Genomic DNA, 115,343 nt, shown 5'->3' on the forward strand with positions numbered 1-115,343 from the left:
CGTCGGTGGTGGACCACTCGCCGGCGGCGATCAACGCCAGGGTGATGACCCCCATGGTCTTCTGGGCGTCGTTGGTGCCGTGCGCGAGGGAGACCAGCGAGGCGCTGCCGATCTGTCCCCAGCGGAACCCGTTGTCGGTGAAGCGGGCGGCCACCCCGACGGTGATCCGGTAGATCAGCCAGGTGCCGACGCCGGCCACGACACCGGCGATCACCGGTGAGATCAGCGCCGGCAGGATCACCTTGCCGACCACGCCGTCGAGTTTGCTGCCGTCGCCGGTCCACTTGACGCCGGCCCAGCCGAGGCCGGCGACGGTCGCGCCGATCAGCCCGCCGAACAGCGCGTGCGAGGAGCTGGACGGCAGGCCGAGCAGCCAGGTGAGCAGATTCCAGAGGATGCCGCCGATGACGCCGGTCAGCACGATGACGAGCAGTGCCGTACCGCCGCCGGCGAGCAGATCGGATCGTGGGGCGCCGTCGGAGTCCTGGATGTTGATGACCGCGTTCGTCACGGTCAGTGCCACCTCGACGGAGAGGAACGCTCCGACGAGGTTGAGCACCGCGGAGAGCAGCACGGCTACCTTCGGCCGCAGGGCACCTGTCGCGATCGACGTCGCCATGGCGTTCGCCGTGTCGTGGAACCCGTTGGTGAAGTCGAAGCCGAGTGCGGTGATGACCACGAGGGCCAGGATCACAAGTGTCTCGGTCACACGAGCGTCGTCACCGCTGATCCGGCCGCCCATGCACGACCTCGCGAGAGTTATCCAGGCGTTTCGATGCCATTCATGTCGGTCGTCAGCCCGTCACGCCGTGCAGGACCTTCGCGTACGCCGCATAACCGTCCGCGTTCGGGTGGAACGACTCGGACATGTCGTCGGCGATCGCGTGGATCCACGGGTCCTTGGTGCACGCCTCGTGACCCGCGAAGATCACCCGCGCGTCCACGTAGGTGAACCCGGGGTGCTTGGCGACCACCGTGGAGATCACCTCGGAGAGCGTGTCGGACGCCGCGTTGAGGGCCTTGCGGCGGGCGTCGTTCAGCGAGTCGCAGGCGACCCCGGCGCCCGGGTCGGCGACCAGGTGCGGGTAGCCGACCACGTACACCTTGGCGTTCGGGGCCTTCGCGCGCACCTGGGTGTAGAGCTTGTCGAGCGCGCCCGGCAGGTTCGACTCCATCGTGCCGGAGGCGTTCTTCACCGATTGGGCGCAGGTCTGGTCGGAGCCGAGGACGCACTGCTGCAGCCCGGCGACGAACCCGACGTCGTTGCCGCCGACGGTCAGCGTCACCCAGCCGGTCCGGTCGGTCAGGGCGGTGAGCTGCTGGCTCGTCACGGTGCTGATCACCGCGCCGCTGCACGCCTTGTTCACCGTCTCGCCGAGCGCATCGGTGCCCTTCGCGTCGATCCAGAGCTGCGGGTACGACTTGTCGGTGCTCTGCAGGCAGCTGGTGTCGGCGTAGTTCCCGCCGCCGAGGCCGGCCGCGTACGAGTCGCCGAGCGCCACATAGTCCCGGGCGTCGACGGCCGCGGGCGCGCTCTCCACCACGGGAGCCGCCTCGGAACAGCCGGACAGAACGACCAGGGCCGCACCGGCGGCGATCCAACCGAGCCTCAACACCGTCTCCTCACGTTTCACGTTTCCTCACATGATCATGCCGCAGGGATACTGAACGGCGTGACACCTCGTCTGGAGATCGAATACTGCACGCAGTGCCGCTGGCTGCTGCGGGCCGCCTGGACCGCGCAGGAGCTGCTCACCACGTTCGCCACCGACCTGGGCGAGGTGGCGCTGATCCCCGGGATCGGCGGCGTCTTCGAGGTCCGGCTGGACGGCGAGACGCTCTGGTCGCGCAAGGCCGAGGGCGGTTTCCCGGAGATCCCGCTGCTGAAGCGGATGGTCCGCGACCGGATCGCCCCGGACCGGGATCTCGGCCACAGCGACAAAAAAGCTTGATCCTTTGGCAGAGTTGACGGATGAAGCTGAAGATTCTGTCCCAGTGGACCGTCACCTTGCCGATCCTCGCCGTCGCCGCACTCGTGCTGACCTGGGGCCGCGACCTGCCGCCGCCGGTGGTGGTGATCGTGGCCCTGCTGCTCGGTGGCGCGGTCATGGCCGCCGTGCACCACGCCGAGGTCGTCGCGCACCGGGTCGGTGAGCCGTACGGGTCGCTGATCCTCGCGGTAGCGGTCACCGTGATCGAGGTGGCGCTGATCGTCACGCTGATGATCAGCGGTGGCGAGAAGTCCCAGTCCCTGGCCCGGGACACCGTCTTCGCCGCCGTGATGATCACGGTGAACGGCATCCTGGGCATCTCACTGCTGGTCGGCGCGATCCGCCGCCGGATCGCGGTCTTCAACCCGGAGGGCACCGGCGGCGCGCTCGCCACCGTCGCGGCGATCGCCACGCTGAGCCTGGTGCTGCCCACGTTCACCACGAGCCGGCCGGGACCACAGTTCTCGCCGGCCCAGCTCGGCTTCGCCGCGGTCGTCTCGCTCGGCCTCTACCTGCTGTTCGTGCTGGTGCAGACCCGGCGGCACCGGGACTACTTCCTGCCGATCACCACCGAGGGCGAGGTGATCGAGGGGGAGGAGCACGTGGAGCCGCCGAGCGGGCGGACCGCGCTGATCAGCCTCGGTCTGCTGCTGCTCGCGCTGGTGTCGGTGGTCGGCCTGGCGAAGGGCATCTCGCCGTCGATCGAGTCCGGGGTGGCCTCGGCCGGCCTGCCGCACTCCGTGGTCGGCGTGGTGATCGCCCTGATGGTGCTGCTGCCGGAGACGATCGCCGCGGTCCGCGCCGCGGCCCGCGACCGGATCCAGACCAGCCTCAACCTGGCGCTCGGTTCGGCCATGGCCAGCATCGGACTCACCATTCCGGCGATCGCCGTCGCGATGATCTGGCTGGACGGCCCGCTGCTGCTGGGCCTCGGCGGCACCCAGATGGTGCTGCTGGTGCTGACGTTCGGGGTCGGCACGCTCACCGTGGTGCCGGGCCGGGCGAACATTCTCCAGGGTGGTCTGCACCTCGGCCTCCTGGCGGTGTTCCTGTTCCTGGCCGCCAGTCCCTGATCACCCGTTCGTGATCCGTGCCGGCGGGACCCCACCCGGTAGATTTCGCACGGTGACCGACACCCTCGTCAAGGATCCCCCGGCCCGGCACGGCAGCCGGGGGATCGGTTCGGTCGAGGTCCTCGCCGCCCTGCTGGTCCTCCTGGTGATCTTCCGCGGGCCGCTGTCCGGCCTGATCGCCGGCCCGGGGCTGCAGACCTGGACCACCGTGTTCGTCTCGGTGCTGGTGCAGGCCGTCCCGTTCCTGGTCTTCGGCGTGCTGCTCTCGGCCGTCATCGCGGTGTTCGTGCCGGCCTCGTTCTGGGCCCGCGCGCTGCCTCGCCGTCCCGCCCTCGCGGTCCCGGCCGCCGGTCTCGCCGGGGTGGTGCTGCCCGGCTGCGAGTGCGGCAGCGTCCCGGTCGCCGGCGCGCTGATCCGGCGCGGCGTGACCCCGGCCGCGGCGCTGGCGTTCCTGCTCGCCTCCCCGGCGATCAACCCGATCGTGCTGACCGCCACCGCCGTCGCCTTCCCCGGCAACCCGGAGATGGTGCTCGCCCGGGCCGTGGCGAGTCTCGCCGTCGCGGTGCTGATGGGCTGGCTGTGGCTGCGGCTGGGCCGCACCGACTGGATCCGCCTGCCGCAGCGGCACGAGCACGACGGCAAGGGCGCCGCGTTCTGGTCGGCCTGCCGGCACGACATGGTGCATGCCGGCGGCTACCTGGTGATCGGCGCCGCGGCCGCCGCGACGATCAACGTGGTGGTGCCGGAGTCCTGGCTGCAGACCCTCGCGGGCAATCCGGTCCTGTCGGTGCTGGCCCTGGCGGTGCTGGCGGTGCTGCTCTCGATCTGCAGCGAGGCGGACGCGTTCGTCGCCGCGTCGCTGTCCCAGTTCTCGCTCACGTCCCGCCTGGTCTTCCTGGTGGTCGGCCCGATGGTCGACCTCAAGCTGATCGCCATGCAGACCGGCGTCTTCGGCCGCGGGTTCGCCTCCCGGTTCGCCCCGGCCACGTTCGCGCTCGCCGTGCTGGCCGGCACCGCCACCGGATGGGTGCTGCTGTGAATCGGCAGGCTCAGGCGGTGGTGCTGCTGCTCTTCGGCGGCGCGATAGTGAAAGCCGCGTCGACCGACCTCTACCTGCGCTACGTCAAGGAGGGCCTGCGGCCCTTCCTTCTCCTGACGGGCGCATTCCTCGTGGCCACCGCACTCTTCACCCTCTGGTACGAGTATCGCCCGCGCCCCGATCGGCAGGACGCGCACGCGCATCACGAGCCGGGGGTCGGCTGGCTGCTCCTGCTCCCCGTGATCGCCCTGCTGCTGGTCGCCCCGCCGGCCCTCGGCGCGTTCACGGCCGGCCAGGCCGGCACGCTGACCGCCGCGGCCGAGTCCGACTACGGCCCGCTGCCCGAGGGCGACCCGGTCCCGGTGGGCCTGCTCGACTACGCCTCCCGCAGCATCTACGACGACGCCCGCAGCCTGGCCGGTCGCCGCGTGCAGCTGACCGGGTTCCTCAGCGCCGGGCCGGACGGCGGCCCGATGCTGGCCCGGATCGTGGTGAGCTGCTGCGCCGCCGACGGCCGGCCGATCAAGATCGGGCTCACCGGCGGGCCGGCCGTCGACGTCCCGTCCGGCACCTGGATCCAGGTCACCGGCCGGCACAGCACCCGCCGGGCCAAGGACCCGGTCAACCAGGCCGACATCGCGTACCTCGAGGTCGAACAGTGGCAGCCGATCACCCCGCCGAAACAGCAGTACGAGTGACCCGTACCCGGATCAGCCTGGCCGTCGCGCTCCTGGCCGCCGCCGCCCTGCTCGCCGGCGCTCTGCCCGAGCAGGAGACCGCCGTGCCCGCGACCGCGTCCCGGCTCACCCTCGCCCAGGCCTGGCCGCACGCGGCCCGCGCCGACCTGCGCGACCTCGGCCTGGAGCCGCTGCTGTTCCTGGACGCCACCACCGCGGCCGGAACCGTGGACGACGGCGGGCACACCCGCCTGGTGGTGGGGGAGCGGGAGCTGCGCCGGCTGCCCGCGGACGCCCGGTTCGACAACCTCACGATGGCCGGCCAGGACCTGCTCTGGACCGAGACGGCGGAGGACGGACGCACCGAGATCTGGACCGCCCGGCCGCGCGGCGGGCCGGTGCCGCGCCGGCTGACCGCCGACACCGGCAACATCCTGCTCTACGGCAATCAGTACGACCTGGTGGTGGCGGAGGGCCGGGTGCACTGGGCGGCCGCGGACGGCGACGCGAGCACCGAGATCCGCTCGGTCCCGCTGGCCGGCGGCGCGGTCCGGACCACCGTCGAGAAAGGCCAGTGGGCGCTCTCGGCCTGGCCGTGGCTCACCGACGACGTGGGCGGGCAGGCCGGCGAGATCCGGCTGCGCAACATGAGGACCGGCGCGGAGCAGCGGGTTACCGCCGGGGCCGCCGAGTGGACCATGTGCAGCCCGGCCTGGTGCCGGGTGATGGTGATGTCCGGCGACGGCCTGGCCCGGATCGACCTGATGCGGCCGGACGGCTCGCAGCGCCACCGGATCGCCGGGCCGGGCACCCAGGCCGCGGTCAACGACGTGGCGGTGCTGGACCGGTTCGAGGTGCTCTCCGAGCCGCGCCCGGACTCCGACCTGACCGGCACCGCGGGCCTGATCGTCCACGATGTGCGTGCCGGGCGCACCGTCCACCTGACGGTCGCCGCCGACCTGGCCGCGAGCCGGGACGGGATGCTCTGGTGGTCGACCGGGGACCGGGAGGCGACAGTGTGGCACACCCTCGACCTGAGAACGGTGTGAGACAACGCTCGGTATTCACTCTTTTGCGGAGAGTGGTGGTGTCGGTTACGTTGGGAGCGCGCCGGAGAACCCTCCCCGGGAGTCGCCACCATGCTGTTCCTGAAACCGAGAATCGATCCGCTCACCCAATCCGTTCTCGATGACGGCGAACTGCTCACCCAGCTGGTGGCCGGTCTCGGCTCCCCGCTCAACGTGGTGCTGCCGCAACGCGTACCGGAAAATGTCGCGTCCTTCCGGGCCGCCTACCGCAAGCATCGGCTGAGCGGCCGGATCTACTTCGCGCACAAGGCGAACCGCTCGTCCGCGCTGCTGCGGGAGGTCGCCGCCACCGAGGCGGGGGTGGACGTCGCCTCGACCGGCGAGCTCCAGCACGCGCTCGCCGCCGGCTTCACCCCCGACCGGATCATGGCGACCGGCCCGAAGACCCGGGAGTACCTCTGGCTCGCCGCCCGCACCGGCGTGATCGTCAACGCCGACTCGGCGGACGAGCTGAACGAGCTGGCGTCCCTGGTGGCAGCCTTCCGGCTGCCGCGCGTGCGGATCATGGTGCGTCTGTCCGGCTTCACCACCTCGGGGGTACGGGTGCGGAGCCGGCGCAGCCGGTTCGGGGTGCCCGTGACCGCGCTGCCCGGCGTCCTCGAGCTGGTCGAGAAGCACGCCGAGCGGCTCGAGCTGGTCGGCGTGGCGTACCACCTGGACACCGTCGAGGTGCGGGAGAAGGCGGTCGCGCTGGAGGGCTGCCTCGCGGCGCTCGACGAGTGCCGGCAGCGCGGGCTGCGGCCCTGGTCGCTGGACATCGGCGGCGGCTTCGGCGTGAACTACCTGGCCGACGGCGCGCAGTGGGAGCGCTACACCTCCGAGCTGGCCCAGGCGGTGCTCGGCAACCGGCCGCCGCTGACCTGGGACGACCACGGGTACGGTCTGCGCGCCGAGGCCGGCACCCTGCGCGGATCGCTCGCCCTCTACCCCGCGCACCGCCCGGTCGCCGGGGCGGACTACCTGGACCGGCTGCTCGGCGCCGACGCCCCCGGCCAGCGCCGGCCGCTCGGCGAGCTGCTGCTGGACCACATGTACGACCTCGACGTCGAGCCCGGCCGGGCCCTGCTCGACCAGTGCGGCCTGGTCGTCGCCGAGGTCCTGCAGGTGCGCCGGGACGGTGACGACACGCTGGTACGGCTCGGGTGCAACGCCCGCGACATCGGGCTGGAGGAGCACGGCGTACTCATGGACCCGGTCCTCGTACCCACGAGGAAGCCGGCGGCGGACCGCCCGGCCGGCGTGCATCTGCTCGGGAACCTGTGCCTTGAGTCGGACCTGATCACGCGCCGGAGGGTGTTCCTGCCGCGCGTGCCGGAGCCCGGTGACCTGCTGGCGTTCGTGAACGCCGCCGGATACCTCATGGACTTCACCGCGACCGAGGCGCTGCACCAGCCGGCCGGCCGCAAGGTCGCGGTCTACCGGGCCGGTGGGACGTGGCAGTGGCGCCTCGACGAGAACTACTGGCCTGTTCATCCAGATGAGCCAGGGCACGCTGAGCCGGAGGCGCCATGATCTACAGCGACATCACCGAGGCCATCGGCAACACCCCGCTGGTGCGCATCGACCCGGACGTGCACGGCCTGCGCAACATCGACCTGTACGCCAAGATGGAGCTGCTCAACCCGTTCGGCTCGGTGAAGGACCGCGCCGCGTGGAGCATGGTCCGCCCGCTCCTCGACGACGCCGTGCGGCGCGGCGACACGGTCGTCGAACTCTCCAGCGGCAACACCGCGAAAGCGCTCGCCCTGATCGCCGGGATGCACGGGCTGCCGTTCCGGAGCGTCACCAACCGGATGAAGATCCCCGAGATCAAGGACCTGTTGCTGCTGCTCGGCGCGGAGATCGAGGAGCTGCCCGGCCGGTCCGAGTGCCTCGACCCGACCGACACCGACGACCCGCTGACCAGGATGTACCGCACCCTGCAGACCGCCGGCGGATTCGTGCACACCGATCAGTACTTCAACGAGCGCAACGCCGACGCGCACTTCTCCGGCACCGGCCAGGAGATCGTCAAGGACCTGGACGGGCGGGCCCCGGACTACTTCATCGCCTGTGTCGGCACCGCCGGCTCGTCCACCGGGGTGGCCCGCGCGCTGCGGGCGCACGGCGCCGACTCCACGATCGTCGGCCTGGTCGCCGCGAAGAGCGACTTCATCCCCGGCATCCGGACCATCGACGAGGTGCACGAGGTCGGCCTCTTCGACCCGGAGGTCTACGACACCATCGAGACGATCAGTGCGGACGAGGCCATCGACGGGCTGCTCACCCTGGTACGCCGGTGCGGCACGCTGGCCGGGCCGACCGGTGGCGGGGCCTATCAGGGTGCGGTGCGTTACCTGCGTACCGTGGACGGGGATTTGCGGGAGCGTCGCAGCGCCGTGTTCATCGTCTGCGACCGGGTCGAGAGCTACCTCAGTTACCTGCGGGAACGCCGGCCCGCCCTGTTCGGCCGGCCGCCGCGCCCGAACTCGGTCTCCTCGGTGTCCGCCGCCGAGATCGACGCGGTGACCGCGGTCCCGGTCAGCGCGTCGGCGGCCGACGGCGCCCTGGTCGTCGACCTGCGCAGTCCGCACGCCTACCAGGCGCTGCACATCGACGGCTCGATCAACATCAGCGACGAGGTGTTCGGCACGATGCTCACCGCAGGTCTGCCGTTCAGCCGCCGGCAGCCGGTCCTGCTGGTCTGCCCGGTGGGGGAGCGGTCGGCCGCGTACGCCGCCCTGCTCACCCGGATGGGCCATCCCGCCGTGCGGTCGCTCGACGGCGGTGTGATCGCGTGGCGGGACGCCGGTCTGCCCCTGGTCAGGGACTGAGATGGAGTCGCGGGCGTGGCACGAGGCTCTGCGTGCCCAGTTCCCGATGATCGCGGGGAACCCGGACGTGGCCTATCTGGACAGCGCCGCGACATCGCAGAAACCGCAGGCGGTGCTCGACGCGGTGATGGACTACCTGACCACGGGCAATGCGAACGCGGCTCGGGGGACGTACCCGTGGGCCAACCGCACGACGGCACGCATCGCCGCGGCGTCCTCGCGGCTCCGGCAGTTCCTCGCGGATTCCTCCGACGTGTCGGGTGTGCACTTCGTCAGCGGGACCACCGAGGGGCTGCGGGTCGTGGCCCGGGACTGGCTCGCGCCCCAGCTGCGGCCCGGCGACGAGATCCTGGTGCCGTTCGCCGACCACAGCGCGAACCTGCTGCCCTGGGAGGAGGCGGCCGCGCTGACCGGGGCGCGGGTGCTGCCGCTGCCCTACGACACGGCGCACGACTACGCCCACCGGGAGATCACGGTGTCGCCGCGGACCCGGCTGATCGCCGCCACCCACGTGCACCACGTCTACGGCAACGACATGAACGTGCACCGGCTGCGCGCGCTCGCCCCGGACGTGCCGATCTGCCTCGACGCCGCGCAGAGCTTCGGCCACCTGCCGCTCTCGGTCACCGATCTCGACGTCGACTTCGTGGTCTTCTCCGGTCACAAGGCGATGGCGCTGCCCGGCACCGGGGCGATCTGGTCCCGCAACCGGCGCGGGCCGGCCCTCACCCCCGCCGGCTGGGCCGGCTCACCGAACACCAGCGGCATCATCAGCCTGGCCGCCGCGATGGACTGGCTCGACGAGGCCGGCCTGCCCCGGATCGCCGCCTGGAACCGCGCGCTCGGCGTCCGGCTCACCGAGGGGCTGTCCGCGATGCCGGAGTACGAGGTGCTCGGCTGTCAGCGCAGCCTGCGCGCCGACTCCCCGGTCCAGCAGCGGCACGGGATCGTCACCTTCCGGCACCGGGAGATCAACTCCAACGACCTGGGCTTCATCCTGGCCGCCGACGGATTGCTGGTGCGCGCCGACGAGCACTGCCAGGCCCCCGAGGGCGAAAAAACCTCTTCGGTACGGGTGAGCTTCCACGTCTACAACAGCCCGGAAGAGGTGGACCGTCTCCTGGACTGCCTTCGCCGTCTTCGCTGAGCTTCCCGCATTTTTCGTGATACAACGTCTTTCGTGCTTCTGGATCCGGTCGGTGTCGCGGCGAGGCGCGCCGGCTGGGACGAGGCGATGGCCGGCTTCCTCCCCGGCCACGACTCCCTCGAACGCGCCATCGCCACCACCACCGAAGCCGTCCTCGGCCGCCCACCGGCCCGCGTCCTCGACCTGGGCGGCGGCCCCGGCCGATTCGCCGAACGCCTGTCCACCCGCTGGCCCGCGGCCCGGATCACCCTGCTCGACCTGGACCCGGTCCTGCTCGCCCTGGCCCGCGCCGCCCTGCCCCACTCGGTGTCCGTCATCGGCGCCGACCTGACCTGCCCGTCCTGGCCGTCCGCGACCGGAGCCGGATACGACCTGGTCACCGCCGTGATGGCCGTGCACTACCTGGACGCCGCCCCGATCCGTGACCTGTACCGCCGGGCCCGCGACATCCTGGCCCCCGGCGGCCTGCTCGTCATCGCCGACGTGATGCCCGACGACGGCCTGCCCTCGGCGATGAACGCCCTGATCCCACCCGCAGGCTCGGCTCCGGGGTCGGCCGTGGGGTCGGCTGCGGGGGCGGCCGCGGGGGCGGCCGCGGGGTCAGCTGCGGGGGCGGCCGCGGGGGCGGCCGACGCGTGGTCCCGCTGGTGGGCCGCCCTCCGGGAGTCGCCGTCGCTGCGCCCGCTGCTCACCGAGCGGGCCGAGCTGTTCCGGGATCGGCCACCGGCGGAGTTCACGGCGGGGGTGGCGTGGCACGCGGTGGCGGCTCGGGAGGCGGGTTTCGGGGAGTGCGGGCTGATCTGGCGAGAGGCCCGGCACGCCGCCCTGGCAGCCCTCACATAGCCGTCCCCGCAGCACTCCCGCCGAACCGGCGCCGACAGCCCCGCGCCGACAGCCCCGCACCGACAGCCCCGCGCCGACAGCCCCGCGCCCGTCGGCCACGCAGCGCCCGGCAGCACTGGCCACCGTCGCGCGGCCCGGCTGTCGCGCGGGACCCGGCTAGCTCGTGCGCGAGTCGCGCACCCCGCCCACCACGGCGTCCACCAGCAGGAACGCCACCAGCGTCACCCCGAGCAACGGCATCGCCCACCCCACGGCGAACACCACCGGCACCCCCACGACGATCGCCCAGGCCGGAAGCCCCAGCCACCCGCCCCGCGCCGGCGGGGCCCCGGCCATCGCGCGGCGCCGGTCGGCCCGGGTGGGACGGCGCTGCCACCACATCCGGTAGCCCCAGAGGATCACGCAGAGCAACCCGACCGCGAGCGCCGCGAGCAGCACCTGGTTGACCACGCCGAACAGCACGCCCATGTGCGCCTGTACCCCGAGCTTGCTGAGCTGGGCGAGCACCGGCCAGTCGGCGAAGTCGCTGCGGGCCACGACGGTCGCGGACGCCGGGTCGACGGCGATCCGGTCCAGGCCGACCGGCCACACGTTGTCGATGCCGGCGACCGTCCACGGCGCGGTGGCGGTCTCCGGGACGGTCAGTTCGACGGTGCCGGTGAGCCCGTTGTCCCGGGCGACCCGCACTACGGTGTCGGCCTGGGCCGGGTCGGCGAGAGCGACAGCCGCAGACCCACCGTGATGACCACCGGACGCGGCCGGGGCGGCCGCGCCGCCGAGCGCCGGGGCGGCGGCGACGTCGAGCGCCGGGGCAGCGGCGACGTCGAGTGTCGGCGCGTGCGCGTCGAGTGAGTCCAGGGCCGTGGTGAAGTTGCCGCCCGCGTACCGGGACCAGGTCAGACCGGTGGCGGAGAGCACGAGCAGCCCGACGCTGATCCAGACTCCGGTGGCGGCGTGCCAGCCCCGGGTCCGGCGGACGCCCTTCTTCGCGGCCATGTCCGGGGTGAGGACGCCGCGCAGGGAACGGCGCCGGCGCCACCAGAGGATGAGGCCGCCGAGCGCGAGCACCCACAACCAGCTCGCCGCGAGCTCGGAGTAGTGCCGGCCGAGGTCGCCGAGGTGCAGGTTACGGTGCAGGTCGTCGAGCCAGGTGGTGACGGGTGTCGACCCGTACCATGTGGTCAGTTGACCTAGAGCCGTGCCGGTGTGCGGATCGACGTAGACGGTGTGCTGCTTCTCCTCGAGGTCCGGGAGCGAGAAGACCACGCGGGTGCTGTCCGAGCCGGATCCGGGCTGGATCGCGGTGAGCGTGCCGGCCGGGTGCGCGGCGCGTGCGGTGGCGATCTGGTCGGCGAGCGGGACCGTGGCGTTCCCGGCGGTGACCGTGAGCTTGTCGCCGTACAGCATCTGGTCGAGTTGTGGCGTGACCGTGTAGAGCAGGCCGGTCACGGCGACCACCACCAGGAAGGGCGCGATCAGGATCCCGGTGTAGAAATGCAGGCGCAGCAGCAGCGCGCCGAACCCGGACGCGCGCCGGGCCGGTCGGGCGGCGGGCGGATCGGCGAGTTCGAGCTGGGGCGGGGGTGACACGGCCATCGGCAGTCCTCGTCGTGGTCGGTGGCGCGGGGATCGGCGTCGAAGCCTTTGTCGCCCCCGACAGGAGGAAAGTTCCCAGCGAATCCTCAGCGGGAGCGCGAGTGAAAAAATCGTGGGAACCACGGCCCGCCGAGCGGCGACTAACGGTCGACCCCGAGTCTGAGGAAGCCGATGCGCGCCAGTATTTGCCCATGCACCAGCGACACGCTGAGAAGGACCTGCTGAACGAATGGACGACACCTATCGGATCCGCCGTACCGCCCGGCTGCGCGGAGGGCGGGTTCCCCGGATCGTGATGGCGCTCGCCGCCATGCTGGCCGTGCTCCTGCCCGGCGCCCCGGCGTGGGCGCACAACGCGCTCACCGACGCGAACCCGGCGAAGAACGCGACGCTGGCCTCGGCGCCGGAGAGCGTGAAGCTGAAGTTCCTGCAGAAGCTCAACCCGGAGTACACGGTCATCACGGTCACCGACGCGGAGAAGCGGAAGGTTGCCACGTCCGAGCCGAAGATCGACGGCGCGACCGGGACGGTGACGTTCGACGAGGGGCTCGGCAACGGTGTCTACACGGTCGCCTACCAGGTCGTCTCCACGGACGGGCACACCGTGAAGGGCTCCTACAAGTTCACCGTCGACGATCCGAACGTGATCGAGCAGACCGTGGAGCCCTCGGCGACGCCACAGAGTGACGCGTACTCCTCGCAGCTGACCATCAACGGCACGCCCACCCAGCTTCCCGCCGACGCCGCTCCCGCGTCGGACTCCGGCGGCTCGTCCACCCTGGCCTGGGTCGCCGGCGTGCTGATCCTGATCTTCGCCGGACTGGCCGGTTTCGTCGTCATCCGTCGCCGTAAGGCGTGAATTTCCCCCTGTCCATCGCCGTGAGGCCGGAAAGGTCCCTGATGAATCTCCGCCGTACCGCCGCCGTCTCCGCCGTGGCGGCCGCCTTCGTGCTGGCCGTGGCGTCCCCCGCCGCCGCGCACGTGACAGTCAACCCGAGCACCGCCACCCAGGGCGGCTACACCAAGGTGTCGTTCCGGGTGCCGAACGAGAGCGACACCGCGTCGACCACGAAGCTCGAGGTCAGCCTGCCGACCGACGCCCCGGTCGGCTCGGTCTCGCTCAAGCCGGTGCCGGGCTGGACCGCGACCACCGAGAAGTCGAAGCTGGCCACCCCGGTCGAGGTGCACGGCGCCCCGCTCACCGAGGCGGTCTCGAAGATCACCTGGACCGCCGCGAAGGGCTCGGAGATCAAGCCGGGCACGTTCCAGGAGTTCGACGTGTCGCTCGGCCCGCTGCCGAAGACCGACCAGATGGTGTTCAAGGCGCTGCAGACGTACTCGGACGGCAACATCGTGCGCTGGATCGACGAGCCCACCACCGACGGCACCGAGCCGGAGTCCCCGGCGCCGGTCCTGAAGCTCACCGCCGCCGGCGCCGAGGCCACCGGGACCGCCCCGTCGGCCGTCGCGGTGGCTCCGGTGGCCGCCGAGTCGGACGACAGCGACTCCGGCAGCGGCACCGCCTGGGGCATCGCCGGTCTGGTGGCCGGGCTGGCCGGTCTGGTGCTGGGCCTGCTGGCCTACCGCAAGGCCGCCACGAAGCCCTAGCCTCCACCGTTCCCCGATCTTGGCGATGCGGAAGTCGCCAAGATCGGGGCGTGGGGTCAGCGGGAGGCGCTCAGCGGGAGGGCGCGGACCAGCATCCGGTGCGAGCGCCAGCCCGGGAACGGCACCAGGTCACCGACGTGCTGGAAGCGCAGCCGCTGCAGCGCGTGCCAGACCCGCGTGTTGGTCTCCGTGACGGCGAGGCAGACCCGCTCCTCGGAACGCTTTTCGAGGAGGTCGTTCATCATCCGTACGCCGAGCCGGTGCTTACGGAACTCGGGCAGCACGAACGCCTCGCAGACCGCGAATGTGCGCCCCTCCCACTCGACCGCGAGCTCCGGATCCTGCGCGTCGGTGAGGTCGCGCCACCACAGCGTCTCGGCCGGCAGCGGGCAGCCCATCACGGTTCCGACGATCTCGCCGTCGACGTAGCCGACCGCGGCCTCGAAGCCGGGCGCCTCGGCGGTCCAGCGCAGCCGGTCCTCCAGCGACGGGTCGCTGTGGTCGACCAGGTGCAGGTCGGCGGCGTGCACGCGCCGGTAGACGTCGGCCAGCGCCTCCAGGTCGACACGGTCGGTGATTTCCACGGCGCTCTTGACGCCGTCTACTTCCAGAGACATGTGAGCCTTCCCAGATAAGGTAAGGCTCACCTAATCAAAAAGGGCCCGCACAGGCAACCCACAGGTAACTTAGGTCTCGTCAGCGGCGAGATCCTCGGGTGCGCGCATCCGCCAGGCATCGGTGATCAGCTCGTCGAGGCGGTCCGCCGAGACCTCGGGCAGGCGCAGCATGACCAGCGGCAGTCCGTCGTAGCCGGGCGTCGTGAAGAACAGCGCCGGCTCGCCGAGCAGCAGGGCCTGCTTCTCCGCCTCGTCGCCCACGTAGAGGACCGCCACGTCGGTGCGGATCCGGCGCGGCTTTCCGGGCATTCTTTCCGGGTACGACCAGACGAAGCCCCTGTTGCCCACCCGGAAATCGAAGCCGTCACTGTCGATCTCGACGACCCCGGGCAGCGCCAGCGCGAGGCGGCGCACATCGTCCGCGTCTGCCACTGATGATCCCCCTCACACCGCGACCTTGCGTGACTCACATCTTGCCGTCAGCCACTCGAGCAACTAATCTCCGATCTAATAAATAGGAAATGCAGGTTCGGTCGGCAAGGCAGCCGATGCTCCCGGGGCACGTATCCACCCCATCCACCACTGGCGGTAGAGACATGCAGAAACTTCTCCTCCTGGCCCTCGTCGGCCTGGGCGCTCAGCTCGTCGACGGTTCCCTCGGCATGGCGTACGGCGTCACCTCCACGACGCTGCTGCTCGCGATCGGCACCAACCCGGCCGCCGCGTCGGCCACCGTGCACCTCGCCGAGATCGGCACCACGCTGGTCTCCGGCTTCTCGCACTGGAAGTTCGGCAACGTCGACTGGAAGGTCGTCCTGAAGATCGGTGTGCCGGGCGCCGTCGGCGCGTTCGCCGGCGCGACGTTCCTCTCCAACCTGTCGACCGAGACCGCGGCGCCGCTCATGGCGATCATCCTGCTGGCGCTCGGCCTCTACGTGTTCCTGCGCTTCACGTTCCAGGGCCTGCCCCAGGGCCACCTCGGCAAGCCGCTGCGCAAGCGGTTCCTCGGCCCGCTGGGCCTGGTGGCCGGCTTCGTCGACGCCACGGGCGGCGGCGGCTGGGGCCCGGTCGGCACCCCGGCGATCCTGGCGAGCGGCCGGCTGGAGCCGCGCAAGACGATCGGTTCGATCGACACCAGTGAGTTCCTCATCGCGATCGCCGCGAGCCTCGGCTTCATCTGGGGCCTCGGCGACGAGAACATCGACTACGGCTGGGTCGCCGCCCTGCTGATCGGTGGCGTGATCGCCGCGCCGATCGCCGCCTGGCTGGTCCGGCACATCCCGCCGCGGGTGCTCGGCGCCGCGGTCGGCGGTCTGATCATCCTGACCAACACCCGGTCCCTGCTGCGCAGCGACTGGATCGACGCCTCCGACCCGGTCCGCTACACGTTCTACGCCGTGATCTACCTGGCCTGGGCCGCGGCCCTGGTCTACTCGATCAACCAGTACCGCAGCCACAAGGCGGAGGACGAGCGGATCATCGCCGAGGCGGAGGCCGCCGCTGAGACCCCGGACGAGAAGGCCTCCACCCCGGCCTGATCCGCCGACGCGAACGCCCCGGGAGCCGATCTCCCGGGGCGTTTTCCGTGTCCCGAGCGCCTAGTACTGCAACGGCACTCAGCAGGCGATACGTATCGATGATCGGCTCGTTGCCTGTTGTGTGACGTCGATCGAGTTTGATCAGTGGTCGAGTGAACTGGACCGGTTGCATGCCCGGTTCGCGGACCGGTTCACCCGCGCGGAGCCGCGGCGGCGGGCCCGGCAGTATCTGTCCGGGCTGGTCGCCGGCCTCGATCGTAAGAACGGCTGGACCCTCGCCGAGCAAGCCGGTGACCTGTCACCGGACGGGATGCAACGCCTGCTGCGGTGGGCCGACTGGGACATCGACGCCGTCCGAGACGAGGTCCGGGACTACGTGATCGAGCACCTCGGTGATCCGAACGGTGTGCTGATCATCGACGACACCGGGTTCCTGAAGAAGGGCGTGAAGTCCGCCGGGGTCGCCCGGCAGTACTCCGGAACCGCCGGCCGGATCGAGAACTGCCAGGTCGGCGTCTTCCTGGCCTACCGCTCGACGCGCGGGCACGCGCTGATCGACCGGCAGTTGTATCTGCCGGCGGCGTGGACCGATGACCGGGATCGCTGCCGGGCGGCAGGGATCCCGGACGAGGTCGGCTTCGCCACGAAGATTGAGATGGCCCGGCAGATGCTGCAGCGGGCGTTCACCGCGGGGGTTGCGGCGGCGTGGGTGACCATGGACGAGGCCTACGGTCAGTCGAAAGCGTTGCGGGTCTGGCTCGAAGAGCACGACCAGCCGCATGTGGTGGCGACCCGCTGCAACGACGACGTGGTCACCACCAGCATGGGCCGCGCCCGCGTCGACGAGCTGATCGCATCGCTGCCGGGCCGGGCCTGGTCGCGGATCTCGGCCGGTCCCGGGGCTCACGGACCGCGGGAGTATTGGTGGGCGCGGATCCCGATCCGCATCTGCTGGCGGCCCGGGCGTGGGCACTGGCTGCTCGCCCGGCGCAGCATGAACACCGGGGAGCTGGCCTACTACGTCTGCTACGGCCCGCGGAAGACCCGGCTGATGGACCTGGCCCGCATCGCCGGCACCCGATGGGCCGTTGAGGAATGCTTCCAGCAGGCCAAAGGTCAGGCCGGCCTCGACGAATACCAGGTCCGGGACTGGCGGGCCTGGTACGCGCACATCACCTTGTCGATGGCCGCTTACGCCTGGCTCGTCGTCGCCCGGACCCAGACCGCGCAACAGCAAACAGCACCGGTGACGACATGATGATCGGCTACACGGTACCGGAGATCCGGCGCCTGCTCGCCGCACTGTTCGTCCGCCACCACCAGCCCAAACACATCTGGTGGTGGTCACGCTGGCGACGACGACGCCAACACCAAGCCCGCCTCAGCCACTACAAACGCCGCGGCTACCCACTCAGGTGAAGTGCCGTTGCAGTACTAGAAGTCGTCGTCGAAGCTCACGGATCCGGTCACACCCACCTGGTACGCCGAGACCCGCCGCTCGAAGAAGTTGGACAGCTCCTGGACGTCCTGCAACTCCATGAAGGCGAACGGATTCGTGCTGCCGTAAATCGGCGCGATGCCGAGCGCCGCGAGCCGCCGGTCCGCCACGTGCTGCAGGTACTCCCGCATGTCACCCAGCGACATCCCGCTGACGCCCTGTTCGAGCAGGTCGGCGGCGAACTGGACCTCGCACTCCACGGCCTCGGCGAGCATGTCGCGGACCTGCTGCTCCATCTCCGCGTCGAACAGGTCCGGCTCCTCGGCGCGCACCTGGTCGACCACGTCGAACGCGAACGCCATGTGCATGCTCTCGTCGCGGAACACCCAGTTCGTACCGGACGCGAGTCCCTGCAGCAGGCCGCGGGAGCGCAGGAAGTAGACGTACGCGAAAGCGCCGTAGAAGAACAGCCCCTCGATGCAGGCGGCGAAGCAGATCACGTTGAGCAGGAACGCCCGCCGATCCGCTTTCGTCCTCAGCTCGCGCAGTTCGAAGACCGAGTCGATCCACTTGAAGCAGAATTCGGCCTTGCGGGCGATCGACGGGATGTTGTCGACGGCCGCGAACGCCGCCGCCCGCTCGTCCGGATCGGGCACGTAGGTGTCCAGCAGGTTCAGATAGAACTGGACGTGCACGGCCTCCTCGAACAATTGCCGGGACAGGTAGAGCCGGCCCTCCGGGGAGTTGACGTGCTGGTAGAGGTTGAGCACCAGATTGTTCGCGACGATCGTGTCGCCGGTGGCGAAGAACGCGACGAGCCGGGAGACCAGGTGCTGTTCGGCGGGCGTCAGCTTGGCCAGGTCGGCGAGGTCGGAATGCAGGTCGACCTCCTCGACGGTCCAGGTGTTCTTGATGGCGTCCTTGAAACGGTCGAAGAAGTGCGGGTACTTCATCGGCCGCAGGGTCAGGTCCATTCCGGGGTCGAGCAGCATCGGAGGTTGTTCACGACCTTCCTTGAGTGGCAATTCGGTGAGTTGAGGCAGACGGCCTTGGCCGTCGTGAATAACCTTCGCTACTGGCAGGCCTCACACGATTCGGGGTTTTCCAGGGAGCAGACTTCGGCGGGCGTGAGCGCCGGGATGACGCTTGGTGCGACCGAGACGGTCGCCTGCTGAATGCGGGTCGCGGGGCGCGACCGCAGGTAGTACGAGGTCTTCAGGCCGGCTTTCCAGGCGTACAGGTACATCGACGAGACCTTGCCGATGGTGGGCGCGGCCATGAAGAGGTTCAGCGACTGCGACTGGTCGATGTAGGGCGCCCGGGCGGCGGCCAGGTCGATCAGCGCCCGCTGCGGGAGTTCCCAGGCGGTGCGGAACAGTTCCCGCACGTCGGCGGGGAGCTCGGCGATGCCCTGCACCGACCCTTCCGCGCGTTTGATGGCCTCCCGGATTCCGGCGGTCCACAGATTGCGGGACTTCAATTCCCGTACCAGATAGGTGTTGATCTGAAGGAATTCGCCGGACATCGTCTCGCGCTTGAACAGGTTGCTGACCTGCGGCTCGATGCACTCGTAGCAGCCCGCGATCGACGCGATGGTGGCGGTCGGCGCGATCGCGACCAGCAGCGAGTTCCGCAGGCCGTGCGCGGCGATCCGCTCCTTCACGGCGGCCCAGCGCGCATTCTGCGACGGTTCCGCACCCCACAGGTACGGATGCAGATCGCCCTTCGCCGCGCGGGTCTCCGGATAGGCCGGATGCGGGCCGAACCGCTCGGCGAGAGCGGCCGACGATTCCAGCGCGGTCAGGAAGATCTCCTCCTGCACGCGGGTCGACAATTCCCGCGCCTCGGCCGAGTCGAACGGCAGCCGCAGCGTGAAGAACGCGTCCTGCAGACCCATCAGGCCCAGGCCGACCGGCCGCCAGCGCGGATTCGACGCGGCCGCCTGCTGCGCAGGGTAATAGTTGATGTCGATGACCCGGTCCAGGAAGACCACGGCCGTCCGCACCGTTTCCCGCAGCTTCTCCCAGTCCACCCCGTCCGCGGTGACGTGGGCGCCGAGATTGACCGAGCCGAGATTGCAGACCGCCGTCTCGGCGTCGTTGTTCACCTCGAGGATCTCGGTGCACAGGTTGGACAGGTGAATGACGTTGCCCGGCGCTCCGGTCTGGTTGGAGAGACGGTTGGACGGATCCTTGAACGTCATCCAGCCGTTTCCGGTCTGCGCCAGGGTGCGCATCATCCGCCCGTACAGATCGCGGGCCTTGATGGTTTTGACCGCGTTCTTCTCGGCGGCCCGGTAGGCCTCGGTGAACTCGTCGCCGAACAGGTCCGGCAGCATCGGCGCGTCCGAGGGATCGATCAGCGACCAGTCCTCGTCGGCCTCGACGCGGCGCATGAATTCGTCCGGGATCCAGTTCGCCAGATTCAGATTGTGGGTACGCCGGGACTCCTCGCCGGTGTTGTCCCGCAATTCCAGGAATTCCTCGATGTCCGGGTGCCACGGCTCCAGATAGACGCAGGCCGCGCCCTTGCGCCGGCCGCCCTGATTGACCGCCGCGACACCCGCGTCAAGGGTTTTCAGGAACGGGACGATGCCGTTCGACTTGCCGTTCGTGCCCCGGATCAGCGCGCCGCGGCCACGGACCCGTGACCACGAGATACCGATGCCGCCGGAGAACTTGGAGAGCTTCGCGACCTGGTGGTACCGCTCGTAGATCGAGTCCAGCTCGTCCTTGGGCGAGTCCACGAGGAAGCAGCTGGACATCTGCGTGTGCCGGGTTCCCGAGTTGAACAGCGTCGGTGAGCTGGGAAGATAGGCCAGGCTGGACATCAGGCGGTAGAAGCCGATCGCCTCGCCCGGGGTCTCCGAGAGGCCGCAGGCGACGCGGAGCAGCCAGTGCTGCGGGGTCTCGATGACGGTCCGCTTGGTGGGGTGCCGCAGCAGGTAGCGGTCGGCCACGGTGCGCAGTCCGAAGTACTCGAAGCGCAGGTTGTTCGCGTCGTCGATCGCCTGATCGAGAACGGTCGCGTGCTCCGCGACGAAGGCGGCCGTCTCATCGCTGATCAGACCCTGCTGGTGCCCCAGTCGGATCGACTCGCTGAAGCCGGCGACGCCCTCCTCGCGGACCTCCTGCTCGACGAACGCCGCGAGCAGCCGGGCGGCGAGCCGGGAGTACTGCGGCTCCTCGCCGATCAGCTCGGCGGCCGTCTGGATCGACAGTTTGTCCAGCTCAGCGGTGGTGGCACCGTCGTAGAGCCCACTGATGGTCTTGGTGGCGACCCGCAGCGGGTCGACCTCGTCCAGGTCGGCGACCCAGCGCTCGACCGCCGTGACGATCTTGTTGACGTCGACCGGCTCGGTCTCGCCGTTGCGCTTGCGGACCTGCATCGTGTGCCGTCGTTGCTCGGTGTGCAGTTTCTGCTCGGTCTGCATTGCTCTCTCCTCGCGAGCCCATGGTCTCGGGCACGGGGAGACGCCACCGGGCGCGCGCGGCGGCCGGCTCACGGCGTCGGTCGTCCCACGCGACCGTCGACCGCCGCGCGCCAGGTGGCATGCGGCGCGCTGGCAGGTCTTCGGACTCGTGGGCGTCCTACGCGTTCCTACTGGCCGTCGCTTCCCAGACCTCGCGGTCCAGTGCTTCGTTGACGGCGGTCGTTCCCACTAACCGCTGCGGGGCAGTTCCGGACTTCCACCGGATTCCCTCTTGCCTCGGCGTCCGCTCGCGCGGGGCCGAACCAGCTGCGGGAGACACCATATCTGGGCGACCGTTCGTTCGCGCAACCCAACATGCTGTGTCAGTGATCTTCAGTACCCGGAGGTGCCATGATCCGCAGCGCGTTCGCGTCGAGGGCGATCCGCAGCGGCGTCCGCCCGCAGGGCTCACCGTCCACCTCGACCGCCGCCGGCCGGTCCGTCTCCAGCCACAGCTCGCCGACCGCGAGAAAAGGACGTTCATGGAGGGTACGGCGGTGGCCCGTCAACGCATTACGCGCCGTCTCGCGCAGCAGCTCCCGCCGGGTCGCCCCGCCCACCGGATAGGCCACCAGCAGCCGGTCGTCGGCATGCGCGTCAGCGGTGATCGGCCGGCCGGCGTGGAAACCACCGTTCGCCACGTACACCTGGTGGGTCGTGAAGACGATCTCGCGCCCCTCGGCGTGCACCGTCGCCCGCAGCGGCCGGTGCCTCCGCAGCAGGCCCAGCGCGGTGATCGGATAGGCGAACCGCCCGATCGCCCTCTTGAGCCGGCTCGGCGCGTTGATCATCACCTCGGCGGAGAGGCCGACGCCGACATGATTGGTGAACGGCATGTCACCGGCGATCCCCAGGTCCACATCGATCACCAGGCCGTCGGTCATCGTCGTGATCGCCGTGTCCAGATCGGGCGGGATGCCGATCGTCCGCGCAAAGTTGTTCGTGGTGCCGAGCGGCAGCAGACCGAGCGCCATGTCCCGGTGCGCGAGCATCCGCCCCGCCGTGCTGATCGTCCCGTCACCACCGCCGGCCACCAGCAGATCGGGGCCCAGGTCGATCGCCCGCTGCAGGCTCCGCTCGAGGTCGCCCTCCACGCCGTACGATCCGAGCAGCTTGAACCCGGCCGCCTGCAGCCGAGCGTGCGCGTCGTCGTAGAACTGCCGCCCTCGCCGCGACCGCGCGTTGACCACGAGCGCGGCGCGGCGCTCGCTCCGGATATCGTCGGTCAGCTGCTGCTTCGTCCGCACCGCCCGACCCTATCCGCCCAAGCTGAGCACCCTCCCGCGCCCGCCCACCGGTCCGCGCCGAGCCGTAGCCCAAGCAGGTTCCCGGGGCGCCGAGCCGTAGCCCAAGCAGGTTCCCGGGGCGCCGAGCCGTAGCTCACGCAGGTTCCCGGGCCACGGGGCCGTAGTTGAGGCAGGTTTGGAGCCCGCGAGCCGTAGCTCAGGCATGTGATCAAGGGGTGACTGCCGGTCTGGACTACGGCTCGTCGGTCTCGGCCGTAGCTCAGACATGTGATCAAGCATGGATAGCCATGCTGGGCTACGGCTCGGCCCCGCCGGGTGCTCGGCCCCGCCGGGTGCTTGGCGCCGCCGGGTGCTCGGGCAGGCAGTGGTGGGCTCGGCCGTTCGGGGGATGAGGGCACACGTATCGCTTCCGTGCGCCCTCATCGACGCCCTGGCCGGGGTGTAAGCACACGTATCGCTTCGGTGCGCCCTCATCCCGGTCAGCGCGGGCGTCGGTGTGCTCGCCTCCACGTCGGAGGGACGGCTGGGCACCGGGCAGTGTCGGGGAGTGGATAACTGATGGTCATCGGCGCTGGTGGGCGGCGAGAATGGCGCGGTGGGGATCCGGGTGGGGGTGCTGGGGCCGGTGGAGCTGACCCGTGACGGTGTCCCGGTTCCGCTGACCGGTGTGCCGCAGCGTGTTCTGCTCGCCCGGCTTGCGCTGGCCGGCGGCCGGCCGGTTTCGGTCGCTGAGCTGATCGACGCGCTCTGGGAGGGTGCGCCGCCGGACAACGCGGTCGGCAATCTGCACAGTTATGTCTCCCGGCTGCGGCGGCACACCGGCGGCGACGTGATCCGCCGTGACCCGGGCGGCTACCGGCTCGCGCTGGAAAGCGACGATCACGCGACCGGCGCGAGGCGCGACGACGCGGGCCGGGTGGGGGATCACGCGACCGGCGAGAGGCCCGGCGACGCGGGCCGGGGAGGGGGCGGGCTGGACGTTGACGTTGTGGAAGGGCTTGTCGGGGTGGCTCGGCGCCAGCCCGCCGATCTGGCCGCCGCCACGCTCGCCCGGGCGCTCGACGTGTGGCGGGGGGAGCCGCTCGCGGACATCGCCGACCGGCTGGCGTTCGCCCCCGATGTGGCCCGGCTGACCGAGTGGCGCCGGCACCTGCGCGAGGAGTGCCTGGACCGGCGGATCGACGCGGGGCAGGCGGCCGAGGCGCTGCCCGAGATCGAGGCCCTGGCCCTCGCGGAACCCCTGCGTGAGCGGCCACATCTGCTGCTCATGCGCGCCCTGCACGCGACCGGCCGGGCGGCGGAGGCGTTGACGGTGCTCAGGGCGTACCGGGAAAGGTTGTCGGAGGACCACGGCCTGGATCCCTCACCCGCCATGATCGACATGCAGCGGCGGATCCTCGAAGAGGATCCGGAGCGGCCTCGGAGGACGCGGAGCGCGAACCGTTTCTTCGGCCGCACCGCGGAACTCGCCGCGATCCGCGCGGCGCTCGGCACCGACCGGGTGATCACGCTGGTCGGCCCGGGCGGGGTGGGCAAGACGCGGCTGATGACCGAGGCGCTCAGCGGCGAGGAACTCGTCGTGGAGCTGGCCGAACGCTCGGTTCCGGCGGATGTCGCGGCCGCCGTCGCCGGGGCGCTGGGCATGCGGTCGGCGCCGCGAGGCGGTGTCACGGCGCTGGCGGAGCGGCTCGGGGCGAGCCCGTCGGTGCTCGTGCTGGACAACTGCGAGCATCTGCTCGACGCGGTCCGGGTCCTGGTCAGCGAGCTGATCGCCCGGTGCCCGGAGGTGCGGGTGCTGGCCACGTCGCGTCAGCGCCTGGATGTGGCGGGGGAGCGGGTCGTCCGGATCGGCCCGCTGCCGGCTTCCGACCGGGTTGCGCTTTTCTGCGATCGCGCGGCCTTGCTGCGTGCGGATTTCCGGGACGATTCGCGTACGCGTGAGCTGGCCGCCCAGATCTGCGAGCTGGTCGACGGCTTGCCGCTGGCGGTGGAGCTGGCGGCCCGGCGGGAGGCGGTGTTCGGCCTCGCGCATCTGCGGGACCGGCTGGGCGCGGGGCTCAACGTGCTCGATCCGGCTCGTGGGGGCGATCGGGCCACCGGGGTCTCGGCGACCGTCGAATGGTCGTACCGTCTGCTGGACCCGGCGGCGCAACGCCTGCTGGACCACCTCGCGGTGTGCCGGGGTGGCTTCGGCCTGGACGCGCTGCCCTACTTCCAGGAGGACGCGGAGCCGCTGCTCGCGGAGCTGGTCGACGCCTCGCTGGTGACCTGTGATCTCAGCGGGGAGCAGCCCCGGTACCGCCTGCTGGAGACCGTGCGGCACGTCGGCATCGGTCATCTCGGACCGGACGGGGAGCGGCAGGCCCGCGCCGCGCACGCCCGGTGGATGTCGGACCTGGCGCGGGAGCTGGTCCGTCGCGGCCGGGACCGGGATCCGTGGACCACGCCCACGCTGCGCCGCGAGGTGGCGAACCTGCAGGAGGCCCTGCAGTGGATGGGCGGCCACGACGAGGAGGCCGGTGCGCGGATGGCCGCGCTGCTCGCGGTGATCAACTCGGATGCGCCGGATCCGGGACTCACCGAGCAGCTGGCCGGCTGGAGACCGGACCGGGTCGAGACCGAGAGCGATGTGCTGCGTGGTCTGGCCGCCGGCAACGCGGAGTGGCTGCGCGGCAACCTCGCCGAGGCGGACCGGCTGCTCACCGCGGTTCTCGACCGGATGCCCGGCGATCATCCGCTGCGCTGGGGCGCGCTTGTCGTCCGGATCTCGAACGCGATGTTCGCGGGCCGGGCCGCGGACGTGCGCGCCGACGCCGAGCGGATGGCGACCGATCCGGGCGCGCCGCGCTGGGCCCGCGCGACAGGGATCTGCTGTGCGGCGCTGATGGACGTGTACGGCGGTGACCCGGACACCGGCCTGGCCTGGCTGGACCGGTACGCCGAGCACCTGAACACCGACGGTCTGGACGGTTTCGTCCCGTTCACCCGCGGTGAGCTGATCGCCGCCCGTGACCCGGCGGGGGCGCTCGCCTGGTACGACCTGTCGATCGCCGCGAACGACCGGGTGAACCAGGTCTACGGCGGCAACGTGGCGCGGGTGGCGCGGGCCGCCGTGCTGATCCGGCTGGGCCGGCACGACGAGGCCGTCACCGCCTGCCGGGAGACGATCGTGGCGGTCCGCAACGCGAACATGACCGCCCAGGTGTGGACGATGGCGCGGCTCGTCGCCGAGCTGCTCGCCGCCCTGGGTGATCCGGAGGCGGCCGCCGCGCTGGTGGCGGCGGCGGACGCGGACCCGTTCGCGCCGGCGGTGATGGGCCCGGACCGGGAACGGCTGGCCCGGCTGCGCGGCCCGGCGCCCGTGACGATCCACGATCCGGTCCGGTTCTGCCTCCAGAGACTGGCGACAGGGGCTGGTATGGGATCAGCAAGGCATCAGCAAGCGCCGCCGCGCATCGTGAGGTCATGACGACAGACACACAGCAGACACCGACCGTCGACGAGGCCCGCGTGGAGGCCTTCGCCGGGCAGCTGATCACCGACTTCGCCGGCGCGGCGACCACCGCGATGACCGTTCTCGGCGACCGCCTCGGCCTCTACCGGGCGCTGACCGGCGCCGGCCCGGTCACCGCCGCCGAGCTGGCCCAGCGGACCGGCCTGCATCCGAGGCTGGTCACCGAATGGCTCCGCCAGCAGGCTGTCTCCGGGTACCTGACGGTCGACGGGGACACCTACGAGCTGCCGTTCGAGCACGCGCTGGCGCTGTCCGTGGTGGACTCGCCGGCCTACCTGGTCGCGGCCGGTGAGATCATCGCCGGGTACTTCCAGTCGCTGGAGAACCTGGAGCAGGCGTTCCGGGGCACCGGCGGGCTGAGCGGCGACGAGGTGCCGGGGTGCACCTACCACGGCATCGAGCGGTACTTCCGGACCGCGTACGTGAACCAGCTCGCCCAGGCGTGGTTCCCGGCCGTACCCGGTCTGGTGGCGAAGCTGGAGGCGGGCGCCCGGATCGCGGACGTCGGTTGCGGGCACGGGTTCGCCAGTCTGCTGATCGGCCGCACCTGGCCGGCGTCCACGGTCGCCGGGTTCGATCTGCACGAGCCGTCGGTCGCGACCGCGCGGGCCCGGGCCATCGAGGCGGGCAGCCCGCCGAACGTGTCCTTCCACGTGGCGGACTCGGCCGCGCTGGACGGGCACGGCCGGTTCGACGTGGTGGTCTTCTTCGACGCGCTGCACGACATGGGCGACCCGGTCGCCGCGCTGCGGGCCGCGCACGCGGCGCTGAACCCTGGCGGCATCGTGGTGGCGGTCGAGCCGTGGTCGGCCGACGACTGGACCAGCACGATCGGGATGCCGATCACCCGCATCGGGTACGCCTCGTCGACCGCCCTCTGCACCCCGACCTCGCTCGGCCAGCCCGGCGCCTACGGCCTGGGCACGCTCGGCGGCCCGTCCCCGCGGCTGGACCTGCTCGCCGCGGCCGGGTTCGCGGATCCGATCGTCGCCGCCGACACCGGCTTCAACCTGGTCGTCTCCGCCACCAAGATCTGATCATCGGGTACGGGCTGATCCGGCGCGCCGGGTCAGCCCGCCGAGTCGTCCGCGCCGCCGCAGATGTAGTTCGGCTCGGCGTCGTATTTCCAGGTGAACTTCTCCCGCTTGACGACCTTGCCGTCCCGCTCGAACAGCCGGTACGCGTCCTGGGTGAAGCCGGGCAGGCCGCCCGTGGCGATGCAGCTCGGACCGGCCGGCAGGGTGATCGTCCGCGGCGACGTGATGTTGCGCCGCCTGCTCCACTCGGTGGACACCTTGTCCCACACCTTGGTGCTCCAGACCGACACGGTGATGCTGTTTCTGGTCCAGGCGGTGTCGAGCAGGACCCCGTACGGGCTGTCGTTCTTGAATTTGAAGTCCAGGTCCGGATAGAAGATCGTGGACTCGATGACGGCCGGGTACCTGTCGAAGTAGTACGAGTGCGGCTTGTGCTCGACGTCCTTGAGGCCGGCGTAGTACGTGGCGTTGAAGAGCGTCGTGGTGAACTGGGAGACGCCGCCGCCGACGCCCGGGGTCAGCTTGCCGCCGAGGATCACCGGGGCGTCCTGGTAACCCTGCTGGTAGCCGCGCTCGCCGGTGTGCTTGTTCAGCGAGAACGTCTCGCCGGGCAGCACCAGCGTGCCCTCCACCTGCTTCGCGGCCTGCACGATGTTCTGGCTGCGCGGGGAGGAGAGCCCGCCGGTGAACTTGGTGGTGAACGTCGAGACCTTCTCCTTGACGCCGAGTTCGCCCAGCTCGGCGGCGGTGAGTTCGGGTTCCGCGCGGGTCACGGTCGCGGCGATCGTCCGCTCGGTGGTGCTGCGCAGCGCGGTGAGGATCTCCGGCGCCATCGCGGCCAGGTCGACAGCGGTCCCGTCGGCGCCGCCGACGATCGACGGCTTGCCTCCCTTGAGGCTGAACCGGGCGTCCTTCGCCTTCTTCTCGACCTTGGCGAGCGGCTTCTTCACGGCGGCCCGCAGCTTCTTCGCGTCGACGCGGGGCTCGATCCTCCCGGTCTTGTCCGACGTCAGGACCAGGCTCTTCGCGATGGCGGACGGCGGAACCGTCACGGTGCCGGAGTCCGCGGTGATGGTGAGCGGCCCGGAGACAGCCGGCTCGGCCAGATCGGTCACCAGCTGGTCCACCTCGGCGGCGGTGGTGACCGGGTGCACCTCGACCAGCGGGACGGTGACCGCGCGGCTGGCCGGCCAGCTGTCCCGGATCGTGGCGGCGGTCCGGGCCGGGTCGAGGCCGCGGCCGGCCTCTGGGTGCACGGCCCGCGGTTTCACGCCGTCGAAGACCACTGCCGGTTTCGTCATCGGCTCGCCGATCGTGCCGAGCGACGTGCGCAGGGCCGCGTCCAGCAGGTCCGGGTCGACAGCGACGACCGGCGGCACCGCGCGCTCGCCGAACGGGGACGGGCTGCCCTGCGCCGCGGCGGCCACGGTGGCGTCGACGTCGACGACCAGGCCGACGTCGGCCGGCTTCACGCTGGCCTGGCGATCCTCGACCCGCACGGTGACCGGCTGGCTGAGCCGGGCGTCGGCGGCCAGGTGGGTGCGGAGCTCGGCGGCCGCTTCGGTACGGCTCAGACCGCCCAGCTCCGCGCCGAGAACCGTGACACCGAGCGGCACCTCCCCGCGGTAGGCCCAGGTCACGGCGGTGCCGGCGCCGGCCGCAAGGACCAGCACCGCGGCGCCGGTGATCAGCGCGCGGCGGCCCGTGCGCCGCGTCCCGGGAGCCGGCGGGGGCGCCGGGTCGGAGCTGTCGAGGACGTCGTGCGAGCCGGTGGGCTGCGCCGGCAGCCGCACGGTCAGCGCGTCGTCCACCGCGGGCCGGGGCTCACCTGCTGTGCTCACCGGGGTCCTCCTCGCCGCTCGGGCGGCGACCGCTCGGCCGCCGGGCCAAGGATGCTAGGGGAGGCTCGCTGGCGACAACCTGTGGGTCACCTGTGCGCAGTGGCGTTCAACGCGCCCCGTACCGTGCTGACCAGGGCTTCCCGGTCGAACGGCTTGGCCAGGATGGTGGATCCGGGCTCCAGGTTGTTGCCGTTCTCGTCGATCAGTGACTCGGCGAAACCGGAGACGAAGACGATCGAGAGGCTGGGCTGGCGCATCGCGGCGACCTTGGCCAGCTGCCGGCCGTTCATGCCGGGCATCACCACGTCGGTGACCAGGGCGGACACGTGCCCGGGGTGCTGTTCCAGGATGCGCAGGGCCTCACCGGCGTCGTTCGCGGTGAGCACGTCGTACCCGGCGCTGGAGAGGATCCGGGCCGAGACCTGCAGGACCGCCGCCTCGTCGTCGACCAGCAGCAGGGTCTCGCCGCCGGTCTCGTCCGTGCCGGTGGGCGACGGCGGCGGCGCCGGCGTCTCGGTGATCAGCGCGGGCAGGGTGAAGGTGGCGGTGGTGCCCCGGCCCTCCTGCGAGCGCAGGGTGAGCTGGCCGCCGGCCTGACTGATGATCCCGTGCGCGGTGGAGAGGCCGAGGCCGGCGGTGCTGCCTGCCGGTTTGGTGCTGAAGAACGGCTCGAACGCGCGGTCCAGGACGTGCTGCGGCATGCCGGCGCCGGTGTCGGTGAGGCTCACCGTGACCATGTCGTCCTGCGCCGACGTGGTGACGGTGACGGTTCCGCCGGACGGCATCGCCTCGGCGCTGTTGCGGACCAGGCTGCGCAGCGCCTGGCTGATCTGGGCCGGGTCGGCCTTGACGTCCGGGAGCGCGGGGTCGAGATCGAGGATCAGCTCGGCGTCGCCGGCGGTCTCGCGCAGTGACGGGGTGTCGTCGCGCAGCAGCGCGTTCAGGTTGATCGGGGCCGGTTGGATGATCTCCCGCCGGCCGAACGCGAGCAGTTGCTGGGTGAGCCCCTTGGCCCGTTCGCCGCCCTTCACGACGTGCTGCAGGTCGCCGAGCAGCGACTCGGCGGTCTCGGCCGGGACGGTGCCGTCCTCCAGCCCGTCGTTGATGGTCTCGATGGCGAGGTTCGTGTAGCCGAGGATCGCACCGAGGATGTTGTTGAAGTCGTGCGCGGTCCCGCCGGCCATCCGGCGCAGGCTGTCCAGGCGTTCGGCGTCGCGATGCCGGGAGTCCTCCTGCCGGCGCATGATCTCTTCGCGGAGCCGTTCCTCGGCGGAGACCAGGTCGGTGACGTCGTCGACCATCAGCACGCCGCCGGCGAGCCGCCCGTCATCGTCGTCGTGGATCTGCCGCAGGTGCAGCCGCAACCGCCGGGTGGTCCCGTCCGGCCAGGAGATCCGGTGATCGAAGCGCAGCTCCGCGGTCTCGCCGGCGCCGTGCAACAGGCTGAGCGCGGCGTCCTGCGCGGAGTCGTCGAGGCAGTCCAGCCAGCCCTGGCCGAGCAGGCTCTCCTGCGGCATCTGCATGATCTCGGTGAACCGCTCGTTGATGTAGTCGGCGGTGCCGTGCGTGTCCAGGATGCAGATGCCGACCGGGGAGGCGACGGCCATCGCCTCGAACCGCCGTTCGGTGTCGTGCAGGGCGCGGACCTTCTCGATCAGTTTGGCGTTGACCGCGTGCAGGTGGGCCTGGGCGAACTCCTCGTCGGCGGCGGGCGGCACGTCGATCAGGACCGGGCCCTGCGCCAGGGCGGTGTCGATCGCCTCCAGCAGCGTGTGCGGGTCCTGCGAGCGCAGCACGACCTGGCTCACCCCGCAGGCCTCGGCGATCGGCCGGGTCTCCGGTTCCAGGTAATTGGCGGTGTAGAAGATGACCGGCGCCTGAGCGGCCAGCCGGTCCGGGTCGGAGCGGAGCCGATGCACCAGCTCCAGCCCGTCGATGCCGGGCATCAGCACGTCGGAGACCACGACGTCGGGGTGGTGGACGTGGGCCAGCCGGAGCGCGTCGGCCCCGTCCCGCGCCTCGATGACGTCGTGACCGCGGTACCCGAGGAGCATCCGGACGATGTCCCGGTTGGCAGCCACGTCGTCGACGACCATCACTGTCGCCACGGCGTACCCCTTACGATGTGGTGTTTGTCCGTAATAAGGCTAAAGCAGAATTTATTCGCATGTAGGTTGACTCTGAATCGAGGGGAGAAGCGTCGTGCGCAAGGCCGCCTGGGTCCGGTACGGGCTGATCGCCGGCGGACTGGCCGGCGCCGGCGTGACCATCGGCGGTGAGCTGCTGCGCCGTGCGGGCCGCCGTCTCGACCAGTACTTCTACCTCGCGGCGATCCTCGAGCAGACCGCCACGCCCGCGTTCGTGAAGACCGTCAACGGCCGGTACCGCCTGGTCAGCGGCGCGTACGAACGCCTGCACCAGGTCCCCGCCGGAGTCGCCGCCGGCCGGTACGACCACGAGGTGCACCCGCCCGAGAAGCTCACCGAGTACCGCCGGCGCGACCGGATGGTGCTCGCCGCCGACGGCCCGCTCGCCTTCGAGGACGAGGTCGTCGACTTCGAGCGCGTCCGCCGGTACGTCACCACCCTGTACGCGCTCCGGGACCGGCGGAACCGCCCGTACGCGATCTTCGGGGTGAGCACCGAGGTCTCCGAGCAGAACCGGGCCACCCGGCAGGCGGCCAGCGAGCGCCGCCTCCAATCCGAGATCAACGCCCGTCTCGCCGCGATCGTCGAGGCGTCCCAGGACGCGATCGTCAGCAAGGCGCTGGACGGGACGATCCGGACCTGGAACCCGGGCGCGGAACGGCTCTACGGGTACACCGCGGAGGAGATGGTCGGCAACGACGTGACCCGGCTGCTGCCGCCGGACCGGCAGCACGAGGAGCGGGAGCTGCTGGCGCGGGTCTTCGCCGGCGAGGCGCTGAGCCGGTTCGAGACACGCCGGCAGCGCAAGGACGGCTCGATCATCGAGGTCTCGCTCAGCATGGCGCCGATGCGCGACACCGACGACTCGGTGATCGGGGTGTCCACCGTCGCGCACGACATCACCGCCCGGGTCCGTGCCGAGCAGCGCCTGCGGCTGGAACGCGAGCAGCTCGAAACGATCATGGGGGCGGCCAGCGACCCGTTCTTCACGATGGACGACGACGGCCTGATCTCGGAGTGGAACCGGCAGGCCGAGCACGTCTTCGGCTGGGGCCGCGACGCGATCATCGGCCGGAACGTGACCGACACCGTCCTGCCGGTGCGGTACCGGCCCGCGCTGCGCCGGCTGCTCGACGGCCAGTGGGACTGGCTGCTCGACCGGCCCACCGAGATGGCCGCCACCCACCGGGACGGCCACGAGATCCCGGTCGAGCTGACCATGTGGCGCATCGGCCACGACGGCGGAGTGCACTTCCACGGCTTCGTCCGCGACATCACCGCCCGCCGGCAGACCGAGCAGGCCCTCGCCGAGGCCCGCGACCAGGCGATCGAGACGGCCCGGCTGAAGTCGCAGTTCCTGGCGTCGATGAGCCACGAGATCCGCACCCCGATGAACGGCGTGATCGGGCTGACCGGGCTGCTGCTCGGCTCCGACCTCGACGAGAAACAGCGGCGGTACGCCGAGGGCATCAGCGCCGCCGGAACCACCCTGCTCGCCGTGATCAACGACGTGCTCGACTTCTCCAAACTGGAGGCCGGCAAGGTGCTGCTGGAGGAGGCGAACTTCCAGATCGGCCGGCTCATCGACGACGTGGTGTCGCTCGTCGCGCCGCCCGGCACGCGGGACGCGGTCACGGTCGGCGGCGTCTGCGACCCGCGGCTGCCGGAGACGGTCTGCGGCGACCCGACCAAGCTGCGCCAGGTGCTGCTCAACCTGGCCGGCAACGCGGTCAAGTTCACCACCGAGGGGCGGGTCACCGTCACCGCGGCGCTCGACGAGGGACAGAGCACCGGGCCGGACGCGGTGCCGATCCGCTTCGAGGTCCGCGACACCGGCATCGGCATCGACGGTGAGCGGCAGGAGGAACTCTTCGAGGCGTTCACCCAGGCCGACGCGGGCACCACCCGCCGGTTCGGCGGCACCGGGCTCGGCCTGGCGATCAGCCGGGACCTGGTGGAGCTGATGGGCGGCAGCATCGGCGTGGAGAGCGAGCCCGGCCACGGCAGCATGTTCTGGTTCACCGTCACGCTGCGGACCGCCCGGGACGATCTGGATCTCACCGAGCGGCACTCGCTGGACGGCCTGCGGGTGCTCATCGTGGACCGCGACGAGCAGGACCGGAACGTGCTCACCGACCAGCTCACCGGCTGGTCGATGCGGGCGGGGACGGCCAGTGACGTACCCGGCGCCCAGACCGCCCTGCGGGAGGCCGCCGCGGCCGGGCGTCCGATCGACCTGGTCATCGTCGACATCGGCACGGCCGAGGCGGACGGCCTGGACCTGGCCGGATTCGCCATCGCGCCGCCCGGGTGCCCGCCACCGAAGATGATCCTGCTCGCCGACGAGGCGCACCACCTGCCCGGCGAACCCGACCCGGAGAGCTTCTCGGCGGCGTTCGCCAAGCCGCTGCGGCAGTCCCAGCTCTACGACGCCCTGGTCGGTGTCCTCACCGGCGACACCGGGGAACCGGCCGCCGGCGCCGCGGGGGAGACGCCGACCGGCCGCGGGCACCTGCTGCTCGTGGAGGACAACGACATCAACCGGACGGTCGCGCTCGGCGTGCTCGCCAACCTCGGCTACAGCGCGGACGTCGCCGTCAACGGCCTGGAGGCGGTGGCGCTCGCGACCCGCCGGGAGTACCGGGCGATCTTCATGGACTGCCTGATGCCGGAGATGGACGGGTACGCGGCCACCGCGGAGATCCGCCGCCGCGAGCCGGAGGGCCGGCACGTGCCGATCATCGCGCTGACCGCGAGCGCCCTCGCCGAGGACCGGGCCCGCTGCCTCGCGGCCGGCATGGACGCGCACATCGCGAAGCCGCTCGTGCCGGGCGACGTGGCCCGGGTACTGGACCGCTGGACCAGCCGGCTGCCGGCCCAGGACGTCGGCACGGTGATCGACGAGATCGACAAACGGCTGGACCAGCTGCGCGGGCCGGACCCGGTGGCGACGGCCACCGCGCTGGACGGCCTGCTCGGCGCGCTCGCCGGGAAGATCCCCGAGCACCTCGACCGGATCGCGCACGCGCTCGCCTTCGACGACGCCGCGCAGCTGCGCTCCGAGGCACACCAGCTGAAGGGCATCATGGCGAACCTCGGCGTCGGCGCCGCGACGCTGGCCTGCGGGCGGCTGGAGGACGACGCCCGGGCCGGCGATCTCGACGCGGCCGTCGCCTCGTTCGCGCACGCCCGCCCGCAGGTGGCGACGGTGGGCAGGGCGGTGGAGCGGATCCGGCGCCGGTTCAGCGAGGAGACGGCGGCGCCGGTGTCCTGACGGCCTCCCGGCGGTTCGCCACCAGGCTGGTCACGGTCACCGTGGTGAGGGCCAGGGCGATCACCACGAGGGAGAGCTCGGTGGGGATGTCCGGCACCTGCGGCCAGACCTTGTGCGCCCAGTGCAGCACCAGCTTCACGCCGATGAACGCGAGGATCACCGCGAGCCCGTAGTCCAGGTGCCGCAGCTTGCCCAGCGCGTTGCGCAGCACGAAGTAGAGCGCCCGCAGGCCGAGCAGGGCGAACGCGTTGGTGGCGAAGACCAGGTACGGATCCTCGGTCACCCCGTAGACGGCGGGCACCGAGTCGACGGCGAAGACCAGGTCGGTCACGAAGACGGCCACCACCACGAGGGCCAGCGGGGTCAGGGTGCGGCGGCCGTCCAGGCGTACGGTCAGGCGGCCACCGTGGTAGTCGCGGGTCACCGGCATCATCCGGCGGAGCAGCCTGACGCTGCGCATCGAGTCGATGTCGACGTGGTACTCCTCGTCACGGACCGCGTCCCGCATCACCTTCGCGGCGGTGAGCAGCAGCGCCGCGCCGAAGAGCAGGAACGCCCAGGTGCCGGTCTGCAGGACCGCAGCGCCGGCCGCGATGAAGATCGCCCGCAGGACCAGCGCGCCGACGATGCCGTAGAGCAGCACCCGCTGGGCCAGCTGCGCCGGCACCGCGAACGCGGCGAGCAGCAGCATGAAGACGAACAGGTTGTCGACCGACAGCGATTTCTCGACGACCCACCCGGTGTAGAACTCGACGGCCGGCTTCCGCCCGTACACCTGCCAGAGAAGGACCCCGAACGCGCCCGGAAGCGCGAGATAGAAGAGTGACCAGCCGACCGCCTCGCGCATCGCCACGTCGTGCGGGCGGTGGGTGATCGCGAAATCGGCGGCCAGCAGCGCCAGCAGCACGACGATGGTGATCGCCCAGAGCTGCGGGGAAGCAATGGTGGACAGCGACGACAAAAGAGCCTCCTCGGACATGCGTCATCGTCCGAGGTCTCCCTCACCCGCCGGCAATCGGCGGGCAGCGCACGGGGGCACACAGGGGTGCCCGTGATGACCGCCACGCTTCGCTGGAGGTACTCCCCTCACCGCCCACCCTAGGCAGAATCGGGCCCGAGCGACATGCCAACCACCCGGTTCCGCGAATCCGGTTGACGGGCCCGATCCGGCGCGCGACCGTGTAGCCAAGACCGTTGTCCCAGCTAGCGAGCGGTACCGAGGAGGTTCCGCATGTTGCTCGACATCCTGGTCGGCACGGTGGTGATGGTCTGTCTTTTGGTCAGCAGCATCGCGTTGCTGCCGCCGCCGGCGCGCCACGGGCGCGGCCACGGCCACCACCGAGCCGCCTTCCACTTCCATTGGCCGCACTTCCGCCGACACAGCTAGACCCTTGCGAAACCACGCCTCATAGACTGCTCCGATGTCTCCGTGGCGGGCGATCACCGCGTTCGGCCTGGTCAGTCTCGCCGCCGACATGGTCTACGAGGGCGCGCGCTCGATCACCGGGCCGCTGCTCGGCACGCTCGGCGCGTCCGCCCTGGTCGTCGGCCTGATCACCGGGGCCGGGGAGGCCGCCGCCCTGCTGCTGCGGCTGGTCTCCGGCCCCCTCGCGGACCGGACCGCGCGCTACTGGACCCTCACCATCGCCGGGTACGGGCTGACAGCTCTCTGCGTACCGCTGCTGGCTGTCGCCCCGGCCCTCGGTGGCGCCGGCCTCGCGGTGGCCGGTCTGCTGATCGTGGCCGAACGGGTCGGCAAGGCGATCCGGTCACCGGCGAAGTCCGCGCTGCTCGCCGAGGCCGCCGGGCAGGTCGGGCGGGGTCGCGGCTTCGCGGTGCACAAGGCGCTCGACCAGATCGGCGCGTTCGCCGGTCCGCTGCTGGTGGCGGCCCTGGTGGCGGCGTTCACGCTGCCGGCGGCGCTGGCCGCGCTGGCGATCCCGGGCGCTCTCGCGATGGCGCTGCTGTTCTGGCTGCGCCCGCGGTTCCCCGCCCCCGACGGCCGGGACACGGCCATCGTCTCCGGGCGCCTGCCCCGCCGGTTCTACCTCTTCGCCCTCGCGATGGCCGCCTCCACCGCGGGACTTGTCACGTTCGGGCTGATCTCGTACCACGCCAGCGAATCCGGCGGTCTCCCGCTCGCCACCGTGCCACTGCTCTACGCCGCCGCGATGGCCGCCGGCGCCGTCGCGGCCCTGCTCAGCGGCCACCTCTACGACCGCTGGGGACCCCGGGTCCTGTACGCCCTGCCGGCGCTCGCCGCCGCGATGCCCGCCCTCGCGTTCGCCGGCAGCATGCCCGCGATCGTGGCCGGCACGCTGCTCTGGGGCGCCGCCGTCGGCGTGCAGGACTCCACCGTCAAGGCCCTGGTCGCCGACCTGGTCGCCGCGCCGCGACGGGCCACCGCCTACGGCGTCTTCGCGGCGATCCAGGGCGCGGCCGCGCTCGGCGGCGGTGTCCTCGCCGGCGCCCTCTACGGCTACTCGATCACGCTGCTCGCCGTGGTCCTCGCCGTCCTCCAGGGGGTCGCCGCCGTCCTGCTCGCCGTGACACGGGCGTGAACCGGGACGGGCAGGACTGCTCCCTCGCCGCACCGTCGCGCGAGTGACCGCCGAGCGCTACGACGTGCCGCTGCCTCGGCCATCCCGCATCGGTGAGTGTCAACGGAGAAACGGCGAGAAGGCTGGTCCGGCGCGTGACGGTGACCGACCTGATGCACATTTGATCGGGCGTTCCGCTCGTGGTCATGAGGTTGTTGCCCGGCCGATCGCGGCTGAATCTTCGCTGTGGGCATGCGCGTCGTGCTCGCTACAGAGTCGTTCCTTCCCGACGTCAACGGTGTCGCCAACTCGGTCGCGCGGATGGCCGAGCACCTGGTGCGCTCCGGTCATGAGCCGATGGTCGTCGCCCCCTCACCGCCCGCCGGCAGCCGGGCCGTCGGCGACCTGCCGTACCCGGTGGTGCGCGTCCGCTCCCTGCCGATGCCCGGGTATCCGCAGCTGCGGCTCGGGCTGCCCGCGCCCGCCCTGCACGCCGCGATCCGGGCACACGACCCCGACGTGGTGCACCTGGCCAGCCCGTTCGTTCTCGGGGCGTGGGCGCAGGCCAGCGCGAAGACGCTCGGGCTGCCGTCGGTCGCGGTCTACCAGACGGACGTCGCCGCGTACGCCCGCGCCTACCGGGTACGGCTCACCGAACGCATGGCGTGGCGGTGGATCCGCACCGTGCACAACGCGGCGACCCGCACCCTCGCGCCCTCCACCGAATCCGTCACCGCGCTGCAGGCGCACGGCGTCCGCCGGCTGCACCTGTGGCGGCGCGGCGTCGACGACGTACGTTTCCACCCGTCCCGGCGCAGCGCCGCGATCCGCCGGGCCCTCGCCCCCGGCGGCGAGGTGCTCGTCGGCTTCGTCGGCCGCCTCGCCGCCGAGAAGGAGGTGGAACTGCTGGCCGGCGCGTCCCGCCTCCCCGGCGTCCGGGTGATCGTCGTCGGTGACGGCCCCGCCGCGGCGTCCCTGCGCCGGGCCCTCCCGGGCGCGCTCTTCCTCGGCGCCCGGCACGGCAGCCAGCTGGCCCGCATCTACGCGAGCCTGGACGTGTTCGCGCACACCGGCCCGTACGAGACGTTCGGCCAGGCCGTCCAGGAGGCGATGGCGAGCGGCCTGCCCGTCGTCGCCCCGGCCGCCGGTGGCCCGCTTGATCTGGTCACCCACGGCCGGACGGGCTATCTGGTGCCGCCGCACGAGACCGCCGGCTTCACCGGGGCGATCGCGTCGCTGGCCGGGGACCCGTCGCTGCGCCGCGCGATGGGCGAGGCCGGCCGGGAGTCGGTCCGTGGCCGAAGCTGGTCAGCGATCGGCGATGAGTTGCTGGCCCATTACCGCGCCGTGACGACGGTCCCGGTGGCGATTCCGCTGCCACCCCTGCCCTCTCGAGCCTGACCCGCCCGTTACCTTTTTTGATCGTCCCCAGCCGAACCTCTCCGTCCCCGGCCGAGCCCGTCCGTCCCCGGCCGAGCCCGTCCGTCCCCGGCCGAGCCCGTCCGTCCCCGGCCGAGCCCGTCCGTCCCACGCCGGCCGTCCCGCGCAGCCAGGCGCGAGCCGTAGCCCACGCAGGTTCCCCGCCCGAAAAACCTGCGTTGTCTACGGCTGGCGGGTGCGGGCCGTAGCTGAGGCAGGTTCCCGGCTCGAATAGCCTGCGCTGTCTACGGCTCGCGGGTCCGGGCCGTAGCTGAGGCAGGTTCCCGGGCCGGATGACCTGCGCTGTCTACGGCCGGCGGGTCCGGGCCGTAGCCGGGGGCCGGGCGGGCGGTGGCTGGCCGGGGGCTGCGGGGCATGGCGGGCGGTGGCTGGCCGAGGGCTGCGGGGCATGGCGGGCGCGGCGGCAGTGGCGGCGGCGGGGCTATGGGGTGCTGGGACCGGGCGTGGCGGCGGCGGGGCCGGCTGCGGGACTGGGTCCGGTGGGGACGGGGCGGCGAGCGCGTCGTTTGTGGATTGCCACGCCGGCCAGGGCTGCCAGGATCAGCATGCACGCGGCGAACGGCAGGAAGAAGATCGTTGCCAGGCCGGCGCCGATGTTCGCGCCGATGGTGCCCGCGGTCAGGGTGGACCAGGTCAGGCCCAGGATCACCCCGGCGCAGGTGGGCGCAGCAGGACCATCCACCAGAGCACGTCCGCCTGCCGCCGGACGATTGCGCGGATCACCACGGTCAGGGCAGCGGCCGCGAGCAGTGCCGCCACGACGCCGGCCGTGGTCTGCTGGCCGGCGGAGAGGCCGAGGGGACGGATCACGTAGTCCAGCGGTACGCCCTCCGACTCCAGCAGCTTGGCCTGCGGGTTTGTCTGGTCGCCGGCCAGCCAGGTGGTCACCACGGGGACGGCTAGGGCGTAGACGAGCACGGCGTAGATCACTCGACGATCATCCAGTCGTGCGGCGGGACGGTTCCGGCGGGGAACGTGTGGGGCTCGTCGCCGATGTTCAGCAGGGCGGTGAGACGGTTCGTGCCGTCGGTCGACGTCAGCGCCATGGTGGTGTTCGTCAGCTCGCCGACCTCGGTGCGGGCGTGGGCCAGCCAGGCGTGCCGGCGTCTGATACCGATCAGGCGCTGGTGCAGCTCGAAGACCGGGCGGCCGAGCGCCGAGAACTCCGCCGGACTCGCCGGGAAGACCGGTCGCACGTCGTCGTCGCCGCCCGCGCGGTCCTCCTTCACGCCGCGGTACGCCTGTTCGTCGCCGTAGTAGATGCTCGGCGTCCCACCCAGCGTGAACAGCACCACGAGCGCATGCGCGAGGTGCCGTTCGTCGGTGAGCCGGCTGGCGATCCGGGTGACGTCGTGGTTGCCGACGAACGTCATCGGCATGCCCGCCGCGAGCACCTCCTGATGCCGTTTCACGGCCCAGGCCAGCTCCCACAGGTTCCGGTCGTTGAGGCTGCTCCAGATCGCTTTCCAGATCTCGTACTGCGTGATCCCGTCGAGGGTGCTCGCGGCCAGATAACCCGGGTAGTCCCCATGGATCACCTCACCGGCGAACCATGCGTCGGGATGCGCCGGGCGCACCCGCGCCAGCACATCACGCCAAAATTGCGGGGGTACGGCGTAAGCAGCGTCCAGCCGCCACCCGGACGCCCCGCGGTCCAGCCAGTGGTTCATCACCCGGACCACGTGGTCGGCGACCTCCGGCTCGGCGTGGTTCAGTTCGAGCAGTGAGCCGTGGCCCTCGAAGGCCGCGCCGGTGAGCCAGTGCGCGGGGGCGTGGAAGCCGCGGCCGACGTGGTTGAAGACGCCGTCGAGCAGGACCCGGATGCCGCGCTCGCGGGCCGCCGCGATCAGCTTGTCGAAGTCGTCGTCGTCGCCGAGGCGCGGATCGATCCGGAAGTGGTCGACCGTGTCGTATCCGTGTGTCTCGGAGGCGAAGATCGGGCCCAGCTGGAGGCCGTTGGCGCCGAGTTCCAGCAGATAGTCGAGCCAGTCGACGATCTTGGAAAGCCGGTGCTCGCCGCCGCCGAAGCCGTCATGGCCGCTGCCGCCGCCGAAGCCGTGGTGGCCGCTGCCGCTGCCGTCACCGGCGCCGGTGAGGGTGCTCTCGCGCGGGGCTCCGGTGAAGCCGAGCGGGTAGACGTGCCACCAGATGGCGTAGTCGATCCAGGGGTTCACCTGGCGAGCCTACTGCGCGCGGGCACTCCGGGCGCGGCGGCGGCGCGCGCGGGCACGCCGGGCCCGGCGGCGGAGGGCGCCGGCGGAAGGGGCGTCAGGGGCGGCGTGCCACGGGAGTCGTCGGCTGCGGTTGGGGGAGGTGCCGCCCGTACCCTAGAAAGATTCGTCCCTGGGAAGCGTGGGGCGGTCGTCGGGGATCGGGTCGGGCAGGTGGCCGGTGTCGGCGAGCCAGCGTTCGACGAGGGGCCAGTACCAGACGGAGGTGCCCGGCTCGGGTTGCGGGAAGGCGGCGTGGGCGGCGCGCCAGCGGTCCGCCTCGGCCGGTCGGACGCCGGTGCGGTGGGCGATCTGATGCATGGTGACCAGGGCCGGATCGTCGTGGTCGCGCTGGTCGGCGGTGGCCCAGACGCTGACGTCCGGCTCCTCCCAGCCGCGCGCGGCGACCGCGGCGAGCGTCGGCGAGGCGGCCCGGAGACGATCGCGGAGGATCTCCCGGTTGGCCTCGATGGTGTCCCAGACGGCGGCGTTGGCTGCCCGGATGCTGCCGTACTCACCGATGTGCCCGATGCCGTAGGGCCGGGTGCCGACCTCGGCCTGCCAGGTTCCGCGCGGGCCGGGCTTGACCGAACCGCTGGTCATCGACGTGAACTCGGGAACCGTGACCGGGTGACCGCAGTCCGCGGCCAGCCGGCAGGCGGTGATCACCTCGCCGAGCGGGGTGGGACGCGGGTCGCGGTGGATGGCGGCGGTGTGGACGGCGAGGCGGTCGGCCGGGTCGAGGCGCTGCCACCACAGGTCGCGGACGCGGTGCAGGAGGTCGTCGAGAGCGGGCACCACGACGGCATGACCGCCGCCGGGATCGGGACGCCGGGTCACCGTCAGCGGATCCCGCTGCCGGGTCACCGCCGCCGTCAGATCGCCGACCAGACGCACCACATGATCGGCGAGACGCTGGTCCTCGCCGGTCGGAACACGCACCACCATCGATCCTCCTCCCCGTATCGGAGAGCATGCACGCCGTGACGGCCCCCGTCTGTCCCTGAGGCTGTCGGGTGCGTAACACTTCACGGGGGCGCGATCGGCGCAACGGAGGTGGAAAGTGCCCAAAATCGTTGATCACGACAAGCGGCGCTCTGAGATCGTCGAGGCGTACCTGACGGTGGTCGCCCGCGACGGGCTGCCCGCGGCGACGAGCCGGGCCGTCGCGGCCGAGCTGCACGTCGGCACCGGCGCGCTCTGGCACTACTTCGACGGGTTCGACGCCGTGGCCGCCGGGGCCTACCAGCGGATAAGCGACCTCACCACGGAACGGATCGTGGCGGCCACCGCGTCGCTGCGCGGGCTCGACGCGTTCCTGGCGATGCTGCGGGAGATCCTGCCGCTGGAGAAGCGGACCGTCGACGAGGCGTACGTCGTGGTCGGCTTCTGGGGTCGGCTCGCCGCGAACAAGCGGATCGGCGAGACGCAGGCCGACGTGGTCGACGAGTGGCGGGCGATGCTGCGGCGGCACCTGGAGGAGGCGATCGAGGATCGGACGATGGTCCCGGAGACCCCGGTCGACGAGGTGATCAACGTGGTGCTGACGATCGCGGTCGCGCAGCAGGTCCACGCGGTGACCGACTCCGAGCTCGCCGAGCCGTCGCATCAACTCAAGATGGTCGAGTTCTGTCTGCTGCCATGGCGCTGCGTCCCCGGAGCGGGTATTGAGGGGTGATGGGTGACTTCAGGCTCAGCCGAAGGTTCGTTCTCACGGGCAGCTCCGGTGTGTTCGGGGTGGCGGTCCTCAACACGGTGACCGGGTGTTCGTCCGACCCCGCGTCCCCGTCCCCGTCCCGCGCCGCCTCGGCCACGCCATCGGCCGGTGCCGGAAACGTCGTGACCGGTGACTGGCAGCGGGTCAACCTCTCGTTCGTCTCCGTCTATCTGCTGGTCCGCGGCAGCGAGGTCGCGATCGTGGACACCGGCACGTCCAGCTCGCCGGCCGACATCGAGGCCGGTCTGAAAGCCGCCGGCTCCGGCTGGGACGCGGTGAAACACGTGATCGTCACGCATCGGCACCAGGACCACGCCGGTGGCCTGGCTGGCGTCGCCCCGGCGATCAGCGGCACCATCTACACCGGTGACGGCGAGGTCGAGGCGATCACCGCGAGCAAGCCGCTGAAGGGCCTCAAGGACGGCGACGAGATCTTCGGCCTGCGGATCGTCGCCACGCCGGGGCACACCCCCGGCCACATCTCGATCTTCGAGCCGGCGACGGGTGTGCTGGTGACCGGTGACGCGCTGAACAACATGGGACAGTTGACCGGGGCGAACCCGCAGTACACCACCGACATGGTGGCGGCCGCGGCCTCGGTGAAGAAGCTGGCGACGCTCGACGTGAAGGCGATCCTGCCGGGTCACGGCGAGCCGCTGACCACCGGGGCGAAAGAGGCGTTGCAGCAGCTTGCCGCGACGCTGTGATTCAGGTCTGCCTGTCTCCGGCCGATCAGCAGAGCGACCCGGCGGATGCGGAGTGAGTGTATAGGTGACGGAGATAGGCCTGACCGACCTGGTCGTCGGGGAGGAACTGGGCCGGGGCGCGTTCACGATGGTGCACCGGGCCCGGCGGGGCGACCGGTGGTACGCGGTCAAACGTCCTCTCGCCACCCCTGACGCCTACCCCGCGATCCGCGCCGACTTCAACCGCGAAGCGGCCCTGCTGGCCTGCATCGACGACGCCGCCGTGGTGCGCGTGCACGCGACCGGCGACCTCGACGGCATGCCCGCGCTGGTGCTCGAGGAGATTCCCGGCGGCACCCTCGCCGACCTGATCGCCGGGGGCGTGCTCAGCCAGGAGCGGGTTGTCGGGATCGCCGCGCACCTGGCCCGTGGCCTGGCCGCCGCGCACCGGCTCGGCCTGGTGCACCGCGACATCAAGCCGGGCAACATCATGGTCTCCGGCGACCGCCCGCCCAAGCTGATCGACTTCGGTCTGGCGCAGCTCGGCCGCCAGGCCCGCGACGACGAGGCGGCCGGCACCTTCCTGTACGCGTCACCCGAGCAGTCCGGGATGCTGAAGCGCCCGGTCGACGGCCGTTCCGACCTGTACTCGCTCGGCGTGGTGCTCTTCGAATGCCTCTCCGGCCGGCTCCCGTTCGAGGCCGACGACGTCGGTGAGCTGCTCCGGCTGCACCTGACCGCCCCGGTGCCGGACCTGACGGCGCTGCGGGCCGGCGCCGACCCGGCCCTGGTCGCGGTCATCGGACGGCTGCTCGCGAAGGACCCGGACGACCGCTATCCGGACGCCGCCGCGCTCCTCGCCGACCTGCGCGGATGCCCGGGCGGCGCGGCGGCCGAGCAGCCGGCCGTCAGCGGGTGGCCGCTGGTCGGCCGGGACGCCGAGGCGGACCGTCTGCGCCGCCGGTGGGAGCTGGCCCGGCAGGGGCAGGGCGGGGTCGCGGTGATCCGTGGCGGGGCGGGCTCCGGGCGTACCCGATTGATCGCCGAGGTCGCCGGCTGGGCCACCACCGACGGTGTCCCGGTGCTGCGCGCCACCGGCCGCCCCGGCGAGGCCACCCCGCTCGCGGTCGCCCGCGAGGCCATCGGCGGCTGGCTGGAGACGGCCCGCCGGATGCCGGAGGCGGAACAGCTGATCGACGAGGCGTACGCGGCCGCCGGTCCCGCGCTGCTCGGGCAGTTCCTCGGCGAGACCGACGAGGGCGAGGGCGAGCACGTGCTGGCCGCCGCCGTGGCGTTCGTCGGGGAGCTCGCCACCCGCTCCGGCGGCCTGCTGATCGCCATCGACGACGCCGACGACATCGACTCCGGCACCCGGCAGCTGCTCGTCAAGCTGGTCGAGGAGCTGCCGTCCCTCCCCGTCCTGCTGCTGCTCACGACCGCCGTCCCGATCCCGGCCGGCTCGTTCGAGGTGACATGCGCGCCGCTCGGCCCGGCCGACGTGGCGTCGCTGATCGCCTCTCGGCTGCCCGGCGCCCGGGTCCCCGACGAGCTGGCTCAGCACGTCGTGGCCCGCACCGACGGGACACCGCTCGCCGTGGTCAGCTACCTGCTCCGGCTGGTCGACGTGGGCCTGGTCAGCCCGTTCTGGGGCGAGTGGCGGCTGGACATGGTCGGCGCGGACGCGCTGCCGCCCGTCGCCGACGTGCGTGACCTGCTCGCGGCCCGGCTCGCCCGGCAGCCCGCCGAGGTGCTCGACTGCCTGACCATGGCCGCCGTCGCCGGAGTCCGGTTCCGGCCGGAGCCGCTGATCGACCTGGGCGAGCCGGACCGGGTGGTGGCCGCGCTGGCCGCCGGCGTGGACCGGCACGTGCTGGAGCCGCGTCCCGGCGGGCGCTACGCCTTCGTCCACCCGCAGCTGCGGGACCTGCTCATCGGCCGGATCGACGCCGCTGAGCTGCGCAAACGGCACGCCGCGATGGCCCGGGCGCTGGAACGGCTGCCGGAGGGCCTGCGGGACGAGGGACACGCGTACGTGGTGGCCCGGCACTACCGCGGCGCCGGTGACGCGGCCCCGGCCGCCGACCGGCTGCGCAGCGTGGCCGCGGCCGGGTTGCGGGCTTTGACCGACCAGGCGCCGGCCGAGGCCGTCGACTACCTCGCCGAGGCGGTCGCCGGTGACCCGGCGGCCGGCTTCGAGCTGCTGCACCCGCTCGCTCAGGCCTATCTGCGGGCCGGTCGCTACGGCGAAGCCGCCGCGACGCTGGACCGGGCGCTCGCCGCCGAACCGGACCGGCTGCGGCGGGCCCGGCTGCTCACCACCCGCATCGAGCTGCATCACACGCTCTGGGACGACGCCCGGGCGCTCGACGCGACCCGCGCCGCACTGGGTGAGCTGCGCCGGCCGCTGCCGGGCGCGGGACTGCTCGCGCTCGTCGCGGCGTTGTGCGTCGCGTTCGGCGGGGGGTTCGTCCGCCGTACCCACATCGGTTTCGGCACCGCACGGGGCCGCCGGCGGGAATCGCTCGCCGCGCTCACCGCCGTCCTGGACGCCGGCGGCTATGCCGCAGCCATCGGCCTCAGGTTGCGCGAGGCGGGCACGCTCGCTCTCCGGGCGGTGTACGCCGTGAACCGTCTCGGTCCCAGCCCGGAGTACGTCCGCGTGTACTCGCTGATCGGTTACGTGACAGCGGTCGTGCACCTGCGCGGCACCAGCGAGCGCTGCCTGCGCCGGGCCGGCCGGGTCGCCGCCGAACTGGGCGATCCGGCGCTCACCGCCTACGTCGAGTGGCTGCGCGGCTGCGCGCTGCTCTTCGGCGGCTACGACGACGGCACCGCCTGGGAGAGGGTGATCGCCCGGTACTCCCGCTGGTACTCGCCGGCACAGACCATTCCCGGGTACGCCACCGTGGGCCTGCGGCTGCTGCTGCGCGGCTACGTCGACGAGGCCGAGCGGGAGTACGACCGTGCCCTGCGCCACCTCGGCGACTCCGACCAGGCGCTCGGCACGTCGCTCGGCATGCTCAGCGTGATGATCCCGTCCGGTCAGAGCCGGTTCGGTGAGGCCGGCGCGGCGCTGAAACGGCTCCGCGAGGCGTTCCCGGACGGCACCGGAACCCCGGTGCAGCGCGCCAACATGCTCACTGCGGCCTGCTGTTTCCTGCTCGAACAGGGTGAGGTCGGCGTCCAGCTGGAAGAGGTGCTCGCCGAGTTCCATGCGCTGCGGCTGCGCGCCTCGGACCTGATGCCGCAGCACCGGTGGGTCTACGTCTATCAGGCGCAAGCCCGGCTGATCCAGCTGCGGTACGCGTCGGACACCGACCGATCCGAGCGGCTGCGGGCGGCCCGAGCGGCCGTCGCGGAGCTGGGCGAGGTCGGGGGGACGCCGCTGCTGCGCGCGGTCCACCTCAGCACCCGCGCCTCGCTGTTCTACGCGTCCGGCGACCATCAGCGCTGCCTGAAGGTTGCCGACGAGGCCGAGCAGCGGCTGCGCGGGCTGGACGCGCCGTTCATCCAGTACGAGGTGTTCCGGATCCGGGCCCGCGCCATGCGGGCCCTCGGCATGGCGAACGAGGCCGAGCGCCAGGCGCGGTACGCCCTCGCGGTGGCCGCCCAGCACGGGTGGGAGCAGCGGCGCCGGCAGACGCGTACCGAATTCGGTGTGGACGAGGGCGCCGGCACGCACCGCCGTACCGTCGCGGACCGCCGCCCGAGCGGCCGCAACCGGCACCTCGACGCGCTCCAGCAGATCGGCTCGGCGGCGGCGACGATCCTCGACCCGCAGCAGCTCGCCCAGGTCGCGCTCGACGAGATGCTGCGGATCCTGGGCGCGGAGCGAGCGCTGTTCTTCCTGGTGGATTCCGGCGAGCCGGTCCGGTATGCCGGGCGGGACGCCTCGGGTGATCTCGACGAGGACATCGCCTACGGCGCGACGCTTGTCCGGCGGGTCGCGGAGTCCGGTGAGCCGCTCGTGGTCACCGGCACCGACGAGGGCGCGGCGCTCGGCTCGCGCAGCGCCGTCGTGCACGGCCTGCGGAGCATCCTGGTCGCGCCGGTGCAGTTCAAGGGCCGGTTGATCGCCGTGGTCTACCTGGACAGCCGGCTGGCGCGGGGCATCTTCACCGACGACGACGTGGCGGTGCTGACCGCGGTGAGCAGCCATGTCGCGGTGTCGCTGGAGACGGCCCGGGCGGCGCAGCTGCACTCGGCGGTGCAGGCGGCGCGGGAGCAGCAGGCGATGGCGGAGATGCTGCGGGCCAGCCTGGCCGAGCTGACCGCGATCCTGGAACCGGACCGGGTGCTGCGGCAGTTGTGCGTGACGCTGTACTCCCAGCTGGGGGCGGACGCGGCGGTGCTGATCGGCCCGGCTGGTGACGTGCTGGCGGTGGAAGGAGTGTCACCGGACCTCGTGGGTTCCTCGGTCTCCGTGGACGCCTCGGACATCTCTTTCATAGGTGATTCGTCGATGATGGGGGATCTGCCGGTCCTTGCCGTACCGCTGCGTGGCCGTGACGCCCCGGCCGGGATGATCCTGCTCGGTGGCGCGGGCCTGGACGACACCAGCCGCCAGGTCGCCGCGGCCCTCGCCACACAGGGGATGACCGCCTACGAGAACGCCCGCCTCTTCAGCCGCGTGCAGGAGCTGGCCACCACCGACGAACTCACCGGCCAGCACAACCGCCGCCACTTCTACGCCATCGCCGGCGCCCTGGTGAACACCGCGGTGCGCCACGAGCGCCAGCTGGCCGCCGCGATGCTCGACATAGACAAATTCAAGAACATCAACGATACGTACGGTCATGGCGTGGGTGACGAGGTGATCCGCACGGTGGCCGCCCGGGTCAGGGAGAAGTTGCGCTCGTCCGACGTGCTGGGCCGTTACGGCGGCGAGGAGTTCGCCATGGTCCTCCCCGATCACGACGGTCAGGCCGAGGCGCTGGCCGAGCGGGTCCGGGAGGCGGTCTCGGCAGCCCCGGTGCCGACCCAGGCCGGCCCGGTCCGGGTGACGATAAGCGTGGGGCTGGCGCGCCTGGAACCCGGCGATGCGAGCCTGGACGAGCTGCTGGCCCGGGCCGACCACGCCCTGTACCGAGCCAAGGAGGCCGGCCGCAACCGCGTCATCACGGCCTAGACATGCAACCTTCCGGCCCTCCGCGGAGTAGATGGGGTGAGCCGTTGAAAAGGGGGCGTGGTGGGCGCAGCCGACTGGGAAGACCAGTTCGTCGACTATTTCCGCGCACGAGCACAACCGTTACGCCGGCTGGCCTACTCGCTGAGCGGTGACTGGCACACCGCCGAGGATCTGGTGCAGCAGACCTTCGTACGGCTGTACCGGCGCTGGCCCGCCATCCGTGACGAGACAGTGGACGCCTACGCCCGGCAGGCGCTCGTCAACGCGTTCCTGTCGCACCGGCGTGCCCGGCGGCGCGAGTCGCTGACGGCCGACCCGCCGGAGCGGGCAGCGGGCGGCGCCGACCCCGCCGACGGGCTTGTCGTGCGCCGCGCGCTGGCCGCTCTCGCCCCGCGGCAACGGGCCGCGGTGGTGCTGCGCTATCTCGAGGATCTGCCGGTCGCCGAGGTGGCCACCCTGCTCGGCATCTCCGAGGGCACGGTGAAGAGCCAGACCGCCCGGGCCATCCAATCCATGCGCGACGCCGCGCTTGTCAAGGAGTAGGCGATGCAGGAAGCGGACGTGCGAGAAGCACTGAAGACGTACGTGACCGAGGACGAGCCCGCGATGGGCCTCACCGCCGGAACGGTCCTGAACGCCGGCCGCCGGTCACGCCGCAACCGCCGGCTGGCCGGCGTCGCCGGGGCCGCGCTGGTGGCGGCCCTGGCCGGGGCGGGCGTGGCCGTCGTCTCCGGCGGCGGCTCCACCGATCCCGAGTTCGCCGCCGCCGGCGCCTGCCTGGGCCGCCCCGGGGCACGCCCGTCCGGGGCGATCGCGGCGGACCGGCCACTCTCCCCGGAGCTGGTGGAATGGGCGGCCACCTCGCTGACCTGCCATCTCGGCGAAGCACTGCCGCGCCTGCTCCCGGACGCGCGCTACGCCCCGGTGCCGGGCGTGCCGGTCGGCCCGCTTGTCGGTTTCAGCCACGGCGGCGAACCGCCGTGGGGCAACCGGGTGGACGCGCTCGCCCTGATCCGGGACCGGGAGGGTACCGGCGATCTGACGGTCACCGTCGGGGTCGCCGATCCGTCGGCGGCAGCCACCGCGGAGGACGAGTGCCGGCGCGAAACCGTGTCGCGGTGCACCGTCCGGAGCGGACCGCACGGCGAGACCGTCCTGGTCGGCACCGAGGCCGACGGCACTCCCGCCGACGCGCCGCGGGACATCGTCGTCCGGGTCTACCGGGGCTGGAGCGAGATCTACGTGCAGGCCTCGAACACCGATCGCCAGGCAGTGGACGGCGGCGCGCCCGTCGCTACTCGCCCCGAGCCCGTCCTTTCTGAGGACCAGGCCGTCGGGTTGGCCCTCTCGCCCGAGCTGTACCTCTTCTGATCACAGGTTCGTGGTGCTGAAGTGCATGTAGTCCTTGAGCGACTTCCACCGTCCGCCCCAGGCGAACCCGTTCGCGGTGAAGGCCTCGACGGCGCCGTTCTCGTGGACCATGCCGGGCCAGTAGTTCTCGCGCGCCAGCCACCTCTCCGTGTTCGGCGGGTCCAGGTAGTCGCCTCGGATCATCGGGTTCTGGCGGGGGTTCACGTCGACGGCCCGGCCGTAGGAGTGCTGAGACCACTTGGTCGTGCCCGCGACGAACCGGCACTCGTAGCCACTGGTCAGCACTGATCTGTCGGTCAGGCCGGGCGTGTTCACCGAGGCCGGCTGCATCACCATGATCGGGAACCGCCAGCGGTAGAGCTGCGCGAACGCCCGCTGGGTCGCGGCCACCAGGGTCTCGTGCATGATCAGGCTGCCGTTGTGGACCCGGCCCTGGAAGTCGATGTAGCGCACCCAGATCCGCCGGAGCTCGGCCGGCGGCACCGGGCACTTCCGGCCGACGCTCCCGTTGGCCTCTTTCTCGGTGACCGTCTCGGCGCGGGTCCGGAATTCCGGGAGCGGCGCCCGGGGCGTGTCCAGCCGGAGCATGCCGTCGGCCCGCAGCGTGTCATAGGAGCCGAGAGCGTTCCAGGCGCGCAGGTCGGAGACGCGAGCGCCGTACTTCTCCGCGACGCCCCACAGTGTGTCGCCGGGCTGGACGATGTGAGCGGCGGGCTCAGCGGCAGCCGGCGAGGGAACCGCGGGAAACAGGACAAGCAGCGCGACGGAGACAATTTTCCACACAAACGTCCAGGCTTACGAAAGAGTGGGGCAGCCGGGGCGTTATGGGCATTAAGTGACCCGCGTCACAGGTGGCAGACCTTGGAAGGGAAGATGCCGGCTGGCGCTCAGTGTTCCCAAAACGGGCGCCGGGCAGCACTGGTGACCAGCCGGGTGAGCTGAGCTGGCTCTCAGTGCTGCCGACGACGCCGGTCGACGACACTGAGAGCCAGCCCGTCGCTCATTCGAGCAACGCTCGCGTGACCTCAGGCCGGGTCCGCGGCCGGACCGGCCGGATCCGCGGCTGGAGCGGCCGGAGCGGCTGGAGCGGCCGGAGCGGCTGGAGCGGCCGGAGCGGCTGGAGCGGCCGAAGCGGCCGGAGCGGCCGGGCCCGGGCTCGACACGCGGTCCGGTGCAGGACCCGGATCGCCGTCGCCGGGAGGCGCGATCGACGGATCGCTCAACTGCTCCCGCATGTAAGACCAGATCACCGCCACGATGGCCGCCACCGGCACGGCCAGCAGCGCCCCCACGATCCCGTACAGGCTGCTGCCCAGCGTCACCGCCAGCAGCACCACCCCGGCATGCAGGCCCAGCCCCCGGCTCTGGATCATCGGCTGGAAGACGTTTCCCTCGAGCTGCTGCACCGCGATGATGATGGCGAGCACGATCAGCGCGTCCGTCCACCCGTTGGAGACCAGCGCGATCAGGACGGCCACGAACCCGGCGAACAGCGCGCCGACGATCGGCACGAACGCCGACACGAACGTGAGCACCGCGAGGGGCAGGACCAGCGGGACGCCGACGATCCAGAGGCCGATGCCGATGAACACGGCGTCGAGCAGGCCGACGAACGCCTGGGAGCGGACGAACGAGCCGAGCGTGGTCCAGCTGCGCTCGGCGATCGCCGGGACGTCGGTGGCGAGGCGGCCCGGCAGCTGGCGGGAGAGCCAGGGCAGGAATCGCGGTCCGTCCTTGAGGAAGAAGAACATCAGGAACAGCGCCAGTACGGTGGTGACCACCCCGTCCACGACGGTGTTGACGCCGGTGAGGGTGGCCGTGGCGATGTCGCCGATGCTGTTCTGCAGCCGGTCGATGGCGGTGTCGAGCGCGGAGTTGACCTGGTCGTCGCCGATGTTCAGCGGCGGTCCGGCCGCCCAGTCGCGGACGGTCTGGATGCCGTCGGCCACCCCGGTGGCGAGGGTGCCGGACTCGGAGGCGACCGGGACGATGATGCCGACGAGCGTGCCCGCGGCGATCAGCAGGAAGAGGATGGTGACGAGTGAGGCGGCGAGCGCCGGTGGCCACCTGTGCCGGCGCAGGAACCGTACCGGCGGCCAGGTGAGTGTGGTCAGTAGGAGTGCGACGACGAGCGGCCAGATGATCGACCACGCGTCGCCGAGCAGCCGCAGCACGACCCACGCCATCAGCAGCACGACGAGCAGCTGCAGCGAGATGAAGGCCGACGTGCGCAGCGCGTGGCGTGACTTCCTGGCGCTCAGAGTGGGGCCCATGTGATCACCCTAGGGAACCGCGGCGGCCAATGCGCGCTGACGGTGCACTGTGGCGGCAGCTGTTCCGGCCAGGGCGAGGACGGCGGCGCCGAGCGCGCACCACATGATCGCCGCGAGGGTGTGCGGCACGAGCCATTCGGCGGTCACCACGAGGACGGCGGTGGCCGCCCACAGTGCCGCCGAGGGCCACCGGGCGCCGGCCGCGACCTGCGCGTTGACCAGCACGAACACCAGCGCGTAACAGGCGCCGGTGGCGGCGAAGACGGGCGCGTACTCGGCGAGATGGGTGTAGTCGGGGCCACCGGCCAGGCGGAACGCGAGCTCACCGGCGACCGCCGAGGCGAGGATCAGCACGGCGCCGCAACCGGCGACGAGCGTGACGGCGATCGTGAGGGCGCGCCGGCTGCCCTGGGCGAGCCGGGGGAGGGCCAGCACGGTGACCACCTGCGGGGCCCAGAGCGCGCCTTTGGTGAGTACGGTGCCGACCGCGTACGCGCCGGACGCCGCGGCGGGCAGCACGTGCCGGGCGAGGATCAGGTCGGCGTACGACACGATCAGCATGGCGAGCGTCGCCGAGCAGGCAGTGATGATCTTCCGGCTCAGACCGGCGGCCTGCGCCGAGCCCGGCGGGGTGAGCAGCGCCAGCACCACGGGGATGAGCAGCGAGACCGCCGCCCCGATCATCATCGACGTGACCAGGCCGGCGCCGAGGAGCAGGCCGGCGATCAGTCCCCCGTACCGTCCGGCGGCGAGGACCACCATGCCGGCGGCGAGCCGCAGGAACCGCCCGGCGCCCTGTAGTTCGCCGAGCCACCGGCCGGCCGCGACGACCGTGAAGGTCTGCACGGCGAGCAGCAGGACGAGCGTCGGCGGCAGGTCGAGCAGGGGAGCGGCGATCGGCGTGATCAGGGCGACCACGCCGGCGCAGACCGCTGCGGTGAGCCAGCCCGCGGGTCCGGCGACCGCGCCGGGGTGGCGGGCCCGGTGCACGGCGACGGCGATCTGCAGCCCGGTGCCGGGAACGCTCACGATCGCGGCGATCGCGAGCACGGTGGCGAGCGCGCCGAGGTCGGCGGCGTCCAGGCCACGAGCGCCGATCACCGGTACGAGGTATCCGAGTGCGCTGGTCAGCGCGCCGGCCACCGCGACCGCTACGCCGGAGACCCCGATCTGCCGGCCGGTCGCGACCCGGGTTGTCATACCGTTACTGAGTCGGCGGCCGGGCGGCGGGCGGCGAGCTGCTCGAGTGTCATCCGGCGGCCGAAGGCGAAGAAGTACCAGCGCAGGTAGCTGGGCATGAACCGGCCGAGGTCGAAATGCGACTCACCGAGCTGGCGGTCGAGCCAGATGGTGGGGATCTCGGCGACCATCCGGCCGAGCCGGGTGGCCTTGGCGCTGAGCTCGATCCCGATCTCGAAGCCGGTGCGCGATTCGATGCCGACTTCGCGGACGAACTCGGTGTCGTACGCCTTGAAGCTGTTCGTGGCGTCCCGGGTGCCGACCCGCGCGAAGGTGTAGAGGGTGCGCCCGGCCCACCGCGACGCCAGCCGCTTGAACCGCGGACCGCCGACCTGCTGCCCGCCGGGCATGTACCGGGAGGCCGCCGCGACGACGACTCCCCGCTCGACGAGCCGGGCCAGTTCGTCGATCTGCCGCGGGTCGTCGCAGCCGTCGGCCATGGTCACCACGGCGACCGGCGCGGCGGCGGAGTCGATGCCGAACCGGATCGCGTTGGCCGGCCCGCGCCCGTACGTGTTGAGCACGGTCCGCACCCGGGGGTCGCGGCGCGCCAGCTCCTGCGCGTACGGCACCGTGGTGTCCTCCGGCATGTCGTGCACGACCAGGATCTCGGCGGGGAGCAGCACGTCACGCAGGATGCGTTCGAGGTGCGACACCACGCCTTCACCCTCGTTGTAGACCGGGATGACGACCGACACCCGCGGTTTCACACCAGAACCCCCTGTCCGGTCAGGCCCCAGATGTCGATCACGGGCTTGTCGACGTCGAGGTCGGCGTAATCGGCGTGCGGCGCGGCGATGACCAGCAGGTCGGCCCGCTTCAGCACCTCGTCGAGCGGCAGGAACCGGTCGTCCAGCACGTAGGGGTCGGTGCAGAGCGTCTCCTGCGCCTTGAGGGTGAGCAGTTTGCGCAGCTTGTAGGCGAGGCTGTCGCGGATGTCGTCGCTGCCGCCCTTGAACGCCATGCCGAGGATGCCGACCTTGAGATCGGCGAGCGGGAACCGGTCCTCGAGACGGGACACCAGGTAGAGAGGAAGCCCCTCGCTGATCAGCATGGCGGAGTGGCCGAGGACGAAGTTGTTCCGGTTGAACGCGGCCAGCTGCATGGTGTCCTTGAGCAGGCACGGCCCGGCCGCGAACCCGGGCATCGGCAGGTCGGCGGCGCGCGGGTAGTCGACGGTGACCGCGTGCCGGATCCGCGCGTAGTCCAGACCGAAGTCGTTCGCCATCATCCAGAACTGGTTGGCGGCCGCGAACTTCAGGTACCGCCAGGTGTTGGTGTAGAGCTTCGCGAGTTCGGCCTCTTCGGGCTCGAGCCGCACGATCGACGTGGTGAGGTGCCGGAACAGCGCCTCGGCGCGATCAAGAGCTTCGGGGGTACGGGCGGCGACGATCTGTGGCAGAGCGAAGAGCTCGGTCATCGCCTTGCCCTCGGCGATCCGTTCCGGACAGAACGCCACATCGACGGTCAGTCCCTTGCGGGTCAGCAGTTTCTCGGTCAGCGCCGTGACACCGGGGTAGACCGTGCTGCGCAGGACGATCAGCTGCCCGTCGCGCAGGTGCTCGACGCCGCGCTCGATGGCCCGCGGCACCGCGCCCAGGTCGGGGTTGAGGTGCTCGTCGACGGGCGTGCCGACGACCACGACCAGCGCGTCGGCGAGTCCCATGCTCGCCGGGTCGGTGCTGGCCCGCAGCCGGCCGGCGGCGATCGACTCGGCCAGCGGCTCGGCCGCGCCCTCCTCGGCGAACGGCAGCTCACCCGCGTTGACCCGGTCGACAGCGGCCGGGTTGATGTCGTAGAGGACGACGGACAGACCTCGTGCGGCCAGCGCGATGCCCAGCGGCAGGCCGACCCGGCCGCAGCCGCCCACTACACAGACATCGACGGTTGAGTCGCCTGTATGTGTCATAACGCCCCGCAATCCCTGGAGTTGGCTCGTGCAGGTTACTGGCGAGAAACATTCGGGTCCAGGCCCGTTGCGGTTGGTGGCGAACAATCCCGATTGAGGTGATCAAGCGGCCTGTCGATAACGCCGGTCGTTGTGGCACCCTGCTGTCGTGCCCATGGCCCCAGATACTCCGGTTCCGAACCCTGCGGCGTCGCCGGAGGACCGCCCGACACGGACCGTCCAGGTCGACGTCGTCGTGGCTGCCGCCGTCGCGCTCATCGTCGTCAGCGTGGTCGCGCGTGCCCTGATCGCACGCCGCGGCTACCTGTCCTACGACGATTTCCCGCTCATCTCGATGGCCGAGGAGAAGGCGCTCGGGCCGGACTACCTGTTCGACCTCTTCAACAACCACCTGATGCCGGCCGGTCATCTGGTCACCTGGCTGACCAACGCGATCGGCGGGTTCAGCTACGGGCCGTACCTCGCGCTGCTGATCACCGCGCAGGCCGTCGTGAGCATCGCGTTCTACCGGCTGCTGCGGTTGATGCTGGTTCCGGGGTGGGCTCTGCTCGTTCCCCTGGCGGTGTTTCTCTTCAGTCCGCTGACGCTGGAGGCCAGCTCGTGGTGGGCGGTCGGGATCAACATGCTGCCGATGCAGCTGGCGATGATCCTGGCCGTGGGCGCGCAGGTGAAGTACATGCGCACCGGTGCCCGCAAGCACCTCGTGACGCTCGCCCTCTCCGTGCTGCTGGGGCTGCTCTTCTTCGAGAAGGCGATCCTCACCGTCGCGCTGGTCTTCCTCGTCGCCCTCTTCCTCTACGCCCCGGGCGGCCCGGTGCGCGCGGTCGTGCAGACGATCCGGCGCTGGTGGCCGTCGTGGGCGGTGCTGACCTTCATCTCGCTGCTGTTCCTGGCGTTCTACCTGGTCCGGTCCACGTCGTCGCTGCGCCGCCCGGCCTCGGTGGACGAGGTGATCACCTTCGTGGTGCAGATGTTCGGGCACACCCTGCTGCCCGGCATGGCGGGCGGGCCGTGGTCCTGGCTCGGCGCGGGTGACGGCGCTCCGATCACGGCGCCCAGCGTGCTCGCCCGGTGGATCGCCCTCGGCGTGGTGGCGCTCTTCGTGGCGTTCACCGTGTGGCTGCGGGGCTTCGCGGCGGTACGCGCCTGGCTGCTCCTGCTCTCCTACACCGCGATCGTGGCCGGGCTGCTCGGCGCGACCCGGCTCGGATCGGTCTACAGCGGCGTGGCCGGCGCGGTGCCGCGCTATCTCGCCGACGTGGCCGTGGTCGCGGCGATCGCGGTCGGCGCAGCGCTCTGCGGCCTGCGGCAGATCGACGCGGTGGCGAAACCGGTGTCCCCGCCGCGAGTGGTCCTCACCGGCCGGCTCGCGGTCCCGCTGCTCGCCGGCGGTCTCGCCGCGTTCCTGGTCAGTGCCGGGATCAGCGGCACCGGCTTCGGCGACGCCTGGGCGATCAAGCAGGGCCGGGACTACCTGGCGAACGCGCGGGCCGGGCTGGAGGCGGCGCCGGCCGGCACGGTCTTCATGGACCAGACGGTTCCGGACGGCGTGGTGGGGCGGCTGTCGGCGCCGTACAACAAGCAGTCGAAGTTCTTCGCGCCCCTGGAGAACGGCCCTGATTTCGTGACGCAGGCCCGCCAGCTCAGCGTCTTCGACGAGGAGGGCAACGTCCGCCCGGCCTGGGTGCGGGGCAGCCGGTCGCTGCCGGGTCCGCGGTCCGGCTGCGGGTACCACCTCGCCGGGTCGACGGTTCGGATCCCGCTGGACTCGTCCGTCGACGAGTATTGGCACGTGGTGCGCATCGCCTACCTGGCGCGCAACGACACGAGCGCGACGGCACGCATCGGTGACGGCCTGGTCGTCCCGTTCGACGTGCACCGCGGCCTGAACGCGGTGTTCCTGCTCGCGCACGGCGGCGGTGCCTCGGTCGACGTGACGGTGCACGACCGGACGGCTTCGCTCTGCACCGATGAGGTCCTGGTCGGGGACATCGTCCCGGCGCCGGCCGGCTAGTGCGTCGAACGCTCCCGGCGCCGCACCTGGTCGCGGCGGGTATCACCGCCGTGGTGCTGGCGCCGCTGGCGCTCCCCGGCTACGTGCTGCGCTACGACATGGTCTTCGTGCCACGGCAGCCGCTGAGCTGGGAGATGATCGCCCCGGCCGACGCCCTGCCGCGGGCGGTGCCGCTGGACGCCCTGGTGTCGCTCGCGAACCTGGCCGTGCCGGGCTGGCTGCTGCAACGGATCTGTCTGGTGGCGCTGGTCTATCTGGCGGCGCTCGGCGCCGCCCGGCTGGTGCCGTCCGGGCGCGCCCTCACCCGGGCGGTCGCTTCTTTCGGGTACGCGTGGACGCCCTTCCTGGCGGAACGGCTGCTCCTCGGCCAGTGGGCGCTGCTCTTCGCGTACGCGGCGATGCCCTGGCTGGTGCTCGCCGTGCGGGACCTGCGCGCGGGCCGTCCCGGCGCGCTGCCCCGGCTGGTGCTCGCGGCCGCGCCCGCGGCGGTGACCCCGACCGGCGGCCTGATCGCGCTGGTCACCGTCGCGGTTCTGCTGCCCCTGCACCCCCGCGCCCCGGGAAAGCCGCCGGAAGAGCTGCCGGGAAAACCGCCGCGGTCCCCGGCCACGGCCGTCGCGCTGGCTGCCGTCGCCGCTCTCAACGCGCCCTGGATCGTGGCCGCCCTGACCAGCGCCGCCGGTGGCAGCTCGGACCCGGAGGGCGTGGCCCAGTTCGCCGCCCGTGCGGAGAACTGGGCCGGCACCTGGACGGCGCTGGCCGGCACCGGCGGCGTGTGGAACGCGCAGACCGTGCCGGGCAGCCGCACCTCGGTGCTGGCCCCGCTGGTCACGGTCGTGCTCCTGGCCGGCGCGACGATCGGACTACGAGTGTTGTGGCAGCGCTGGCGCGGCGACGCGGTCCGGCTGTTCGTCCTGGCCGGTGGCGGGTTCGTGCTGGCCGTGGCGGGCGCGACGCCGGCCGCCGGCCTGCTGCGCTGGCTGGTCGTCCACGTGCCGGGCGCCGGTCTGCTGCGGGACGGGCAGAAGTTCCTCATCCCGTACGCGCTGGTGCTGGCTCTGGGGTTCGCCCTCGGCGCGGAGTGGCTGGCCAAGCGGATGTCCCGGCGGTTCGAGCCGGGCGCCGGGCGGGTGTTGCTGGTCAGCGCCGTGCTGCTGCCGGTGGTGGCGATGCCGGATCTCGCGTTCGGCGGTCTGGGCGCGCTGCGGCCGGTGCCGTACCCGGTGGACTTCGACGAGGTCGCGGCCCGGGTGGACGCGGCGCCCGGCGAGGTGCTGTCGCTGCCGTTCGAGGGCTATCAGCGGGCGTCCTGGAACCGCAACGTGGTGATCCGTGACCCGGCGCCGCGGTACCTGGACGCCCCGGTCCTGATGAACGACGCTCTGCGGGTCGGCACGGTCACCGTGGACGGTGAGAGCCCGCGCGCGGCGCTGGCCCAGCGGCTGCTCGCGGCCGGCCGCCCGGCCGCCGAGCTGGGTGTCCGGTGGGTGCTGGTCCGCACCGGCACGAGCGGATCTCCCGTCGCTGGATTGCGTCTCGTCTACAGCGGCCAGTACCTCCAGCTTTGGGAGAATCCGGCCGTTCCGCCCGCGCCGAGGGCGTCGTCCACCGAGCGCCGAGCACCCGCTCTGGCTGCGCATCTGCTCTATCTCGCAGTGGTGATCTTCGCTGCGTTTGCACTACTGCGTATGCGTAGTAGATCGTGGTACGGTCCGCCCAACCATGAGTCCGGGGAGGAAGAATGATCGTCAAGTTGGCCACGTTCCTCATCGCGGCCCTGGCCGGAGGTGCCCTCGGTGGTGTCGGCGTGGCCGCCACTCTCGGGGCGGTGAGCCCGTCCGCCGATCATGTCGCCAGCGAGACGGACAACACCAACCCGGCCGAGGCCATTTACGGCCAGCGCTGATCCGTCAGCGCCGGATGTTCGGCGTCGAGCTGCCCGGCGATCACCTGTGAGAAGGCCTGACCGGCTTTCTCCCAGGTGAATCGCTGGGCATACGTCGCGGCGTTGGCGCCCATCGCGTTCCGCCTGGCGGCGTCCTTCAGCAGCGACCGCACCACCTTGAAGAACTCGTACTCGTCCGCCACCAGCACCCCGGTCTCCCCGTCGGACATCGCGTCGGCGACGCCACCCGCGGAGCGGAACGCGACCGAGGGCGTGCCCCGCGCGCCGGCCTCCACGATGGTCAGCCCCCAGCCCTCCTTGAGCGAGGGCTGCAGCAGCAGCCACGCGCGCCCGAGCAGCGCGTGCTTGCGCTCCTCGGTCACGAACCCGGTGAACTCCACCCGCTCGGTGATGCAGAGATCCTCGGCGAGCGCGTGCAGCGGCTCGTCCCACCAGCCCTGCCCGGCCACCACAAGTTGCAGATCGGGCATTTCGGTGGCGAGCACGGCGGTGGCGCGCAGGGCGTACTCCACCCGCTTGTGCGGCACCAGACGTCCGAGAACGACCAGGCTGGGGTACGGGGTACGCGCCACCGGCACCCCGGACACCTCGGGCGTGCCGTTGTGGACGATCGCGATCCGGCGCGGGTCCACGCCGAGGTCGGCCAGCTCGTTGCGGCTCGTCTCGGAGACCGTGACGTACTGGCAGCCCCGGTAGACGCGCACCGCGAGGCGGGACTCGATCCACCAGCCGATCCGGGCCACCCATGGGCCGAAGACCACCGGCCACTGCTCCCGGTGCACGTGGTGAACCAGCGCGATCACCGGCCGCCGCGCGTAGAGCCGGCTGAGGAACGGCATGCCGTTGCAGACGTCGACGATCACGTCGGGACGGCCGAGCCGCCGACGGGCCAGCGGACCGAACCCGAGGACGCCGAGCAGGTACACGAGAGCGGCACGAAGGTAGACCGTGTGCCGCCCGCCGCGCCGCAGGATCCGTACGCCGTCGGCGTTCGTCTCCTCGGCCGGCGCCGTTCCGTACGCCTGGCACAGCATCGTGACGCGGTGACCGTTACCGATGAGTTCGGCGGCCACCCGTTCCAGGTAGACCTCCGACCCACCGCCCTCGGGATGGCCGGTGTCCCGCCAGTTCAGGAACAGAACGTGAGCACCACAGACACGCGTCATGGTCTACTCTGCCACCCTTACTAGCGAGTACGATTCGCGATCGCGTCACACTAGGGCAGCCTCGCGGAAGACCGCAACGCTTGCGTAACAACGGGAGGGTATGCGTGGCCGATGGCAGCCTCCGGGCGCGTCCGGAGTTCTGGCCAGTCGCGTTGCTGAGCATCGCGCTGATAACGGTGCTGGCGGGCTGGTCGGGAGCCACCTACCTGGACCGCACCCGGAACGTGAGCGGTTGTGTCGAACGCACGACGTTGCGGGTGGCCGCGGCGCCGAGCGTGGTTCCGCCGATCCGCGAGATAGCCGCGCAGGTCGCGGGCCGGCAGCGGTGCCTGGAGATCCTGGTCGAGGGCCGTGAGTCGGCCGAGGTGCTGCGGGCTCTGGCCCGGACCGCCCCGGACGCGGCCTCCCCGGCGTCGGCCGGTCCGTCGCCGGCCAGTCTCGCCGCGTCGAGCGCCGACACCACCGCGACGGCCGAGGCCGCGCCGGACGTCTGGCTGCCGGAGTCGACACTCTGGCTGCGCCGGGCCCGCGCCACCGGCGCCTTCTCGGTCCCGGCCGAGGGCGTCTCGGTGGCCACCACCCCGGTGGTGCTCTCGCTCGCCGAGAAATCGGCGTCCCGGCTCACCGGGAAAGACGTCGCGCTGAGCTGGAAGGCGCTGGTCGGCGGGTCGAAGCTCCCGGTCGACGTGGCGCTTCCCGACCCGGCGACCAGCCCGATCGGGTTCGGCGCGCTGGTCGGGTTCCGTCAGCTCGCCGGCTCGAAGGCGGCCGGCACCGCGGCGATCATGCGGCGGCTGTCGCCGGGCACGGTCTCGCTCGCCGGTGAGGCCGTGCCCGATCCGGCCGGCCCGGGCAAGGACGAGTCCGCCGTGGTCAGCACCGAGCAGCAGGTGCTGCAGGCCGGCCTGGACGGCAAGCGGCAGATCGCGGTCTACCCGCCGTCCGCCCTGCCCGGCCCGGACTACCCGTTCGCCGTGCTCACCGCGAGCACCGAGGCGCGCGAGATGTCCACCGTGCTGCTGCGCGCGCTGCTCGCCGCGGACGGCGTCGAGGCGATCACGGGTCACGGGTTGCGTACGCCGGACGGCGCGCCGCCGGCCGAGGTCCCGGCCGCCACCAAGGTCCGGAACAAGGAGTACCCACCCGCCGCCCTGCCCGCCGAGGCGGACGCCGAGGACCTGCTCAACGCGTGGGGCGGCGTGCACATCAGCGCCCGGATGCTCGCGGTCTTCGACGTCTCCGGCTCGATGGAGGCGGCCGTGCCGGGCTCCGCGGACACCCGGATGTCGGCCACCGTGAAAGCCGCCCGGGACGGTGCGAAGCTGCTGCTGGACACGACCGAGCTGGGCGTCTGGGAGTTCTCCACCGACCTGGTCGGCAAGCGGGACTACCGGGAGGTCGTCCCGGTCGGACCGATCGGCCCCCGGCGCGAGGAGATCCTCAGCGAACTCGGCCGGATGAAGGCCAAGCCGAACGGCCAGACCGGGCTCTACGACACGACACTCGCCGCCTACCGGGACGCCACCCGGAACTGGACGCCCGGCCGGATCAACATGGTGCTGATCCTGACCGACGGCTCCGACGACAACGCCAGCGGGACGAGCCGCGCCAAGCTGCTCGCCCAGCTGGGTGACCTCTACGACCGCAAGCGTCCGGTGCCGATCCTGTTCATCGGCGTCGGACCGGAGATCGACCCGGCCGAGCTGAACGCGATCGCCAAGGCCACCAACGGCCAGGTCGCGCTCACCGACAAGCCTTCCGGAATCCGCCAGATCTTCTACACTGCGCTCGCCGAATTCAGCTGCCTGCCCCCGGAGTGCCGCCGATGACCGCTGTCCTCCGGGCGCGGACCACGTTCGACAATGCCCGCAGTTCCTTCTGGGTCCCGGCCGGCGCGCTGCTGCTCGTCGTGGCCGCCTTCATCCAGCGGCCCGGCCAGACCACCTTCGACACCAAGCTCGACCTGGTGGAGAACCCGATCGGGTTCATGGCCCGGGCCCTGCACCTGTGGAACCCGTGGGCCACCTCGGGCGAGCTGCAGCAGCAGGCGTACGGCTACCTGTTCCCGATGGCCCCGTTCTTCGCCGTCGGCGACGCCCTCGGCATCCCGGCCTGGATCACCCAGCGGCTCTGGTGCGCGGCGCTGTTCCTCGCCGCGTACTTCGGCGTGCTGCTGCTGGCCCGCGCCCTGCGGATCGGCAACGACGCCGGCCGGGTGGTCGGCGCGTTCGCGTACGCGGTGGCGCCGCGGATGCTCACCGAGGTCGGCGTGCTCTCCTCGGAGATGCTGCCGGTCGCCGCCCTGCCGTGGGTGCTGCTCCCGCTGGTCACGGCCCGCCGGTTCGCCTCGCCCCGCCGGGCCGCCGCGCTCAGCGCCCTGGCAGTGCTCTTCATGGGCGGGATCAACGCGGCAGCCGTGGTGATGGCGCTGGTGCTGCCCGGCCTCTGGCTGCTGACCCGCCGCTGGGACCGGCAGCTTTTCGTGCTGATGGCCTGGTGGGCCGGGTTCGTCCTGCTCACGACGCTGTGGTGGATCATTCCGCTGCTGCTGTTCGGCCAGTACAGCCTGCCGTTCCTGGACTTCATCGAGTCGTCGGCGACCACGACCGCCGTCACCTCGCTCTTCCAGGCCACCCGCGGCACCAACCAGTGGGTCGGCTACATCGTGCAGGGCGAGCCGTGGTGGCCGGCCGGCTGGAGCTTGATCGACAACCCGGCGCTGATGGTGGTGACCGCGCTGGTCGCGGCGCTCGGGCTGCTCGGGCTCGGGCTGCGCGGGCTGCCGGAGAAACGTTTCCTGGTGATCGGCGCGCTGACCGGCCTGGCCCTGCTCACCATGGGGTACGTCGGCACCCTGGACAGCCCGTTCGCCCCGCTGGTCCGGGAGCTGCTCGACGGCCCGCTCGCCCCGCTGCGCAACGTGCACAAGTTCGAACCGGTGCTGCGCCTGCCGATCGCGCTGGGTCTGGCGTACGCGGCGAGCCACGCCCCGGTCCTGCCCCGCTGGCGGATCCGCGTCCCGGCCGCGCCGGTGGTCGCCGTGCTGCTGATCGCCGCGGCCGCGCCGGCCTGGACGCTGCTGCTGCGGCCCGGACCCGGCTGGTCCTCGGTGCCGTCCTACTGGAGCCAGGCCACCACCTGGCTCGCCGACCAGGACGCTCAGGACCGCACCCTCGTCGTGCCCGGCTCCGGCTTCTCCCAGAACACCTGGGGCCGCACGGTCGACGAGCCGATCCAGCCGCTCGCCGAGTCGCCCTGGTCGACCCGCAACCAGATCCCGCTCGGCTCCGAGGGCAACATCCGGGTGATGGACACCGTCGAGGCGGTCCTCGCGCAGGGGCGCGGGTCACCGGCCCTCGCCGACTTCCTGGCCCGCTCCGGCTACCAGTACCTGATGGTCCGGCACGACCTGGACCGCACGGTCTCCGGCGCGCCGCCGATCACCGTGGTCCGCCAGGCGATCACGAACTCGCCCGGCCTGGTCGAGGCCGCCACGTTCGGCCCGCGGGTCGGCGCCGGTGGCGCGGCGCCCAGCCCGGCCGACGCCGGCGTCGCGGTGCCGGCCATCGAGATCTTCAAGGTCGACCGGGACGTGCCGGCCGTGTCGGCGACCGCGATCGCCGGCGTGCCGGTGGTCAGCGGCGGACCGGAGTCGCTGCTCGGCGTGCTCGAAGAGGGCCTGATCGACCCGGCCCAGCCGGCGGTTCTCGCCGGTGACCAGGACGGCGAGCTCGCGATACCGGAGGCGGCGGGCCAGCCGATCGTCACCGACGGGCTGCGCCGGCGCGAGCTGAACATCGGCCGGATGCGCGACAACACGAGCCAGACGCTCACCGAGGACGAGAAGACACGGCAGGGGCGGGTCCGCAGCGACCTGCTCCCGTTCGACGCCGACGGGCACCAGACGGTCGCGGCCTACCAGGGCATCCGGGCCGTCGACGCGTCCAGCAGCGCGAGCTTCGCCGACTCGATCGGGGCCAGCGACTCCTCCGCGCTGCCGTTCGCGGCGCTCGACGGCGACACGTCGACGGCATGGCGTTCCGACCCGATCCAGCCCGGCAGCGGGCAGTGGATCGAGGTCCAGCTGGAGACCGCGCAGCGGATCACCGAGGTGACCGTCGACTTCTCCGAGGACCTGCGGACCGCGGCGCCGGTCTCCTACGTGCGGATCACCACCGATCAGGGCATCGTGGACCGTCCGGTGCCGGCCACCGCCGGCGCGCACAAGCTCTCCACGCTGCCCGGCCTCACCACCAGCGTCCGGGTCACCGTGCTGGCGCTGCGGGAGGGCTACGACGGCGGCGTCGCGCTGCGCGAGCTGGGCATTCCCGGCGTCAGCGCGGAGCGCGGCCTGCGGGTGCCGGCCGACACCGGCACGAAGACCGCTCCGGCGTACGTGTTCGAGCGCGCCACCCAGGACCGGGGCGCCTGCTACGCGGACGACGGCGTGATCCGCTGCGACCAGTTCCTCGCCCGTGCCGGTGAGGAGCCGCTCGGCGTCGACCGGTTCTTCGCCACCCCGGTGAACGCCACGTACGACCTGCGGCTGACCGCCCGCCCGCGGACCGGTGGCACGCTGCCGCTGGACCGGGACGTGACCGCCTCGGCGTCCACGACGCTGACCGGCGACGTCACGGCCGGCGCGCACGCGGCGGTGGACGGCGACCCGTCGACCACCTGGCTGGCCGAGCCGAACGACCCGACGCCCACGCTGACGCTCTCCTGGGACAAGTCCCGCCGGATCGACAGGTTCCGGCTGGACACGCCGGATTCGCCGACCACCGCGGCGGCCACCCAGGTGCTGGTGCGGGCCGGCGGCAAGGAATCGGTCCTGAAGGTGGAGGCCGAGGGCTGGGTGCGGATCCCGCCGGTCACCACGAAGCGCCTGGAGATCTCGATCGTCGGTACCTGGGCGGTGGTGGCGGACCCGCGGGGCGACTGGCCGGCGCCGGCCGGCGTCTCCGAGGTGGAGATCCCCGCTCTCAAGGACCTGATGAAACCCGCCACCGGCAGCACGCCGCTGCTGGCCCGCTGCGGCACCGGCCCGTCGGTCGTGCTGGACGGGGTGTCCTACCCGACCGCGGTCTCCGGCACGCTCGGCGACGTGCGGGCCGGCAACCGGCTCCCGGTCCGGATCTGCGACGACTTCGCCAGCCAGAACGTGCAGCTCACCGCCGGTGAGCACCGGCTGCGGACGGTGCCCTCGGCGGCCTATGTCGCGGAGTCGGCGACGCTCGTCCGGGACGGCGCCGGGACGGCCGCTCCGGCGGCCACGACGCGTACCGTCTCGGTGGTCCGCTGGGAGGCGACCGACCGTCAGGTGATGGCCGGGGCCGGCGAGGCCTCGCTGCTGGTGATCCCGGAGAACCGGAACGCGGGCTGGACGGCCACCCTGGACGGCCGGGAGCTGCGGGCGGTCCGGGTGGACGGCTGGCAGCAGGCGTTCGTCCTGCCGGCCGGCTCCGGGGGACTGGTGAGCCTGCGGTTCACCCCGGACGGGCCGTACCGGACCGGTCTCGCGGCCGGCGCGGCGTGTGTCCTGCTGGTGGTCCTGGCCGCGGCGGCGCCGGTGCGCCGGCGGGTGGCGCCGGTCAGCGGGCCACCGGCCCGGATCTTCCGCGCGGTGCCGGGCGGGCAGTGGTGGATGCTGGTCCCGCTGCTGGCGCTGGTGTTCGCGATCGGCGGCGCGGCCGGGGTGACGTTCCTGCTCGGCGCGCTGATCGTGCGCCAGCTCTGGCCACGCGCCCTGTCCGGTCTCGCCTTCGCCGCGGCGGTGGCCGGCCTGCTGATCGCGGTCAGCGGGCGACTGCTCGGCCACGGACAGGAGTGGGCGTACGACGCGGCGGTGCAGCTGGCCATGCTCGCGGCGATCGCCGCGGTCGCGGCCACCGCGGCGCCCACCTCGAGCCGCCGGCGACCCGATCCGGAGCCCATGGACGGTGCGGCGGACGGCGACATCGACGAGGAGGCGCCGGTGGACGCGCACCGGGCGACGTTGGACCGGTCGGTGGGGCTCTTCCGGGCGTTCCTGGTGGAGCAGACCGACCCGGACCGGTTCTACTCGGAGCTGGCCGTCGACTCGGTACGCCAGCTCGGCTCCTACACCGACCTGGACGGCGCCCTGGTGCTGGACGTGGGCGGCGGGCCGGGCTACTTCTCGACCGAGTTCGAGAAGGCCGGCGCGCGGTATGTCGGGCTGGACCCGGCGGTCGGCGACTTCGCGGCGGCCGGCGCCGAGGTGAGCGGCATGATCCGGGGGAGTGGCACGGCACTGCCGATCCGTACCGGGTCGGTCGACGTCGCCTACTCGTCCAACGTGCTCGAACACGTACCCGATCCGGAGGCTCTGCTCGACGAGCTGGTCCGGGTGACCAAGCCGGGCGGCACGGTGTTCGTGTCGTTCACGCCGTGGCTGTCGCCGCACGGCGGGCACGAGACCGGACCCTTCTGGCACCTGCTCGGCGGGGACTGGGCGCGACGGCGGTTCGTCCGCAAGAACGGCCGGGAGCCGAAGAACCGGTACATGGAGTCGCTCTTCCCGATCAGCGCGGCGCGGACGATGCGCTGGGCCCGCGCGGCCCGGCGCAACGGCGAGCTGACGGTGGTCGATGTCCTGCCGCGGTACCACCCGCGGTGGGCACAGTGGGTGGCCAGGGTGCCTCTGCTGCGGGAGACGCTCACGTGGAACTTCACGGTCGTGCTGCGACGCACGGGCGAACCAGTTTTAGCTGACGTTCAGGAAGATCTGGTTCAGGTCTCGCGCACCGATGTGACTCAGTAGTAACCTTCCGCAATCTGGCAAGCCGAAACGCCTGCCGAAACCCGCTTTTTACCTCGTGGAGGCACAATGAGGTCCCGCGTCCTCGGCACCGCGCTGTTTGGTCTCGGCGTCCTGGCTATAGTTTTCGCCCTCGGCCTGGCGTTCGTGGTGGCGCCCCGGGCGGCTCAGTTGCCGTACGACATGGAGCCGACCCAGTCGGTCGCGGAGGCGCAGAACGCGACCTTCCTCCAGGTCACCAGCGGCGCCGCAAAGATCAACACCGGTAATCTCCGTTCGACGGTGACCGTGCAGCCGGACGCGAAGGAGACCGCAGGCCTCGAGGGTGACCTCGACGGCAGCGCGCTCGTCTGGCTCGCCGGCCAGGACGTGGTCAACACCAGCCTCAACAGCGAGCGGGTCAGCGCGTACAGCACGCGGCTCGCGGTGGACCGGGAGACCGGCGCGGCGGTGCCGTGGGACGGCGCCTGGCTCGACACCGGCAACCAGGAGAAGATCGAGTACTCCGGCCACATGTACAAGTTCCCCTTCGGAACCGAGAAGAAGGCCTACCCGATCTACGACCGGGATATCCGTGAGGCGAAGCCGGCCGAGTTCGTGAAGACCGAGGAGATCGGTGGCCTGGAGACCTACCAGTTCACCCAGCAGATCGTGGACGGGCGTCAGCAGCTCGACCCGACCCAGCTGAGCCTGTTGGTCGACCAGTTGCTCGGCGACACCGCGACCACCGCCGAGGTGGTTTACAGCAACACCCGGACGGTCTGGGTCGAGCCGGTCACCGGCCAGTTCATCCGGGTCTCCGAGGAGCAGAACAAGATCCTCCGCGGCAACAACGGCCAGGAGGTCACCCTGCTCGACGCCGACTTCACCTACACCGACGACACGGTTAACCGCTCGGTGAAGGCGGCCGAGGACAACCGGAAGAAGCTGAACCTGGTCGGTCTCTGGGGCCCGCTCGGCCTCGGTCTGCTCGGCCTGATCCTGGCCGTGGCGGGCGTCCTCGTCGCGCTGCGCGGCGGCCGGGGCGCGTCCACGGCCGGAGTTCCGGCGCAGGGCAGCGGCGGTCACGACGACCTGGACGACGACGGCAAGCCGGCCACGGCGGGCAGCCACCGCGCCGAGGGGTAGAACCGGCGCCGGCGAGACGCTCCGGCCCGTGCCGTCGATGAGACGGCACGGGCCGTTCGCTGTCCGCAGCCGGGTCCGGCTCACAAACCGATCCCGCCGGGTAGTGAGCCGGGTCCGGCTCACAACCCGGTCCCGCCGGTAGTGACCTCCGGGTAATCCGGGGCGCACGTTTCCGTTGACGGCCCGGAAACCACGGCTTCCTAGCGTGAGCTGTCGGGTTGGCGAAAGGGGAGCGCGTGGCCGCCGATGTGACGCAGGTGAGAACCGTGTGCGGGTATTGCGGCGTCGGCTGCGGCATCGTCCTCGACGTTGCCGGTGGCCGCGTCGTCAAGGCCGCCGGCGACAAGGCCCACCCGGCGAACGCCGGGCGTCTCTGCACCAAGGGTGCCACCAGCGTCGAACTGCTCGCCGCGCCGGGCCGGCTGGACACGGGGCTGATCCGGCCCCGGCGCGGCGCCGGCGCCCAGGCGATCGGGGTGGACGCGGCGATCACGGAGACCGCGCGCCGGCTCCGGGCGATCATCGACGAGCACGGCCCGGACGCGTTCGCCATGTACGTCTCCGGCCAGATGACCCTGGAGGCCCAGTACCTGGCGAACAAGCTGGTGAAGGGCTTCATCGGGACGAACAACATCGAGTCGAACTCGCGTCTCTGCATGGCCAGCGCCGGCACCGGGTACAAGCTCTCGCTCGGCTCGGACGGCCCGCCCGGCTCCTACGACGACCTGGACCACGCCGACGTCTTCCTGGTGATCGGCTCGAACATGGCGGACTGCCACCCGATCCTCTTCCTGCGGATGATGGAACGGGTCAAGGCCGGCGCCAAGCTGATCGTCGTCGACCCGCGCCGGACCGCCACCGCCGAGAAGGCCGACCTCTTCCTGCAGATCCGGCCCGGCGCCGACCTGGCGTTCCTCAACGGGCTGCTGCATCTGGTGCCGAAGAACCAGGAGTTCATCGACGCGTACACGACGGGCTGGGAGGCCATGCCCGGCCTGCTCGCGGACTATCCGCCGGACCGGGTCGCGGAGCTGACCGGCCTCGCCGAGCAGGACATCCGGACCGCCGCGGCGTGGATCGGCGGGACCGCGAACTTCGTGACCCTGTGGACCATGGGACTCAACCAGAGCACCCACGGGACCTGGAACACCAACGCGATAGTCAACCTGCACCTCGCCACCGGCGCGATCTGCCGCACCGGCAGCGGCCCGTTCTCGCTCACCGGCCAGCCGAACGCGATGGGCGGCCGGGAGATGGGCTACATGGGACCGGGTCTGCCCGGTCAGCGGTCGGTGCTGGTCCCGGCCGACCGGGAGTTCACCGAGCGGGTCTGGGACGTGCCGGCCGGGACGCTGCGAACCGAGGTCGGCAAGGGCACGATCGACATGTTCGAGCAGATGTCCGAGGGCCGGATCAAGGCCTGCTGGATCATCTGCACCAACCCGGTCGCCTCGGTCGGCAACCGGCGGACCGTGATCGAAGGCCTCGAACAGGCCGAACTGGTGATCACTCAGGACGCGTTCGTGGAGACCGAGACGAACGCCTACGCCGACATCGCCCTGCCGGCGGCGATGTGGTCGGAGACCGACGGCATCATGATCAATTCCGAGCGTACGCTCACGCTCGTCCACCCGGTCGCCCAGGCGCCCGGTGAGGCGCTGCCCGACTGGCAGCTGATCGCCCGGGTCGCCGCCGAGATGGGCTATGCCGAGGCGTTCACCTACACCGGCGCCGCGGAGATCCTGGAGGAGATCAAAACCTTCCACAACCCCCAGACCGGGTACGACCTGAGCGGCGTCACCTACGAGCGCCTGAACGACGGTCCCGTGCAGTGGCCGGCCGCGCAGGGCGGACCCGCCCGCAACCCGATCCGCTACCTCGACGCCGACCGTGGCCTGCGGTTCGCCACCCCGGACGGCCGCGCGGTTTTCCACGCCCGGCCGCACCTGGACCCGGCCGAGATGCCCGACGACGACTTCCCGTTCGTGCTGAACACCGGCCGCCTCCAGCACCAGTGGCACACGATGACCAAGACCGGGAAGATCGCCAAGCTGACCCGGCTCAACCCGAACCCGTTCGTCGAGATCCACCCGGACGACGCCGAGTGGTTCGGCATCGCCGAGGGCGACCAGGTGGAGATCGCCTCCCGCCGCGGCCGGGCCGTGCTGCCGGCCGTGCTCACCGACCGGGTCGCGCCCGGCACCTGCTTCGCGCCGATCCACTGGAACGACCTGTTCGGCGAATACGTCAGCGTCAACGCCGTGACCAGCGACGCGGTCGACCCGCTCTCGTTCCAGCCCGAGCTCAAGGTCTGCGCGGTCGCGCTCACCAAGGTCGCCTCACCGGCGCCGGTCGTCCCTTCCGGACCGGCCGTCCTCGCCGCGGAGATCGTCCCGGCCGGGCTGCACGAGATGCTCGGCCTGGACCCGGCGCCGCCGGTGCTCGGCGACGACCAGAAGCGCTACCTCGCCGGGTTCCTGGCGGGCGTGCCGGCCGGACGGGCGCTGCCGCCGGTCCTGCCGGAGAACGCGCCGTTCGACCGCGGGACGGCCATGTGGGTGAACGGGCTGATGGCTGCTGCTTCCCCCGTACTCGGGAAGGCCCTTGAATCGGAGAAGGCGTCGGAGACGGGACGGCTGCAGATCCTGTGGGCGTCGCAGACCGGCAACGCCGAGGAGTTCGCGCGCGGGCTGGCGGCGCGGCTGGCCACGACCGGGCGGCGGATCAGCGTGCTCGGGATGGACTCGGACGCCGCCGAGCTGCTCGAACCCGGCGCTGACCTGCTGCTGGTGACCAGCACGTTCGGCGACGGTGACGCGCCGGACAACGGCGCCGCGTTCTGGCAGTCGCTGGCCGGGGACGCCGCGCCCCGGCTCGACGGACGCCGGTACGCGGTGCTGGCGTTCGGTGACTCCAGTTACGACGACTTCTGCGGGCACGGCCGGCGCCTGGACGAGCGCCTGGCCGAGCTGGGCGCCGTCCGGCTGGCGCCGCGAGTCGACTGCGAGCCCGATTTCGAGGACACCGCGACCGGTTGGCTGGAGGCGGTCGCGGCCGCGCTGACCGCGCCGCCGCCCGTCGTGCCGACCAAGTCGTCCCCGCTGACCACCACGCTCACCGGGAATCGCCTGCTCAGCCTCCCCGGCTCGGCGAAGGAGGTGCGGCGGTTCACGTTCGAGACCGAGGGGCGGCTGGAGTACCAGGCCGGTGACGCCCTCGGCGTGTGGCCCGTCAACTGCCCGGATCTGGTCACCGAGTGGCTGTCCCTGACCGGCCTGGACGGCGCCGCCGACGTCGAGATCGACAAGCTCGGGACGATGCCGCTGGCCGAGGCGCTGTCCCGGCACCTCGACATCACCCGGATCACCAGCGACCTGCTGCGGTTCACCGCCGAGCGCACCGGCGCCGCGCACCTGAAGACCCTGCTGCGCCCGGACAACAAGGGTGAGCTGGCCAAGTGGGCGTGGGGCAGACAGGCCCCGGACCTGCTCGCCGAGCACCCGGTCAAGGCCACCGCGCAGGAGTGGCTCGGCGTGCTCAAGCGCCTGCAGCCGCGACTGTATTCGATCAGCTCGACGCCGCTCGTCGACCCGTCCGCGGTCAGCCTGACTGTCTCCGTGGTTCGGTACGGGCGTCGCAAGGGCGTCTGCTCCACCCACCTGGCGGACGCTCCCGACGGTGCCGAAATCCCGGTGTTCGTGCAGCGTGCGCCGCACTTCCGGCCGCCCGCTGATCCATCCGTACCGATGATCATGGTGGGTCCGGGCACCGGGGTCGCGCCCTTTCTGGGCTTCCTGGAGGAGCGCCGGGCGACCGGCGCGACCGGCGCGAACTGGCTGTTCTTCGGCGAGCAGCGGCGGGCGACCGATTTCTACTACGAGGAGGAGCTCACCGCCCTGCACCGGGCGGGCACGCTCAGCCGACTCGACCTGGCCTTCTCCCGGGACCAGCGCACCAAGATCTACGTCCAGGACCGGATGCGGGAGCACGGCGCCCAGCTCTGGACGTGGCTGCGCGACGGCGCCCACCTCTACGTCTGCGGCGACGCCAGCCGGATGGCCCGCGACGTGGACCAGGCGCTGCACGACATCGCCGTCAACCACGGCCGCCTCACGCCGGAGGCGGCGACCGCCTATCTGAAGCAGCTGGCGGCGGAGAAGCGGTACGTCCGGGACGTCTACTGACTGATCGTGGTGGCCGTTGGCGGCGTGCAGCGGGCCAGGTTCTCCGGCGTGCGGAGCTGCTCCCCGTCGCGCTCGGTGAGGCCGCGGAGCCTACCGTGGACCATATGACCAGCTTCCATGAGTTGCATAAGTCGGGCACCTTCATCATCCCCAACCCGTGGGACGTCGGCTCCGCCCGGCTCCTGGAGAGCTACGGCTTCCCGGCGCTCGCGACCACATCCTCCGGGCTGGCCGCCTCGCTCGGCAAACTCGACCAGCAGGTCACCCGCGACGAGCTCGTCACGCACGTGGCGGCGCTGACCGCCGCCGTGCGGATCCCGGTGAACGTCGACGCCGAACGCTGCTTCGCCGACACCACCGACGGCATCGCCGAAACCGTCGACCTGCTCGCCGCCGCCGGCGCCGCCGGCATCTCGATCGAGGACTACGACCCGGCAGCCGGCCGGATCGAACCCCTGGACACCGGCGCCGAGCGGGTCGCCGCAGCCGCCCGGGCCGCCGCCCGGCACGGCATCGTGCTCACCGCCCGCGCCGAGAACCACCTGTACGGGCACGACGACCTCGACGACACGATCACCCGGCTGCGGGCGTACCGGGAGGCCGGCGCCGACGTGGTCTACGCGCCCGGCCTGCGTGCGGCCGAGGACATCGCCCGGGTGGTGCAGTCCGTGGACGCGCCGGTCAACGTGCTCGCCCTGGCCGGCGGGCTCAGCGTCCCCGAGCTGGCGGAACTGGGCGTCCGCCGGGTCTCGCTCGGCGGCGGGCTGGCCTGGGTGGCGTACGGCGCGTTGCGCGACGCCGCCCGCGAGCTGCTCGACACCGGCACCACCACGTTCAAGTCCCGCTCGCTGCCCGAGGAAGACCTGGAGAAGGCGTTCCGCCGCGACTGATTGTCGCCCGGAAATCCGGTCTCGCCGTGATCTTCGCGGGCCCGGCTTGACACCGGGCCGCCGGGCGCGGATTCTTGCCCCTCCGGCGTGTTGACCTGCGGTTTCGTGGCCAGCTGAGCATGCCGGGCGAGCATGACGGAGGGCCTCATGGAACTGCACCCGGACGATCACGACGCGTTGCTGAACGGCAGCTCGGCGGTGGAGATGTGGCGGCGCAGCGAGCACGCCACGGAGGTCGCCGCTGAGCTGATGCGGCTGCACGGCGGGACGGTGCCGATGAGTGAGCTGCTCTGGCTGGGCGCGGAGTCGTTCCTGCCTCGCCAGTGGCAGGCCGGGCGGGCAGCCGAGCCCCGGGAGGCGGCGGCCGAGGTGTACGACAGGTGGCGCCGCATCGAGCAGCGCCGCCTGCAGCGCCGCCAGCAGCCCCCCGCGTGTTGAGTTGAGGCGCGGAGCGCGCCCGATTTCCCCACGCAGGCCGAACGCACTGCGCGCCGGCCGGTCCGGCTGGTGCGCAGTGTTGCTGCGATCGCGCTGAGCGCCGGCCGGTCCGGCCGGTGGTGAGCGCGACTGCGACTGCCCTCACCACCAGCCGGTCCGGCTGGTTCCGAGTGCACCTGCACCAGCACTGAGCGCCGGCCGGACCAGCCGGCGCTCGGTGCGGTCACGCTGGGTGCCTACCGAACCCCGTACCCGTCAGATCCAGGGGTTGAGGCGGAACGGCAGGGTGCCGCTGGTGCGCAGCGGAGCGACCCCGCCCCGGCGCAGCAGGCGGCCGCCGAAGCGCAGCCAGTCGACCTCCCCGTCGCGGCCCCGGACGAAGTTGACGCGCTGGGTGGTGGGCGTGCCGTCCGGCAGATGGACCACCGCGTAGTCCCTGCGGTAGAACCCGAGCGCCATCTGCTCGACCCCGTCGACGCGGACGCTGAGCCGGCCGCGGTCGGCGACGATCTCGAGCACGAGCGAGACGAGTTCGCCGTCGAACCCGATCTGCTGGAGGGTGTACGAGCCCTCATAGCCGGAGAGGTCCGTGACCGGGCGGACGACCGCCGGCAGGTTGTGCACGCCGGCGAAACGGCTCAGCGCCCAGTCCCCGATGAAGAGGTCGTCGAGCAGCGCCGGACCGGTGTCCGAGTTGGTCAGCACGGTGAGCGCGAAGTCGCGTTCCGGCACCATCAGGAAACCGGAGTGCTGGCCGTCCCAGTCACCGCCGTGCTGGACCACCGTCGGCCCTTCGGCGGTCGGGCGCAGCATCCAGGTGACGCCGACCCCGTCGAGTTCCACGAAGAGCGTCCCGCCCGGTCCGGGGTTGGACCGCATGGCGTGCAGCGAGCGGCGGCTGAGCAGCCGGCCGCCGTCGCCGAGGTGGAACCGCGCCCAGCGCAGCTGGTCCCGGGCGCTGGAGATCAGGCCACCGGCAGGGTTCACGCTGCGGGGCACGCTCCATCGTTCCGGTTGCGCGACGAGGTTCCCGGCCTCATCGATCACATGGGGTACGGCCATGCGTGCGCCCGGGATCCGCGTGATGTCGAATCCACTGCGCCGCAGCCCGAGCGGCTCCAGCAGCAGGTCCTCGACGGCCTGCTCGTAGGTCCGCCCGGTCACGACCTCGATCACCCGGCCGGCCACCGAGATCGCCGCGTTGTTGTAGGAGAACACCTCGCCGGGCGGGGTGAGCTGCGGCACCCGGTGCATCTCGGCGACGTACCGGGCGAGGGCCGCGTCGTCGCTGCCGGTGTCGAGCAGGTAGTCGCCGAGCCAGCCGGCGCTGTGGTTGAGCAGCTGGCGGACGGTGACCCGGGCCGATGCGGCGGGGTCGCTGGTGCGGAAGCCGGGCAGGTAGGCGCGGACCCGGCGGTCCAGGCCGAGCCGGCCGCGTTCGACCAGGCGCATCGCGGCGGTGCCGGTGAAGGTCTTGGTGGTGGAGGCGACACGGAAGACGGTGGTGTCGCCGTCGACCGGGGACGGGTCGGCGGTGCTCGTCACGCCGAAGCCGCGGACGTACTCGCGGCCCCGGTACCGGAGGCCGAACGCCACGCCGGGTACGGCGTAGAGCTCCATCGCTTCGCGGATCCGGTCCTCCAGCTCGCGGACCGCGGACGGAACCCGGGGCGCCGCGGAGGCGGCTGCGGGCGTCAGGGCGGGCGCGGCGAGGGTGGCGGCGGTGGCGGTCAGCAGCGTACGGCGGGTCATCTGCTCGGTCATCGAACGTTCTCCCTGTCGTCAGAGTGCACGCCCGCGCCACTGTATGCATGGCGGTCAATGCGCATACTTTATAGCTATATTTCCGATTTAGCGGGAAACGTCATTTCGCAGTGACAGTGCTCACTTAACCCGTTCTGCCACCACGCCGAACAGAACGGTAGGAGGTGTTGCATCGGATGTTTCCGGAACAGATCGGCGCCTGGGTGCTGCACGAGCTGCCCCGCCTGAACCGAGCGATCCTGCAAGACCACGCCCCGACCGAGCTGCTGCTCGACGACCTGCACGAACACGTTCTGGACCAGCTGCCCGACGTGGCCCAGCTGACCCCGTACCAGGCGCAGCAGCTCCTGGTGAACCTCGGTTTCGTCGGTGCCTCGGTGGCCCGCCACTGGCAGGAGCACATCGCCGGTGGCATCCGGCATCCCGAGGACGCCTTCGAGGGCGTGGTCGCCGGCCCCGAGCGGATCCCCTTCCGCACCTACTTCACGGCGCTGGCCGAGCACACCGGGACCGGGCACTACGACCGGGACAGTTTCGCCTCGCTGGTGCGCTGGAACGTCGGGACCATCAAGGTGCGGCTGGGCGACGAGACGCTCGCCACCCTGCCCGGTGTCTTCGACGACGGCCGGATCCGCAGCTACACCGGATCACCCGGCGAGGAGCGCTTCTTCCTGCTGGTCAAGCAGGGTGAGGCGGTCGAGCTGGCGGTGAACGAGCTGCTCTGCCCGCTCACCTCGGACCGGGTCGGCCTGATCTGTGCGGACGCCCGCCATCGGGTACGCCTCGCGACCGTCCTGCTGGACGCGCTCCGCCGGCTGATGGTGGAGTTCGCGGCGCTGCCGCCCGAGCAGACCATGCCGGCCGAGCACTTCATGGACGTGTTCCGCCAGTTCGCCGCGCACTGGACGCTCGGTGACATCCCGCCCAGCGGCGCGCTGGACCCGGAGGCGCTGAAGCGGGACTTCCTGCTCGGCATCGCGGTGGACGACTACGACCAGCAGGCCCGCCGGCTCTTCCCGGCGCTGCTCGCCGCCGAGCGCGCCGAGCTCGCCGAGCTGATGGACGGCCCGACGCTGCCGCAGCGGCTGCTCGCCGCGGTGGGCGCCGACGAGCAGAGCCTGCGCCTGGCCGACGAGGGCGATCTGCGCCGTCTCGTGGCGCACCACCCGGCGATCGTCGACTGGTACCGGCTGCTGGTGATGCACGCCCGTGCCGCCGGGGCGCATCTGATGCTGAGCAAGAAGTTCCTGTTCAAGCCGCAGCGGCTGCGCGACCGGGCCGGTCTCGGCGACAAGGAGCTGGTGTCCAACCGGGCCGGCACGACCGGGATGACGGAAACGTTCCTGGAACGCCTCACCCGGGCCCGGCAGGACCACGTCCTTGCCCCCTTCCGCCCCGTGATAACCGCCGAAAAAGCAGATATCGGACCAATTTCGGAGGTACGGTCCGCACGGGGAGCGGTCCGGCCCGTCGTGGTCGAGCTGACCGGCTGAGCGGGGGCATGGTGAGGCAGGGATGAGGGCGCCGCTGCCGGAGATCGGCCGCGACCAGCTCATGGCACTGATCGACCACACCTCCGCGGTGATCTACATGCGCGACGCGGACGGCCGTTATCTGCTGGTCAACCGCGAGTACGAGCGCCTGTTCGGCTTGCGCCGCGAGGACATCATGGGGCTCACCGACCATGATCTGTTTCCCCGGGACATCGCTGACAAGTTCCGGCAGAACGATCTCGAGGCGCTGGCCGGCGGCGTCCCGGTGCAGATGGAGGAGGAGGCGCCGGGGGAGGACGGCCCACGCACGTACATCACCGCGAAGTTTCCGCTGATCGACGGGGACGGCCGGGCGTACGCGGTGGCCGGCATCTCCACCGACATCACCAAGCGCAGCCGGGCCGAGGCGGCGCTGCGCCACAGCGAGGAACGGTTCCGGCTGCTCGCCGAGCACGCCCAGGACATCATCTTCCGGTACCGGCTGGAACCCGAACCGGGCATGGAGTATTTGAGCCGGGCCGTGGAGTCGATCACGGGGCGACCGGCCGAGGAGTTCTACGCGCGGCCCGAGCTGATCATGGAGTGTGTGCTGCCCGAGGACCGGCCGCTCTTCGAGCAGTCCTGGCAGGCGCCGCGGACCCGTACCATCACGTTCCGGCTCTGCCGGGCCGACGGCGGGATGGTCTTCATCGAGCAGCGGGCCAGCACCGTCACCGACGACGCCGGCCGGGTGGTCGCGGTCGAGGGCATCATGCGGGACGTCACCGAGCGGATCGCCGCCGAGCGGGAGCGCTCCGAGCTGGAACAGCAGCTGCGCCAGGCGGAACGGCTCGACTCGCTGGGCCAGCTCGCCGGCGGGATCGCGCACGACTTCAACAACATCCTCGCGGTGATCTCCGGGTATGCCGACATGCTCGCCGAGGAGCTGGGCGAGGACCATCCCGGGTACGCCGACGCGGCCGGGATCAAGCAGGCCGCGAACCGGGGCAGCGCGCTCACCCGGCAGCTGCTCATCTTCAGCCGTTCCGAGCCGTCCCGGCCGGAGACCCTCGACCTGAACGCGGTCGCCGAGGATCTGCAGCGGATGCTGGGCCGCACCCTAGGCGAGGACATCGAGTTCACCACCGAGCTGGCGCCGGACCTGCCGCCGATCGTGATGGACCGCAGCAAGCTGGAGCAGGTCCTGATGAACGCGGTGCTGAACTCGCGCGCCGCGATGCCGGACGGCGGCCGGCTCACCATCGCCACCTCGCTGGAACGGGCCGGCGACGGCGCGGCACAGGTCAGCCTCGCGGTCGTCGACACCGGGTGCGGGATGACGCCGGAGGTGCTGGCCCGGGCGTTCGAGCCGTTCTTCACGACCCGCGGGCGGGGCAGCGGCACCGGGCTGGGGCTGGCCACGGCGTACGGCGTGGTGACCGACGCGGGCGGCACGATCAGCCTGGAGTCACAGCCGGGCCGCGGCACCACGTTGCGGGTCCGGTTGCCGGCCGGCGTCGCGCTGACGCCCGGGACCGGCATGGTGGAGCTGCCTCCACCGGCCCGTCCGGGCCGGGGCCGGCGGGTGTTCGTGGTCGAGGACGAGGAGGCGGTCCGCGACATCGTCTGCCGCCTGCTGCGCAAGGCCGGGTACGAGGTGGCGGCCGCCGCGAATCCGGCCGAGGCGCTGCGGATGTGCCGCGAGGACGACCTGCGTTTCGACATGCTGCTCAGCGACGTGATCATGCCGGGGATGTCGGGCACGCAGCTCGCCGCCGAGCTGCGCGCCCAGCGGCCGGACCTGCCGGTGCTGTTCATGTCCGGGTACACCAGCGGCCCGGCGCCGGGCGGGCAGGCCATGCCGCCGGACGCGCCGCTGATCCACAAGCCGTTCGACTCGAAGACCCTGCTGAACGAGGTGCACCAGCTGCTCGCCCAGCACATCCATTGACATGAATTTAGTTGCAGTCCTACCGTGCGCTGCTGGGAAAGCCCTTTCCCGCAGAGAGAGCCGGAGGTCGAGCATGCGCAGACGGATGTTCCTGGCGATTCCCGCCGCCGCGGCGATTCCGGCTCCCCGGCGGCTGCGGCTGACCGTGGCGGCGGACGGCACCGGCGACCACACCAGCGTGCAGGCCGCGATCGACGCGGTCCCGGCCGGCGAGCCCGCGATCATCGGGGTACGCCCCGGAACGTACCTCGGTCAGGTGATCATCCCGGCCGGCAAGCCGATGATCGAACTGCGCGGGCTCGGGCGCTCACCCGCCGACGTGGTGATCGCCGACGACCGGGCCAACGGCACCCCGAAACCGGACGGCGGCACCTGGGGAACCTCGGGCAGCGCCTCGGTCACCGTGGACGGCGCCGGCCTGCGGGTCACGCGCCTGACCTTCGCGAACCTCTTCGACGAGGCCGCCCACCCGGAGATCACCAACCGGCAGGCGGTCGCGGTGCTGACCCGCGCCGACCGGCTGGTCTTCGACCGGGTCCGGTTCCTCGGCAACCAGGACACCCTCTATGTGAACAGCTCGGCGGCCGGGGTGATCGCGCGGGCGTACTTCCGGGACTGCTACGTCGAGGGCGACGTCGACTTCATCTTCGGCCGGGCCACCGCCGTCTTCGACCGCTGCCACATCCACTCGCTGAACCGGGCGAGCACGCCCGCCGGTTACGTGACCGCGCCCAGCACCGACCGCACCAACCCGTACGGCCTGCTCTTCCACCGTTCCCGCTTCACCTCGGACGCCCCGCCCGGATCCGTCTTCCTGGGCCGTCCGTGGCACCCCAGCCAGGACCCCGAGGCGATCGGGCAGACGATCATCCGGGAGTCCTGGATCGGCGCGCACATCCCGGCCGCGCCGTGGACCGACTTCGGCACGTGGCCGTGGGAGGAGGCCCGCTTCGCCGAGTACCGCAACACCGGGCCGGGCGCGACGGTCACCCCCGACCGGCCGCAGCTGACCCGGGAGGAGGCGGCCGCGTACACGGTGGACGCCGCCCTGCGCGGCGCCGACGGCTGGAACCCGTGCGGCCGCGGCTGAGGACACGTGCCGCTGGTTGACCCTCCCCTTACCGGAGGGTGCAGGCTGTCCGGGTGGCAGAGTTACTGACGGTCGGGGAGTTTGCCCGGCTGACCCATCTGACGGTCAAGGCGTTGCGGCATTATCACGACGTCGGCGTGCTCGAACCGGCCTGGATCGATCCGTCGACGAGCTACCGCTACTACACCGCGGAGCAGGTGGAGCCGGCTCAGCTGGTGCGTCGGCTGCGGGAGGTCCGGATGCCGGTGGACGGCGTCCGGCGGGTGGTGTCGGCGGCCGATCCGGCGGCGCGGGATGCGATGATCGCCGCCCATCTCGACGTCCTGCGGCAGGAGCTGACCGCGACCGCGGCGGCGGTGGGCTCCCTGCGGGCGCTGCTGACCGGCAGTTCCGCCGGCGAGCTGACGTTCCGGCAGGCCGGCGAGGAACAGTGCCTGATGATCGATGGGGACGTCGACCAGGACAGCCTCACCCCGTGGTGCGCGATGGCCTACCCGCTGCTGTACGAGGTGGCGGGCCGGTGGGGCCTGACGCCGGCCGGGCCCGCCGGGGCTCTGTACGCCTTCGAGTGGTTCCAGGCCGGCGGCCCGGTGACGGCGTTCCTGCCGGTCGCCGCGCCCCCGGACGGCGAGCGCGTCGCGCGCCCGGACGGCGGCGGGGTGCGGTGGGGTGTGCTTCCCGCGCAAGCGCTGGCGGTCGCCGTCCACGCCGGACCGTGTCGCGATCTGGACCAGACCTACGGCGTCCTGGGCCGTCAGGTGCTCGAACGCGGTGTCGGCGCCTCCGGGCCGGTCCGCGAGCTCTACCTGGTCACATCGGCCGACACCGACGACCCGGCCCGGCTGCGGACCGAGGTGTGCTGGCCCGTCACCCCGTCGTCCCTCTCGTTGTGAAGGAGCACCACATGTCCCTGTCGATCGCCCAGATCGTGATCGATTGCGCTGACGCGCAGAAGCTGGCCGTGTTCTGGTCGCAGGCGTTGGACCGCCCGGTCGACCCGGGCGCCACCGCCGAATTCGCCACCATCGGTCACGGCGCCGCGACCAGCGGCAGCGCCCCGGCTCTGATGTTCATCAAGGTCCCCGAGCCGAAGCACACCAAGAACCGGCTGCACTTCGACCTCACCGCCCGCCCGGTGCCGAACTGGCAGAGCGAGGTCGACCGGCTGCTCACGCTCGGCGCCAGCCGCATCGACGAGCACCAGGCGTTCGGCTGGCACTGGATCACCATGCGCGACCCGGAGGGCAACGAGTTCGACCTCGGCCCCGCCGCCGCGACCCCGTAGCTCTCCGCTTCGCCGCCAGCGATGCTGTGCGCCGGCCGCCCACCATCCCGGCTCAGTCAGCCGCAATCCGCTGACGGGCGGCGATGGTGGCGGCGAGCAGCGTCTCGTCCGCCCGCATCTCGCCGTCGTCGTCACCGAGACCGATTCCCGCTCGATGTGGGGAGGCCACGATGCGGTCCAGCCGGTCGTGCGTCATCCAGCAACGACGCGAGATCGTCGGCGGCCAGACGGGACGCGGTCAGCGAAGCCGCCAGCGCGTGCAGCGCCGCCGACCGTACGGCGGAGGATTCGTCACGCAGCAGCGGGGTCAGGACCGGCGTCACCCGGGCGGGCGCGGCCCGCCACTCCCGCATCGCCGCGAGCGCCATCCGTACACCCTCAAGCCTGACCTGCGGAGGCTCGACCCGGCTCATCGGCCCTTTCGAAACGTCATGAAGTTGATCTTCGCTCCCGAGCATTCAACCGCGCAACGCATATCGAATCCTCGGCACAAGAGCACGTCCGATCAGCTTGGCGGGCAACCTCTGGTCCCCCCTGGCGTCCCCGCGACCAGTCCGCTGCGTCATCAATGGCGACTACGGGGCGTGCTGGCGATCGAGCCGGTGCGGATTGCGAAAAGCCAGGACCACGCGTTATCTGCGGCATGTCAGTGCGCGATGTCGACGCTGACCAAACGTCACAAATAGTCGAAGTAGCGATCCCACCACGGTGCCCCTCGCTCACGCAGGAATGCGCTGGCGCCGTTGTACATTTCCTCCAAGGGGTCCAGCCGTAGAGCGATGTAGCCTAGATAATCCAGCGCTCCGTAAACGCGAGCAGCGTCGGCAGGGTGCAGCAGTTCAGCGAGTTCGGCATCGTCGCAGTAGAGGGCTTCTTCCGAGGAAGCGGCGGCGAGGTCGCCGAAGTTGCTGATCCGGACCCTGAGCATCAGACCGCCAGACGTGACAGCGGCTGGCACCTCGATGTCGCCGTGAAAGCTGCTGTCCTGACCGGCGCTGGAGTAGCACGCGCCGAAGGCGGTGCGGAGGCCGGACTCAAGCTGCGAGAATCGTGTCGCAGCCCGCTCGTGGTCGAAATGTGCGGGGAACTCCATATGGCCTGGATCATCGTGCGTCTGCAGCAGTTCACGGGTCTGGGCCTCATCAGCTTGCACCCGATTATTATCGGGAAGGCAAGCAAGCACCTCAAGCCGCACATTGCTGGCGGCCGCCGGATTCAGCCACGTGCCGCAACGCACTCACATCGGCAGATCCGTGCATTCGGGGCTCACCTCTGGTCTGGTCGACGGTGATCGGGCGTCATCCGGTGAGGGTGGGTGCAACTGGCGCCTATCGACCGCCCGGCTCCCGCAACCGGCAGCCCGCTGCCCGGCACGACGTGGACTCATCCTGATCACCGGCCGGGTTCACCAGCGGCCGGCCCATCACAAGGAGGGCCGCCGAACCGGTTGAACGACAAGGGGCCCGGACAACGACGGGTCAGGCGGGTCGTCTGTTTCTCATCACCGGGCCGAAGAGGCGCTGCGCCTGGTCGGCCCGGAGCGCCACGAACAGCCCGGTCGCGGTGACCAGGGCGTCGTCCGGCGTCTCGGCCGTCGCGATGGCGCCGATGGCGGTCACCCGCCGGCCGTCGACCTGGGTGACCTCTGCGGTCAGGCGCAGGGGAGTGTGCAGCGGGACCGGCCTGCGATACGACGTGTCGAGCCGCACCGTCATCCCCGGGTTGCCCGACGTCGTCACCGCGTGACCGAGCATCTGGTCGAGGAGCATCGCGCTGACGCCGCCGTGCGCGTACATCGGCGGGCCCTCATAGGCGAGCCCGAGCGTGCAGGCGCCGGTCGCGACCCCGCCGGCTGCCTCGATGCGCACCGGCGGGGCGATCGCGCTGCCGGAGCCGATGACCGGGTTGTACATCCGTACGCCGCCGAGCAGGTCGTCGGCGGCGGCGAGCTGGCTGCGGTCGCGGATCCGCTCGCCGAGCGGCGCGGCGGCCTGCCGGACCAGCTCGGCGGCCCGGATCAGCTCCTCGGCGGGCGCCTCGGTGGCGGTCGCGTGCTCGATCAGCTCGCGGAGCGCGTCGCCGAGATCGGCGATCGCCTCCCGCCGGGCCGTCAGCCGGTCGACGGATTGAACGCTGTCGGTCACATCGTCTCCTCGGGCGCCGGGCGGCGGTTGCCGAACAGAATCAGGTTCTACCAACGAGGACACCGCACGCACCCGCGCAGCTAGTGAATCTTCTCACACTGCTATAACCTGTTCTAGTTATCCGGAGGGGGTGCCCGTGGAATTCGACGTGATCGTTGTCGGCGCCGGTGCGGCAGGCATGACGGCCGCGCTCACCACCGCTCGCAGTGGACTGAGCACGGTCGTCCTGGAGAAGGCGGCGGTCTTCGGCGGCTCGGCGGCCCGGTCCGGCGCCGGCATCTGGGTCCCGGCCAACGACGTGCTGCTGACGGCGGGAGTGCCGGACTCGTTCGCGAAGGCGGACACCTACATGGCGGCGGTGGTCGGCCCGGAGGTGCCGGCGGCCAAGCGGCGGGCGTTCCTCGCCGCCGGCCCCCAGGCGATCGCGTTCCTCCAGCAGTGGTCGCCGCTGCGGTTCCGCTGGATGGAGGGCTACTCCGACTACTATCCGGAGCTGCCCGGCGGGATGCCGGCCGGCCGGTCGATCGAGCCGGAGGCGCTCGACGCGAACATCCTCGGCGACGAGATGAGGAACCTCAACCCGTCCTACATCCCCAGCCCGGACGGTACGGTCGTCTACACCGTCGACTACCGGTGGCTGGCCCTGATCGCCCGGCACCCGCGTGGTCTCGCGGTCGCGAGTGAAATGGTCCTGCGATACCTCCAGCTCGCCGCGCAGGGCAAGAAGCCGGTCACCATGGGCCAGGCCCTGGCCGGCGGTCTGCGGGCCGGCCTGCTCGCCGCCGATGTGCCGGTCCGGCTGAGCACCCCGCTGGTCGACCTGTTCGTCGAGAACGGCCGGGTGGCCGGCGTGATCGCCCTGGTCGGCAACCGGGAGACGGTGATCCGGGCCCGGCGCGGCGTGATGATCGGCAGTGGCGGGTTCGAGCACAACGAGCGGATGCGCAAGCAGTTCCAGCGGGAGCCGATCGGGGTGGACTGGACGGTCGGCGCGGCGTCCAACACCGGTGACGGCATCGAGGCCGGCGAGCGGGCCGGCGCCGGGCTGGCCCTGATGGACGACGCCTGGTGGGGCCCGATGATCCCGCTGCCCGAGGGGCCGTACTTCTGCCTCTCCGAGCGGACGCTGCCGGGCACCGTCTTCGTCGACGGCACCGGCAGGCGGTTCGTGAACGAGGCGGCGCCGTACAGCGACGTGGTCCACGTGATGTACGACGGCGACCACTTCCCGGCCTGGATGATCACCGACCAGGAGTACCGGAACCGGTACCTCTTCAAGGAGACCGCGCCGCTGCTGCCCTACCCGCAGGCGTGGTACGACAGCGGCGCCCTGGTCAAGGACTGGACGCTCGCCGGGCTGGCCGCCAAGATCGGCGTGCCGGCGGGCGCGCTGCGGGCCACCGTCGACAGGTTCAACGCGCAGGCACGCGCCGGCCGCGACACCGATTTCCACCGTGGTGACAGCGTCTACGACGCGTATTTCGCGGACCCGACGAACCGGCCCAGCCCGTGCCTCGCCCCGATCTGGCTGCCGCCGTTCTACGCCTTCAAGATCGTCCCCGGTGACCTCGGCACGAAGGGTGGCCTGGTCACCGACGCCCGGTCCCGGGTGCTGACGACCGGCGGCGAGCCGATCCCCGGCCTCTACGCCGCGGGCAACGCGTCGGCGGCGGTGATGGGCCGCAGTTACGCCGGCGCCGGCTCGACCCTCGGCCCCGCGATGACCTTCGGTTACGTGGCCGGGAAAGACCTGGCGAGCAATTCCTAACCCCGAGGAGGAACAGAATGCCCAAGGTCAGTGTGTCCACCGTGACGAAGGCCAGCCCCGAGCAGATCTGGCAGGTGCTGGCGGATCCGGCCCGGACACCCGAGTGGAACGCCATGCATCAGGGCTTCACCGGCGACGTGCCGGCGACCCTCACCGAGGGCGCGCAGTACAAGCAGAAGGTGAAGCTGATGGGCATGCCCGCGGACATGGCGTGGAAGGTGGTCACCGCGGACGGGACGACCCTGGAGCAGGCCGGCGACGGCCCGATGGGCGTGAAGGCGAAGAACCGCTTCGAGCTCACGCCCGCCGAGGGCGGCACCCAGATCACCTACGACATGGAGTTCCTCGGACCGGCGCTGAACGGGCCGATGGCCGCGATGCTGGAGAAGCAGGCCGGGCCTGCCGCGAAGCAGGCCCTGGACAAGCTGACGGGTCTAGTGGAGTAGCAGCCGGGTCGCCAGCTCGAGGTGGTTGACCACGTCGTTCGCCGACGCGCGGCGGGTCACCCAGGCCACCAGGTTGGACAGCCAGACATCACCGATCACCCGGGCCTTGGCGCGGTCGTCGGCGGTCGGCTCGCCGTCGTGCATGGCCCGGGTGAACATCTCCTCCATGAGCCGGGCCACCGCGTTGACCTCGGCGCTGGCCGACGGGTCGGCGAACATGAAGGCCCGGGTCATCGCCTCGGCCAGCATCGGGTCGCGCTGCAGGGCGCCGGTCACCCGGTTGAGCACGTAGAGCGTGCGGTCGTAGGGCGTGTCGCCGGGGATCGGCTTGCGGCTCAGCTTGTCCTGGATCGCCTCGAGCTCCAGCGCCAGCGCGGAGACGAGCAGATGGATCTTCGAGGGGAAGTAACGGTAGAGCGTGCCGAGCGCGACCTCGGCCCGTTCCGCCACGGTGCGCATCTGGACGGCGTCGTAGCCGCCCTTGGACGCCAGCGCCAGCGTGGCCTCCAGGATCCGCCGCCGGCGATCACGCTGAGCAGCCGATCCCTGCTCGGCATCGGTGGTACTCGTTCTCGCTGTCGCCATCTCTCCCCCTCGCCGGTGAATCAAGCCTAGCAACGGCGCGTTGCGGTCCTGTGTCACCCATCGGTGGCGCGTTCAAACTGAAACGTGTTCTAATTCCGCTATGGATTTCCACCCGGACGAGACGCAGCAGGCGATCAGCCGGCTCGCGGCCGAGGTGGTGGCCGGCGCGGGCACTCCGGAGCGGCTCTGGAAAGGGCTGGGCCAGGCCGGTCTGCTCACGCTCGGTGCGCCGGAGCGCGAGGGTGGTGCCGGGCTGGGCGTCCTGGAGACCGCGCTGGTGCTCGTCGAGATCGGCCGGGGGGCGGCGGCCCTTCCCGCCCTCCGGATCGACGGGACGTCCCTGACCATCGAGGACCCCAAAGATCAACACCCCGATTGGGTACGGTGGGAAGCCACGTCCCGCCCCGCACCGCACCCACTGACCGTCGCCGCGGCGTGCGCGCTCGGCGCCGGCGCCCTGGCCGGAGCGCTCGACCTGACCGCGCGCCACATCCGCACCCGTGAGCAGTTCGGCCGCCCGCTCGCCACGTTCCAGGCCGTCGCCCAGCAGATCGCCGACGTCTACATCGCGAGCCGCACCCTGCACCTGGCCGTCCTCTCCGCGTGCTGGTGGCTGGACGCGGAGCGGGCCGGCGACGGGCGGATGGGAGACGGGCGGACGGGAGACGGGCGGGCCGGCGACGGGCGGGCCGGAAACGGGCGGCAGGCGGGCGACGATCTCGCGGTCGCGGCCCAGTGGCTCACCGCCGAGGCACCCCCCGCGCTCCGCGCCTGTCACCACCTGCACGGCGGGCTCGGGCTGATGATCGATTACCCGTTGCACCGGCACACCACGCTGATCCGCGACCTGGTCCGGTTCCTCGGCGGTGCCGAGCAGGCCCTGTCCACCCTGGGGGAGCGCTGTGTTCCTCGACCTGACTGACCGGCAACGCGCGCTGCGGGACGAGCTCCGGGCGTACCTCGGAAAGCTCCTGACCCGGGATCAGCGCGCAGCGCTGGCCCGCGAACGGCACGGACGCGCCCACCGTGACCTGGTGTCCCGCCTGGGTCGCGACGGGTGGCTCGGGCTCGGCTTCCCGGTCGAGTTCGGCGGGCGCGGTCTCGGGCCGGTCGAGCAGCAGATCTTCGTGAACGAGGCGGCACGCGCCGACGTGCCGCTGCCCGCGGTCACGCTGCAGACGGTGGCGCCCACGCTGCTCGCGCACGGCAGCGACGAGCAGCGGCGACGGTTCCTGCCGCCGATCCTGGCCGGAGACCTGCACTTCGCGATCGGCTACACCGAGCCGGAGGCCGGGACCGACCTGGCGTCGCTGCGCACCCGCGCCGTCCGGGACGGCGAGTTCTACCTGGTCAGCGGAGAGAAGACGTTCACCACCGGCGCGCACGACGCGGACTTCCTCTGGCTGGCCTGCCGGACCGCGCCGGACGCGCCGAAGCACCACGGGCTCTCCATCCTGATCGTCGACACCGCCGACCCCGGATACTCGTGGACGCCGCTGATCACCTGCGACGGCGCGCACCACGTCAACGCGGTGCACCTGGACGACGTGCGGGTGCCGGTGGCGATGCGGGTCGGCGCGGAGAACGAGGGCTGGCGGCTGATCACCGCGCAGCTCAACCACGAGCGGGTCATGCTCGGTCCGGCCGGGCGTCTGGGCGCGCTCTTCGACCGGGTGCGAGACTGGGCGTACGCGACGGGCGCCGTGACCCACCCGGAGGTCCGCCGCGCGCTCAGCCGGTGTTTCGCCGCGAGACGTGTCAACGAGCTTCTCAACGCGCAGATCGCCGGCGGCGAGCCGAACCCGGCCGACGCGTCCGCCACCAAGGTCTTCGCCTCCGAGCGGCTGCTGAGCCTCGGTGCCGAGCTGGCCGAGCTGGTGGCCCGGTTCGGCGGCGACCCGGACCTGCTGGAGTGGCTGGACCTGCAGAACCAGCGGAACCTCGTGCTGACCTTCGGCGGCGGCGTGAACGAGGTGCAGCGGGAGATCATCGCGAGCGCGGGCCTCGGCCTGCCCCGAGTGCCGAGGTGACCGAGATGGACGAGCTGGTCTCCACCCTGCTGGCGGCGGGCGAGACGGCGCCCCGCCGTGGCCGCGATCCGGTCAACCTGCCGATGATCCGGAACTGGCTGGAGGCGATCGGCGACACCTCACCGCGGTACGAGCGGGACCTGGTCGCGCCGCCCGCGATGATCCAGGTCTGGACGATGCGAGGGCTGTCGCCCGGGGAGACCGATCCGTTGCAGGCGATGTCCTCGGCGCTCGACGACGCCGGCTTTCCCCACGTGGTCGCGACCGATTCTGAACAGGTCTATCACCGGTACCCGCGCGTGGGCGAGGAGATCTCGGTCCGCAGCCGGCTGGAGTCCGTGGTGGGTCCGAAGCGGACAGCCCTGGGGGAGGGGTGGTTCGTGACCACGCGGTCGACATGGTTCAGTGGTGCGGAGCCGGTCGCGTCGATGACGTTCCGGATCCTGAAATACCGCGAGACGTCCACTCCGCGGGTCGCCCGTGATGACCCGCTCCGGCCCGTCGTGACGGCGGACAACGCCTTCTTCTGGGCCGGGGCCGACGCCGGTGAGCTGCGCATCCAGCGCTGCGGCGAGTGCGGTTCATTGCGCCACCCGCCGGGGCCGGCCTGCCCGCGCTGCGGCGCCCTCAAGCAGGAGCACACGGTGGCGGCAGGCCTCGGAACCGTGCACAGCTTCGTGGTGCACCACCATCCGCCGGTCCCGGGCCGCCGGGCCCCGTTCACGGTCGGCCTGATCGACCTGGCCGAAGGCGTCCGGATGGTCGGCGAGGTGCGCTCTCCCCGGCCGGTGACGATCGGTGAGCCGGTGCGGGTCTTCTTCGACCGGGGCCTGCCGGTGTGGCGTCCCGACCTGCCCCAACTCGATCCATGGGAGCTGCCGGTCACCCCGACGCTGATCATCAGCACGGCGCTGGCGACCCGCGACTTCCAGGACGTCCACCACGACCGGGACGCGGCCGTGCGCCGGGGCGGCAAGGACATCTTCCTCAACATCCTGACCACCACCGGGCTGGTCCAGCGCTACGTCACCGACCAGTTGCCGGACGCCGACGTGCGGGGCATCGCGATCCGGCTCGGCACGCCCTGTTTCGCCGGTGACACGCTCACCTTCACCGGAACGGTCGTCTCCCCTGAAAAGATCGCCGTCGCCGGGCGGACCGCGGCCGGCGCGCACGTCACCGGAACGGTCACGGTGGCGTCGTGATCCCCTCCACCTGCGCGATCGCCGGCATCGGGGCCACCGAGTTCTCCAAGGACTCCGGCCGCAGCGAACTGCGCCTCGCGGTCGAGGCGGTCCGTGCCGCGCTCGACGACGCCGGCCTGCGGCCCGGCGACGTCGCCGGCCTGGTCACGTTCGGGATGGACAACAATCCCGAGATCGCCGTCGCGCGCGAGCTGGGCATCGGCGAGTTGCGCTTCCTGAGCCGGATCGGGTACGGGGGAGGCGCCGCCTGCGCCGTCGTCCAGCAGGCCGTCCTCGCGGTCGACGCCGGGCTCGCCGACGTGGTGGTCTGCTACCGCGCCCTGAACGAGCGGTCCGGCCGCCGGTTCGGCCGGCCCGTCACCCCGCCGGACCCCGACGCCGGCTGGCACTACCCGATGGGCCTCGCCACCCCGGCCGCGATGATCGCCATGGTGGCCCGGCGCTACCTGCACGACTACGGCGCCACCACCGACGACTTCGGCCGGGTCGCCGTGGCGATGCGGCGGCACGCGGCCACCAACCCGGCCGCGTGGTTCGCCGGCCGGCCGATCACCCTGGACGAGCACCGAGCCTCCCGATGGATCGCCGAGCCGCTGCGGCTGCTCGACTGCTGCCAGGAGAGCGACGGCGCGGTGGCCCTGGTCGTGACGTCGCTGTCGCGCGCCCGTGACCTGTCCGCCCGGCCCGCCGTGATCGCCGCGGCGGCGCAGGGGAGCGGTCCCGATCAGTTCGTGATGACCAGCTACTACCGCTCGGAGGTGGCGGCGCTGCCGGAGATGAGCGTGGTGGGGTGCCAGCTGTGGGAGCAGAGCGGGCTCGGACCGGCGGACGTGCGAGCCGCCGTGTTGTACGACCACTTCACCCCGTACGTGATGATGCAGTTGGAGGAATTGGGTTTCTGCGGCCGTGGCGAGGCGCGCCATTTCCTCGCCGACGGCGCGATCGAACTCGACGGCCGGCTGCCGGTGAACCCGCACGGCGGGCAGCTGGGCGAGGCCTACATCCACGGCATGAACGGCATCACCGAGGCGGTCCGCCAGATCCGGGGCACAGCAGCCAACCAGATCCCCGGAGACGGCCCGATCCTGGTCACGGCCGGAACCGGAGTCCCCACCAGCGGCCTCATCTTGCGCAGTGGGTAGAAATCGTTCGTCAGGGGACCGGGGCTGGGCTAGGTTCGCGGCCATGCGAGAGCTCGACGAGAAGGAGATCAGGGACTCCTTCATCAACTGCAGCAAGGGCGAGGCCGGCCGGATCAAGTTGCCGGCCGGGTTCGCCGACGGGGCCGTGCCCTGGGACGACATCGACTTCCTCGGCTGGACGGATCCGGGCGCGCCGCAGCGGGCGCTGCTCGTGGTGCCGGGCGAGGAGAAACCCGCCGGGATCGTGCTCCGGCGACCGGAGGCCGTCAAGGTGTCCGCGATGCGGTCCAGCATGTGCCGGATCTGCCTGACCGACCACGCGTCGTCCGGGGTGGGGCTGTTCGTGGCCCCGCTCGCCGGTCCGGCCGGGCGGCGGGGCAACACCGTGGGCGAGTACATCTGCTCGGATCTGGCCTGCTCGCTTTATCTGCGGGGCAAGCGGCAGCCGAAGATGCGGCTGGTCCGCCGGGAGGAGACGCTCACCCTGCAGGAGCGGATCGCCCGGGCGATGACCAACCTGGCCGCGTTCACCGACCGGGTCGCCGCCGGCTGATCTCTCCTACCTCCGAGGACCGGGAACGGACATGAATCGCACAAGACCCGGCCCCGCTCACGCGGGGCCTTCGACGCCGATGTGGACCCGGTGGTGCGCCGGATGCTCGATCTCGTCGAGCACGGCGACCGCGAAATCCGGGTACGAGATCCGGCTCGCCGCGTCGGCCGGCACGACCCGATAGCGGCCGGTCCGCCCGCCGCCGTGGTCGAAGTCGCCGGCCGGGCTGACGACCAGCCAGTCCGATCCTGATCCGCGCAGCACCTCGGCCCCCGCCGCGTGGGCCGTGCAGAACTCCCGGTACTCCTGCGGATATCCGGGCGTGTCCATCAGCAGGGTTCCGTCCGCGGTCGGCAGCACCGACGCGAGACCCGCCACGACGAGACGGCGGGCGCCGATCCTGAGCAGCGCCCAGGCCGCCGCCGTGTAGAACGCCCGGGGCTCAGCCGACGGGTCGAAGACGGCACTGATCACCACATCGTGTCCGGCTGCCACATCACCCGGATCGGTCACGTCGCCGGCTGCCACGGGTGCGGGTCCGGCGTACCGTCGAGGGTCGCGCACCACCGCGGTGACCCGGTGTCCGCGCCGCAGCGCCTCGTCCGCCAGCGCTCGCCCGGCCCGGCCGCCCGCCCCGAAAATCGCGATCTCACTCATGGGCGGACCGTATCCGGGGACCCGGTTTCCGATCGGATACCGATTACCGTGACCGTCATGGATCCCGACATGTTCGATCCGGTCTGCCCGTCGGCGCTGTCCCCGATCCGGATCGGCGACAAGTGGTCCGGCATGGTGATCCGCTGCCTGGAGCAGGGCCCGCGCCGCTTCTCCGAGCTGCGCGTGCCGATCCGCGGCGTCACCGCGAAGGCACTGACCAAGTCGCTGCGGCTACTGGAACGCGACGGCCTGGTCGAGCGGGTCACCGTGCCGGCGCCGGCCTATCAGCTGACCGCGCTGGGCCGCAGCATCCTCGGCCCGCTGAACGCCGCGTGCGCGTGGACCGCGGACCACTGGGACGAGCTGCTGGACGCCCGGGAGGCTCAGGGCAGCAGCGGCGGCCCGGCGATCTGAACGCCGGAGCGGTCAGGTTCGCGAGGCCAGCTCGCGGGCGATGCCGATGAGCTGGTCCTCCTGGCCGCCGACCAGTCGCCGCTCGCCGGCCCGGACCAGGATCTCCGCGCCGGAGACCTGATAGCGGTCGGCCAGCGCGTACGCGTGCAGCAGGAAACTCGAGTAGACCCCGGCGTACCCCATGATCAGGGCCATCCGGTCGAGCCGGCACTCGTCCGGCATCGCCGGGCGGACCACGTCCTCGGCGGCGTCGACGATCGCGAAGAAGTCGACTCCGGTGGGGATGCCGAGCTTGTCGCAGACGCCGACCAGCGCCTCCACCGGCGTGTTCCCGGCGCCCGCCCCGAACCGCCGGGTGCTTCCGTCGATCTGCCGGGCGCCGGCCCGCACGGCCAGGATCGAGTTCGCCACGCCGAGGCCGAGGTTCTCGTGGCCGTGGAAGCCGACCTGCGCGTCGTCGCCGAGTTCCGCGACGAGCGCCGACACCCGGTCGCCGACCTGGTCCAGCACCAGCGCGCCGGCCGAGTCGACCACGTAGACGCACTGGCAGCCGGCGTCCGCCATGATCCGCGCCTGCCGGGCGAGCGCGTCGGGCGGTGTCGAGTGGGCCATCATCAGGAAGCCGACGGTCTCCAGGCCCAGGTCACGGGCGAGACCGAAGTGCTGGACGGCGATGTCGGCCTCGGTGCAGTGTGTGGCGATCCGGCAGACGCTCGCGCCGTTGCCGGCGGCCGCCCGGATGTCGTCGATCACGCCGACGCCGGGCAGCATCAGGAAGGCGATCCTCGCGCGGGTGGCGGCGCCGACCGCCACCCTGATCAGCTCCTGCTCCGGCGTGTGGCTGAGGCCGTAGGTGAACGACGATCCGCCCAGCCCGTCGCCGTGGGCCACCTCGATCACCGGGATCCCGGCGGCGTCCAGAGCGGTCACGATGTCGCGCACCTCGACAGCCGTGAACCGGTGCCGTTTGGCGTGCGAGCCGTCGCGCAGCGTCGAATCGGTGATCCTGATCCCGGCGGTCATCTCACCAGCTCCTCGGCGACCCGCGTGGCGGCGGCGGTCATGATGTCCAGGTTCCCGGCATACGGCGGCAGATAGTCCCCGCTGCCCTCGATCTCGAGGAACACGCCGACCCGCAGGACGTCGCCGACCAGGTCGAACTGCGGCTCGTCCAGCAGCCGATATCCCGGCACGGATCGGGCCACGTCGGCGGCCATGTCGGTGACCGAGGTGATGACGGCGTCCCGGTCCGCGTCCGGCGTGACGGCACAGAACACGGTGTCCCGCATCATCAGTGGCGGCTCGGCCGGATTCAGCACGATGATGGCCTTTCCTTTGGCCGCGCCGCCGATCGTCTCGAGTCCGCGACCGGTGGTCCGGGTGAATTCGTCGATGTTCGCCCGTGTGCCGGGACCGGCCGATCGCGACGCCACCGAGGCGACGATCTCGGCGTAGGAGACAGGTGTCACCCGGGACACCGCGGCGACCATCGGAATGGTCGCCTGCCCGCCGCAGGTGGTCAGATTCAGATTGGCGGCGTCGCGGTGCCCGCCGAGATTCACCGACGGGACGACGGCCGGTCCGACAGCGGCCGGCGTCAGATCGATCGCCCGGATTCCGGCCGCGGCATAGAGCGGGGCATGGGCCCGGTGCACGGACGCCGACGTCGCCTCGAACACCACGTCGGGCAGCGGATCGCGGGTGAGCAGCCATTCCGCGCCACCGATTCCGGTCTCCAATCCGTTGCCGGCGGCCCGTTTCAGACCGGGGCTCGACGGATCGATCCCGGCCATCCACTGTGGCGAGACGACGGGGGATCGCAGCAGTTTGTACATCAGGTCGGTGCCGATGTTCCCGGAGCCGACTATCGCGGCGGTCAGCATCAGTTCTCCTCGCGAAATGTCAACCGGACCGCGCCGAGCCCTGTGAACTCGGCGACGAATCGGTCACCGGGCCGCACGTCGACGGCCCGCGCACAGGCGCCGGGGAGAATCAGGTGGCCGGCGCGCAGGCGTACCCCGAAACGCGCCACCGTCCGCGCCAGCCAGGCCACCGCCGTCACCGGATTCCCGAGAACGGCATCGGAACGCCCGGCCGCGACGACCTCCCCGTTCCGGGAGAGTTCGGCGTCGATTCCCCGAGGATCAAGAGTTTTCGGCGGTACGCGGTCAGCGCCCACCACGAATCCGGCCGAGGAGGCGTTGTCCGCGATCGTGTCGGCGAGCCCGATCCGCCAATCCTCGATCCGGCTGTCGATGAGTTCGATCGAGGGCGCGAACGCCTCGGTCGCCTCCAGCACGTCCTCTTCCGTGCAATCCGCACCGGGCAGATCCGCGCCGAGCAGAAACGCGACCTCGATCTCGGCGCGTGGATAGCAGTACCGGCGGGCGTCGGCCGGTTCGTCCTCGCGCAATCGCATGTCCGCCAGCAGGTGGCCGTAATCGGGCTCGTCGACGCCCATCATCTGCTGCATCGCCGCCGAGGAGAGGCCGACCTTGTGCCCGACGATCGGTTCCGCGCGACGCCCGATGTTCAAAAGCTGGATCCGGTACGCATCGTCGGCCGTCAGATCCGGCCGTTCCCGGGTGATCGGGGGAATCGGCGCGCGGTCGCGCTCCGCCGCCCACAACGTGTCGGCGATTCGCGCGCAGTCATCGTCGCTGAGCATCGGCACCTCCGAGTGCGAAAGCGGCCGAATGACGCCCGGCCCGCCGTCCCGAGAAGACACAGTCGGCGAGCGACAGCCCGCTCACATAGGCGCCCGAGCAGATGCCCGCCGCATTCCGCCCCGCCGCATAGACGGCGACTTTCCGCTCATTCCCGGCGTTCGCCGCCGCGCCGATCGCGGGCTCGCCCGCTGACTCGCTCACCGCCAGCTCGCCGGTCTCCTCGTTCACCGCCAGCCCACCCAGCGTCAGCATCGGCGCCGGCAGCCCGCGCGCCCCGATCGAGACGTCGATCAGTGACCAGGGTCCCCGCCCGCCACGGCCGGCGTCGCGCACGGTCGCCGCCAGCCCGGCCGGATCCACGCCGGCCCGGCGTGCCACGCCCTCCACATCGGACGCGCTCACCCGGCCCATCCTCGGCCCGGCCGGCCCCAGCATCCACCAGGCCTGCCACCGTTGGAACCACAGCGTCTCCCGCCACACCTGCCGCCGCGCCGCGGCCAGCAGCTGCGCGTCCACCAGCAGCCACGCCCGCCCGCCGGGACGGCGCAGCACCGCGTCCCCGATGGCCGCGCCGTACCGCCACTCGGCACAGATCCGCCGCCCGTCGCGGTCCACCAGCAGGCCACCGGCCAGCGCCGAGGGCGGGGTGAGGAACCGCCACAGCGTGACCCGGTCCAGATGCGCGGTGACCCCGCCCGCCTGGACGCCGAGCCGGATCCCCGAACCGTCGTCGCCGGGCGTGCCGAGCCGCAGCCCGCGACGGTAGGCCGGCGCGTGCTCGCGCATCATCTCCCGGTTGAAGACGAAACCGCCGGCGGCGAGCACCACCGCACGGGCCGGAATCGTCCGGGACGCGGAATGGCGGTCCTCGATGCGGATGACCTGCCGATGCAGGACGCGGCCGAGTCCGGGCAGGTAGAGGCCGGGTTTCACGGACAAGCGGTGCAGCACCCGGTGTGCCAGCCGCGGCCAGCCGGTCAGCGTGCGGCACTCGACGCCGCCGCCGGTCAGCCGGATCGCGCGGGTCTGCGTGTGAACCTCGGCGCCCGCTGCGCGGACCGCCTCGGCCAGGGCCCGGTGCAGCGCATGCCCGGAGGTGCCTCTCGCGCGTGTGCGATGACCACGGGGTACGGGCGGATCCTCGCTCCCGGAGACGTAGAGGTAATGCCGGTTCGTCGGATAGGACGTCTTGACCGGGCAGACCGACGAGCCGAACGGGACGCCGTGGCGGGTCAGCCAGTCCAGCATCTCCGCGCTCTGCTCACAGAACCGCCGCAGGGTCACCGGCGAGACGGCGTCGCGGGTTTCGGTGCGGAGATACTCGTACATGAGGCGGGGGTTGTCCTTGATCTTGGCTTGGTGCTGGAAGCGGGTCCCGCCGCCGGCGTAGATCACCCCGCCGGAGATCGCCGTCGCGCCGCCGCCACCGAACCTGTCGATCACCAGGACCCGTGCACCGGCCTCGGCGGCCTCGATCGCGGCGCACGCCCCGGCCGCGCCGAAGCCCACCACGACGACGTCCCACACGGTCCACTCCTGAAACAGGTATCAGTATGGTCAGCTCTGCTCCATGGCTTTTCAAGGCGCTCCATGGCGCTCCAGAGCGCGATAACTATAACCTGTTCTAGTGGAAGAATTCGATGTCGTCGTGGTCGGCAGCGGCGCCGCCGGGATGACCGCGGCACTCACCGCGGCCCGGCACGGACTGTCCGCGATCGTGGTGGAGAAGGAGTCGGTCTTCGGCGGTTCGACGGCGCGGTCCGGTGGCGGGCTGTGGCTCCCCGGCAACGCGGTGCTGGGCGGGACCGACGACGCCGCGACCTACCTCGCGCACGTGGCCGGTTCCGAGGTGCCGGTGACACGACAGAAGGCGTTCCTCGCGTGCGGGCCGGAGATGCTGGCGCTTGTCCGTTCCTGCACACCCCTGGAGTTCGCCTGGGTGCCCGGTTACCCCGACTACCATCCGGAGGCGCCCGGTGGGCTCGCGCGGGGCCGTACCATCGAACCGCGCCCGCTGGACGCCCGCGCAGCCGGACCGGACCTCCCCGATCTCGCACCGCCCTACCTCGCCGCCCCCAACGGCATGGCCGTCACCGCCGTCGATTTCCGCTGGCTGTCACTGGGGCTGCGGCATCCGCGCTCGATCTCCACGGCCGGCCGGCTCGCCGTGGTCACCGCCGTCGACCGGCTCCGCAGACGCCGGCGGCTCACCATGGGCCAGGCGCTCGCGGCCGGACTGCGGGCCGGTCTGCGCGCCAGCGGCGTCCCGGTCCGGCTCGACACACCCATGACAGACCTGCTGACCGACAACGATCGGGTGGCCGGCATCCGCTGCGGCGACGTCGACGTGTGGGCCCGGCGCGGCGTCGTCCTGGCGAGCGGCGGCTTCGAGCAGAACGAGCGGATGCGCCGGCAGTTCCAGGGAGTCGGCACCGCGTGGACCGTCGGCGCGGCCGGCAACACCGGCGACGGCATCGAGGCGGGGCAGCGGCTCGGCGCCGCGCTCGACCTGATGGACGAGGCGTGGTGGGGGCCGTCGCTGCCGCTGACCAGAGGGCCGTACTTCTGCCTCGCCGAACGCAACCTGCCCGGCAGCCTGATCGTCGACAGCAGCGGTAGCCGTTTCGTCAACGAGTCCGCGCCCTACGTCGACGCCGTCCACGCGATGCTCGGCCCGCCGGCCCACCTGCCGTGCTGGCTGATCACCGACCAGAGCTACCGCGACAGGTACGTTTTCGCCGGCCGCGCCCCGCGTACCCCGCTGCCCCGCCGCTGGTTCGACGCCGGGATCGCCCACCGCGCCGACTCGATCGAGGCCCTGGCCGGCGGGATCGGCGTGCCGGCGGGAGAGCTGCGGGCGACGGTCGAGAGGTTCAACGGGTTCGCGGCGCGGGGGCGGGACGCGGACTTCGGGCGGGGCGAGTCGGCGTACGACAGGTACTACGGTGATCCGCGCCAGCGCCCGAACCCGTGCCTGGGTGCGCTGCGGAAGGCGCCGTTCTACGCGTTCTCCCTGGTGCCGGGCGATCTGGGCACGAAGGGCGGCCTGCGCACCGACGAGCGGGCCCGGGTGCTGCGCGATGACGGGGCGCCGATCGCGGGGCTGTACGCGGCCGGAAACACGTCGGCGACGGTGATGGGGCGGGGGTATGCGGGGGCGGGGGCGACGCTGGGTCCCGCGATGACGTTCGGATACATCGCAGCCCGCGACATGACCGCCGACGCCCCCGGACGGCTGGGCTGAGGAGTAGCGCTCGCCAAGCGGGCGCCCGCCAACACTGGCAGCCGGCCGGTCCGGCTGGTGCGGAGTGCAGTGGTGGCGACTCTGGTGACCGGCTGGTCCGGCTGGTTCGGGGTGCTGTGGTGGCGACTCTGGCGGCCGGCTGGTCCGGCTGGTTCGGAGCGCGGCGGGGACGACTCTGGCGGCCGGCTGGTTCGTAGTGTCCCGGCGACGACACTGGCAGCCAGCCGGACCGGCCGGACCGGCCGGCCGTCAGTGCTGTGGTGACGTGTGCGCTACCCCCACGTAGGTGACACGGCTCCACCCGCGGACGACCGCAGCGCGAGCGGGCACCCGTAGCGAAAGCCGCCGAACGGCCCCGCCCCCGCACCCGGCCCGCGCGGCCCCTCAGGGGACGGGTTCGCATGCTTCCGGGGACGGCGAAACCCCGTACCCTCAGAAATAGGTTATGGAGATGGAGTTCGTCCGCGGAATCGCCTGGCACGCCAGGATGTAGCCCTCCGCGAAATCCTCCTCCTCGAGGATCTCGTTGTTGAGCAGATCGACCTCGCCGCTCGTCATACGGACCGCGCAGGCGCCGCATTGGCCCTGCCGGCAGGAGTACGGCGGATTGAGCCCGGCGTCGATGATGACGTCGAGGAGTCGTTTCCCGGCGGGCCACGCGATGACGTGGGTCCGGCCGTCGATGGAGACCTCCGCGGTGGCGTCGATGGTGGAGACCGCGTCGAGTTCGAAACGTTCGACGCGGATCCGGGAGTCGGGGAAGCCGGCGGTTTGCAGCGCTTTCTCGGCGACCGCGACGAATGGTTCGGGGCCGCAGACGAACGCCTCGCGATCGCGGTAGCCGGAGATGAGTGCCGCCAATCCGTCGGCGGTGGGAAGGCCGCGTTCGTTGTCGAGCCAATGGGTGACCGGGAGCAGGCCGTCCAGCTCGTTCCGGAAGATGATCGCGTCGGCGTCGCGGTTCGCGTAGATCAGGGCGGCGTCGCCGCGCAGGGCCAGGATGATGCCCATGATCGGGGTGATTCCGGAGCCGCCGGCGAGCAGGAGCAGGTTGTCGTCGAGGGACGCCGGGGTGAACGTGCCGGCCGGTCCGGCGCATTCCAGCTGGTCACCGGGGCGCACGTGGTCGCAGATCCAGTTCGACACCGCCCCGCCGCGCACCCGTTTGACCACGATCTTCGGCTTTTCTCCGGAGAGGGGCGAGGTGGCCAGCGAGTAACACCGTGACCCGACGGGTGTCCGGACCGTCAGATACTGCCCGGGTAGATAAGCGAACGACGCGTCGAACTCCACGGAAACGGCATCGACCGTTTCCCGGACGACGTTGCGAACCGGCAACCGCATCAATTCACCTCGATCCGCCCGTCCCGCACCGCCTGTTCGATGGTGTCCCGCAGATCGGGGCATGTCGGCACGAGCGCGGTCGGCCGCTCGCCGGCGATGTCGCTCAGGAAGGCGCAGCCGCTCCCGGGCCATTGCACGCTTGTCTGCATCGCGCTCCGTTTGCCGGCCCGGACGATAGCATCGCATCGATCACAGGCGATCTCGGAGAGCCCGCCCGCCAGGTAGGAATCCCGCTCGGAAAGGGCGCTCATGAGGCCTGCGCGGCCCGGGCCTGATTGGCGGCCACCTCGGCCTCCCACGTCTCGACGGCCCGGGTGGTGTCCACCTCGAATTCGTAGCGCGCCGTCATGTCGTCGGTGATGTCCTCGACGTCGACGTAGAACTGCTCGTACCACCGGCGTAACTGATAGACCGGCCCGTCCTCCGCGCAGAGCAGGGGATTGTCGATCCGCGTCTTGTTCTGCCAGATCTCCACGTCCTGCAGGAAACCGACCCCGATGCTCTTGGAGAATTTGGCGGCGGCTTTCGCGGCCTGCTCGGTGGTGAGGCCGGGCAGGCTTTTCATGATGACGCCCCACTGCAGCACGAACGACGTCGGCGTGACCGGGTAATGGCAGTTGATCAGCACCGATTCGACCTCGATGCCGTGCCAGGTGTTGTAGAGATAGTCGATCATGTAGGACGGGCCGTAGTAGGCGGCCTCGGACCGCAGCGTGGACTCTCCCGACTGGCTGGCCGAGGTCGGCACGTCGGGCCGCGGCCGGGTGTTCAGGAACTGCGCCGCCACGTGGCCCTCCATGACGTTCTTGAAGAATGTCGGAAAGGCGAAGTGGATGTAGAAGAAGTGCGCCATGTCGACCACGTTGTCGATGACCTCGCGGCAGTTCGCGCCGTCGATCCGCACCGAGTCCCAGGTCCACGTGCTCCACTCGTCGGAGAAGGCGCCCTCGATGCGCGGAATCGCCACCTCGGGCGGCGGCGGATTGCCCTGCGGATCGTTCCAGACGAAGAGCTGCCGGTTCTGTTCGCAGGTGGTCCACGATCGGGTCCGGGCGCGCAGCGGGACCCGGTGCGCGTAGGGGACCGCGTCGCAGCGTCCGTCGCCGCGCCACCGCCAGTCGTGGAACGGGCAGGCGATGGTGTCGCCCTTGATCGTCCCCATCGTGAGGTCGCCGCCCATGTGCCGGCAGTAACCGTCGAGCACGTTCAGCGTGCCGGACGAGTCGGCGAAGACCACGAGTTTCGTGCCGAACGCCTCGATCGCGTGCGGCTGCCCGTCGCGGAACCCCTCGGCCAGGCCCAGGCAGTGCCAGCCGCGCGCGAACCGGGCCGGAGCGCTTCCCGCGTCGATCAAGCGAGGTTGCATGCCGTCGACCTCCGGAGATCTGGTCGGGTAGGTAGAACGTGTTCTACTATAGGCGTCGCGCCGGAATAGAGCCAAACACCTGGAGGGATCTCATGGACGCGGTCCTCGACGGAGTGCGTGAACTGTTACCGGTTCTGCGGGAGCGAGCGCAGGAGACCGAGGACCGTCGCGCCCTCGATCCGGAGATCGTGAAATCGCTCGCCGAGACCGGTCTGTTCCGCCTCCTGCAACCGTCCCGTTTCGACGGCTTCGAGGCGCACCCGCTCACCTTCCTCACCGCGATCCGCGAGATCGCCTCCGCGTGCGGCTCGACCGGCTGGGTCGCCTCGGTGATCGGGGTGCACAACTGGCAGCTCGGCCTCTTCCCGGACCGGGCGCAGCAGGACGTCTGGGGGCAGGATCCCAGCGTCCGGATGTCGTCCTCCTACGCGCCGACCGGCAAGATCACGGCGGTCGAGGGTGGCTTCCGGGTGAGCGGCCGGTGGAGCTTCTCGTCCGGTTGTGATCACGCGACCTGGGTGCTGCTCGGCGGCATCGTCCCGCCCCGCGACGACGGCACGCCCGCCGATTTCCGCACGTTCCTGCTGCCGATCAGCGACTACACGATCGAGGACGTCTGGCACACGGTCGGCCTGCGCGGCACCGGCAGCAACGACATCGTGGTCGACGACGCGTTCGTCCCCGAGCATCGATCACTGAGCTTCAACGACACCTCACGCTGCCGCTGCCCCGGCCAGGAGCAGAACCCCGGCCCGCTCTACAAGATCCCCTACGCGTCGCTCTTCTCCTACGCGATCACCACCCCGCTGATCGGGATGGCGACCGGCGCCTACCGCGCGCACGTGGACTACACCCGCGAGCGCGTCCGCGTGTCCTATGTCGGCGTCCGTGCCGCCGAGGACCCGCACTCCCAGGTCCGGGTCGCCGAGGCGTCGAGCGACATCGATTCCTCCTGGCTCGCGTGTGCGAACAACATGCGCGAGCTGATGGATCTGGTCACCGCCGGGACGCGACTTCCGATGCCGTTGCGCTTGCGCATCAGGCGCGATCAGGTACGCGGTACCGAACTCGCCATCCGTGCCGTCGACCGCCTCTTCGAGAACTCCGGCGGCCGCGCGCTCGCGGTCGGCACCCCGATCCAACGGTTCTGGCGCGACGCCCACGCCGGCCGGGTGCACGCGATCAACGACCCGGAGCGGGCGCTGTCCATGTTCGGTCGCGGCGAGTTCGGCCTGCCGCTCAACGACGCGATGGTGTGAGATGACGCTGGCCTTTCACCGAGCGGGGTCGGGACCCCCGGTGGTCCTTCTGCACGGCGGCGGTCCCGGCGCGTCCGCCAAGAGCAATTTCACCGGTACGGTGGAAGCCCTCGCCCCGCACTTCGACGTGCTGGCGGTCGACCAGCCGGGTTACGGCGGCTCGGTCGACGAGCCGATCACCGGGCAATACTTCACGGTCGCCGCCCAGGGTCTGGCGGAGCTCCTGGACAAGCTGGGCATCGAGCGGGTCGACCTGGTCGGCAACTCGCTCGGCGGCGGCACGGCCGTCCGCTTCGCCCTGAACTTCCCCGGCCGGGCCCGGCGGCTGCTGCTGATGGGTCCCGGCGGCCTGAGCCTCAACGTCTTCGCCGCCGACCCCACCGAGGGCGTGAAACGGCTGGGCGCTTTCGGTCGCGATCCCAGCCGCGAGCGGATCGCCGCGTTCCTGCGCACGCTCGTCTTCGACCCCTCGCTGATCACGCGGGAGCTGATCGAGCAGCGCTATCAGGCGGCCGTCGCGCCGGCCGCGCTCAGCGCCATGCGGTCGATGGGCGCCTCGTTCGCGGACCCGGCCACCTTCGAGGAGGGGCTGCTCTGGCGGGAGGCGCACCGGCTGCGGCACGAGGTGCTGCTGGTCTGGGGCCGGGAGGACCGGGTCAACCCGCTCGACGGCGCGCTCGTCGCGCTGAAGCTGCTGCGCAACGCCCGGCTGCACGTCTTCGGCGGCTGCGGGCACTGGGCGCATCTCGAGAAATCCGACGAGTTCCACCGGCTGGCCATCGACTTCCTTACCGGTTCCGGGGAGGCCCCGTGAGTCTGATCAGATCGCTCGGCTACCTGCGGGTGGAGAGCGCCGACGTGTCCGCGTGGCAGGAGTTCGGCACGAGGGTGCTCGGCATGGCGGCGGGGCGCGGTCCCGCCGAGGACTCCGTCTACCTGCGGATGGACGACCTGCCGGCGCGCATCGTGGTGACGCCGGGCGACCGGGACCGGCTGGTGTCGTCCGGCTGGGAGGTGGCCGATCCGGCCGCCCTCGCCCGGCTCGTGGCGATCGTGGAAAACGCCGGGGTCTCCGTCAAGCCTCTCGATGATCTATCCGATCGCCGGGTGTCCGAAGCGGTCACCGTCGACGACCCGTCCGGGAACCGGCTCGAGTTCTTCTGCGGCGCCGCCCTGGACGCCCGCCCCTACTCCGGACCGGCCCGGTTCGTCACCGGCGACCAGGGGATGGGCCACGTCGTGCTGCCGGCCACCGACGACGCGGCGGTGCTGCGGTTCTACACCGAGGTGCTCGGGTTCCGGCTGCGCGACTCGATGCGGCTGCACCCCGAGATGATCGGCCTGCCGCCCGGTGGCGACCCGCTCTGGATGCGCTTCCTCGGCTGCGGCCCGCGCCATCACAGCGTCGCCCTCGCGCCCATCCCGGCGCCGAGCGGCATGATCCACCTGATGGTCGAGACGGAGTCGATCGACGACGTCGGGCGCGCGATCGACCGCTGCGGCAAGCACAAGGCGCCGATGATCTCGACACTGGGCCGGCACGCCAACGACCGGATGATCTCGTTCTACGTGCGCACGCCGAGTGGCTTCGACATCGAGTACGGGACCGGAGGCTTGACCGTCGACGACCGTACCTGGGTGGCCCGGCAGACCACCGCGCACAGCGTCTGGGGTCACCGCTTCTCCGGCGGCGGCGGGCATTGACGGTCGACTCACGCCGCTTCCGCCGGGTCTTCGGCCACTTCTGCACCGGCGTCACCGTCGTCACGACGGCCGACGGTGCGGGCGCCGCCGGGTTCGCCTGCCAATCGTTCGCGCCGCTCTCCCTGGACCCGCCGCTGGTCCTGTTCTGCGTCCGGTCCGCCTCGGTGACGGGCCGGCGCATCCAGAAGGCGGGCTTCTTCGCCGTCAACGTCCTCGCCCACGACCAGCGCGACGTGTCCCGCCTCTTCGGCGTCTCCGCCGCGGACCGCTTCGCCGAGCTGTCCTGGGAGCCGGCCCCCTCCGGCGCGCCGCTGCTGACCGGGGCGCTGACCTGGGCGGACTGCCGGATCGACGCGGTGCACCCGGGCGGCGACCACGACATCGTGGTGGGCGAGGTGACGGCCCTGGGCGCCTGCCGGGACGCCGCGCCGCTGCTCTTCCACCGAGGCCGTTACACGGCGACGGTGGCGGTCTCCCCGCACGAGCCACCCGAGGTGGTCGACACCCTGCTGTCCTGGCCCCGCCACAACGACTGGATCTGAGGCGAATCGGAATTCGGGTAAGCTTCCGGGTGACCGAAGTGCCCTCCCGGAAAGGGTAGGTTCATGAGCGCCGAGTTGGCCGACACATGGCACCGACCTCCCGACGAGGGATATTTCGCTGATGATCTCGATCGGATTCCCGGTCTCCCGTCACATACCGAACTCATCGACGGAAGCCTTGTGGTCGTGAGCCCGCAGAAACGCTTTCACATGATGGCCCTGCGCCTTCTGGAGAACGCGTTGACCCGGCTTGCGCCGGCTGACCGGTTCGTGGTCAGCCGGGAGATGTCCGTGGTGCTGGGCGCACGTCAGCGGCCGGAGCCGGACCTGCTGGTGGCGCATGCGGACGCCGAGATCGATCTTGACGCCACGTGGTACCCGGCGGACGCGGTGGTGCTGGCCGTCGAGGTGGTTTCACCCGACTCGGAAGAGCGTGATCGCCGGAGGAAACCGACGCTTTATGCCGAGGCGGGCATCAAGTATTTCTGGCGTGTGGAGGATGCCGCAGGCCGAATGGTCGTCTACGCCTACGAGCTCGATCCGACCACGGCCAAATATGTTCCGGTCGGAATCTTCCACGATCGTCTGAGCCTGGCATATCCCTTCGAGATCGAGATCGACCTCACCGTGATCAATAAGAAAGGGCCGCTGCGCGGCTGATCTCACCTCAGGAGGGCGTCGGCCAGACGGTCGAGGTGGTGCTGGGGGGAGCCGAAGAGCTGGGCTGAGGACCAGGCCCGGCGCAGGTAGAGGTGGGCGTCGTGCTCCCAGGTGATGGCGATCCCGCCGTGCACCTGGACCATCTCGGCGGTGACCGCGCGGACCGTCTCCGAGCACCACACCTTCGCGACGGCGGCGAGCCGGCCGGCGTCCGGGGAGCCGGTCACCAGGGCGTCGGCCGCGGTCCAGCAGGCCGAGCGGGCGGCCTCGACGCGGACGTGCGCCTCGGCCATCCGGTGCTGCAGGGCCTGGAACGCCCCGATCGGGCGTCCGAACTGGACCCGGTTCTTCGCGTACTCGACGGTCAGTTCCAGGGCGCGGGCGGCGGTTCCGACCTGTTCGGCGCTGAGGGCCACGCAGGCGAGATCGTGAAGAGGCTCCGCCGGGCCGATCTCCGATATTTCAGAAATGTCGGTTAGGGTGATCTCGCTCAGCTGCCGGGTCAGATCCAGCGAGTCCGTCGTCCGCAACGACACCGCCGCCGGGTCCACCGCGTAGAGGCGATCACCCGAGATCACCAGCAGGATGTCGGCGATCGAGGCGTCGATCAGCACGCCGTCCCAGGTCACGGCCACGATCAGGTCGCCCGCGCAGATCGGGGGCAGCCACCTGGCGCACGCCTGCTCGTTGCCTGTCGCCAGGAGAGCCTGCGTCCCGAGCAGCGCCCCGAGCATCGGCGCCGGTGTCAGCGCCCGTCCCAGCTCCTCCAGCACGATGATCGACTCGTGCAGCGTCGCGCCGGCGCCGCCGTACTCCGGTGGCACCATCAGCCCGGCGACACCGATCTCCTTACCGAGCCGATGCCAGAGTGCGGTGTCGAACCCGCCGTCACCCTCGATCGTCCGCCGTGCCGGGTACTCCGCGAGCAGCCCGCGGACCGCCGCCCGCAACGCCGCATGTTCCTCGGTCATGTCTCCCTCGCCAGTTCCGCCATGATTCGCTCCCGGTGCTGCGCGGGGGTCCCCCACGCGAGTCTCAGCACGCGCGTCGCGGTCAGCCACCGTTCCAGTCCGTGCTCGCGGGTGTAGCCGAGCGCGCCGTGGATCTGCAGCGCCGCCCGGGCCGCCCGATGGGCCGCCTCCCCGCAGGCGACCTTCGCGGCCGACACGTCCCGATCCGCGTTCCCGATGCCGGGCTCCGCCACGACGGCGGCCGCCGTGGTCCCGGCACTGGGCTCCTCGCATACGGCGGCCGCCGCGTAGAGCAGCGGCCGGGCGAACTCCAGCCCCACCGCCACGTCGGCCAGCCGGTGCTGAACGGCCTGGAACCGCCCGATCGGCCCGCCGAACTGCTCCCGCGCCTTCGCGTAGGCGACCGACGCCTCCAGCATCGCCCGCCCCAGCCCGAGCAGTTGCGCCGCACAGACCAGCGCGCCGAGATTCAGTGCCCGCGCCACGAGAGGCGCGACCGCCGGCCCTTCGGCGACGACGTCACCGGCCGAGTCCGCCGCCCCCAGCCGCACCACGCCGGGTTCCACACGCACCACGATCCCGGCCGCCCCCGCAGCGGCGGCCTCCGGCATCCACGCCGCCGCCGCGTCCGGCTCGAGAGGCAGCCACGGCGGCGCGGTGAGGGCTGCGGCGACCCGGCCCGCGGCCAGCTCCGGCAGCCATTTCGCGCCGAGGTCGCCGCCCTCGGCCAGCAGCACCGGCACCGCGGCGATCGATGCGGCGACCGGACCCGGCACGGCGTGATGCCCCAGTTCCTCGGCCGCCACCACGAGCGCGCTCGCGGGCGCGCCGGCCCCGCCGAACCGTTCCGGCACGGCCAACCCGGTGACGCCAAGGGCCCCGAGCCGCCACCACGCGGAAGGCGCCCCGGAAGGCGCTCCAAAAGGCGCCGCCGACGCCGCCCCAGACATCGCTCTCGCGGCACCGAGCGCCTCATGCAGCGACGCCGCGAACGCGGCCTCCTCCGCCGACGGCGCGAGCCTCATCGCGGACCCGCGTCCCGGGGGAGCCCGAGGACCCGCTGCGCGAGGATGTCGCGCTGGATCTCGTTGGTCCCGGCATAGATCGCGCCGGCCAGGGCGAACAGGTACCCGCTCGTCCAGTCCGGATCCGCCTCGGCCCGCGGCCCGAGCACCTCCAGCGCGGTCTCGTGCAGCGCGATGTCGGTCTCCGACCAGAAGATCTTGGTAGCGCTCGGTGGCAGGGGCCGGTCGAGGGACAGATAGGCCCCCATCCGGTACGCCCGCGCCGCGATCCACGAGTCGGCCACCCGGTCCCGCAGGGCGCACTCCGAACCCTCCGCCTGCCACAACCGCACGAGCCGCTCGGCGGCCGCCGTGAACCGTCCTGGACCACGCAGGGTGAGCCCCCGCTCGTGACCGGCGGTGCTCATCGCCACCCGCCAGCCGTCCCCGGGCGCGCCGATCACGTCAGCGTCCGGCACGAACACGTCGTCCAGGAAGATCTCCGCGAAGCCGGAGTGGCCGTCCAGCTGCCGGATCGGCCGCACCGTGACGCCGGGGGACCGCAGGTCGACCATCAGGTAGGTAAGGCCGCGATGGGGCTCGGGTGAGCTGCGGAACAGCCCGAACGCCCGATCCGCGACGGCCGCCCGCGAGCTCCACGTCTTCTGCCCGGACACCGACCACCCGCCGTCGACCCGGACCGCGCGGGACCGGATCGCCGCGAGATCGCTGCCCGCCTCCGGCTCGGACCACGCCTGCGCCCACACCGTCTCGCCACGCGCCATCGGCGGCAGCACCCGGGCGCACTGTTCCGGCGTGCCGTGCGCCAGCAGCGTGGGCGCCAGCAGGAAAAGTCCGTTCTGACCGATCCGGATCGGCGCGGAAGCCTCGTGGTACTCCTCGTCGAACAGAAGCGCGTGCAGCGGTGGAGCGGCCCGCCCGCCATACGCGACAGGCCAGGAGACCGCGGCCAGCCCGGCGTCGAAAAGCAGCCTCTCCCATTCCCGGTGTGCCGCCGCGCCCTCCGGGATGTCCACGCTCGGCAACGGCTCGGACGGCACGTGACGGGTCAGCCAGTCCCGGGTCTCGTCGCGGAAGGAGACGGCCGCGGAATCCAGGTCCAGGTTCACCGGGCGGCCTTTTTCATGGCCGCCGCGTCCATTCCGGCGAGCGGGTCGTCGCTGGTCTCCGCGTTGTGCGCGTGGGCGAGGTGGTGCAGGCCGAAGACCGCGTCCATGCCGGCCCGCATCCCCATCTGGTCCTCGCAGAGATTGATCGCCCGTTTCGCCAGCGCCAGCCCGAACGGCGGCATCTCGGCGATCCGCCCGGCCAGCGCGAACGTCTCCGCCTCGAGCTCCTCGCGCGGCACCACCCGGTTGACCATGCCGACCTCGTAGGCGCGCCGTGCCCCGAAACGATCACCCGTGAAGAGCGCCTCCCGAGCCATCCGGGGACCGAGCGCCCAGGGGTGCGCGAAGTACTCCACCCCCGGGATCCCCATCCGCAGCACCGGGTCGGCGAAGAACGCGTCCTCGGCCGCCACGATCAGGTCGCAGACCCAGGCCAGCATCAGCCCGCCCGCCACGCAGGCGCCCTGCACCATCGCGATCGACGGTTTGGGGATCTCCCGCCAGCGCCGGCACATGCCCAGATAGACCTCCATCTCCCGGGCGAACCGCCGGTCCGCGCCGGTCCGGCCGGTGTGGTCCCACCAGGACACCGCGCGGCGCGGGAACGCGGTGTCGGCGTCGCGTTCCGGAGTGCCGATGTCGTGGCCGGCCGAGAAATGGTCGCCCGCGCCGGCCAGCACGATCACCGCCACATCCGCGTCGTCGACGGCCCGGGTGAACGCGTCGTCGAGCGCGTAGGTCATCGCCGAGTTCTGCGCGTTCCGATATCGAGGACGATTCATCGTGACCAATGCGATGGGACCGCGCGTCTCGTAGAGAACCGTCACGACGCCTCCCGTAACTGGAATTTGAGAACCTTGCCGGAAGCGTTGTGCGGCAGTTCCGCCCGCAGTTCCACACTCCGCGGCACCTTGTACCCGGCGAGCCGGCTCCGGCAGAAAGTGATCACGTCGGCCGGATGCAGATCAAACCCCGGCCGGGGTACGACGTAGGCCCGCCCCACCTCACCGAGCCGCTCGTCCGGCACCCCCACGACGGCCGTCTCGGCGACCGCGGGCATCCCGGCGAGGACCCGTTCCACCTCGGCCGGGTACACGTTGAAGCCGCCACTGATGTACATGTCCTTGAGCCGATCGGTGATGGTCAGGTAGCCCCGGTCGTCGAGCCGCCCGACGTCCCCGGTGTGCAGCCACCCGCCGGCGTCGATCGCCTCGGCCGTGGCCGCCGGGTCGTCGAGGTAACCGAGCATCACGTTCGGCCCGCGCAGCAGGATCTCGCCGTCCTCGTCGCCGATCCGCACCTCCATCCCGGCCGCGGCCCGCCCCGACGTGGTCGCCACGGTCCGGTCGTCGTCACCCGGCCGGCACATCGTCGCCACCACCGCCTCGGTCAGCCCGTACGCCGTGAGCACCGTCCCGGCGCCCAGCTCGGTGCGGATCCGCGTGATGAGCGCGGGCGGCACCGTGGCGGCGCCGGTGACGACCAGCCGCAGGCTCGACAGGTCGTGGCCGGCGCGCGACGGGTGGTCGAGCAGGCCGATGTAGAGGGTGGGCGCGCCGGGCAGCACGGTGATCCGCTCCCGGGCGATCAGCTCGCAGGCGCGGGGCACGTCGAAGACCGCCTGCGGCACGATCGTCGCGCCGGTGACCAGGCAGGCGAGGATCCCCGCCTTCCAGCCGAAACTGTGGAAGAACGGGTTGATCACCAGATAGTTGTCGTCGCTGGTGAGACCCGCGATGCCGGCCCACGCGGATGCCACCCCGAGGGCCTGGCGGTGTGCGCTCATGGCGCCCTTGCTGCGGCCGGTCGTGCCGGAGGTGAAGAGGATGTCACTGAGGTCGTCCGGCCGTACCCCCGCTGCTCTTGTCTCGGCGGCCGCGAGCGGGACGCCCGGCGCGCGCCGCAGGAAGCTCGCCCAATCCGGCAGGGTGACCACCAGTGGCGGCAGCGCGACGCCCGTCGCCCGCAGGTCGGCGAGCCGGTCGGCGCCCAGGAACGGGCCGGAGACGATCAGCGCCCGGGCATCGCTGCGGTGCAGCACGTCCGCGGCCTCGACCGCCGTGTACCGCGTGTTGACCGGCACCAGCGTCGCGCCCGCGCAGCTCGCGCCGAGGGCGGCGAGCACCCAGTGCGCGGTGTTCGGCGCCCAGATCGCCACCCGGTCGCCGGCCTCGATCCCGGAGGCGGCGAACGCGCGGGCCACGGTGAGCGCCTCGTCGCGCAGCTCCGCGAAGGTCCACCGGCCGGCGTCCGCGTCGGCGAGCGCCGGAGCCGTCCGGAAATCGCGCGCCGCCCGGTCCAACGCCGCCGGGATGGTGTCGTCCATCCGGCCTCCCTTACCAAGCAAGTGCTTGGTCGCCTAGGGTGTGAAGACTACGCGCGCTCCGGGAGGTGACGCCAGTGGCCGGCGACGAGGCGTTCCGTCGTGAGATCAGGGAGTGGCTCGCCGACAACCTCACCGACGAGGTGCGCGGCGTGGGCGGACCCGGCCGGGAGAACGAGGCGTTCCCGCAGCGCCTCGCGTTCGCCCGGCGGCTCGCCGCGGCCGGCTGGACCACGTTGGCCTGGCCGGTGGGGCACGGCGGGCGCGGCGCGTCGCTCGCCCAACAGGTGATCTTCCATGAGGAGTACGCGCGGAGCGGCGCGCCGAGCCGGGTCGACCACATCGGCACCACCATGGTCGGGCCGACCCTGATGGAGCTGGGCTCGCCGGAGCAGCAGCGCCGGTTCCTGCCCGCGCTGGCATCGGTCGACGAGCTCTGGTGCCAGGGTTACTCCGAGCCCGGCGCCGGTTCCGACCTGGCCGGTGTCACCACGCGGGCCCGGCTCGACGGCGACACGTGGGTGCTCACCGGGCAGAAGGTGTGGACGTCGCTGGCGCACGTGGCCGACTGGTGTTTCGTGCTGGCCCGGACGTCCCCGCCGGACCAGGGCGGTCCCCGGCATCGCGGTCTGTCCTACCTGCTCGTGCCGATGCGGCAGCCGGGCGTGACGGTCCGCCCGATCCGGCAGCTCACCGGCGACAGCGAGTTCAACGAGGTGTTCTTCGACGACGCCCGCACCTCCCGTGACCTGGTCGTGGGCCGGCCCGGCGAGGGGTGGAAGGTGGCGATGGCGACCCTGGCCTACGAGCGCGGGGCGGCCACCGTCGGCCAGCAGATCGGCTTCCAGCGTGACCTGGACGATCTGGTCGCGCTCGCCCGCGGCAACGGCGCGGCGGCCGATCCGCACCTGCGCTCCCGGCTCGCGCGGGCGTCCGTCGACCTCACCGTGCTGCGGTCGCACACGCTGCGCACGCTGTCGCTGGACACGCCGCCGCAGGCGAATCCGTCGGTGGTGAAACTGCTCTGGACCCGGTGGCGGCAGGGCCTCGGCGAGCTGGCGATGGAGGTGCTGGCGTGCGGGGCGCCGGTCGCCGACACCGAGCGCTGGCAGCGGTTGTTCCTGTTCAGCCGGGCCGACACCATCTACGGCGGATCCAACGAGATCCAGCGCGGGATCGTGGCCGAGCGGGTGCTCGGCCTGCCACGCGGAGACCGCCGGTGACACGGGCCGCCGCCGGGCGCGGCGGCCTGGAGCCTCCGGCCGGGCGCGGGCACCCGGAGCGTCCGGCCGGGCGCGGTCTTCTGGAGGGCAAGGTCGTGGTCGTCACGGCGGCCGCCGGCGCCGGAATCGGGTCGGCCGTCGCCGAGCGTTGCCTCGACGAGGGCGCCCGCGTGGTGCTGAGCGACAGTCACGAGCGCCGCCTCGGCGAGGCCTTCGAGCGGTACGACCGGAGCCGTCCGGGGCGGGTGTGGCAGGTGCCCTGCGACGTCACCGACGAGGCCGCGGTGCGCGAGCTGATCGACGCGGCGGCCGGGCGGTTCGGGCGGATCGACGTGCTGGTCAACAACGCCGGGCTGGGCGGCAACCGGCCGGTCGCCGAGATGGCCGACGAGGAGTGGGCGCGGGTCCTCGACGTGACGCTCACCGGCACGTTCCGCTGCACCCGGGCCGCGCTGCGCCGGATGATCGAGCAGGGGACCGGTGGCGCGATCGTCAACAACGCGTCGGTGCTCGGCTGGCGGGCGCAGGCCGGGCAGGCGCACTACGCGGCGGCCAAGGCCGGGGTGATGGCGTTCACCAGGTGCGCGGCGCTGGAGGCGGCGGCGCACGGGATCCGGGTCAACGCGGTGGCGCCGAGCCTGGCCGAGCATCCGTTCCTGGAGCGCGTGATGAGCCGCCCCGAGCTGGACGAGCTGGCCGGGCGGGAGGCGTTCGGGCGGGCCGCGCTGCCTTGGGAGGTGGCGACCGTGGTGGCCTTTCTGGCCAGTGACTACGCGTCGTACCTCACCGGCGAGGTCATCTCGGTGAGCAGCCAGCATCCGTAGGGTTCCGCTTTAAGTTACGGAGCAGTAGATTGTAACGCGTTCTACTTCCAGGGAGGACGCGATGACGCGGCGACTCACCGGTGTGACACTCTTCGGACTCGGGGTTCTCTGCCTGCTCCTGGCCGGCGGCCTCGCCTGGATCATCGTCCCCTCGCAGAAGAAGGTTCCCCTCGACCTGATCCCACCGGACGTGGTGGTGGCCGATGACAGCGCCACCTTCGCTCAGGCGAAGGACGGTCAGGTCACCGTGGAGCAGGCCGGCCTGCGGTCACGGACCGGGATCACGCCGGACTTCCGGGCGGCCGCCGATCTCACCGGCGACCTCGCCGACGAGACCCTGATCTGGAATGTGTTCCACGCGACCGACCGGGCCGACACGGGCGAGGCGATCAACCGCGCGGAGAGCCGGGTCGCGCTCGACCGGAGGTCCGGGGCGGCGGTCGACTGGGAGGGCCAGTGCCACAGTGAGAACCCGGGCGTCGCCTGCCTGGCCGGCAACGTCGACTTCGAGGGCCAGCTCTACCTCTTCCCGTTCGGGACGGAGAAGAAGACGTACCAGTACTGGGACTCGGCGCTGCACCGGGCGCTGCCGATGGAGTACACGGCGGAGGAGAACTTCAACGGCCTGCCGACGTACCGGTTCGAGCAGCAGATCCCGCAGCAGGCGGTGGACATGGACCCGACGTCGCTGGCCGGGTTGATGGCGTTCCTCGCGCCGGGGGCCACCACCGGGACCGTCAACTACCGGGCGGCCCGCACGCTCTGGGTGGAGCCGAAGACCGGCGCGATCGTCGGGTACCGCGAGCAGCAGCACCGGGAGCTCGTGCCGGACAGCGGCGCGCCGATCGTCATCTTCGACGCGGACCTGCAGTACGACCAGGACACGCTCGCCGCCCTGCACGATCAGGCGGCCGGTGGCCGTACCCAATTGATGCTCCTGGGTTTCTGGGTTCCGATCATCCTGGTGCTGATCGGGCTGGCACTGATGATCGGCGGCTTCCTGCTGACACGCGGCGCGCCGGGGACCGGCAGGCGGACCCCGGCGCACGCGGCGGAACCGGAACCGGCCCCGGCTCAGCGGACCCCGTAGAAGTCCGGCGGCGCCAGCGGGTCGATCCGGGACGCGACCTCGCCGGCACTCGGGTTGACCGCGGCGACGACCGCGGTCACCCCGACCACCGCGAGAATGACGGCGGCCGCCGTGGCCACCAGCAGATTCACCAACATTCGACTCTCCTCATCCTGCTCTGCGTCACAGCCGTTCGAGAATGCTCGCCGTGGACATCGCGCCGCCCGCGCACATCGTGATCAGAGCGGTACGACCCCCCGAACGTTCCAGTTCGTGCAGGGCGGTGGTGATCAGCCGGGCGCCGGTGCTGCCGACCGGATGGCCCAGCGCGATCGCGCCGCCGTTGACGTTGACCCGGGCCTCGTCCGCGCGGTGCGCCGCGAGCCAGGAGAGCACCACGCTGGCGAACGCCTCGTTCACCTCGAACAGGTCGACGTCGTCGATCTTCATCCCGGCCCGGGACAGGACCCGCTCGGTGGCGGCGACCGGCCCGTCCAAGTGGTAATAGGGCTCTGCGCCGACCAGGCACTGCGCGACGATCCGCGCCCTCGGCCGGAGACCCAGCTCACGGGCGCGATCGGCGTCCATGAGCAGGACGGCTGCCGCGCCGTCCGAGATCTGCGAGCTGGTGCCCGCCGTGTGCCGGCCGTCCGGAAGCACCGGCCTGAGCCCGCTCAGACCCTCCATCGTGGTCTCCCGCAGGCCCTGGTCACGCTCGACGCCGGCGACCGGGATCACCTCGCGGTCGAACCGGCCCTCGGCCCAGGCGCGGGCCGCGTTCGCCTGTGACAGCACGCCGAACCGGTCCAGGTCCGCCCGGGTCAGCCCGCGGCGGTCGGCGATCCGCTCGGCCGCCACGTACTGATTGGGCAGGTCGACGTCCCAGCTCTCCGGGCGCGGCGAGCCGGCGTCGCCGCGGTTGGCGCCCAGCGGCACCCGGCTCATCGACTCCACGCCGCAGGCCATCCCGACGGTGATCGCGTCGGCGGCGATCAGGCCGGCGACGAGGTGGGCGGCCTGCTGGGCGGAGCCGCACTGGGCGTCGATCGTGGTGCAGCCCGTGTCGTGCGGCAGCCCGGCGTGCAGCCACGCGGTGCGGGTGATGTTGTTCGACTGCTCGCCGCCCTGAGTGACGCAGCCGCCGATGACCTGCTCCGCCGTCGTGGTGTTCCGGTCGACGAGCTCTTTCTGCACCGCGCCCAGCAACTCGGCCGGGTGCACCCCGGCCAGCCAGCCGCCCCGGCGGCCGATCGGCGTGCGAACGGCATCGACGATCACCGGTACGCCCACGTTGACCTCCGCCATAGAACGTGTTCTCGTCTGGAACCTACCATCCGGTACGCGCCTCGTGTTTGAATCGGTAGAACCTGTTGCTGGAGGCATGATGGCCGAGCCGCGCACCAGAATCGACTTCACCGACCCGGACGTCTACGTCCACGGCATCCCGCAGGAGGAGTTCGCCGACGCCCGCGCGCACGCGCCGGTCTGCTGGGTGCCGCAGGAGCGGGGGAGCGCCGGGTTCGACGACGACGGTTACTGGGCCGTGACCCGGCATGCCGACGTGATGACCGTGTCCCGGGACAGCGACACGTTCTCCAGCCGGGAGAAGACCGCGATCGTCCGGTTCGGCGCGGACATGACGCAGGACCGGCTGGAGATGCAGCGCTACATCCTGCTGAACATGGACCCGCCGCAGCACACCCAGCACCGCGCCATCGTGTCCCGCGGGTTCACGCCGCGAGCCGTCACCAGCCTGCGTGCCGCCCTGCAGGAGCGGGCCGCGCAGATCGTCAGCTCCGCCGCGGACGCCGGCGACTTCGTCAACGAGATCGCCTGCGAGCTGCCGCTGCAGGCGATCGCCGAACTGCTCGGGGTGCCGCAGGAGGACCGGCACGACGTCTTCAACTGGTCCAACGCGATGATCGGGCAGGACGACCCGGAGTTCAGCGACGGCTCCGACCCGATCGAGCCGGCCACGTCCCTGCTCGGCTACGCGATGACGATGGCCGAGGACCGCAAGACCTGCCCCCGCGACGACATCGTGACGACGCTCGTCAACGCGGAGATCGGCGGCGAGCATCTCTCCAGCGACGAGTTCGGCTTCTTCGTGCTGATGCTCGCGGTGGCCGGCAACGAGACCACCCGTAACGCGATCTCCCACGGCATGCTGGCGTTCATGGAGCATCCGGAGCAGTGGGAGCTCTACCGCTCGACCCGCCCGCGGACCGCCGTCGACGAGGTGGTCCGCTGGGGCAGCCCGATCAACGCCTTCCAGCGCACCGCCAAACACGACACCGTGCTGAACGGCCAGTCGATCCGCGCGGGCCAGCGGGTCGCGATGTTCTACGGCTCGGCGAACTACGACGAGAACGTCTTCACCGACCCGCACACCTTCGACATCACCCGCAGCCCCAACCCGCACCTCGGTTTCGGTGGCAGCGGCGCGCACTTCTGCCTCGGCGCGAACCTGGCCCGCCTGGAGATCGAC

General features: G+C 71.6%; 98 protein-coding genes, 2 pseudogenes and 1 riboswitch (2 of these 101 only partly in view). Of the genes and pseudogenes, 58 read left to right on the forward strand and 42 right to left on the reverse strand.

The window, feature by feature from the left end; genetic code table 11:
- Window positions 1-709 carry the 5' portion of an inorganic phosphate transporter gene (locus AMIS_RS09230; protein WP_041830648.1) on the reverse strand. The gene continues 500 nt to the left of window position 1, outside the view, so only the first 709 of its 1,209 coding nucleotides appear in the window; the start codon lies at window positions 707-709; the stop codon falls past the left edge of the window.
- Window positions 710-794: 85 nt separating this feature from the next.
- The gene (locus AMIS_RS09235; RefSeq protein WP_172666575.1) at window positions 795-1,613 is read right to left on the reverse strand and encodes an SGNH/GDSL hydrolase family protein; all 819 of its coding nucleotides are present in this window, start codon (window positions 1,611-1,613) and stop codon (window positions 795-797) included.
- A 60-nt stretch (window positions 1,614-1,673) separates the two neighbouring features.
- Between AMIS_RS09235 and AMIS_RS09240 the strand changes: the two genes are divergently transcribed.
- The 9 genes from AMIS_RS09240 (at window position 1,674) to AMIS_RS09280 (ending at window position 10,671) form a co-directional block, all read left to right on the forward strand.
- A complete protein-coding gene (locus tag AMIS_RS09240) occupies window positions 1,674-1,952 on the forward strand; it encodes a SelT/SelW/SelH family protein (RefSeq protein ID WP_014441955.1) in 279 nt (92 codons plus the stop codon).
- Between the two features lie 20 nt (window positions 1,953-1,972).
- Window positions 1,973-3,064 (forward strand): calcium:proton antiporter, encoded by a 1,092-nt coding sequence (locus tag AMIS_RS09245; RefSeq protein ID WP_014441956.1) that lies wholly within the window; start codon window positions 1,973-1,975, stop codon window positions 3,062-3,064.
- A 52-nt stretch (window positions 3,065-3,116) separates the two neighbouring features.
- Window positions 3,117-4,103 (forward strand): permease, encoded by a 987-nt coding sequence (locus tag AMIS_RS09250; RefSeq protein WP_014441957.1) that lies wholly within the window; start codon window positions 3,117-3,119, stop codon window positions 4,101-4,103.
- The gene (locus AMIS_RS09255; protein WP_014441958.1) at window positions 4,100-4,801 is read left to right on the forward strand and encodes a TIGR03943 family putative permease subunit; all 702 of its coding nucleotides are present in this window, start codon (window positions 4,100-4,102) and stop codon (window positions 4,799-4,801) included. The genes AMIS_RS09250 and AMIS_RS09255 overlap by 4 nt, the downstream gene beginning before the upstream one ends.
- A complete protein-coding gene (locus AMIS_RS09260) occupies window positions 4,798-5,829 on the forward strand; it encodes a hypothetical protein (protein WP_014441959.1) in 1,032 nt (343 codons plus the stop codon). Before AMIS_RS09255 ends, AMIS_RS09260 begins: the two co-directional genes overlap by 4 nt.
- Window positions 5,830-5,919: 90 nt before the next feature.
- Window positions 5,920-7,380, forward strand: a complete 1,461-nt coding sequence (locus AMIS_RS09265; protein WP_014441960.1) for a type III PLP-dependent enzyme domain-containing protein — start codon at window positions 5,920-5,922, stop codon at window positions 7,378-7,380.
- A complete protein-coding gene (locus AMIS_RS09270; protein WP_014441961.1) occupies window positions 7,377-8,681 on the forward strand; it encodes a pyridoxal-phosphate dependent enzyme in 1,305 nt (434 codons plus the stop codon). Before AMIS_RS09265 ends, AMIS_RS09270 begins: the two co-directional genes overlap by 4 nt.
- Before the next feature lies 1 nt (window position 8,682).
- A complete protein-coding gene (locus AMIS_RS09275) occupies window positions 8,683-9,828 on the forward strand; it encodes an aminotransferase class V-fold PLP-dependent enzyme (RefSeq protein WP_014441962.1) in 1,146 nt (381 codons plus the stop codon).
- A gap of 33 nt (window positions 9,829-9,861) precedes the next feature.
- Window positions 9,862-10,671, forward strand: a complete 810-nt coding sequence (locus AMIS_RS09280) for a class I SAM-dependent methyltransferase (RefSeq protein ID WP_014441963.1) — start codon at window positions 9,862-9,864, stop codon at window positions 10,669-10,671.
- Window positions 10,672-10,827: 156 nt separating this feature from the next.
- Here the strand turns inward: AMIS_RS09280 and AMIS_RS09285 are convergent, their stop codons facing one another.
- Window positions 10,828-12,267 (reverse strand): PepSY-associated TM helix domain-containing protein, encoded by a 1,440-nt coding sequence (locus AMIS_RS09285; protein ID WP_014441964.1) that lies wholly within the window; start codon window positions 12,265-12,267, stop codon window positions 10,828-10,830.
- 158 nt (window positions 12,268-12,425) lie between these two features.
- Here AMIS_RS09285 and AMIS_RS43995 point away from each other — a divergent pair.
- From AMIS_RS43995 to AMIS_RS09295, 3 genes and pseudogenes are all read left to right on the forward strand, one after another.
- A pseudogene (locus AMIS_RS43995) lies at window positions 12,426-12,563 on the forward strand (Dyp-type peroxidase); the annotation flags it as partial.
- A gap of 14 nt (window positions 12,564-12,577) precedes the next feature.
- Window positions 12,578-13,126, forward strand: coding sequence for a copper resistance CopC family protein (locus AMIS_RS09290; RefSeq protein WP_407921887.1), 549 nt, complete (start codon window positions 12,578-12,580; stop codon window positions 13,124-13,126).
- A gap of 38 nt (window positions 13,127-13,164) precedes the next feature.
- Complete coding sequence (locus AMIS_RS09295) at window positions 13,165-13,875, forward strand: YcnI family protein (protein WP_041830651.1); 711 nt, start codon at window positions 13,165-13,167, stop codon at window positions 13,873-13,875.
- A gap of 56 nt (window positions 13,876-13,931) precedes the next feature.
- On the opposite strand, the gene AMIS_RS09300 is transcribed toward AMIS_RS09295, so the two are convergent.
- Both AMIS_RS09300 and AMIS_RS09305 read right to left on the reverse strand, forming a co-directional pair.
- Window positions 13,932-14,492: a GNAT family N-acetyltransferase gene (locus AMIS_RS09300; protein ID WP_014441967.1), complete on the reverse strand. Its 561-nt coding sequence runs from the start codon at window positions 14,490-14,492 to the stop codon at window positions 13,932-13,934.
- Between the two features lie 69 nt (window positions 14,493-14,561).
- Window positions 14,562-14,924: an MmcQ/YjbR family DNA-binding protein gene (locus tag AMIS_RS09305; protein ID WP_014441968.1), complete on the reverse strand. Its 363-nt coding sequence runs from the start codon at window positions 14,922-14,924 to the stop codon at window positions 14,562-14,564.
- Window positions 14,925-15,088: 164 nt separating this feature from the next.
- On the opposite strand from AMIS_RS09305, the gene AMIS_RS09310 reads away from it, so the two are divergent.
- The gene (locus tag AMIS_RS09310) at window positions 15,089-16,030 is read left to right on the forward strand and encodes a sulfite exporter TauE/SafE family protein (protein ID WP_014441969.1); all 942 of its coding nucleotides are present in this window, start codon (window positions 15,089-15,091) and stop codon (window positions 16,028-16,030) included.
- 130 nt (window positions 16,031-16,160) lie between these two features.
- A complete protein-coding gene (locus tag AMIS_RS09315) occupies window positions 16,161-17,288 on the forward strand; it encodes an IS701 family transposase (protein ID WP_083888780.1) in 1,128 nt (375 codons plus the stop codon).
- 176 nt (window positions 17,289-17,464) lie between these two features.
- Here the strand turns inward: AMIS_RS09315 and AMIS_RS09320 are convergent, their stop codons facing one another.
- The 3 genes from AMIS_RS09320 to AMIS_RS09330 form a co-directional block, all read right to left on the reverse strand.
- Window positions 17,465-18,460, reverse strand: coding sequence for a ribonucleotide-diphosphate reductase subunit beta (locus tag AMIS_RS09320; RefSeq protein ID WP_014441970.1), 996 nt, complete (start codon window positions 18,458-18,460; stop codon window positions 17,465-17,467).
- 80 nt (window positions 18,461-18,540) lie between these two features.
- The gene (locus tag AMIS_RS09325) at window positions 18,541-20,901 is read right to left on the reverse strand and encodes a ribonucleoside-diphosphate reductase subunit alpha (protein ID WP_014441971.1); all 2,361 of its coding nucleotides are present in this window, start codon (window positions 20,899-20,901) and stop codon (window positions 18,541-18,543) included.
- A 114-nt stretch (window positions 20,902-21,015) separates the two neighbouring features.
- Window positions 21,016-21,223, reverse strand: a riboswitch (cobalamin riboswitch).
- Window positions 21,224-21,263: 40 nt separating this feature from the next.
- Window positions 21,264-22,187 carry a diacylglycerol/lipid kinase family protein gene (locus AMIS_RS09330; RefSeq protein WP_014441972.1) on the reverse strand — a complete coding sequence of 308 codons (924 nt, stop codon included), beginning with the start codon at window positions 22,185-22,187 and terminating at the stop codon, window positions 21,264-21,266.
- A 595-nt stretch (window positions 22,188-22,782) separates the two neighbouring features.
- On the opposite strand from AMIS_RS09330, the gene AMIS_RS09335 reads away from it, so the two are divergent.
- Both AMIS_RS09335 and AMIS_RS09340 read left to right on the forward strand, forming a co-directional pair.
- Complete coding sequence (locus AMIS_RS09335) at window positions 22,783-25,656, forward strand: AfsR/SARP family transcriptional regulator (RefSeq protein WP_157434781.1); 2,874 nt, start codon at window positions 22,783-22,785, stop codon at window positions 25,654-25,656.
- The gene (locus AMIS_RS09340; RefSeq protein ID WP_014441974.1) at window positions 25,653-26,738 is read left to right on the forward strand and encodes a class I SAM-dependent methyltransferase; all 1,086 of its coding nucleotides are present in this window, start codon (window positions 25,653-25,655) and stop codon (window positions 26,736-26,738) included. The genes AMIS_RS09335 and AMIS_RS09340 overlap by 4 nt, the downstream gene beginning before the upstream one ends.
- A gap of 32 nt (window positions 26,739-26,770) precedes the next feature.
- Here the strand turns inward: AMIS_RS09340 and AMIS_RS09345 are convergent, their stop codons facing one another.
- Window positions 26,771-28,579, reverse strand: a complete 1,809-nt coding sequence (locus AMIS_RS09345) for a VanW family protein (protein WP_014441975.1) — start codon at window positions 28,577-28,579, stop codon at window positions 26,771-26,773.
- An 86-nt stretch (window positions 28,580-28,665) separates the two neighbouring features.
- A complete protein-coding gene (locus AMIS_RS09350) occupies window positions 28,666-30,687 on the reverse strand; it encodes a hybrid sensor histidine kinase/response regulator (protein ID WP_157434782.1) in 2,022 nt (673 codons plus the stop codon).
- Between the two features lie 94 nt (window positions 30,688-30,781).
- On the opposite strand from AMIS_RS09350, the gene AMIS_RS09355 reads away from it, so the two are divergent.
- Window positions 30,782-34,000: a PAS domain S-box protein gene (locus AMIS_RS09355; protein WP_014441977.1), complete on the forward strand. Its 3,219-nt coding sequence runs from the start codon at window positions 30,782-30,784 to the stop codon at window positions 33,998-34,000.
- On the opposite strand, the gene AMIS_RS09360 is transcribed toward AMIS_RS09355, so the two are convergent.
- Window positions 33,969-34,979, reverse strand: a complete 1,011-nt coding sequence (locus AMIS_RS09360; RefSeq protein ID WP_014441978.1) for a TerC/Alx family metal homeostasis membrane protein — start codon at window positions 34,977-34,979, stop codon at window positions 33,969-33,971. The genes AMIS_RS09355 and AMIS_RS09360 overlap by 32 nt on opposite strands.
- A gap of 252 nt (window positions 34,980-35,231) precedes the next feature.
- Between AMIS_RS09360 and AMIS_RS42375 the strand changes: the two genes are divergently transcribed.
- The 3 genes from AMIS_RS42375 to AMIS_RS09370 all read left to right on the forward strand — a co-directional run bounded on the left by AMIS_RS42375 (window position 35,232) and on the right by AMIS_RS09370 (window position 37,941).
- Window positions 35,232-35,387 carry a hypothetical protein gene (locus tag AMIS_RS42375; protein WP_014441979.1) on the forward strand — a complete coding sequence of 52 codons (156 nt, stop codon included), beginning with the start codon at window positions 35,232-35,234 and terminating at the stop codon, window positions 35,385-35,387.
- Between the two features lie 34 nt (window positions 35,388-35,421).
- On the forward strand, window positions 35,422-36,561 hold the full coding sequence (locus AMIS_RS09365; RefSeq protein ID WP_014441980.1) for an MFS transporter: 1,140 nt from the start codon (window positions 35,422-35,424) through the stop codon (window positions 36,559-36,561).
- A 231-nt stretch (window positions 36,562-36,792) separates the two neighbouring features.
- Window positions 36,793-37,941, forward strand: coding sequence for a glycosyltransferase family 4 protein (locus AMIS_RS09370; RefSeq protein ID WP_014441981.1), 1,149 nt, complete (start codon window positions 36,793-36,795; stop codon window positions 37,939-37,941).
- A gap of 460 nt (window positions 37,942-38,401) precedes the next feature.
- Here AMIS_RS09370 and AMIS_RS09375 read toward each other — a convergent pair whose 3' ends face one another.
- From AMIS_RS09375 to AMIS_RS09390, 4 genes are all read right to left on the reverse strand, one after another.
- Window positions 38,402-38,662: a hypothetical protein gene (locus AMIS_RS09375; protein WP_157434783.1), complete on the reverse strand. Its 261-nt coding sequence runs from the start codon at window positions 38,660-38,662 to the stop codon at window positions 38,402-38,404.
- Window positions 38,626-38,910, reverse strand: coding sequence for a hypothetical protein (locus AMIS_RS09380; protein ID WP_014441983.1), 285 nt, complete (start codon window positions 38,908-38,910; stop codon window positions 38,626-38,628). The genes AMIS_RS09375 and AMIS_RS09380 overlap by 37 nt, the downstream gene beginning before the upstream one ends.
- Window positions 38,907-40,154: an alpha-amylase family protein gene (locus tag AMIS_RS09385; protein WP_014441984.1), complete on the reverse strand. Its 1,248-nt coding sequence runs from the start codon at window positions 40,152-40,154 to the stop codon at window positions 38,907-38,909. Before AMIS_RS09385 ends, AMIS_RS09380 begins: the two co-directional genes overlap by 4 nt.
- Before the next feature lie 153 nt (window positions 40,155-40,307).
- Window positions 40,308-41,138 carry a hypothetical protein gene (locus AMIS_RS09390; RefSeq protein WP_014441985.1) on the reverse strand — a complete coding sequence of 277 codons (831 nt, stop codon included), beginning with the start codon at window positions 41,136-41,138 and terminating at the stop codon, window positions 40,308-40,310.
- A 115-nt stretch (window positions 41,139-41,253) separates the two neighbouring features.
- On the opposite strand from AMIS_RS09390, the gene AMIS_RS09395 reads away from it, so the two are divergent.
- The 5 genes from AMIS_RS09395 to AMIS_RS40340 all read left to right on the forward strand — a co-directional run bounded on the left by AMIS_RS09395 (window position 41,254) and on the right by AMIS_RS40340 (window position 49,092).
- The gene (locus tag AMIS_RS09395) at window positions 41,254-41,868 is read left to right on the forward strand and encodes a TetR family transcriptional regulator C-terminal domain-containing protein (protein WP_014441986.1); all 615 of its coding nucleotides are present in this window, start codon (window positions 41,254-41,256) and stop codon (window positions 41,866-41,868) included.
- Entirely contained in the window at window positions 41,868-42,614 is a 747-nt protein-coding gene (locus AMIS_RS09400) for an MBL fold metallo-hydrolase (RefSeq protein ID WP_014441987.1), read from the forward strand. Before AMIS_RS09395 ends, AMIS_RS09400 begins: the two co-directional genes overlap by 1 nt.
- Window positions 42,615-42,678: 64 nt before the next feature.
- A complete protein-coding gene (locus AMIS_RS09405) occupies window positions 42,679-47,721 on the forward strand; it encodes a diguanylate cyclase (protein WP_014441988.1) in 5,043 nt (1,680 codons plus the stop codon).
- A gap of 60 nt (window positions 47,722-47,781) precedes the next feature.
- Window positions 47,782-48,264: a SigE family RNA polymerase sigma factor gene (locus tag AMIS_RS09410; RefSeq protein ID WP_041829643.1), complete on the forward strand. Its 483-nt coding sequence runs from the start codon at window positions 47,782-47,784 to the stop codon at window positions 48,262-48,264.
- A 3-nt stretch (window positions 48,265-48,267) separates the two neighbouring features.
- Window positions 48,268-49,092, forward strand: coding sequence for a hypothetical protein (locus tag AMIS_RS40340; protein WP_014441990.1), 825 nt, complete (start codon window positions 48,268-48,270; stop codon window positions 49,090-49,092).
- Here the strand turns inward: AMIS_RS40340 and AMIS_RS09420 are convergent, their stop codons facing one another.
- From AMIS_RS09420 to AMIS_RS09440, 5 genes are all read right to left on the reverse strand, one after another.
- Window positions 49,093-49,875 (reverse strand): M15 family metallopeptidase, encoded by a 783-nt coding sequence (locus AMIS_RS09420; protein ID WP_014441991.1) that lies wholly within the window; start codon window positions 49,873-49,875, stop codon window positions 49,093-49,095.
- A 242-nt stretch (window positions 49,876-50,117) separates the two neighbouring features.
- Window positions 50,118-51,365: an AI-2E family transporter gene (locus AMIS_RS09425; RefSeq protein ID WP_014441992.1), complete on the reverse strand. Its 1,248-nt coding sequence runs from the start codon at window positions 51,363-51,365 to the stop codon at window positions 50,118-50,120.
- A gap of 9 nt (window positions 51,366-51,374) precedes the next feature.
- Entirely contained in the window at window positions 51,375-52,565 is a 1,191-nt protein-coding gene (locus AMIS_RS09430) for a lipopolysaccharide biosynthesis protein (RefSeq protein ID WP_014441993.1), read from the reverse strand.
- Complete coding sequence (locus AMIS_RS09435; protein ID WP_041829644.1) at window positions 52,562-53,314, reverse strand: glycosyltransferase family 2 protein; 753 nt, start codon at window positions 53,312-53,314, stop codon at window positions 52,562-52,564. Before AMIS_RS09435 ends, AMIS_RS09430 begins: the two co-directional genes overlap by 4 nt.
- Window positions 53,311-54,513: a nucleotide sugar dehydrogenase gene (locus tag AMIS_RS09440; RefSeq protein WP_041829645.1), complete on the reverse strand. Its 1,203-nt coding sequence runs from the start codon at window positions 54,511-54,513 to the stop codon at window positions 53,311-53,313. Before AMIS_RS09440 ends, AMIS_RS09435 begins: the two co-directional genes overlap by 4 nt.
- Before the next feature lie 148 nt (window positions 54,514-54,661).
- Between AMIS_RS09440 and AMIS_RS09445 the strand changes: the two genes are divergently transcribed.
- The 3 genes from AMIS_RS09445 to AMIS_RS42380 are packed head-to-tail and all read left to right on the forward strand — an operon-like array spanning window position 54,662 to window position 58,433.
- Window positions 54,662-56,527 (forward strand): hypothetical protein, encoded by a 1,866-nt coding sequence (locus tag AMIS_RS09445; protein ID WP_157434784.1) that lies wholly within the window; start codon window positions 54,662-54,664, stop codon window positions 56,525-56,527.
- On the forward strand, window positions 56,527-58,272 hold the full coding sequence (locus tag AMIS_RS09450) for a hypothetical protein (RefSeq protein WP_014441997.1): 1,746 nt from the start codon (window positions 56,527-56,529) through the stop codon (window positions 58,270-58,272). The genes AMIS_RS09445 and AMIS_RS09450 overlap by 1 nt, the downstream gene beginning before the upstream one ends.
- Window positions 58,269-58,433 (forward strand): hypothetical protein, encoded by a 165-nt coding sequence (locus AMIS_RS42380; protein ID WP_014441998.1) that lies wholly within the window; start codon window positions 58,269-58,271, stop codon window positions 58,431-58,433. Before AMIS_RS09450 ends, AMIS_RS42380 begins: the two co-directional genes overlap by 4 nt.
- Here AMIS_RS42380 and AMIS_RS09455 read toward each other — a convergent pair.
- Entirely contained in the window at window positions 58,418-59,599 is a 1,182-nt protein-coding gene (locus tag AMIS_RS09455) for a glycosyltransferase family 4 protein (protein WP_014441999.1), read from the reverse strand. The genes AMIS_RS42380 and AMIS_RS09455 overlap by 16 nt on opposite strands.
- A gap of 104 nt (window positions 59,600-59,703) precedes the next feature.
- Here AMIS_RS09455 and AMIS_RS09460 point away from each other — a divergent pair, with 104 nt between their 5' ends.
- The 6 genes from AMIS_RS09460 (at window position 59,704) to AMIS_RS09485 (ending at window position 73,017) form a co-directional block, all read left to right on the forward strand.
- Window positions 59,704-61,428, forward strand: coding sequence for a substrate-binding and VWA domain-containing protein (locus tag AMIS_RS09460; protein ID WP_014442000.1), 1,725 nt, complete (start codon window positions 59,704-59,706; stop codon window positions 61,426-61,428).
- Complete coding sequence (locus AMIS_RS09465) at window positions 61,425-66,380, forward strand: alpha-(1->3)-arabinofuranosyltransferase domain-containing protein (RefSeq protein WP_014442001.1); 4,956 nt, start codon at window positions 61,425-61,427, stop codon at window positions 66,378-66,380. Before AMIS_RS09460 ends, AMIS_RS09465 begins: the two co-directional genes overlap by 4 nt.
- Window positions 66,381-66,446: 66 nt before the next feature.
- Window positions 66,447-67,505 (forward strand): DUF3068 domain-containing protein, encoded by a 1,059-nt coding sequence (locus AMIS_RS09470; protein ID WP_014442002.1) that lies wholly within the window; start codon window positions 66,447-66,449, stop codon window positions 67,503-67,505.
- Between the two features lie 257 nt (window positions 67,506-67,762).
- Complete coding sequence (locus AMIS_RS09475) at window positions 67,763-71,689, forward strand: bifunctional nitrate reductase/sulfite reductase flavoprotein subunit alpha (RefSeq protein ID WP_231859269.1); 3,927 nt, start codon at window positions 67,763-67,765, stop codon at window positions 71,687-71,689.
- 104 nt (window positions 71,690-71,793) lie between these two features.
- Window positions 71,794-72,579, forward strand: coding sequence for an isocitrate lyase/PEP mutase family protein (locus tag AMIS_RS09480; protein WP_014442004.1), 786 nt, complete (start codon window positions 71,794-71,796; stop codon window positions 72,577-72,579).
- A 147-nt stretch (window positions 72,580-72,726) separates the two neighbouring features.
- The gene (locus AMIS_RS09485; protein ID WP_157434785.1) at window positions 72,727-73,017 is read left to right on the forward strand and encodes a hypothetical protein; all 291 of its coding nucleotides are present in this window, start codon (window positions 72,727-72,729) and stop codon (window positions 73,015-73,017) included.
- A 255-nt stretch (window positions 73,018-73,272) separates the two neighbouring features.
- Here the strand turns inward: AMIS_RS09485 and AMIS_RS09490 are convergent, their stop codons facing one another.
- On the reverse strand, window positions 73,273-74,781 hold the full coding sequence (locus AMIS_RS09490) for a serine hydrolase domain-containing protein (RefSeq protein ID WP_014442006.1): 1,509 nt from the start codon (window positions 74,779-74,781) through the stop codon (window positions 73,273-73,275).
- Window positions 74,782-74,957: 176 nt separating this feature from the next.
- Between AMIS_RS09490 and AMIS_RS09495 the strand changes: the two genes are divergently transcribed.
- From AMIS_RS09495 to AMIS_RS09515, 5 genes are all read left to right on the forward strand, one after another.
- Window positions 74,958-76,274, forward strand: a complete 1,317-nt coding sequence (locus AMIS_RS09495; RefSeq protein ID WP_014442007.1) for a hypothetical protein — start codon at window positions 74,958-74,960, stop codon at window positions 76,272-76,274.
- Between the two features lie 22 nt (window positions 76,275-76,296).
- Entirely contained in the window at window positions 76,297-78,204 is a 1,908-nt protein-coding gene (locus AMIS_RS09500; RefSeq protein WP_014442008.1) for a hybrid sensor histidine kinase/response regulator, read from the forward strand.
- A gap of 73 nt (window positions 78,205-78,277) precedes the next feature.
- On the forward strand, window positions 78,278-79,294 hold the full coding sequence (locus AMIS_RS09505; protein WP_014442009.1) for a pectinesterase family protein: 1,017 nt from the start codon (window positions 78,278-78,280) through the stop codon (window positions 79,292-79,294).
- A gap of 53 nt (window positions 79,295-79,347) precedes the next feature.
- Window positions 79,348-80,187 (forward strand): MerR family transcriptional regulator, encoded by an 840-nt coding sequence (locus tag AMIS_RS09510; RefSeq protein ID WP_157434786.1) that lies wholly within the window; start codon window positions 79,348-79,350, stop codon window positions 80,185-80,187.
- Window positions 80,188-80,198: 11 nt separating this feature from the next.
- The gene (locus tag AMIS_RS09515) at window positions 80,199-80,579 is read left to right on the forward strand and encodes a VOC family protein (protein ID WP_041829647.1); all 381 of its coding nucleotides are present in this window, start codon (window positions 80,199-80,201) and stop codon (window positions 80,577-80,579) included.
- A gap of 52 nt (window positions 80,580-80,631) precedes the next feature.
- Here AMIS_RS09515 and AMIS_RS43300 read toward each other — a convergent pair whose 3' ends face one another.
- From AMIS_RS43300 to AMIS_RS09525, 4 genes are all read right to left on the reverse strand, one after another.
- On the reverse strand, window positions 80,632-80,775 hold the full coding sequence (locus AMIS_RS43300) for a hypothetical protein (protein ID WP_172666552.1): 144 nt from the start codon (window positions 80,773-80,775) through the stop codon (window positions 80,632-80,634).
- On the reverse strand, window positions 80,711-81,037 hold the full coding sequence (locus AMIS_RS44945) for a HEAT repeat domain-containing protein (RefSeq protein WP_014442012.1): 327 nt from the start codon (window positions 81,035-81,037) through the stop codon (window positions 80,711-80,713). Before AMIS_RS44945 ends, AMIS_RS43300 begins: the two co-directional genes overlap by 65 nt.
- Before the next feature lie 218 nt (window positions 81,038-81,255).
- Window positions 81,256-81,732, reverse strand: coding sequence for a hypothetical protein (locus AMIS_RS40345; RefSeq protein WP_157434787.1), 477 nt, complete (start codon window positions 81,730-81,732; stop codon window positions 81,256-81,258).
- A 325-nt stretch (window positions 81,733-82,057) separates the two neighbouring features.
- Entirely contained in the window at window positions 82,058-82,723 is a 666-nt protein-coding gene (locus AMIS_RS09525; RefSeq protein ID WP_014442014.1) for a PaaI family thioesterase, read from the reverse strand.
- A 130-nt stretch (window positions 82,724-82,853) separates the two neighbouring features.
- Between AMIS_RS09525 and kstD (AMIS_RS09530) the strand changes: the two genes are divergently transcribed.
- Window positions 82,854-84,491 carry a 3-oxosteroid 1-dehydrogenase gene (kstD, locus tag AMIS_RS09530; protein WP_041829648.1) on the forward strand — a complete coding sequence of 546 codons (1,638 nt, stop codon included), beginning with the start codon at window positions 82,854-82,856 and terminating at the stop codon, window positions 84,489-84,491.
- Between the two features lie 17 nt (window positions 84,492-84,508).
- Window positions 84,509-84,937, forward strand: coding sequence for a type II toxin-antitoxin system Rv0910 family toxin (locus AMIS_RS09535; protein ID WP_014442016.1), 429 nt, complete (start codon window positions 84,509-84,511; stop codon window positions 84,935-84,937).
- Here AMIS_RS09535 and kstR read toward each other — a convergent pair.
- Window positions 84,926-85,522: a cholesterol catabolism transcriptional regulator KstR gene (kstR, locus tag AMIS_RS09540; RefSeq protein WP_014442017.1), complete on the reverse strand. Its 597-nt coding sequence runs from the start codon at window positions 85,520-85,522 to the stop codon at window positions 84,926-84,928. The genes AMIS_RS09535 and kstR overlap by 12 nt on opposite strands.
- Before the next feature lie 100 nt (window positions 85,523-85,622).
- Here kstR and AMIS_RS44950 point away from each other — a divergent pair, with 100 nt between their 5' ends.
- The 6 genes and pseudogenes from AMIS_RS44950 to AMIS_RS09565 all read left to right on the forward strand — a co-directional run bounded on the left by AMIS_RS44950 (window position 85,623) and on the right by AMIS_RS09565 (window position 90,452).
- On the forward strand, window positions 85,623-86,444 hold the full coding sequence (locus AMIS_RS44950; RefSeq protein ID WP_014442018.1) for an acyl-CoA dehydrogenase family protein: 822 nt from the start codon (window positions 85,623-85,625) through the stop codon (window positions 86,442-86,444).
- A complete protein-coding gene (locus AMIS_RS09550) occupies window positions 86,425-87,552 on the forward strand; it encodes an acyl-CoA dehydrogenase family protein (RefSeq protein ID WP_014442019.1) in 1,128 nt (375 codons plus the stop codon). Before AMIS_RS44950 ends, AMIS_RS09550 begins: the two co-directional genes overlap by 20 nt.
- A 5-nt stretch (window positions 87,553-87,557) precedes the next feature.
- Window positions 87,558-88,397 (forward strand): annotated as a pseudogene (locus AMIS_RS44830) (bifunctional MaoC family dehydratase N-terminal/OB-fold nucleic acid binding domain-containing protein); the annotation flags it as partial.
- Window positions 88,383-88,757 (forward strand): MaoC/PaaZ C-terminal domain-containing protein, encoded by a 375-nt coding sequence (locus tag AMIS_RS44020; RefSeq protein WP_386934176.1) that lies wholly within the window; start codon window positions 88,383-88,385, stop codon window positions 88,755-88,757. The pseudogene AMIS_RS44830 and the gene AMIS_RS44020, both read left to right, overlap by 15 nt.
- Entirely contained in the window at window positions 88,754-89,899 is a 1,146-nt protein-coding gene (locus AMIS_RS09560; RefSeq protein ID WP_014442021.1) for a lipid-transfer protein, read from the forward strand. Before AMIS_RS44020 ends, AMIS_RS09560 begins: the two co-directional genes overlap by 4 nt.
- 43 nt (window positions 89,900-89,942) lie before the next feature.
- On the forward strand, window positions 89,943-90,452 hold the full coding sequence (locus AMIS_RS09565; RefSeq protein WP_014442022.1) for an FBP domain-containing protein: 510 nt from the start codon (window positions 89,943-89,945) through the stop codon (window positions 90,450-90,452).
- A gap of 57 nt (window positions 90,453-90,509) precedes the next feature.
- Here AMIS_RS09565 and AMIS_RS09570 read toward each other — a convergent pair whose 3' ends face one another.
- Complete coding sequence (locus AMIS_RS09570) at window positions 90,510-91,109, reverse strand: NAD(P)-dependent oxidoreductase (protein ID WP_014442023.1); 600 nt, start codon at window positions 91,107-91,109, stop codon at window positions 90,510-90,512.
- A 57-nt stretch (window positions 91,110-91,166) separates the two neighbouring features.
- On the opposite strand from AMIS_RS09570, the gene AMIS_RS09575 reads away from it, so the two are divergent.
- Window positions 91,167-91,523 (forward strand): winged helix-turn-helix transcriptional regulator, encoded by a 357-nt coding sequence (locus AMIS_RS09575; protein ID WP_041829649.1) that lies wholly within the window; start codon window positions 91,167-91,169, stop codon window positions 91,521-91,523.
- Between the two features lie 12 nt (window positions 91,524-91,535).
- On the opposite strand, the gene dmpG is transcribed toward AMIS_RS09575, so the two are convergent.
- From dmpG to AMIS_RS09595, 4 genes are read right to left on the reverse strand one after another with little or no spacing between them, the layout of a single operon-like run.
- Window positions 91,536-92,546: a 4-hydroxy-2-oxovalerate aldolase gene (gene dmpG, locus AMIS_RS09580; protein WP_014442025.1), complete on the reverse strand. Its 1,011-nt coding sequence runs from the start codon at window positions 92,544-92,546 to the stop codon at window positions 91,536-91,538.
- Window positions 92,543-93,406 (reverse strand): acetaldehyde dehydrogenase (acetylating), encoded by an 864-nt coding sequence (locus AMIS_RS09585; RefSeq protein WP_014442026.1) that lies wholly within the window; start codon window positions 93,404-93,406, stop codon window positions 92,543-92,545. Before AMIS_RS09585 ends, dmpG begins: the two co-directional genes overlap by 4 nt.
- Window positions 93,406-94,191 carry a 2-keto-4-pentenoate hydratase gene (locus tag AMIS_RS09590; protein ID WP_014442027.1) on the reverse strand — a complete coding sequence of 262 codons (786 nt, stop codon included), beginning with the start codon at window positions 94,189-94,191 and terminating at the stop codon, window positions 93,406-93,408. The genes AMIS_RS09585 and AMIS_RS09590 overlap by 1 nt, the downstream gene beginning before the upstream one ends.
- On the reverse strand, window positions 94,175-95,737 hold the full coding sequence (locus AMIS_RS09595) for an FAD-binding protein (protein WP_041829650.1): 1,563 nt from the start codon (window positions 95,735-95,737) through the stop codon (window positions 94,175-94,177). Before AMIS_RS09595 ends, AMIS_RS09590 begins: the two co-directional genes overlap by 17 nt.
- Window positions 95,738-95,819: 82 nt before the next feature.
- Between AMIS_RS09595 and kstD (AMIS_RS09600) the strand changes: the two genes are divergently transcribed.
- Window positions 95,820-97,436 (forward strand): 3-oxosteroid 1-dehydrogenase, encoded by a 1,617-nt coding sequence (gene kstD, locus AMIS_RS09600; RefSeq protein WP_014442029.1) that lies wholly within the window; start codon window positions 95,820-95,822, stop codon window positions 97,434-97,436.
- Between the two features lie 432 nt (window positions 97,437-97,868).
- Here the strand turns inward: kstD (AMIS_RS09600) and AMIS_RS09605 are convergent, their stop codons facing one another.
- From AMIS_RS09605 to AMIS_RS09615, 3 genes are read right to left on the reverse strand one after another with little or no spacing between them, the layout of a single operon-like run.
- Window positions 97,869-98,780, reverse strand: coding sequence for a ferredoxin--NADP reductase (locus AMIS_RS09605; protein WP_014442030.1), 912 nt, complete (start codon window positions 98,778-98,780; stop codon window positions 97,869-97,871).
- On the reverse strand, window positions 98,780-99,031 hold the full coding sequence (locus AMIS_RS09610) for a hypothetical protein (protein ID WP_014442031.1): 252 nt from the start codon (window positions 99,029-99,031) through the stop codon (window positions 98,780-98,782). The genes AMIS_RS09605 and AMIS_RS09610 overlap by 1 nt, the downstream gene beginning before the upstream one ends.
- Complete coding sequence (locus AMIS_RS09615) at window positions 99,028-100,146, reverse strand: Rieske 2Fe-2S domain-containing protein (RefSeq protein WP_014442032.1); 1,119 nt, start codon at window positions 100,144-100,146, stop codon at window positions 99,028-99,030. Before AMIS_RS09615 ends, AMIS_RS09610 begins: the two co-directional genes overlap by 4 nt.
- A 92-nt stretch (window positions 100,147-100,238) precedes the next feature.
- Here AMIS_RS09615 and hsaA point away from each other — a divergent pair, with 92 nt between their 5' ends.
- From hsaA to AMIS_RS09640, 5 genes are all read left to right on the forward strand, one after another.
- Window positions 100,239-101,405, forward strand: coding sequence for a 3-hydroxy-9,10-secoandrosta-1,3,5(10)-triene-9,17-dione monooxygenase oxygenase subunit (gene hsaA / locus AMIS_RS09620; RefSeq protein ID WP_014442033.1), 1,167 nt, complete (start codon window positions 100,239-100,241; stop codon window positions 101,403-101,405).
- 1 nt (window position 101,406) lies between these two features.
- The gene (gene hsaD, locus AMIS_RS09625; protein ID WP_014442034.1) at window positions 101,407-102,219 is read left to right on the forward strand and encodes a 4,5:9,10-diseco-3-hydroxy-5,9,17-trioxoandrosta-1(10),2-diene-4-oate hydrolase; all 813 of its coding nucleotides are present in this window, start codon (window positions 101,407-101,409) and stop codon (window positions 102,217-102,219) included.
- Entirely contained in the window at window positions 102,216-103,109 is an 894-nt protein-coding gene (gene hsaC / locus AMIS_RS09630; protein ID WP_014442035.1) for an iron-dependent extradiol dioxygenase HsaC, read from the forward strand. The genes hsaD and hsaC overlap by 4 nt, the downstream gene beginning before the upstream one ends.
- Entirely contained in the window at window positions 103,106-103,651 is a 546-nt protein-coding gene (hsaB, locus tag AMIS_RS09635) for a 3-hydroxy-9,10-secoandrosta-1,3,5(10)-triene-9,17-dione monooxygenase reductase subunit (RefSeq protein WP_014442036.1), read from the forward strand. Before hsaC ends, hsaB begins: the two co-directional genes overlap by 4 nt.
- A gap of 63 nt (window positions 103,652-103,714) precedes the next feature.
- Window positions 103,715-104,311 carry a Uma2 family endonuclease gene (locus tag AMIS_RS09640; protein ID WP_014442037.1) on the forward strand — a complete coding sequence of 199 codons (597 nt, stop codon included), beginning with the start codon at window positions 103,715-103,717 and terminating at the stop codon, window positions 104,309-104,311.
- Between the two features lie 2 nt (window positions 104,312-104,313).
- Here the strand turns inward: AMIS_RS09640 and AMIS_RS09645 are convergent, their stop codons facing one another.
- The 5 genes from AMIS_RS09645 to AMIS_RS09665 are packed head-to-tail and all read right to left on the reverse strand — an operon-like array spanning window position 104,314 to window position 109,742.
- Window positions 104,314-105,282: an acyl-CoA dehydrogenase family protein gene (locus AMIS_RS09645; RefSeq protein ID WP_014442038.1), complete on the reverse strand. Its 969-nt coding sequence runs from the start codon at window positions 105,280-105,282 to the stop codon at window positions 104,314-104,316.
- Complete coding sequence (locus tag AMIS_RS09650) at window positions 105,279-106,307, reverse strand: acyl-CoA dehydrogenase family protein (protein ID WP_014442039.1); 1,029 nt, start codon at window positions 106,305-106,307, stop codon at window positions 105,279-105,281. The genes AMIS_RS09645 and AMIS_RS09650 overlap by 4 nt, the downstream gene beginning before the upstream one ends.
- Window positions 106,304-107,416 carry an acyl-CoA dehydrogenase family protein gene (locus tag AMIS_RS09655; protein WP_014442040.1) on the reverse strand — a complete coding sequence of 371 codons (1,113 nt, stop codon included), beginning with the start codon at window positions 107,414-107,416 and terminating at the stop codon, window positions 106,304-106,306. The genes AMIS_RS09650 and AMIS_RS09655 overlap by 4 nt, the downstream gene beginning before the upstream one ends.
- Entirely contained in the window at window positions 107,413-108,243 is an 831-nt protein-coding gene (locus AMIS_RS09660; protein ID WP_014442041.1) for an enoyl-CoA hydratase, read from the reverse strand. Before AMIS_RS09660 ends, AMIS_RS09655 begins: the two co-directional genes overlap by 4 nt.
- Window positions 108,240-109,742: a FadD3 family acyl-CoA ligase gene (locus tag AMIS_RS09665; protein WP_014442042.1), complete on the reverse strand. Its 1,503-nt coding sequence runs from the start codon at window positions 109,740-109,742 to the stop codon at window positions 108,240-108,242. The genes AMIS_RS09660 and AMIS_RS09665 overlap by 4 nt, the downstream gene beginning before the upstream one ends.
- Window positions 109,743-109,816: 74 nt before the next feature.
- Here AMIS_RS09665 and AMIS_RS09670 point away from each other — a divergent pair, with 74 nt between their 5' ends.
- The 3 genes from AMIS_RS09670 (at window position 109,817) to AMIS_RS09680 (ending at window position 112,876) form a co-directional block, all read left to right on the forward strand.
- Window positions 109,817-110,962 carry an acyl-CoA dehydrogenase family protein gene (locus tag AMIS_RS09670; RefSeq protein WP_014442043.1) on the forward strand — a complete coding sequence of 382 codons (1,146 nt, stop codon included), beginning with the start codon at window positions 109,817-109,819 and terminating at the stop codon, window positions 110,960-110,962.
- A gap of 26 nt (window positions 110,963-110,988) precedes the next feature.
- Complete coding sequence (locus tag AMIS_RS09675; RefSeq protein ID WP_041830662.1) at window positions 110,989-111,786, forward strand: SDR family oxidoreductase; 798 nt, start codon at window positions 110,989-110,991, stop codon at window positions 111,784-111,786.
- A 61-nt stretch (window positions 111,787-111,847) separates the two neighbouring features.
- Window positions 111,848-112,876 carry a DUF3068 domain-containing protein gene (locus AMIS_RS09680; protein ID WP_014442045.1) on the forward strand — a complete coding sequence of 343 codons (1,029 nt, stop codon included), beginning with the start codon at window positions 111,848-111,850 and terminating at the stop codon, window positions 112,874-112,876.
- On the opposite strand, the gene AMIS_RS42390 is transcribed toward AMIS_RS09680, so the two are convergent.
- Together AMIS_RS42390 and AMIS_RS09685 are read right to left on the reverse strand one after the other, a co-directional pair.
- Window positions 112,861-113,013, reverse strand: coding sequence for a hypothetical protein (locus AMIS_RS42390; protein ID WP_014442046.1), 153 nt, complete (start codon window positions 113,011-113,013; stop codon window positions 112,861-112,863). The two genes, AMIS_RS09680 and AMIS_RS42390, sit on opposite strands and share 16 nt — an antisense overlap.
- A 25-nt stretch (window positions 113,014-113,038) precedes the next feature.
- Window positions 113,039-114,145 carry a steroid 3-ketoacyl-CoA thiolase gene (locus AMIS_RS09685; protein WP_041830663.1) on the reverse strand — a complete coding sequence of 369 codons (1,107 nt, stop codon included), beginning with the start codon at window positions 114,143-114,145 and terminating at the stop codon, window positions 113,039-113,041.
- 94 nt (window positions 114,146-114,239) lie between these two features.
- Between AMIS_RS09685 and AMIS_RS09690 the strand changes: the two genes are divergently transcribed.
- Window positions 114,240-115,343, forward strand: the 5' portion of a protein-coding gene (locus AMIS_RS09690; protein WP_041830664.1) for a cytochrome P450. Its footprint extends 117 nt past the window's final position; the window shows 1,104 of its 1,221 coding nt (coding positions 1-1,104); its start codon is at window positions 114,240-114,242; its stop codon lies beyond the right edge, outside the window.

It is taken from the genome of Actinoplanes missouriensis 431 (genome assembly GCF_000284295.1).
GTDB classification, from domain to species: Bacteria; Actinomycetota; Actinomycetes; order Mycobacteriales; family Micromonosporaceae; genus Actinoplanes; species Actinoplanes missouriensis.

Bases quoted from the DNA above. Each gene is read 5' to 3' on its own strand.
- AMIS_RS09245 (WP_014441956.1), top strand. From the start codon at position 1,973: ATGAAGCTGAAGATTCTGTCCCAGTGGACCGTCACCTTGCCGATCCTC.
- AMIS_RS09425 (WP_014441992.1), bottom strand. From the start codon at position 51,365: ATGGGCCCCACTCTGAGCGCCAGGAAGTCACGCCACGCGCTGCGCACG.
- AMIS_RS42390 (WP_014442046.1), bottom strand. From the start codon at position 113,013: ATGTTGGTGAATCTGCTGGTGGCCACGGCGGCCGCCGTCATTCTCGCG.
- AMIS_RS44945 (WP_014442012.1), bottom strand. From the start codon at position 81,037: ATGCTCGGGAGCGAAGATCAACTTCATGACGTTTCGAAAGGGCCGATG.
- AMIS_RS09470 (WP_014442002.1), top strand. From the start codon at position 66,447: ATGAGGTCCCGCGTCCTCGGCACCGCGCTGTTTGGTCTCGGCGTCCTG.
- AMIS_RS09440 (WP_041829645.1), bottom strand. From the start codon at position 54,513: ATGACACATACAGGCGACTCAACCGTCGATGTCTGTGTAGTGGGCGGC.
- AMIS_RS09515 (WP_041829647.1), top strand. From the start codon at position 80,199: ATGTCCCTGTCGATCGCCCAGATCGTGATCGATTGCGCTGACGCGCAG.
- AMIS_RS09585 (WP_014442026.1), bottom strand. From the start codon at position 93,406: ATGCTGACCGCCGCGATAGTCGGCTCCGGGAACATCGGCACCGACCTG.
- AMIS_RS09390 (WP_014441985.1), bottom strand. From the start codon at position 41,138: ATGGTGGTGCGTGTTCCGACCGGCGAGGACCAGCGTCTCGCCGATCAT.
- AMIS_RS09575 (WP_041829649.1), top strand. From the start codon at position 91,167: ATGGATCCCGACATGTTCGATCCGGTCTGCCCGTCGGCGCTGTCCCCG.
- AMIS_RS09360 (WP_014441978.1), bottom strand. From the start codon at position 34,979: ATGTCCGAGGAGGCTCTTTTGTCGTCGCTGTCCACCATTGCTTCCCCG.
- AMIS_RS09270 (WP_014441961.1), top strand. From the start codon at position 7,377: ATGATCTACAGCGACATCACCGAGGCCATCGGCAACACCCCGCTGGTG.
- AMIS_RS09320 (WP_014441970.1), bottom strand. From the start codon at position 18,460: ATGCTGCTCGACCCCGGAATGGACCTGACCCTGCGGCCGATGAAGTAC.
- AMIS_RS09340 (WP_014441974.1), top strand. From the start codon at position 25,653: ATGACGACAGACACACAGCAGACACCGACCGTCGACGAGGCCCGCGTG.
- AMIS_RS40340 (WP_014441990.1), top strand. From the start codon at position 48,268: ATGCAGGAAGCGGACGTGCGAGAAGCACTGAAGACGTACGTGACCGAG.
- AMIS_RS09400 (WP_014441987.1), top strand. From the start codon at position 41,868: ATGGGTGACTTCAGGCTCAGCCGAAGGTTCGTTCTCACGGGCAGCTCC.
- AMIS_RS09265 (WP_014441960.1), top strand. From the start codon at position 5,920: ATGCTGTTCCTGAAACCGAGAATCGATCCGCTCACCCAATCCGTTCTC.
- AMIS_RS09610 (WP_014442031.1), bottom strand. From the start codon at position 99,031: ATGAGCGCCCTTTCCGAGCGGGATTCCTACCTGGCGGGCGGGCTCTCC.
- AMIS_RS42380 (WP_014441998.1), top strand. From the start codon at position 58,269: ATGATCGTCAAGTTGGCCACGTTCCTCATCGCGGCCCTGGCCGGAGGT.
- AMIS_RS09455 (WP_014441999.1), bottom strand. From the start codon at position 59,599: ATGACGCGTGTCTGTGGTGCTCACGTTCTGTTCCTGAACTGGCGGGAC.
- AMIS_RS09490 (WP_014442006.1), bottom strand. From the start codon at position 74,781: ATGACCGAGCAGATGACCCGCCGTACGCTGCTGACCGCCACCGCCGCC.
- AMIS_RS09590 (WP_014442027.1), bottom strand. From the start codon at position 94,191: ATGCTCAGCGACGATGACTGCGCGCGAATCGCCGACACGTTGTGGGCG.
- AMIS_RS09505 (WP_014442009.1), top strand. From the start codon at position 78,278: ATGCGCAGACGGATGTTCCTGGCGATTCCCGCCGCCGCGGCGATTCCG.
- AMIS_RS09640 (WP_014442037.1), top strand. From the start codon at position 103,715: ATGAGCGCCGAGTTGGCCGACACATGGCACCGACCTCCCGACGAGGGA.
- AMIS_RS09650 (WP_014442039.1), bottom strand. From the start codon at position 106,307: ATGAGGCTCGCGCCGTCGGCGGAGGAGGCCGCGTTCGCGGCGTCGCTG.
- AMIS_RS09480 (WP_014442004.1), top strand. From the start codon at position 71,794: ATGACCAGCTTCCATGAGTTGCATAAGTCGGGCACCTTCATCATCCCC.
- AMIS_RS09465 (WP_014442001.1), top strand. From the start codon at position 61,425: ATGACCGCTGTCCTCCGGGCGCGGACCACGTTCGACAATGCCCGCAGT.
- hsaD (WP_014442034.1), top strand. From the start codon at position 101,407: ATGACGCTGGCCTTTCACCGAGCGGGGTCGGGACCCCCGGTGGTCCTT.
- dmpG (WP_014442025.1), bottom strand. From the start codon at position 92,546: ATGACCGCCGGGATCAGGATCACCGATTCGACGCTGCGCGACGGCTCG.
- AMIS_RS09565 (WP_014442022.1), top strand. From the start codon at position 89,943: ATGCGAGAGCTCGACGAGAAGGAGATCAGGGACTCCTTCATCAACTGC.
- AMIS_RS09285 (WP_014441964.1), bottom strand. From the start codon at position 12,267: ATGGCCGTGTCACCCCCGCCCCAGCTCGAACTCGCCGATCCGCCCGCC.
- AMIS_RS09615 (WP_014442032.1), bottom strand. From the start codon at position 100,146: ATGCAACCTCGCTTGATCGACGCGGGAAGCGCTCCGGCCCGGTTCGCG.
- AMIS_RS09370 (WP_014441981.1), top strand. From the start codon at position 36,793: ATGCGCGTCGTGCTCGCTACAGAGTCGTTCCTTCCCGACGTCAACGGT.
- AMIS_RS42375 (WP_014441979.1), top strand. From the start codon at position 35,232: ATGTTGCTCGACATCCTGGTCGGCACGGTGGTGATGGTCTGTCTTTTG.
- AMIS_RS09570 (WP_014442023.1), bottom strand. From the start codon at position 91,109: ATGAGTGAGATCGCGATTTTCGGGGCGGGCGGCCGGGCCGGGCGAGCG.
- kstR (WP_014442017.1), bottom strand. From the start codon at position 85,522: ATGGCGACAGCGAGAACGAGTACCACCGATGCCGAGCAGGGATCGGCT.
- AMIS_RS09365 (WP_014441980.1), top strand. From the start codon at position 35,422: ATGTCTCCGTGGCGGGCGATCACCGCGTTCGGCCTGGTCAGTCTCGCC.
- AMIS_RS09495 (WP_014442007.1), top strand. From the start codon at position 74,958: ATGTTTCCGGAACAGATCGGCGCCTGGGTGCTGCACGAGCTGCCCCGC.
- AMIS_RS09680 (WP_014442045.1), top strand. From the start codon at position 111,848: ATGACGCGGCGACTCACCGGTGTGACACTCTTCGGACTCGGGGTTCTC.
- AMIS_RS09310 (WP_014441969.1), top strand. From the start codon at position 15,089: ATGCAGAAACTTCTCCTCCTGGCCCTCGTCGGCCTGGGCGCTCAGCTC.
- AMIS_RS09290 (WP_407921887.1), top strand. From the start codon at position 12,578: ATGCTGGCCGTGCTCCTGCCCGGCGCCCCGGCGTGGGCGCACAACGCG.
- AMIS_RS44950 (WP_014442018.1), top strand. From the start codon at position 85,623: ATGGATTTCCACCCGGACGAGACGCAGCAGGCGATCAGCCGGCTCGCG.
- AMIS_RS43300 (WP_172666552.1), bottom strand. From the start codon at position 80,775: ATGACGCACGACCGGCTGGACCGCATCGTGGCCTCCCCACATCGAGCG.
- AMIS_RS09645 (WP_014442038.1), bottom strand. From the start codon at position 105,282: ATGACCGAGGAACATGCGGCGTTGCGGGCGGCGGTCCGCGGGCTGCTC.
- AMIS_RS09300 (WP_014441967.1), bottom strand. From the start codon at position 14,492: ATGTCTCTGGAAGTAGACGGCGTCAAGAGCGCCGTGGAAATCACCGAC.
- AMIS_RS09430 (WP_014441993.1), bottom strand. From the start codon at position 52,565: ATGACAACCCGGGTCGCGACCGGCCGGCAGATCGGGGTCTCCGGCGTA.
- AMIS_RS09535 (WP_014442016.1), top strand. From the start codon at position 84,509: ATGCCCAAGGTCAGTGTGTCCACCGTGACGAAGGCCAGCCCCGAGCAG.
- AMIS_RS09275 (WP_014441962.1), top strand. From the start codon at position 8,683: ATGGAGTCGCGGGCGTGGCACGAGGCTCTGCGTGCCCAGTTCCCGATG.
- AMIS_RS09605 (WP_014442030.1), bottom strand. From the start codon at position 98,780: ATGCGGTTGCCGGTTCGCAACGTCGTCCGGGAAACGGTCGATGCCGTT.
- AMIS_RS09500 (WP_014442008.1), top strand. From the start codon at position 76,297: ATGAGGGCGCCGCTGCCGGAGATCGGCCGCGACCAGCTCATGGCACTG.
- AMIS_RS09485 (WP_157434785.1), top strand. From the start codon at position 72,727: ATGGAACTGCACCCGGACGATCACGACGCGTTGCTGAACGGCAGCTCG.
- AMIS_RS09325 (WP_014441971.1), bottom strand. From the start codon at position 20,901: ATGCAGACCGAGCAGAAACTGCACACCGAGCAACGACGGCACACGATG.
- AMIS_RS09665 (WP_014442042.1), bottom strand. From the start codon at position 109,742: ATGGACGACACCATCCCGGCGGCGTTGGACCGGGCGGCGCGCGATTTC.
- hsaA (WP_014442033.1), top strand. From the start codon at position 100,239: ATGGACGCGGTCCTCGACGGAGTGCGTGAACTGTTACCGGTTCTGCGG.